The sequence below is a fragment of the Streptomyces jeddahensis genome, from assembly GCF_001642995.1.
Taxonomy (GTDB): Bacteria; Actinomycetota; Actinomycetes; order Streptomycetales; family Streptomycetaceae; genus Streptomyces; species Streptomyces jeddahensis.
On sequence record NZ_LOHS01000107.1, the window covers coordinates 1 to 104,633 of the forward strand.

Annotated in this window: 91 protein-coding genes and 4 tRNA genes; 27 read left to right on the plus strand and 68 right to left on the minus strand. The window is 70.1% G+C overall.

The window, feature by feature from the left end; genetic code table 11:
- Positions 1-155: 155 nt before the first annotated feature.
- The 10 genes from STSP_RS24715 to STSP_RS24760 all read right to left on the minus strand — a co-directional run bounded on the left by STSP_RS24715 (position 156) and on the right by STSP_RS24760 (position 13,547).
- Positions 156-4,055, minus strand: a complete 3,900-nt coding sequence (locus STSP_RS24715) for a DNA-directed RNA polymerase subunit beta' (protein ID WP_067282270.1) — start codon at positions 4,053-4,055, stop codon at positions 156-158.
- A gap of 97 nt (positions 4,056-4,152) precedes the next feature.
- Complete coding sequence (gene rpoB / locus STSP_RS24720; RefSeq protein ID WP_067282274.1) at positions 4,153-7,638, minus strand: DNA-directed RNA polymerase subunit beta; 3,486 nt, start codon at positions 7,636-7,638, stop codon at positions 4,153-4,155.
- 611 nt (positions 7,639-8,249) lie between these two features.
- Positions 8,250-8,636 carry a 50S ribosomal protein L7/L12 gene (gene rplL / locus STSP_RS24725; protein ID WP_067282275.1) on the minus strand — a complete coding sequence of 129 codons (387 nt, stop codon included), beginning with the start codon at positions 8,634-8,636 and terminating at the stop codon, positions 8,250-8,252.
- 124 nt (positions 8,637-8,760) lie between these two features.
- Complete coding sequence (rplJ, locus tag STSP_RS24730; RefSeq protein WP_067282276.1) at positions 8,761-9,291, minus strand: 50S ribosomal protein L10; 531 nt, start codon at positions 9,289-9,291, stop codon at positions 8,761-8,763.
- Between the two features lie 301 nt (positions 9,292-9,592).
- Entirely contained in the window at positions 9,593-10,519 is a 927-nt protein-coding gene (locus tag STSP_RS24735; RefSeq protein WP_078067472.1) for a hypothetical protein, read from the minus strand.
- 231 nt (positions 10,520-10,750) lie between these two features.
- The gene (gene rplA, locus STSP_RS24740; protein WP_067282278.1) at positions 10,751-11,476 is read right to left on the minus strand and encodes a 50S ribosomal protein L1; all 726 of its coding nucleotides are present in this window, start codon (positions 11,474-11,476) and stop codon (positions 10,751-10,753) included.
- Positions 11,477-11,548: 72 nt separating this feature from the next.
- Positions 11,549-11,983, minus strand: a complete 435-nt coding sequence (rplK, locus tag STSP_RS24745; RefSeq protein ID WP_067282281.1) for a 50S ribosomal protein L11 — start codon at positions 11,981-11,983, stop codon at positions 11,549-11,551.
- A gap of 164 nt (positions 11,984-12,147) precedes the next feature.
- Positions 12,148-13,002, minus strand: coding sequence for a transcription termination/antitermination protein NusG (gene nusG / locus STSP_RS24750; RefSeq protein WP_067282284.1), 855 nt, complete (start codon positions 13,000-13,002; stop codon positions 12,148-12,150).
- A gap of 77 nt (positions 13,003-13,079) precedes the next feature.
- Complete coding sequence (gene secE / locus STSP_RS24755; protein ID WP_067282285.1) at positions 13,080-13,367, minus strand: preprotein translocase subunit SecE; 288 nt, start codon at positions 13,365-13,367, stop codon at positions 13,080-13,082.
- A 107-nt stretch (positions 13,368-13,474) separates the two neighbouring features.
- Positions 13,475-13,547 (minus strand) — tRNA-Trp (locus tag STSP_RS24760).
- Positions 13,548-13,773: 226 nt separating this feature from the next.
- Here STSP_RS24760 and STSP_RS24765 point away from each other — a divergent pair.
- Together STSP_RS24765 and STSP_RS24770 are read left to right on the plus strand one after the other, a co-directional pair.
- Positions 13,774-15,000 carry a pyridoxal phosphate-dependent aminotransferase gene (locus tag STSP_RS24765; RefSeq protein ID WP_067282287.1) on the plus strand — a complete coding sequence of 409 codons (1,227 nt, stop codon included), beginning with the start codon at positions 13,774-13,776 and terminating at the stop codon, positions 14,998-15,000.
- A gap of 140 nt (positions 15,001-15,140) precedes the next feature.
- Entirely contained in the window at positions 15,141-16,163 is a 1,023-nt protein-coding gene (locus tag STSP_RS24770; RefSeq protein ID WP_067282289.1) for an adenosine deaminase, read from the plus strand.
- Between the two features lie 74 nt (positions 16,164-16,237).
- On the opposite strand, the gene STSP_RS24775 is transcribed toward STSP_RS24770, so the two are convergent.
- The 6 genes from STSP_RS24775 to STSP_RS24800 all read right to left on the minus strand — a co-directional run bounded on the left by STSP_RS24775 (position 16,238) and on the right by STSP_RS24800 (position 18,850).
- Positions 16,238-17,299: a UDP-N-acetylmuramate dehydrogenase gene (locus STSP_RS24775; protein ID WP_078067473.1), complete on the minus strand. Its 1,062-nt coding sequence runs from the start codon at positions 17,297-17,299 to the stop codon at positions 16,238-16,240.
- Positions 17,300-17,351: 52 nt separating this feature from the next.
- Complete coding sequence (locus tag STSP_RS24780; protein ID WP_067282291.1) at positions 17,352-17,792, minus strand: MaoC family dehydratase; 441 nt, start codon at positions 17,790-17,792, stop codon at positions 17,352-17,354.
- Complete coding sequence (locus tag STSP_RS24785; protein ID WP_067282293.1) at positions 17,789-18,241, minus strand: MaoC family dehydratase N-terminal domain-containing protein; 453 nt, start codon at positions 18,239-18,241, stop codon at positions 17,789-17,791. The genes STSP_RS24780 and STSP_RS24785 overlap by 4 nt, the downstream gene beginning before the upstream one ends.
- Before the next feature lie 165 nt (positions 18,242-18,406).
- Positions 18,407-18,571 carry a 50S ribosomal protein L33 gene (gene rpmG / locus STSP_RS24790; RefSeq protein WP_003948671.1) on the minus strand — a complete coding sequence of 55 codons (165 nt, stop codon included), beginning with the start codon at positions 18,569-18,571 and terminating at the stop codon, positions 18,407-18,409.
- Positions 18,572-18,658: 87 nt separating this feature from the next.
- A tRNA-Met gene (locus STSP_RS24795) sits at positions 18,659-18,731 on the minus strand.
- 46 nt (positions 18,732-18,777) lie between these two features.
- Positions 18,778-18,850, minus strand: a tRNA-Thr gene (locus STSP_RS24800).
- A 391-nt stretch (positions 18,851-19,241) separates the two neighbouring features.
- Between STSP_RS24800 and STSP_RS24805 the strand changes: the two genes are divergently transcribed.
- The 3 genes from STSP_RS24805 (at position 19,242) to STSP_RS24815 (ending at position 22,006) form a co-directional block, all read left to right on the plus strand.
- Positions 19,242-20,609 carry an amidohydrolase family protein gene (locus tag STSP_RS24805; protein WP_107441388.1) on the plus strand — a complete coding sequence of 456 codons (1,368 nt, stop codon included), beginning with the start codon at positions 19,242-19,244 and terminating at the stop codon, positions 20,607-20,609.
- Between the two features lie 161 nt (positions 20,610-20,770).
- Positions 20,771-21,427, plus strand: a complete 657-nt coding sequence (locus tag STSP_RS24810) for an NAD(P)H-binding protein (protein ID WP_067282297.1) — start codon at positions 20,771-20,773, stop codon at positions 21,425-21,427.
- A gap of 150 nt (positions 21,428-21,577) precedes the next feature.
- Positions 21,578-22,006 (plus strand): nuclear transport factor 2 family protein, encoded by a 429-nt coding sequence (locus tag STSP_RS24815; protein ID WP_232789779.1) that lies wholly within the window; start codon positions 21,578-21,580, stop codon positions 22,004-22,006.
- 76 nt (positions 22,007-22,082) lie between these two features.
- Here the strand turns inward: STSP_RS24815 and STSP_RS24820 are convergent.
- Positions 22,083-22,164, minus strand: a tRNA-Tyr gene (locus tag STSP_RS24820).
- Between the two features lie 190 nt (positions 22,165-22,354).
- On the opposite strand from STSP_RS24820, the gene STSP_RS24825 reads away from it, so the two are divergent.
- Positions 22,355-22,843, plus strand: coding sequence for a YajQ family cyclic di-GMP-binding protein (locus STSP_RS24825; RefSeq protein ID WP_067282299.1), 489 nt, complete (start codon positions 22,355-22,357; stop codon positions 22,841-22,843).
- A 93-nt stretch (positions 22,844-22,936) separates the two neighbouring features.
- Here STSP_RS24825 and STSP_RS24830 read toward each other — a convergent pair whose 3' ends face one another.
- Positions 22,937-23,203 carry a GlsB/YeaQ/YmgE family stress response membrane protein gene (locus STSP_RS24830; RefSeq protein ID WP_067282302.1) on the minus strand — a complete coding sequence of 89 codons (267 nt, stop codon included), beginning with the start codon at positions 23,201-23,203 and terminating at the stop codon, positions 22,937-22,939.
- Positions 23,204-23,342: 139 nt separating this feature from the next.
- Here STSP_RS24830 and STSP_RS24835 point away from each other — a divergent pair, with 139 nt between their 5' ends.
- Positions 23,343-24,566 (plus strand): APC family permease, encoded by a 1,224-nt coding sequence (locus tag STSP_RS24835; protein WP_067282304.1) that lies wholly within the window; start codon positions 23,343-23,345, stop codon positions 24,564-24,566.
- 71 nt (positions 24,567-24,637) lie between these two features.
- Here the strand turns inward: STSP_RS24835 and STSP_RS24840 are convergent, their stop codons facing one another.
- The 13 genes from STSP_RS24840 to STSP_RS24900 all read right to left on the minus strand — a co-directional run bounded on the left by STSP_RS24840 (position 24,638) and on the right by STSP_RS24900 (position 37,760).
- Positions 24,638-25,777 carry a barstar family protein gene (locus STSP_RS24840; protein ID WP_078067474.1) on the minus strand — a complete coding sequence of 380 codons (1,140 nt, stop codon included), beginning with the start codon at positions 25,775-25,777 and terminating at the stop codon, positions 24,638-24,640.
- A 12-nt stretch (positions 25,778-25,789) separates the two neighbouring features.
- Positions 25,790-26,188 carry a YccF domain-containing protein gene (locus STSP_RS24845; protein ID WP_067282306.1) on the minus strand — a complete coding sequence of 133 codons (399 nt, stop codon included), beginning with the start codon at positions 26,186-26,188 and terminating at the stop codon, positions 25,790-25,792.
- Positions 26,185-27,048: a zinc metalloprotease HtpX gene (gene htpX / locus STSP_RS24850; RefSeq protein WP_067282309.1), complete on the minus strand. Its 864-nt coding sequence runs from the start codon at positions 27,046-27,048 to the stop codon at positions 26,185-26,187. Before htpX ends, STSP_RS24845 begins: the two co-directional genes overlap by 4 nt.
- Before the next feature lie 328 nt (positions 27,049-27,376).
- On the minus strand, positions 27,377-28,897 hold the full coding sequence (locus tag STSP_RS24855; protein WP_067282312.1) for an NADH-quinone oxidoreductase subunit N: 1,521 nt from the start codon (positions 28,895-28,897) through the stop codon (positions 27,377-27,379).
- Positions 28,894-30,477 carry a complex I subunit 4 family protein gene (locus tag STSP_RS24860; RefSeq protein WP_067282314.1) on the minus strand — a complete coding sequence of 528 codons (1,584 nt, stop codon included), beginning with the start codon at positions 30,475-30,477 and terminating at the stop codon, positions 28,894-28,896. The genes STSP_RS24855 and STSP_RS24860 overlap by 4 nt, the downstream gene beginning before the upstream one ends.
- A 6-nt stretch (positions 30,478-30,483) precedes the next feature.
- Positions 30,484-32,478 (minus strand): NADH-quinone oxidoreductase subunit 5 family protein, encoded by a 1,995-nt coding sequence (locus STSP_RS24865; RefSeq protein WP_067282317.1) that lies wholly within the window; start codon positions 32,476-32,478, stop codon positions 30,484-30,486.
- Positions 32,475-32,867 (minus strand): NADH-quinone oxidoreductase subunit NuoK, encoded by a 393-nt coding sequence (gene nuoK, locus STSP_RS24870; RefSeq protein WP_067282320.1) that lies wholly within the window; start codon positions 32,865-32,867, stop codon positions 32,475-32,477. Before nuoK (STSP_RS24870) ends, STSP_RS24865 begins: the two co-directional genes overlap by 4 nt.
- The gene (locus STSP_RS24875) at positions 32,867-33,547 is read right to left on the minus strand and encodes an NADH-quinone oxidoreductase subunit J family protein (protein WP_067282322.1); all 681 of its coding nucleotides are present in this window, start codon (positions 33,545-33,547) and stop codon (positions 32,867-32,869) included. The genes nuoK (STSP_RS24870) and STSP_RS24875 overlap by 1 nt, the downstream gene beginning before the upstream one ends.
- Positions 33,544-34,236: a NuoI/complex I 23 kDa subunit family protein gene (locus tag STSP_RS24880; protein ID WP_232789780.1), complete on the minus strand. Its 693-nt coding sequence runs from the start codon at positions 34,234-34,236 to the stop codon at positions 33,544-33,546. The genes STSP_RS24875 and STSP_RS24880 overlap by 4 nt, the downstream gene beginning before the upstream one ends.
- A 2-nt stretch (positions 34,237-34,238) precedes the next feature.
- Positions 34,239-35,207, minus strand: a complete 969-nt coding sequence (locus STSP_RS24885) for a complex I subunit 1/NuoH family protein (protein WP_067282325.1) — start codon at positions 35,205-35,207, stop codon at positions 34,239-34,241.
- Positions 35,204-36,637 (minus strand): NADH-quinone oxidoreductase subunit C, encoded by a 1,434-nt coding sequence (locus STSP_RS24890; protein WP_067282328.1) that lies wholly within the window; start codon positions 36,635-36,637, stop codon positions 35,204-35,206. Before STSP_RS24890 ends, STSP_RS24885 begins: the two co-directional genes overlap by 4 nt.
- Positions 36,634-37,365: an NADH-quinone oxidoreductase subunit B gene (locus STSP_RS24895; protein ID WP_232789781.1), complete on the minus strand. Its 732-nt coding sequence runs from the start codon at positions 37,363-37,365 to the stop codon at positions 36,634-36,636. The genes STSP_RS24890 and STSP_RS24895 overlap by 4 nt, the downstream gene beginning before the upstream one ends.
- Positions 37,356-37,760 carry an NADH-quinone oxidoreductase subunit A gene (locus STSP_RS24900; RefSeq protein WP_067282466.1) on the minus strand — a complete coding sequence of 135 codons (405 nt, stop codon included), beginning with the start codon at positions 37,758-37,760 and terminating at the stop codon, positions 37,356-37,358. Before STSP_RS24900 ends, STSP_RS24895 begins: the two co-directional genes overlap by 10 nt.
- Before the next feature lie 389 nt (positions 37,761-38,149).
- Between STSP_RS24900 and STSP_RS24905 the strand changes: the two genes are divergently transcribed.
- The 5 genes from STSP_RS24905 (at position 38,150) to STSP_RS24925 (ending at position 45,270) form a co-directional block, all read left to right on the plus strand.
- Complete coding sequence (locus STSP_RS24905) at positions 38,150-39,463, plus strand: sensor histidine kinase (RefSeq protein ID WP_078067475.1); 1,314 nt, start codon at positions 38,150-38,152, stop codon at positions 39,461-39,463.
- Positions 39,464-39,588: 125 nt separating this feature from the next.
- Positions 39,589-40,971 (plus strand): sensor histidine kinase, encoded by a 1,383-nt coding sequence (locus STSP_RS24910; RefSeq protein ID WP_067282330.1) that lies wholly within the window; start codon positions 39,589-39,591, stop codon positions 40,969-40,971.
- A gap of 290 nt (positions 40,972-41,261) precedes the next feature.
- Positions 41,262-41,951, plus strand: a complete 690-nt coding sequence (locus STSP_RS24915) for a response regulator transcription factor (RefSeq protein ID WP_332835390.1) — start codon at positions 41,262-41,264, stop codon at positions 41,949-41,951.
- A gap of 303 nt (positions 41,952-42,254) precedes the next feature.
- The gene (locus STSP_RS24920; protein WP_067282331.1) at positions 42,255-44,204 is read left to right on the plus strand and encodes a 2-oxoacid:acceptor oxidoreductase subunit alpha; all 1,950 of its coding nucleotides are present in this window, start codon (positions 42,255-42,257) and stop codon (positions 44,202-44,204) included.
- On the plus strand, positions 44,197-45,270 hold the full coding sequence (locus STSP_RS24925; RefSeq protein ID WP_067282333.1) for a 2-oxoacid:ferredoxin oxidoreductase subunit beta: 1,074 nt from the start codon (positions 44,197-44,199) through the stop codon (positions 45,268-45,270). Before STSP_RS24920 ends, STSP_RS24925 begins: the two co-directional genes overlap by 8 nt.
- Positions 45,271-45,360: 90 nt before the next feature.
- On the opposite strand, the gene STSP_RS24930 is transcribed toward STSP_RS24925, so the two are convergent.
- Positions 45,361-45,768 carry a winged helix-turn-helix transcriptional regulator gene (locus STSP_RS24930; RefSeq protein WP_067282335.1) on the minus strand — a complete coding sequence of 136 codons (408 nt, stop codon included), beginning with the start codon at positions 45,766-45,768 and terminating at the stop codon, positions 45,361-45,363.
- A gap of 109 nt (positions 45,769-45,877) precedes the next feature.
- On the opposite strand from STSP_RS24930, the gene STSP_RS24935 reads away from it, so the two are divergent.
- Positions 45,878-46,732: an SDR family oxidoreductase gene (locus STSP_RS24935; protein ID WP_067282337.1), complete on the plus strand. Its 855-nt coding sequence runs from the start codon at positions 45,878-45,880 to the stop codon at positions 46,730-46,732.
- Between the two features lie 136 nt (positions 46,733-46,868).
- On the plus strand, positions 46,869-47,834 hold the full coding sequence (gene rarD, locus STSP_RS24940) for an EamA family transporter RarD (RefSeq protein WP_067282340.1): 966 nt from the start codon (positions 46,869-46,871) through the stop codon (positions 47,832-47,834).
- Positions 47,835-47,837: 3 nt separating this feature from the next.
- Here the strand turns inward: rarD and STSP_RS24945 are convergent, their stop codons facing one another.
- Positions 47,838-48,080 (minus strand): GntR family transcriptional regulator, encoded by a 243-nt coding sequence (locus STSP_RS24945; RefSeq protein ID WP_067282343.1) that lies wholly within the window; start codon positions 48,078-48,080, stop codon positions 47,838-47,840.
- A gap of 279 nt (positions 48,081-48,359) precedes the next feature.
- Here STSP_RS24945 and STSP_RS40410 point away from each other — a divergent pair, with 279 nt between their 5' ends.
- The gene (locus STSP_RS40410; RefSeq protein WP_232789782.1) at positions 48,360-48,506 is read left to right on the plus strand and encodes a hypothetical protein; all 147 of its coding nucleotides are present in this window, start codon (positions 48,360-48,362) and stop codon (positions 48,504-48,506) included.
- A complete protein-coding gene (locus tag STSP_RS24955) occupies positions 48,503-48,832 on the plus strand; it encodes a hypothetical protein (protein ID WP_067282348.1) in 330 nt (109 codons plus the stop codon). The genes STSP_RS40410 and STSP_RS24955 overlap by 4 nt, the downstream gene beginning before the upstream one ends.
- A gap of 211 nt (positions 48,833-49,043) precedes the next feature.
- On the opposite strand, the gene STSP_RS24960 is transcribed toward STSP_RS24955, so the two are convergent.
- Positions 49,044-50,321, minus strand: a complete 1,278-nt coding sequence (locus STSP_RS24960) for an amidase domain-containing protein (protein WP_067282351.1) — start codon at positions 50,319-50,321, stop codon at positions 49,044-49,046.
- A 534-nt stretch (positions 50,322-50,855) separates the two neighbouring features.
- Positions 50,856-51,473, minus strand: coding sequence for a CGNR zinc finger domain-containing protein (locus STSP_RS24965; protein ID WP_067282353.1), 618 nt, complete (start codon positions 51,471-51,473; stop codon positions 50,856-50,858).
- Between the two features lie 21 nt (positions 51,474-51,494).
- On the opposite strand from STSP_RS24965, the gene STSP_RS24970 reads away from it, so the two are divergent.
- Positions 51,495-51,977 (plus strand): VOC family protein, encoded by a 483-nt coding sequence (locus STSP_RS24970; RefSeq protein ID WP_067282356.1) that lies wholly within the window; start codon positions 51,495-51,497, stop codon positions 51,975-51,977.
- Positions 51,978-52,011: 34 nt separating this feature from the next.
- Here the strand turns inward: STSP_RS24970 and STSP_RS24975 are convergent, their stop codons facing one another.
- From STSP_RS24975 to STSP_RS24990, 4 genes are all read right to left on the minus strand, one after another.
- Positions 52,012-52,920 (minus strand): ABC transporter permease, encoded by a 909-nt coding sequence (locus STSP_RS24975; protein ID WP_067282357.1) that lies wholly within the window; start codon positions 52,918-52,920, stop codon positions 52,012-52,014.
- Positions 52,907-53,875 carry an ABC transporter ATP-binding protein gene (locus STSP_RS24980; protein ID WP_067282359.1) on the minus strand — a complete coding sequence of 323 codons (969 nt, stop codon included), beginning with the start codon at positions 53,873-53,875 and terminating at the stop codon, positions 52,907-52,909. Before STSP_RS24980 ends, STSP_RS24975 begins: the two co-directional genes overlap by 14 nt.
- Before the next feature lie 45 nt (positions 53,876-53,920).
- A complete protein-coding gene (locus tag STSP_RS24985; RefSeq protein WP_067282360.1) occupies positions 53,921-55,189 on the minus strand; it encodes a LolA family protein in 1,269 nt (422 codons plus the stop codon).
- A gap of 264 nt (positions 55,190-55,453) precedes the next feature.
- On the minus strand, positions 55,454-56,464 hold the full coding sequence (locus tag STSP_RS24990) for a polyprenyl synthetase family protein (RefSeq protein WP_067282363.1): 1,011 nt from the start codon (positions 56,462-56,464) through the stop codon (positions 55,454-55,456).
- A gap of 332 nt (positions 56,465-56,796) precedes the next feature.
- Here STSP_RS24990 and STSP_RS24995 point away from each other — a divergent pair, with 332 nt between their 5' ends.
- The gene (locus tag STSP_RS24995; protein ID WP_067282365.1) at positions 56,797-58,878 is read left to right on the plus strand and encodes a CocE/NonD family hydrolase; all 2,082 of its coding nucleotides are present in this window, start codon (positions 56,797-56,799) and stop codon (positions 58,876-58,878) included.
- Between the two features lie 34 nt (positions 58,879-58,912).
- Here STSP_RS24995 and STSP_RS25000 read toward each other — a convergent pair whose 3' ends face one another.
- From STSP_RS25000 to STSP_RS25015, 4 genes are all read right to left on the minus strand, one after another.
- Complete coding sequence (locus tag STSP_RS25000) at positions 58,913-59,476, minus strand: hypothetical protein (protein ID WP_067282368.1); 564 nt, start codon at positions 59,474-59,476, stop codon at positions 58,913-58,915.
- 158 nt (positions 59,477-59,634) lie between these two features.
- On the minus strand, positions 59,635-61,095 hold the full coding sequence (locus STSP_RS25005) for an RNA polymerase sigma factor (protein ID WP_067282369.1): 1,461 nt from the start codon (positions 61,093-61,095) through the stop codon (positions 59,635-59,637).
- Between the two features lie 156 nt (positions 61,096-61,251).
- Entirely contained in the window at positions 61,252-62,088 is an 837-nt protein-coding gene (locus STSP_RS25010; RefSeq protein WP_067282472.1) for a Cof-type HAD-IIB family hydrolase, read from the minus strand.
- 109 nt (positions 62,089-62,197) lie between these two features.
- A complete protein-coding gene (locus tag STSP_RS25015) occupies positions 62,198-63,751 on the minus strand; it encodes an MFS transporter (RefSeq protein ID WP_078067476.1) in 1,554 nt (517 codons plus the stop codon).
- Positions 63,752-64,038: 287 nt separating this feature from the next.
- On the opposite strand from STSP_RS25015, the gene STSP_RS25020 reads away from it, so the two are divergent.
- The 3 genes from STSP_RS25020 to fahA all read left to right on the plus strand — a co-directional run bounded on the left by STSP_RS25020 (position 64,039) and on the right by fahA (position 68,355).
- The gene (locus tag STSP_RS25020) at positions 64,039-66,213 is read left to right on the plus strand and encodes a penicillin acylase family protein (protein ID WP_067282371.1); all 2,175 of its coding nucleotides are present in this window, start codon (positions 64,039-64,041) and stop codon (positions 66,211-66,213) included.
- Positions 66,203-66,886 (plus strand): GNAT family N-acetyltransferase, encoded by a 684-nt coding sequence (locus STSP_RS25025; RefSeq protein ID WP_078067477.1) that lies wholly within the window; start codon positions 66,203-66,205, stop codon positions 66,884-66,886. Before STSP_RS25020 ends, STSP_RS25025 begins: the two co-directional genes overlap by 11 nt.
- A 137-nt stretch (positions 66,887-67,023) precedes the next feature.
- Entirely contained in the window at positions 67,024-68,355 is a 1,332-nt protein-coding gene (fahA, locus tag STSP_RS25030; protein WP_078067478.1) for a fumarylacetoacetase, read from the plus strand.
- A gap of 45 nt (positions 68,356-68,400) precedes the next feature.
- Here fahA and recQ read toward each other — a convergent pair whose 3' ends face one another.
- The 15 genes from recQ to STSP_RS25105 all read right to left on the minus strand — a co-directional run bounded on the left by recQ (position 68,401) and on the right by STSP_RS25105 (position 86,965).
- Positions 68,401-70,479, minus strand: a complete 2,079-nt coding sequence (recQ, locus tag STSP_RS25035; protein ID WP_408646353.1) for a DNA helicase RecQ — start codon at positions 70,477-70,479, stop codon at positions 68,401-68,403.
- A 351-nt stretch (positions 70,480-70,830) separates the two neighbouring features.
- Complete coding sequence (gene nuoN, locus STSP_RS25040; protein WP_067282372.1) at positions 70,831-72,480, minus strand: NADH-quinone oxidoreductase subunit NuoN; 1,650 nt, start codon at positions 72,478-72,480, stop codon at positions 70,831-70,833.
- Positions 72,477-74,066 (minus strand): NADH-quinone oxidoreductase subunit M, encoded by a 1,590-nt coding sequence (locus STSP_RS25045; RefSeq protein WP_067282374.1) that lies wholly within the window; start codon positions 74,064-74,066, stop codon positions 72,477-72,479. The genes nuoN and STSP_RS25045 overlap by 4 nt, the downstream gene beginning before the upstream one ends.
- A 5-nt stretch (positions 74,067-74,071) precedes the next feature.
- Positions 74,072-76,015, minus strand: a complete 1,944-nt coding sequence (gene nuoL, locus STSP_RS25050) for an NADH-quinone oxidoreductase subunit L (RefSeq protein ID WP_067282376.1) — start codon at positions 76,013-76,015, stop codon at positions 74,072-74,074.
- Between the two features lie 13 nt (positions 76,016-76,028).
- Positions 76,029-76,328: an NADH-quinone oxidoreductase subunit NuoK gene (gene nuoK, locus STSP_RS25055; protein ID WP_067282377.1), complete on the minus strand. Its 300-nt coding sequence runs from the start codon at positions 76,326-76,328 to the stop codon at positions 76,029-76,031.
- On the minus strand, positions 76,325-77,140 hold the full coding sequence (locus STSP_RS25060) for an NADH-quinone oxidoreductase subunit J (protein WP_067282379.1): 816 nt from the start codon (positions 77,138-77,140) through the stop codon (positions 76,325-76,327). Before STSP_RS25060 ends, nuoK (STSP_RS25055) begins: the two co-directional genes overlap by 4 nt.
- Entirely contained in the window at positions 77,137-77,823 is a 687-nt protein-coding gene (gene nuoI / locus STSP_RS25065) for an NADH-quinone oxidoreductase subunit NuoI (protein ID WP_067282381.1), read from the minus strand. The genes STSP_RS25060 and nuoI overlap by 4 nt, the downstream gene beginning before the upstream one ends.
- Entirely contained in the window at positions 77,816-79,174 is a 1,359-nt protein-coding gene (gene nuoH / locus STSP_RS25070; protein ID WP_067282481.1) for an NADH-quinone oxidoreductase subunit NuoH, read from the minus strand. The genes nuoI and nuoH overlap by 8 nt, the downstream gene beginning before the upstream one ends.
- A gap of 26 nt (positions 79,175-79,200) precedes the next feature.
- Complete coding sequence (locus STSP_RS25075; RefSeq protein WP_067282382.1) at positions 79,201-81,711, minus strand: NADH-quinone oxidoreductase subunit G; 2,511 nt, start codon at positions 81,709-81,711, stop codon at positions 79,201-79,203.
- Entirely contained in the window at positions 81,708-83,087 is a 1,380-nt protein-coding gene (gene nuoF / locus STSP_RS25080) for an NADH-quinone oxidoreductase subunit NuoF (protein ID WP_408646354.1), read from the minus strand. Before nuoF ends, STSP_RS25075 begins: the two co-directional genes overlap by 4 nt.
- Entirely contained in the window at positions 83,084-83,944 is an 861-nt protein-coding gene (gene nuoE, locus STSP_RS25085) for an NADH-quinone oxidoreductase subunit NuoE (RefSeq protein WP_067282386.1), read from the minus strand. Before nuoE ends, nuoF begins: the two co-directional genes overlap by 4 nt.
- A complete protein-coding gene (locus STSP_RS25090) occupies positions 83,941-85,263 on the minus strand; it encodes an NADH-quinone oxidoreductase subunit D (protein WP_067282387.1) in 1,323 nt (440 codons plus the stop codon). Before STSP_RS25090 ends, nuoE begins: the two co-directional genes overlap by 4 nt.
- Entirely contained in the window at positions 85,260-86,018 is a 759-nt protein-coding gene (locus STSP_RS25095) for an NADH-quinone oxidoreductase subunit C (RefSeq protein WP_067282389.1), read from the minus strand. The genes STSP_RS25090 and STSP_RS25095 overlap by 4 nt, the downstream gene beginning before the upstream one ends.
- Positions 86,015-86,569 (minus strand): NuoB/complex I 20 kDa subunit family protein, encoded by a 555-nt coding sequence (locus STSP_RS25100; protein ID WP_067282391.1) that lies wholly within the window; start codon positions 86,567-86,569, stop codon positions 86,015-86,017. Before STSP_RS25100 ends, STSP_RS25095 begins: the two co-directional genes overlap by 4 nt.
- Before the next feature lie 36 nt (positions 86,570-86,605).
- Positions 86,606-86,965 (minus strand): NADH-quinone oxidoreductase subunit A, encoded by a 360-nt coding sequence (locus tag STSP_RS25105; protein ID WP_067282392.1) that lies wholly within the window; start codon positions 86,963-86,965, stop codon positions 86,606-86,608.
- A 773-nt stretch (positions 86,966-87,738) separates the two neighbouring features.
- On the opposite strand from STSP_RS25105, the gene STSP_RS25110 reads away from it, so the two are divergent.
- A complete protein-coding gene (locus STSP_RS25110) occupies positions 87,739-88,527 on the plus strand; it encodes a C40 family peptidase (RefSeq protein ID WP_067282394.1) in 789 nt (262 codons plus the stop codon).
- Between the two features lie 133 nt (positions 88,528-88,660).
- Here the strand turns inward: STSP_RS25110 and STSP_RS25115 are convergent, their stop codons facing one another.
- Both STSP_RS25115 and STSP_RS25120 read right to left on the minus strand, forming a co-directional pair.
- Positions 88,661-89,476: a nucleotidyltransferase domain-containing protein gene (locus STSP_RS25115; RefSeq protein ID WP_067282396.1), complete on the minus strand. Its 816-nt coding sequence runs from the start codon at positions 89,474-89,476 to the stop codon at positions 88,661-88,663.
- Between the two features lie 60 nt (positions 89,477-89,536).
- Positions 89,537-90,829, minus strand: coding sequence for a geranylgeranyl reductase family protein (locus tag STSP_RS25120; RefSeq protein ID WP_067282417.1), 1,293 nt, complete (start codon positions 90,827-90,829; stop codon positions 89,537-89,539).
- A gap of 97 nt (positions 90,830-90,926) precedes the next feature.
- Here STSP_RS25120 and STSP_RS25125 point away from each other — a divergent pair, with 97 nt between their 5' ends.
- The gene (locus STSP_RS25125) at positions 90,927-91,442 is read left to right on the plus strand and encodes a GNAT family N-acetyltransferase (protein WP_067282420.1); all 516 of its coding nucleotides are present in this window, start codon (positions 90,927-90,929) and stop codon (positions 91,440-91,442) included.
- 125 nt (positions 91,443-91,567) lie between these two features.
- Positions 91,568-91,912: a PASTA domain-containing protein gene (locus STSP_RS25130; RefSeq protein ID WP_078067484.1), complete on the plus strand. Its 345-nt coding sequence runs from the start codon at positions 91,568-91,570 to the stop codon at positions 91,910-91,912.
- A gap of 68 nt (positions 91,913-91,980) precedes the next feature.
- On the opposite strand, the gene STSP_RS25135 is transcribed toward STSP_RS25130, so the two are convergent.
- The 4 genes from STSP_RS25135 to STSP_RS25150 form a co-directional block, all read right to left on the minus strand.
- On the minus strand, positions 91,981-92,670 hold the full coding sequence (locus tag STSP_RS25135; protein WP_067282483.1) for a demethylmenaquinone methyltransferase: 690 nt from the start codon (positions 92,668-92,670) through the stop codon (positions 91,981-91,983).
- A gap of 87 nt (positions 92,671-92,757) precedes the next feature.
- Complete coding sequence (locus STSP_RS25140; RefSeq protein ID WP_067282425.1) at positions 92,758-93,369, minus strand: amidohydrolase family protein; 612 nt, start codon at positions 93,367-93,369, stop codon at positions 92,758-92,760.
- Positions 93,370-93,383: 14 nt separating this feature from the next.
- Positions 93,384-94,598, minus strand: a complete 1,215-nt coding sequence (mqnC, locus tag STSP_RS25145; RefSeq protein ID WP_067282428.1) for a cyclic dehypoxanthinyl futalosine synthase — start codon at positions 94,596-94,598, stop codon at positions 93,384-93,386.
- A 167-nt stretch (positions 94,599-94,765) separates the two neighbouring features.
- On the minus strand, positions 94,766-95,578 hold the full coding sequence (locus tag STSP_RS25150; protein ID WP_067282484.1) for a menaquinone biosynthetic enzyme MqnA/MqnD family protein: 813 nt from the start codon (positions 95,576-95,578) through the stop codon (positions 94,766-94,768).
- A 393-nt stretch (positions 95,579-95,971) separates the two neighbouring features.
- Here STSP_RS25150 and STSP_RS25155 point away from each other — a divergent pair, with 393 nt between their 5' ends.
- On the plus strand, positions 95,972-96,175 hold the full coding sequence (locus tag STSP_RS25155; protein WP_067282429.1) for a cold-shock protein: 204 nt from the start codon (positions 95,972-95,974) through the stop codon (positions 96,173-96,175).
- Positions 96,176-96,680: 505 nt separating this feature from the next.
- Here STSP_RS25155 and STSP_RS25160 read toward each other — a convergent pair.
- The gene (locus tag STSP_RS25160) at positions 96,681-98,588 is read right to left on the minus strand and encodes an AMP-dependent synthetase/ligase (RefSeq protein ID WP_067282432.1); all 1,908 of its coding nucleotides are present in this window, start codon (positions 98,586-98,588) and stop codon (positions 96,681-96,683) included.
- Between the two features lie 48 nt (positions 98,589-98,636).
- Positions 98,637-99,971 carry an acetyl-CoA C-acetyltransferase gene (locus tag STSP_RS25165; protein WP_067282486.1) on the minus strand — a complete coding sequence of 445 codons (1,335 nt, stop codon included), beginning with the start codon at positions 99,969-99,971 and terminating at the stop codon, positions 98,637-98,639.
- A gap of 71 nt (positions 99,972-100,042) precedes the next feature.
- On the opposite strand from STSP_RS25165, the gene STSP_RS25170 reads away from it, so the two are divergent.
- Together STSP_RS25170 and STSP_RS25175 are read left to right on the plus strand one after the other, a co-directional pair.
- Positions 100,043-101,455 carry a 3-oxoacyl-ACP reductase gene (locus STSP_RS25170; protein ID WP_067282434.1) on the plus strand — a complete coding sequence of 471 codons (1,413 nt, stop codon included), beginning with the start codon at positions 100,043-100,045 and terminating at the stop codon, positions 101,453-101,455.
- Positions 101,456-101,484: 29 nt separating this feature from the next.
- Positions 101,485-102,390: a MaoC family dehydratase gene (locus STSP_RS25175; RefSeq protein ID WP_408646355.1), complete on the plus strand. Its 906-nt coding sequence runs from the start codon at positions 101,485-101,487 to the stop codon at positions 102,388-102,390.
- Between the two features lie 44 nt (positions 102,391-102,434).
- Here the strand turns inward: STSP_RS25175 and STSP_RS25180 are convergent, their stop codons facing one another.
- Together STSP_RS25180 and STSP_RS25185 are read right to left on the minus strand one after the other, a co-directional pair.
- Positions 102,435-103,127, minus strand: coding sequence for a TetR/AcrR family transcriptional regulator (locus STSP_RS25180; RefSeq protein WP_067282440.1), 693 nt, complete (start codon positions 103,125-103,127; stop codon positions 102,435-102,437).
- A gap of 126 nt (positions 103,128-103,253) precedes the next feature.
- Positions 103,254-104,501, minus strand: a complete 1,248-nt coding sequence (locus tag STSP_RS25185) for an MFS transporter (RefSeq protein ID WP_067282441.1) — start codon at positions 104,499-104,501, stop codon at positions 103,254-103,256.
- Between the last annotated feature and the right edge of the window lie 132 nt (positions 104,502-104,633).

The window sequence follows — 104,633 nt, forward strand, 5'->3', positions numbered from 1 at the left end:
GTGCCCACCCGTGCCGCCCAAGCGGCACGACTGCCCACAAGGGCGGCGCGCAGCCCGCACCCCCACCGCGGCAGCGGAAGCGCCGGCGGCAGCCACAACGCCGAAGGGCGGCCACCCCGGCAAGGGGTGGCCGCCCTTCGACTCAAGCGACCCGCTTACTGGTTGTACGGACCGTAGTCGTAGTCCTCCAGCGGCACAGCCTGCCCAGAGCCCGTGCCGAACGGCGAGTAGTCGATGTCGTCGTAGCCCACGGCCGAGTACATCGCGGCCTTGGCCTCCTCGGTCGGCTCGACCCGGATGTTGCGGTAGCGGGACAGGCCCGTACCGGCCGGGATGAGCTTACCGATGATGACGTTCTCCTTGAGGCCGATCAGGGAGTCGGACTTGGCGTTGATCGCCGCGTCCGTGAGGACCCTGGTCGTCTCCTGGAAGGACGCCGCCGACAGCCACGACTCGGTCGCCAGCGAGGCCTTGGTGATACCCATCAGCTGCGGACGGCCGGAGGCCGGGTGGCCGCCTTCCTGGACCACACGACGGTTCTCGGTCTCGAAGCGCGAGCGCTCCACGAGCTCGCCGGGCAGCAGCTCGGCGTCGCCGGACTCGATGATCGTCACACGGCGCAGCATCTGCCGGATGATGATCTCGATGTGCTTGTCGTGGATCGACACACCCTGCGAGTTGTAGACCTTCTGGACCTCGCCGACCAGGTGGACCTGGACGGCACGCTGGCCCAGGATGCGCAGCACGTCGTGCGGGTTGGTGGCACCCACGGTGAGCTTCTGGCCCACCTCGACGTGCTCGCCCTCGCTGACCAGGAGTCGGGCACGCTTCGAGATCGGGTAGGCCGTCTCGTCGCTGCCGTCGTCCGGCGTGATGACGATCTTCTTGGTCTTCTCCGTCTCCTCGATGCGGACGCGACCGGCCGCCTCGGAGATCGGCGCGACACCCTTCGGCGTACGGGCCTCGAAGAGCTCGACGACACGCGGCAGACCCTGCGTGATGTCGTCACCGGCCACACCACCGGTGTGGAAGGTACGCATCGTCAGCTGGGTACCGGGCTCACCGATGGACTGGGCGGCGATGATGCCGACCGCCTCACCGATGTCGACCAGCTTGCCGGTGGCCAGCGAGCGGCCGTAGCACATGGCGCAGGTGCCGACGGCGGACTCGCAGGTCAGGACCGAGCGGGTCTTGACCTCCTCGACGCCGTGGCGGACCAGCTCCTCGATGAGCACGTCGCCCAGGTCGGTGCCGGCCGGGGCCAGCACCCTGCCCTCGACGACGATGTCCTCGGCGAGGCAGCGCGCGTACACGCTGGTCTCCACATTGTCCGCCTTGCGCAGGACGCCGTCGGCGCCACGCTCGGCGATGTGGAGCTTCAGGCCACGGTCGGTGCCGCAGTCCTCCTCGCGAATGATGACGTCCTGGGAGACGTCGACCAGACGACGCGTGAGGTAACCCGAGTCGGCGGTACGCAGAGCGGTGTCCGCGAGACCCTTACGGGCACCGTGCGTGGAGATGAAGTACTCCAGCACGGACAGACCCTCACGGAAGGACGCCTTGATCGGACGCGGGATGGTCTCGTTCTTCGCGTTCGACACCAGACCACGCATACCGGCAATCTGACGCATCTGCATCATGTTGCCTCGTGCACCCGAGTTCACCATCATGAAGATCGGGTTGGTCTTCGGGAAGTTGTCGTTCATCGCCTCGGCGACCTCGTTGGTCGCCTTGGTCCAGATCGCGATGAGCTCCTGCGTGCGCTCGTCCTTGGTGATCAGACCGCGCTCGTACTGCTTCTGGACCTTCTCGTCCTGCGCCTCGTAGCCGCGGACGATCTCCTTCTTCGCCTCGGGAACGACGACGTCGGAGATGGCGACGGTGACGCCGGAACGGGTGGCCCAGTAGAAGCCGGCCGCCTTCAGGTTGTCGAGCGTCGCCGCCACGATGACCTTCGGGTAGCGCTCGGCGAGGTCGTTGACGATCTCGGAGAGCTGCTTCTTGCCGACCTCGTAGTCGACGAACGGGTAGTCCTCGGGCAGCAGCTCGTTGAAGAGCGCGCGGCCCAGGGTCGTCCGCAGACGGAACGAGTCACCCTGCTGCCACTCCGGCTCGCCCTCCTCGCGGGCCGGCGGGGTCCAGCCGCGCGGCGGGATGGTGCCCACCGGGAAGCGGATGTCCACGCGCGACTGCAGCGAGAGCTCGCCGGCGTCGAACGCCATGATCGCCTCGGCCACGGAGGAGAAGGAGCGCTCCTCGCCCTTCACGTCCCGCATCTCGCCGTCCGTGGTCAGGAAGAACAGACCGAGGACCATGTCCTGGGTCGGCATCGTGACCGGGCGGCCGTCGGCCGGCTTGAGGATGTTGTTCGAGGACAGCATCAGGATGCGGGCCTCGGCCTGCGCCTCCGCGGACAGCGGCAGGTGCACGGCCATCTGGTCACCGTCGAAGTCCGCGTTGAACGCGGTGCAGACGAGCGGGTGGATCTGGATGGCCTTGCCCTCGACCAGCTGCGGCTCGAAGGCCTGGATGCCGAGGCGGTGCAGGGTCGGTGCACGGTTCAGCAGAACCGGGTGCTCCGCGATGACCTCTTCAAGGACGTCGTACACGACCGTGCGGCCACGCTCGACCATGCGCTTCGCCGACTTGATGTTCTGCGCGTGGTTCAGGTCGACCAGGCGCTTCATCACGAACGGCTTGAAGAGCTCCAGCGCCATGGCCTTGGGAAGACCGCACTGGTGCAGCTTCAGCTGCGGGCCGACGACGATGACGGAACGCGCCGAGTAGTCGACTCGCTTACCGAGCAGGTTCTGACGGAAGCGGCCCTGCTTGCCCTTGAGCATGTCGGACAGCGACTTCAGCGGACGGTTGCCGGGGCCCGTAACCGGGCGACCACGACGGCCGTTGTCGAAGAGCGCGTCGACGGCCTCCTGAAGCATGCGCTTCTCGTTGTTCACGATGATCTCGGGCGCACCGAGGTCGAGAAGGCGCTTCAGTCGGTTGTTGCGGTTGATCACACGGCGGTACAGGTCGTTCAGGTCGGAGGTCGCGAAGCGGCCACCGTCCAGCTGCACCATCGGACGCAGGTCCGGCGGGATCACCGGGACGCAGTCGAGCACCATGCCCTTGGGGCTGTTGCTGGTCTGCAGGAAGGCGGAGACGACCTTGAGGCGCTTGAGCGCACGGGTCTTCTTCTGGCCCTTGCCGGTACGGATGATCTCGCGGAGCTTCTCGGCCTCCTCCTCGAGGTCGAAGGACTCCAGGCGCTTCTGCAGCGCCTGCGCACCCATCGAACCGTCGAAGTACGTGCCGAAGCGGTCGCGCAGCTCGCGGTAGAGCAGCTCGTCGCCCTCGAGGTCCTGGACCTTGAGGTTCTTGAAGCGGTTCCACACCTCGTCGAGACGGTCGATCTCGCGCTGGGCGCGGTCGCGCAGCTGCTTCATCTCGCGCTCGGCACCCTCGCGCACCTTGCGGCGCACGTCGGCCTTGGCGCCCTCGGCCTCGAGCTCGGCCAGGTCGGCCTCGAGCTTCTTGGCGCGGGCCTCGAGGTCGGCGTCGCGGCGGTTCTCGATCTGCTGGCGCTCGACGGAGACGTGGGCCTCCAGCGAGGGCAGGTCGCGCGTACGGCGCTCCTCGTCCACGTACGTGATCATGTACGCGGCGAAGTAGATGACCTTCTCGAGGTCCTTCGGGGCGAGGTCGAGCAGGTAGCCCAGACGCGACGGAACGCCCTTGAAGTACCAGATGTGGGTGACGGGAGCGGCAAGCTCGATGTGGCCCATCCGCTCACGGCGCACCTTGGCGCGAGTGACCTCGACGCCGCAGCGCTCGCAGATGATGCCCTTGAACCGGACGCGCTTGTACTTGCCGCAGTAGCACTCCCAGTCCCGCGTCGGACCGAAGATCTTCTCGCAGAAGAGTCCGTCCTTTTCGGGCTTGAGGGTGCGGTAGTTGATGGTCTCCGGCTTCTTGACCTCACCGTGCGACCACTGACGGATGTCGTCAGCAGTGGCGAGGCCGATCCGCAGCTCGTCGAAGAAGTTGACGTCGAGCACTTGTCGTCAATCCCTCTTTCGGGGTCGTGTCTTCAGGGGTCTGACTGGGGTCCGGGGTTGGCCGGGACCTTGTGGGTGAAGGTCCCGGCCAGACCCGTCAGACCTCTTCGACGCTGCTCGGCTCGCGCCGGGACAGGTCGATACCGAGCTCCTCCGCTGCGCGGAAGACGTCCTCGTCGGTGTCGCGCATCTCGATGGACATGCCGTCCGAGGACAGCACCTCCACGTTGAGGCACAGGGACTGCATCTCCTTGATGAGCACCTTGAAGGACTCGGGGATGCCGGGCTCAGGGATGTTCTCGCCCTTGACGATGGCCTCGTAGACCTTCACGCGGCCGGTGACGTCGTCGGACTTGATGGTCAGCAGCTCCTGCAGGGCGTAGGCGGCACCGTAGGCCTCGAGGGCCCACACCTCCATCTCGCCGAAGCGCTGGCCACCGAACTGGGCCTTACCACCCAGCGGCTGCTGGGTGATCATCGAGTACGGACCGGTCGAACGGGCGTGCAGCTTGTCGTCGACCAGGTGGTGGAGCTTGAGGATGTACATGTACCCGACCGAGATCGGGTCCGGGAACGGCTCGCCGGAGCGGCCGTCGAACAGCCTCGCCTTGCCGGACGGGAGGACCATGCGGTCGCCGTCGCGGTTCGGGATGGTGTGTTCCAGCAGACCGGCCAGCTCGTCCTCGCGGGCACCGTCGAAGACCGGGGTCGCGACGTTGGTCCGCGGGTCGACCTGGTCGGCGCCGATGGACTGCAGGCGCTGCGCCCACTCGTCCGCGAGGCCGGAGACGTCCCAGCCCTGGCTGGCGAGCCAGCCGAGGTGGATCTCCAGGACCTGTCCCGGGTTCATTCGGGACGGCACACCCAGCGGGTTGAGGATGATGTCGACCGGGGTGCCGTCCTCCAGGAACGGCATGTCCTCGATCGGCAGGATCTTCGAGATGACGCCCTTGTTGCCGTGGCGGCCGGCGAGCTTGTCACCGTCGGTGATCTTGCGCTTCTGCGCGACGTACACGCGCACCAGCTGGTTCACACCGGGCGGAAGCTCGTCGCCCTCCTCGCGGTCGAAGACGCGGACGCCGATGACCTTGCCGGTCTCGCCGTGCGGCACCTTCAGCGAGGTGTCACGGACCTCACGGGCCTTCTCACCGAAGATCGCGCGCAGCAGGCGCTCCTCGGGGGTCAGCTCGGTCTCACCCTTCGGGGTCACCTTGCCGACGAGGATGTCGCCCGCGATGACCTCGGCACCGATGCGGATGATGCCGCGCTCGTCGAGGTCGGCGAGGACCTCCTCGGAGACGTTCGGGATGTCCCGGGTGATCTCCTCGGGGCCGAGCTTGGTGTCACGGGCGTCGACCTCGTGCTCCTCGATGTGGATCGAGGAGAGGACGTCGTCCTGCACGAGGCGCTGCGACAGGATGATCGCGTCCTCGTAGTTGTGACCCTCCCACGGCATGAACGCCACGAGCAGGTTCTTGCCGAGCGCCATCTCGCCGTTCTCGGTCGCCGGACCGTCGGCCAGCACCTGGCCGGTGACGACCCGGTCGCCCTCGTCCACGACGACCTTCTGGTTGACGGAGGTGCCCTGGTTGGAGCGCGAGAACTTGGCGAGGCGGTACGTGATGTACGTGCCGTCGTCGTTGGCGGTGGTGATGTAGTCCGCGGAGACCTCCTGGACCACACCGTCCTTCTCGGCCTTCAGCACGTCGCCGGCGTCGACCGCGCAGCGGTACTCCATGCCGGTGCCGACGAGCGGTGCCTCGGACTTAATCAGCGGCACGGCCTGACGCATCATGTTCGCGCCCATGAGGGCACGGTTGGCGTCGTCGTGCTCGAGGAACGGGATCATGGCGGTCGCGACCGACACCATCTGGCGCGGGGAGACGTCCATGTAGTCCACGTCGTCGGGCGCGACGTAGTCGACCTCGCCGCCACGGCGGCGGACCAGCACACGGGCCTCGGCGAACCGGAGCTCGTCGGTCAGCGGCGCGTTGGCCTGCGCGATGACGAACCGGTCCTCCTCGTCGGCGGTCAGGTAGTCCACCTCGTCGGTGACCTGGCCGTCGGTGACCTTGCGGTACGGCGTCTCGACGAAGCCGAACGCGTTGACGCGGCCGTACGAGGCGAGCGAACCGATCAGACCGATGTTCGGGCCTTCAGGGGTCTCGATCGGGCACATGCGTCCGTAGTGGGACGGGTGCACGTCACGGACCTCGAAGCCGGCCCGCTCACGGGACAGACCACCCGGGCCAAGAGCCGACAGACGGCGCTTGTGGGTGAGACCCGACAGCGGGTTGTTCTGGTCCATGAACTGGGACAGCTGGCTGGTGCCGAAGAACTCCTTGATGGAGGCGACGACCGGCCGGATGTTGATCAGCGTCTGCGGCGTGATCGCCTCGACGTCCTGGGTCGTCATGCGCTCGCGGACGACGCGCTCCATACGGGCCAGACCGGTGCGGACCTGGTTCTGGATGAGCTCGCCGACGTTGCGCAGACGACGGTTGCCGAAGTGGTCGATGTCGTCGGTCTCGACGACGATCTGGTTGCCGTTGTCGCCGACCGTCTCGGTCTCGCCGGCGTGCAGCCTCACCAGGTACTTGATCGTCGAGATGATGTCCTCGACGGTCAGGATCCCGGCGTCCAGCGGAGCGTCGGCGCCCAGCTTCTTGTTGACCTTGTAGCGGCCGACCTTCGCGAGGTCGTAGCGCTTGGGGTTGAAGTAGAGGTTCTCGAGCAGCGTCTGCGCGGCCTCACGGGTCGGGGGCTCGCCCGGGCGCAGCTTGCGGTAGATGTCGAGCAGCGCGTCGTCCTGGCCCTGGGTGTGGTCCTTCTCCAGGGTGGCGCGCATGGACTCGTACTCGCCGAACTCCTCGAGGATCTGCTCGGTCGTCCAGCCGAGGGCCTTGAGGAGGACGGTCACGGACTGCTTGCGCTTGCGGTCGATGCGGACACCGACCATGTCGCGCTTGTCGATCTCCATCTCCAGCCAGGCACCCCGGGACGGGATGATCTTGGCCGAGAAGATGTCCTTGTCGGACGTCTTGTCGATGGTCGAGTCGAAGTAGACACCGGGCGAACGGACCAGCTGGGACACCACGACACGCTCGGTGCCGTTGATGACGAAGGTGCCCTTGTTGGTCATGAGCGGGAAGTCACCCATGAAGACCGTCTGAGACTTGATCTCACCGGTCTCGTTGTTGGTGAATTCCGCAGTGACGAACAGCGGAGCCGCGTAGGTGAAGTCGCGCTCCTTGCACTCGTCGATGGAGTTCTTCGGAGGCTCGAAGCGGTGGTCGCGGAAGGTCAGCGACATCGACCCGGAGAAGTCCTCGATCGGGGAGATCTCCTCGAAGATCTCCTCCAGACCGGACTTGGTGGGGACGTCCTGTCCGCTTTCCAGAGCCGCCTCGACACGAGCCTTCCACGCGTCATTGCCGAGCAGCCAGTCAAAGCTCTCGGTCTGCAGAGCAAGAAGGTTCGGAACCTCGAGGGGCTCCTTGATCTTTGCAAAGGAGATGCGCAGCGGGGCGGTGCTGGCGCCGTTGTTCGTATTCGCGGTCGAGGCAGTGCGCGAGGCGGCCAAGAGGGGGTCCTTCCGAGGGCTCGGACTCACTACGCGCGTACCGGTCCCAGGCTGGGTACAGGGACAGAGAAACCCGGGCGGGGTCGCTTCGGTCCGCTGTGCTCATACATGGGCATGCCCCTGGTGACGGGCAGGAGGCAGCTAACAGGCAGCGCAAAGGGTCAGTGTAGCCACTCGGCCCACTGATGTCCAGTGCGGGTTTTTGGAGACCCTCATTGTTCTCAACACCTGCGGCAAGCCACGCCCTCAGTGCACATCGATACTGCCCTCTTCGTCGTCGATCCATGCCTCGGATACGGATCGTTGTGACGACGCGTCCTGAGAATTGCGCGCTGCGTGCAGTTCGTCAAGGCCTTCCAAGCACTGACCGGGTGCTGCGATTGTCACGTTGGAGCCCGTCACCCGGCGCCCGGAGGCGCAACGAAGATCACCATACTCGCCAGGACGGACAGTGCAAGGCAGCCCTCGCGGGAGGCCGGGAACAGCGAAGGGCGACCACCCGGATGGGTGATCGCCCTTCAGTGCGTATGCGTCAACAGCGCTTTGACAGCGCCCGCACGCGCGAGCCGAGCCGGTACCCGCTCAGCGGAGCCCGGCTACGACTCGTCGGGTCACTTGACCTCGACGGAGGCGCCGGCGGCCTTGAGGGACTCGGCAGCCTTGTCCGCGGCCTCCTTGTTGACCTTCTCGAGGACCGGCTTCGGGGTGCCGTCGACGAGGTCCTTGGCCTCCTTCAGGCCCAGGGAGGTCAGCTCGCGCACGACCTTGATGACCTGGATCTTCTTGTCGCCGGCGCCGGTGAGGATGACGTCGAACTCGTCCTTCTCCTCGGCGGCCTCGGCGGCCGGGGCGCCCGGGACACCGGCGGCGGCAACGGCGACCGGAGCGGCGGCGGTGACGTCGAACTTCTCCTCGAACGCCTTCACGAACTCGGAGAGCTCGATGAGGGTCATCTCCTCGAACTGCGCGAGCAGGTCTTCCTGGCTGAGCTTCGCCATGATGGGCGATCCTTCCACTAATTCGGCTGGTGCCGGATGTACATGTCGGCGGGCGTACGTTGGGCCCGCTTCGACCGTCGCTTCAGGCGGCCTGCCTCAGGCGGCGGTCAATGTGCGAGCCGAATTACTCGGCACCGCCCTGCTCGGCCTGCTTGGCGCGAAGCGCGTCCACGGTGCGGACGAGCTTCGACGGGAGCGCCTGGAAGACCGCGGCAGCCTGACCCTGCTTGGCCTTCATGGCGCCCGCCAGCTTGGCGAGCAGAACCTCGCGGGACTCGAGGTCCGCAAGCTTCTTGATCTCGTCGGCGGACAGCGCCTTGCCGTCAAGGACACCGCCCTTGATGACGAGATTCGGGTTTTCCTTGGCGAAGTCACGAAGACCCTTCGCCGACTCCACCGGGTCACCGGTGACGAAGGCAACCGCCGTCGGACCGTTGAACAGGTCGTCCAGCGTGTTGATCCCGGCCTCGTTGGCCGCAATCTTGGTCAGCGTGTTCTTCACCACGGCGTAGGACGCGTTCTCACCGAGAGAACGGCGCAGCGTCTTGAGCTGCGCCACGGTGAGACCGCGGTACTCGGTCAGCACGGCGGCGCTCGAGTTGCGGAACTTGTCCGTCAGCTCGGCAACCGCGGCAGCCTTGTCGGGCCTCGCCATAGAGCCTCGGCCTCCTTCCGGGTGATTCGGACCGCGCGGACCCGAAGGAGGACTGGGGAAAACGAAACGCCCCGGCGCAGGCGCACGGGGCGTGAGCTCGACCGAACATCCACGAGGGATACGTCCGGGAGCACTTCCACAGTCACCTGCGCGGGTCGTCCGCTGTTCAGCGGATCCTTCGGCCACCGCACTCTCTTGCGAGGGCACGGCAACGACCAGCGGTCTTTGGCTTCCGTGGAAGACTACGTGAACGTATCGGCGTCAAGCAAATCCGACCGGGACGGCGGTCCGCCCGCCCGGCTCAGACGCCCTTGCCGGAGGCCGCGGCCCCCAGCTCGCCCAGCATCTCCACCAGGTCGAACGTCTCGCTCGCGGCAGGCGGGGCGACGGAGGCCTTGGCGCCGAAGTCGGTGTAGTCGGCCCTGACCTCGACCGCGCCCTCAGGGCTGTCCATCCGGACGTCCATACGGGCCGGCAGCTCGTCCTCGTTGACCCAGACCTCGATGTCGTACCCCTCGATCTCGGACTTCTCGAGGTTGCTCAGCAGCTCCTTGCGCTCCTTCGCGTCGAGGGTGTCGAACGCCTTGTTGGACTTGATGGCCTCCTCGACCGTCAGGGTGCCCTTGTAGTGCTCGGTCTCCATGCCGTTGACCTTCGCGGAGCCGACGTGCTTGAGGTTGGGCGACTCCAGGAGGAGGGCGAGCTGCTGGGCCGGGTTCTGGTTCATGTTGTCCAGGCCGGCCGTCATCTGACGGGCGGTCTTCTCGTCCGGGGCCTGCTTGGCGATGGCGGCGAAGTCCATCTTCATCCAGCGCTTGCCGTCCATCTGGGCGGCCTGCTTCGCGCCCATGTCCATGTAGAGGACGTTGTCCTGCCACAGCATGCGCATCTTCTCCGGGGCGTCCGGGTTGCCGGCGGTGAGGGCAGAACCCTCCATCGTGACGTCCATCACGGTCGGGTCCCAGCCCTGGACGCCGCTGATCGTCATCTCGCCGCCCTCGGCGCCCGGAACCTTCATGACCATGTCGACATGGGCGGAGCGGACGTCGGCCGTCTTCTTGTACGCGGCGGACAGCGCGGTCGCCGGGGAGTTGACGGTCGTGCCCTCGCCCGCGGCCTTGGCGTCCTTGGGCTTGTCCTGGTCGGTGGAGGCCGAGCAGGCCGCCGTGGCCGTGAGGACGGCGGCGGTGGCGAGGGCGGCGAGCGGCATGCGGATGGTCGTCTTCACTGGGGTCCCCCCGGGATGCGGTGTGGATGTGGAACGACGGGACGCACACGGACCTCCCCGGTCTGGTGCGCGGACACCAGTGATCTTATGAGAGAGCTGTGACAGCCGGGACGAGTTCTTTCTGGCAGTCCTGTCCGGCTGGATCTGCCGCATCCCGGCAAGCAGAACGGCGGCGGCCCCACACACCGAGGTGTGCGGGGCCGCCGCCGTGCGTGGGGCGAGCTGTAGGGCTCAGACCGCGGCCGGGTCCTCCTCGACGAGGAGGTTGCGGGTGCGGTTCGGGTCGACCGGAATGCCGGGGCCCATCGTGGTGCTGATGGCGGCCTTCTTGATGTAGCGACCCTTGGCGGCGGACGGCTTCAGACGGAGGATCTCCTCCAGCGCGGCGCCGTAGTTCTCCACCAGCTTGGCCTCCTCGAAGGAGGTCTTGCCGATGATGAAGTGCAGGTTCGAGTGCTTGTCGACGCGGAACTCGATCTTGCCGCCCTTGATGTCGGTGACAGCCTTGGCGACGTCCGGGGTCACGGTGCCGGTCTTCGGGTTCGGCATCAGGCCACGGGGACCGAGCACGCGGCCGAGGCGGCCGACCTTGCCCATGAGGTCCGGAGTGGCGACGACGGCGTCGAAGTCCAGTCGGCCCTTCGAGACCTCGTCGATCAGCTCGTCGGCGCCGACGATGTCGGCGCCCGCGGCACGCGCGGCCTCGGCACGGTCACCGGTCGCGAAGACCAGGACCCGGGCGGTCTTACCGGTGCCGTGCGGAAGGTTCACGGTGCCACGGACCATCTGGTCGGCCTTGCGCGGGTCGACGCCCAGACGGAAGGCCACCTCGACGGTGCCGTCGAACTTGGTGGTGGAGGTCTCCTTGGCGAGACGGACGGCCTCGAGCGGGGCGTAGAGCTTCTCCCGGTCGATCTTGGCGTCCGCAGCGCGGAGAGTCTTGCTGCGCTTGCTCACTGCTGCTCCTGTGTGTTCTGAGGAGTCGTGGTGCGGGCCGAGCAGGCCCTTCCACGGTTACTACGGTTGGGTTCAGCCCTCGACCGTGATGCCCATGGAACGGGCGGTGCCGGCGATGATCTTCTCGGCGGCGTCCAGGTCGTTGGCGTTGAGGTCGGGCATCTTGGTGGTGGCGATCTCGCGGACCTGGTCACGCGTCAGCTTCGCGACCTTGGTCTTGTGCGGCTCGCCGGAGCCCTTCTCCACGCCCGCGGCCTTGAGGATCATCCTCGACGCCGGCGGAGTCTTGGTGATGAAGGTGAAGGAACGGTCCTCGTAGACCGTGATCTCCACCGGGATGACCCAACCGCGCTGCGACTCGGTCGCGGCGTTGTAGGCCTTGCAGAACTCCATGATGTTGACGCCGTGCTGGCCCAGCGCGGGGCCGACCGGCGGGGCCGGGTTGGCTGCGCCGGCCTGGATCTGGAGCTTGATGAGCCCCGTGACCTTCTTCTTCTTGGGAGGCATTCCGGGTCCTGTCCTCTTCTGATCTTCCTTGTGCCCGATTGGCCCCGGGCACCAGGCATACCGCACAACGATAACGGGTATGGCTGCGCGGCCTGAAACCGAGCAGGTCAGACGAGCTTTGGCAGCTCGCCTGACCTGGTCGGAGGCAGTTGTTCCAGAAGCTGCTAGTTCTTCTGGATCTGGTCGAAGGAGAGCTCGACCGGGGTCTCGCGGCCAAAGATCTCGACGAGGCCCTTGACCTTCTTCGAGTCGGCGTTGATCTCGTTGATGGTCGCCTGCAGCGTCGCGAACGGGCCGTCGGTGACGGTGACCGAGTCGCCGACCTCGAAGTCCAGCACCTGGACCTCGACCTTGCGCTGCGGAGCGGGCTTGCCCTCGGCCTCGGCGGCCTCGCGCGCGGCCTTCTCCTCGGCCTCCGGGGCGAGCATCTTGACGATCTCGTCCAGGGTCAGCGGGTACGGGTCGTAGGCGTTGCCCACGAAGCCGGTGACGCCGGGGGTGTTGCGGACGACGCCCCAGGACTCGTTCGTCAGGTCCATGCGGACCAGGACGTAGCCCGGGAGCTTGTTCTGCTTGATGGTCTTACGGTCGCCGTTCTTGATCTGAACGACCTCTTCCTGCGGCACCTCGGCCTGGAAGATGTAGTCCTCGACGTTGAGCGAGACGGCTCGCTGCTCGAGGTTGGTCTTCACACGGTTCTCGTAGCCCGCGTAGGTGTGGATCACGTACCACTCACCGGGGAGGGTGCGCAGCTCCTCGCGGAGCGCGGCGACCGGGTCGACCGGCTCGGTCTCCTCCTCGACCTCGGCCTCGGCGCCCGCAGCGGCGGCCTCGTCCTCGGAACCGGCCTCGTCTTCGTCCACGACGTGGACGGCGGCCTCTTCGGCGGGCTCTCCGGCGGCGGCGTCGGCAGCCTCGGCCTGGTCCGGGTCCACGGCGTCCGCCGCCTCGACGATGTCGAGCTCGTCCTCAGCGGACTCGACCGGCTCGATCGCCTCGTTCAGGTTCGGGTCAGACACTGTGGCTGCTTCTTCCTGGATACATGGGGGTGGAACACGCGAAATGGGCGCCGGGTAGGGCGCCCTCCGCTCTCGGCTCAGCCGAAGACGTACTTGACGGCCTGGTTGAACCCATAGTCAATCACGGTCACCAGGGCGATCATGATGACGACGAAGACAATCACCACTGTGGTGTATGTCGTCAGCTGGCTGCGAGTCGGCCAGACGACCTTGCGGAGTTCCGCGACGATCTGGCGGTAGAAGAGCGCGAGCCGCTTCAGCGGGCCCTTCTTGCCGCGCTTGCCGCCCTTGCGGGTCTTCTTCCTGGACTCCGGCGCCTCGTCCTGGGCATCAGGCATGTCGATGGAGCCCACGGCGTCCGTCACTCGTCCTCACCTGATTCCGGGTCGTGGCCGTGCCGCGCCCGGTTGAGCCGCACGGCGGTGCATTGCAGTACGTACATGCGCACACATCCTGGCGAAGGTGTGTGTAGCAGGGCCGGAGGGACTTGAACCCCCAACCGCTGGTTTTGGAGACCAGTGCTCTACCAATTGAGCTACGACCCTTTGGTTCCCCCAACGTACCGCATCCATCCACATGCACGGAGTGCGTGGGACGCGTACGGCCGGTGAAGGCCAACGGGAAGTGAGTGTACGTGTTCTGGAGCCGGTCGTCGAACAGAAAGCGGCAGGTCCCGCTCAGTCGCTTGCGGCACGTCCTGCTCCGTCCCTTGGTGCCCGGTGTGTGAAACCCGTGTGCCGCGGCGGTTTCCGGTCTGGAACGATGGGGTGTATGAGCGCTGCAACTCCTTCCACCGACCGCCGGGTCTCCGCCCGCATCGGCGCGATCTCCGAGTCCGCGACCCTCGCCGTCGACGCCAAGGCCAAGGCCCTCAAGGCCGCCGGCCGTCCGGTGATCGGTTTCGGCGCGGGCGAGCCCGACTTCCCGACCCCCGGCTACATCGTCGAGGCGGCCGTCGAGGCCTGCAAGAACCCCAAGTACCACCGCTACACGCCGGCCGGCGGCCTGCCCGAGCTGAAGGCCGCGATCGCCGCGAAGACGCTGCGCGACTCCGGCTGGGAGCCCGACGTCTCGCAGATCCTGGTCACCAACGGCGGCAAGCAGGCCATCTACGAGGCCTTCGCCGCTGTCCTCGACCCGGGGGACGAGGTCATCGTCCCGGCGCCGTACTGGACGACCTACCCGGAGTCGATCCGGCTGGCCGGCGGTGTGCCGGTCGAGGTCGTCGCCGACGAGACGACCGGTTACCGGGTGTCCGTGGAGCAGCTGGAGGCCGCGCGCACGGAGCGTACGAAGGTCGTGCTGTTCGTGTCGCCGTCGAACCCGACCGGTGCCGTCTACAGCGAGGCCGAGACCGAGGCGATCGGCCGCTGGGCCCTCGAGCACGGCCTGTGGGTGCTGACCGACGAGATCTACGAGCACCTGGTCTACGGCGACGCGGTCTCCGTGTCGCTGCCGGCGCTGCTGCCCGAACTGCGCGACAAGTGCATCGTGGTCAACGGTGTGGCGAAGACCTACGCGATGACCGGGTGGCGTGTGGGCTGGATCATCGGCCCGAAGGACGTCGTGAAGGCCGCCACGAACCTGCAGTCGCACGCCACGTCGAACGTCGCGAACGTCTCGCAGGCCGCGGCCCTCGCCGCCGTCTCCGGCGATCTGACGGCCGTGGCGGAGATGCGTGAGGCCTTCGACCGGCGCCGCAAGACGATCGTGCGGATGCTCAACGAGATCGACGGCGTCGTCTGCCCGGAGCCGGAGGGCGCCTTCTACGCGTACCCGTCGGTGAAGGCCCTGATCGGCAAGGAGATCCGCGGGAAGCGCCCGCAGGACACTGTCGAGCTGGCCGCGCTGATCCTGGAGGAGGCCGAGGTCGCGGTGGTGCCGGGCGAGGCGTTCGGTACGCCGGGTTACCTGCGGCTGTCCTACGCGCTGGGCGACGAGGACCTCGTCGAGGGCGTCTCCCGCATCCAGAAGCTGCTCGCCGAGGCGCGGGACTGAGGTTCCTTCCGGTTTTCGCGCTCCACGCGTGCGTGCGGGCCGTCTCCCTCCGGGGAGACGGCCCGTTTCTTCGTTCGAGCAAGGCCACGAACGGGGAAAGCGGCTACCGGCGCGACACCTGTGTGCGGCAAGATCTGCGGATGGAGCGCGTAGTACGTGATGTGAGTCAGCTGCCGAAGGCACATCTGCACCTGCACTTCACCGGGTCGATGCGGCCCACCACCCTGCTGGAACTGGCCGACAAGTACGGCGTCCACCTGCCGTCGGCGCTGACCAGCGGCGAACCGCCCAAACTGCGGGCCACCGACGAACGCGGCTGGTTCCGCTTCCAGCGGCTGTACGACGCCGCGCGGGCCTGCCTGCGAGAGCCAGAGGACATCCAGCGGCTGGTGCGCGAGGCCGCCGAGGAGGACCTCAAGGACGGCTCGGGGTGGCTGGAGATCCAGGTCGATCCGACGTCCTACGCGCCCCGGCTGGGCGGTCTCATCCCGGCCTTGGAGATCATCCTGGACGCCGTGGACACCGCCTCGCGCGATACGGGGCTCGGTATGCGCGTCCTGGTCGCCGCGAACCGTATGAAGCACCCGCTGGACGCCAGGACGCTGGCCCGGCTCGCGGTGCGGTACGCCGACCGCGGCATCGTGGGCTTCGGGCTCTCCAACGACGAGCGGCGGGGCATGGCCCGGGACTTCGACCGCGCCTTCGCCATCGCGCGCGAGGGCGGACTGCTGTCCGCACCGCACGGCGGGGAGCTGACGGGCCCGGCCTCCGTGCGGGACTGCCTGGACGACCTGGGGGCGTCCCGTATCGGACACGGGGTGCGGGCCGCCGAGGACCCGCGCCTGCTGAAGCGGCTCGCGGACCGCGGCGTGACCTGCGAGGTGTGCCCCGCGTCGAACGTCGCCCTCGGTGTGTACGAGAAGCCGGAGGACGTGCCGCTGCGGACGCTGTTCGAGGCCGGGGTGCCGATGGCGCTGGGCGCCGACGACCCGCTGCTCTTCGGGTCGCGACTGGCCGCGCAGTACGAGATCGCGCGTGTCCATCACGGGTTCACCGACGCCGAGCTGGCCGAGCTGGCCCGGCAGTCGGTACGCGGCTCCGCCGCCCCCGTCGGCGTACAGGAGAAGCTGCTGGCGGGGATCGACGCGTGGCTGGCCGGCTGAGGGCGTCGCGGTGGTGAGGCGGGGCGCCGTCCTCTCCAGGCTCGGGGCACGCACGCGTGCGGACCCGGATCTCCTCAGAGGCTGACGCCCACCGTCACCGGCTCGTTGACGAGCGTGATGCCGAAGGCGTCCCGTACCCCGGCGACGACCTCGCGGGCGAGGGCGAGCAGGTCCTCGGTCGTGGCGGAGCCCCGGTTCGTGAGCGCCAGCGTGTGTTTGGTGGAGATCCGGGCCGGACCGTCGCCGTAGCCCTTGTGGAACCCCGCCTTGTCGATGAGCCAGGCGGCGGAGGTCTTGGTGAGGCCGTCACCCGCGGGATAGGCGGGCGCGGTGACGTCAGGGCCGAGACGCTCGGCCACGCGCGCGTGGAAGGCCGCGAGCTCCTCCGCGGTGAGGATCGGGTTGGTGAAGAACGACCCGGCCGACCAGGTGTCGTGGTCCTCCGGGTCGAGCACCATGCCCTTGCCGGTGCGGAGCTTGAGCACGGTCTCACGCGCGTCGGCGAGCGGTACGCGGTCTCCGGGCTCGACACCCAGGGCGCGGGCCGTCTCGGCGTACCTGAGCGGGGCGGAAAGCCCCTCCGCGTCCTCCAGCCGGAACCGGACACGCAGCACCACGAACCGTTCCGGATCGGCCTTGAAACGGCTGTGGCGGTACGAGAAGTCACACTCGGCGTTCGGAATGGTGACCGTCTCGCGCGCCCTGCGGTCGTAGGCGATCACTTCGGTGATCGTCGACGAGACCTCCTGACCGTACGCACCGACGTTCTGGATGGGTGTGGCGCCTGCGGAACCGGGGATCCCGGCCAGGCACTCGATGCCCGCAAGACCCGCCTCGACCGTACGGGCCACCGCGTCGGTCCACACCTCGCCGGCGGCCAGTTCCAGCTCCGTACCGTCGAGTGCGAAGCCGCGCGTGGCGATGCGCAGGGCCGTACCGGCGAAACCCTCGTCGCTGATGACTAGGTTGGATCCGCCGCCGATCAGCAGCAGCGGGGTGCCGGTGTCGTCGGCCTCGCGCACGGCGGCGACCACGTCGTCGTCGGTGGTCGCCGTGATCAGGCGGCTCGCGGGCCCACCGAGACGGAAGGTGGTCAGCGGGGCCAGAGGGGCGTCGTGGAGTTCCTGCACGCGCACCAGAGTACGAGAACGGCCCCGCTGCTCAGGGCGGGGCCGTTCGACGGCTGCTCTAGGCAAGCTGTACGACCGCCCGGGACATGCCGAGCACCTTCTGGCCCCCGGACGTGGCCGTCAGGTCGACACGCACGCGGTTGTCGTCGAGCTTGGCCGCGACCTTGCCGCTGACCTCGATCACCGCGCCCTTGTCGTCGTTCGGGACGACGACGGGCTTGGTGAACCGCACGCCGTACTCGACGACGGCGCCCGGGTCCCCCACCCAGTCGGTGACCACGCGGATCGCCTCGGCCATGGTGAACATGCCGTGTGCGATGACGTCCGGCAGCCCGACCTCTTTGGCGAACTTCTCGTTCCAGTGGATCGGGTTGAAGTCGCCGGAGGCGCCCGCGTACTGCACGAGCGTCGCGCGGGTCACGTTGAAGGTCTGGGCCGGAAGCTCCGTGCCGACCTCGACGTCGTCGTATGCGATCTTCGCCGCCGTGCTCACCGTCATGCCTCCTCCGCCCCGCGTGCCACGAGCTTGGTCCAGGCCGTCACGACGTGCTCGCCGGCCTCGTCGTGGACGTCGCCGCGGATGTCCAGGATGTCGTTGCCCGCCAGGGACTTGATGGCCTCGATGGTCGACGTGACCGTGAGCCGGTCGCCCGCGCGGACCGGACGCGTGTACGCGAACTTCTGGTCGCCGTGCACGACGCGGCTGTAGTCCAGCCCGAGCTGCGGGTCCGCGATGACCTGGCCCGCCGCCTTGAACGTGATGGCGAACACAAAGGTCGGCGGCGCGATCACATCGGCGTGACCGAGCGCCTTGGCGGCGTCCGGGTCGGTGTACGCCGGGTTGGCGTCCCCCACCGCCTCCGCGAACTCGCGGATTTTCTCCCGGCCGACCTCATAGGGGTCGGTGGGCGGGTAGGACCGCCCGACGAAGGACTGGTCGAGCGCCATGGCTCGGCACCTCCTGGTTTCCACGGCTGTCACTGGCTCGCACGGCTGCCACCGTCCGGCTGCCCGTCAGGGTTCCACGGATGACCCGATAAGGACGCGAGGCCGCCCCCGGAACGACGCGAGGCCGTCCCCGAAGTAGGGGACGGCCTCGCGTACGAGCCTTGTTTATCGCGTCTCGCGGTGCGCGGTGTGCGCGTTGCAACGCGGGCAGTGCTTCTTCATCTCAAGACGGTCCGGGTTGTTGCGCCGGTTCTTCTTGGTGATGTAGTTCCGCTCCTTGCACTCCACGCAGGCCAGCGTGATCTTCGGGCGGACGTCGGTGGCAGCCACGTGAGTGCTCCTTGACGAACGGATGGGTCATTTAACGCAGAAAGAGTAGCCGATCGAAGGACCGACCCCGCAATCGGCTACTGAGAGTAGCGGTGACCGGACTTGAACCGGTGACACAGCGATTATGAGCCGCTTGCTCTACCGACTGAGCTACACCGCTGCGATGTGGCGGGCTTCCCGCCTAGACGAAAAGCCTTACACATCAGAGCCCCAATACGGAATCGAACCGTAGACCTTCTCCTTACCATGGAGACGCTCTGCCGACTGAGCTATTGGGGCGAGCGATGAAGACATTACACGCTCGCCCGCCGATCGCCCAAATCCGTTTTCCCGGCCCTGCCGTACGGCGGTGACGTGCCGCGCACGGATGCCGCCAGCTGCGCACCAGCGGACTCTCACTGTGCCCAGGGGTCTCTGCGGCCTCTGTGGTCACGCGCCCTCTGTGGTCACGCGCCCTCTGTGGTCTAGCGACGGCCTCCTCCGGCGTTGCACTCCCCTTGCCGTCACGCTGCAACGTGCCCCGGACAGTGCGCACCACGCCGGTACGACTATTGCGCTCCTCCTCGAAGCCGACGAGCCGTCACCCTAGGCTCGACTCACGCTGCGTGATCATGCGTGCGTCGCCGCGTTCGACATGACTCCCGCAGCCGTCCCGAGCCCCAGGAGCGCGATGCCCGACAGCCAGCCGCAGCAGCCCGACTCCCCCGGCACCCCTGACTCCGGGGGCCCGTCGGAACCGTCGGGCTCCCCGGGCTCTCCGGGCTCTCCGGGCTCTCGGGGAGCCGCGGGCTCGTCCGGTTCGTCGGGCAGCGGCGCCGGTGACCGGGCGGTCGGCGACGGCACGGCACTGCTGCTCTGCGGCGCACGTCTGACCGACGGCCGGACGGTGGATGTGCGGCTCGGCGGTGTCCGCATCGAGGCGGTCGGCACGGCGGGCAGCCTGACCGCGCCCGCCGCCCGCGTCGACCTGACGGGATATCTCCTGCTGCCCGCGCCCGCGGAGCCGCACGCCCACAGCGACACGGCACTCTCGGCCGAGACGCCGGGGCCGGTGTCGTACGACGTCCAGGACGTGCAGCGGCGGACCACCGAGGCCGCGTTGCTGCAGCTCGGGCATGGCGCGACGGCTCTGCGCTCGCATGTGCGGATCGGTGATGTGCAGGGGCTCGGGCCGATGGAGGCCGTGCTCCAGGCGCGGAGGTCGCTGCGGGGCCTGGCCGATCTGACGGCGGTGGCGGTGCCTCGGCTCCTGACGGGCGTCGCAGGCGCGGACGGGCTCGCGATGCTGCGGGACGCGGTCAAGATGGGCGCCTCCGTGATCGGCGGCTGTCCCGACCTCGACCCCGATCCTGCGGGGTACGTGGAGGCCGTACTGGAGGTCGCGGCGGAGCACGGCTGCCCTGTCGATCTGCATACGGACGCGGGTGATCCAGCGCGTGTGTCCCGGCTCGCCGCGATGGCGGGCGGGCTGCGGCCCGCGGTGACGATCGGGCCGTGCAGCGGGCTCGGGCGGATGCCGGCCGAGGCGGCGTCGCGCAGCGCGGAACAGCTCGCCGCGGCCGGAGTGAGCGTGGTGTGCCTTCCGCAGGGCGGCTGCGGGGGCGGTGGCGTGCTGGGGGGCGGTGGGGCTCCGGTACGGCTGCTGCGGGCGGCCGGGGTGCGCGTCGCGGCCGGCAGCGGCGCTCTTCGGGACGTGTCCAATCCGGTGGGGCGCGGGGATCCGCTGGAGGCCGCGTATCTGCTGGCCTCGCAGGCGGGGCTGCGCCCCGAGGAGGCTTACGACATGGTGAGCGCCCGGGCCCGGGCTGTGCTGGGACTGCCTGAGGTGCGTGTGGAAGCGGGCTTTCCGGCCGAGTTGCTGGCCGTCCGGGGAGACCAGCTCGCTGGCGCGCTCTCGCTCGCGTACAGCCGCATCGTGGTGCACCGGGGGCGCGTGGTCGCACGGACCAGCGCGGTACGCGAATACTGCGACTCAGCGGCGGCGGTGGCGCTGGACCTGCCGCGCCAGGGGCGGTCGAAGGGCTGCGATCCGCCGTGAGAGCCGCGGCCCCCGGCGTCGGCGGGCCGGGGCAGCGGATCGCGAGGGCAGCCGTGCGGACCGGTGGCTCAACTCGCCGGGCCGGGTGGGCGAGTCGGCGACCGCAGGCGCGCGAAACAGCCGCGCGGCGAACTCGTGCGGCCCGGCGTACGGTCGGAAGCATGCGCATTGTCATTGCTGGAGGGCACGGTCAGATCGCGCTGCGGCTGGAGCGGTTGCTCGCTGCGCGCGGGGACGAGGTCGCGGGGCTCATCCGCAGCGCCGATCAGGCCCCCGACCTGGAGGCCGCGGGGGCGGAACCGATTCTGTGCGACCTCGAGTCCGCTTCTGTGGAGGAGGTCGCGGAGCATCTGCGGGCCGCGGACGCAGCCGTCTTCGCGGCGGGCGCAGGGCCGGGCAGCGGCGCCGCGCGCAAGGAAACGGTGGACCGCGCGGCGGCCGTTCTCTTCGCGGACGCGGCGGAACGGGCCGGCGTACGGCGGTATCTGGTGGTCTCGTCGATGGGCGCGGATCCGGCCCACCAGGGCGACGAGGTCTTCGACGCGTATCTGCGGGCCAAGGGCGCGGCCGACGACGACATCCGCGGGCGGAAGGACCTGGACTGGACGATCCTCCGGCCCGGCATGCTGACGAACGACGCGGGAACCGGGCTCGTACGCCTCGAAGCCCACACCGGCCGCGGGCCGGTCCCACGGGACGACGTCGCGGCGGTGCTGGCGGAGCTGGTTGACACGCCGGCGACGGCTGGCCTGACGCTGGAGCTGATCAGCGGTTCGACGCCGGTGTCGGTGGCGGTCAAGTCCGTGGCGGGGAACTGAGGGGCCGACGGGTTTCGCCTTGGGCGTAAGGCGTTCGCTGTGGACGCAATGCGGGAGCCCGGGGACAGGCCGGTGCTTGGCTAAGCATCCGGCCGGCCCTCTCGACGCCGCGCGTCCGTCCCGCCTCTTTCCGAGCGAGGAGCCCCGCCCATGAGCACCGACGAGCCCCTGAACCAGCAACCGGACGTACCGGCGCAGCAGGCCTCCCTGCTGCGCCGGATGTACGAGGTGTTCAGCACCGATGAGCGCGAGGCCGTCCTGGCCGTCGCGCTCGCCCCGGACGTGGACTGGCCGAACGTCCTCGACGGCGTCCGCCTCCATGGCCACGAGGAGGTACGCGCGTACTGGGCACGCCAGTTCGCCGCCGGAACTCCACTCGTACGGCTGGAGGGGCTGCGGCTCGACGAGGAGGAGCCGGGCGCGGCGGCGCCCCCGGGCGGATCCCCGAGGGTCGTGGCGACGGTCCGGACCGGCATGCGCGACGAGACGGGCGACCACTGGGCCGACGCCCTGGTCGAACATGTCTATTCGTTCACGGTGGGCGGGCTGGTGAGCAGGATGGACGTACGTCAGCCCTGAGTGCATGAAGCCTTGAGCGCATGAAGAAACCCCCTCCGATCTGCGTGTTCGCAGTCGGAGAGGGTTTCCCTCAGCGTGGCGGCGCCAGGATTCGAACCTGGGTAGGCATAGCCGACAGATTTACAGTCTGCTCCCTTTGGCCGCTCGGGCACACCGCCGGGGATTGCTGCTGTTGAGCCGCTTTCGCGGTGCTCCGTGGCAACGACGTAAACGATACCTGATGCGCGGGGGTGCTTCGCCACCCTATTGATCAGCGCCTGTCCGCGGCGTGGTGGCTAGGCTTTGCTGATGCGGCCGAGCGGGATCGGCGGCCGCCCCTACGCACCCCGATACAAGGAGCCACAGGACATGGCCGACTCCAGTTTCGACATCGTCTCGAAGGTCGAGCGGCAGGAGGTCGACAACGCCCTCAACCAGGCCGCCAAGGAGATCTCGCAGCGCTACGACTTCAAGGGCGTGGGTGCCTCGATCTCGTGGTCCGGTGAAAAGATCCTGATGGAGGCGAACTCCGAGGACCGGGTGAAGGCTGTCCTCGACGTCTTCCAGTCCAAGTTGATCAAGCGCGGGATCTCCCTGAAGGCACTGGATGCGGGCGAGCCGCAGCTGTCCGGCAAGGAGTACAAGATCTTCGCGTCGATCCAGGAGGGCATCTCCCAGGAGAACGCGAAGAAGGTGGCGAAGATCATTCGTGACGAGGGCCCGAAGGGCGTGAAGGCGCAGGTGCAGGGCGACGAGCTGCGCGTCAGCTCGAAGAGCCGCGACGACCTGCAGGCCGTGATCGCGCTGCTGAAGGGCAAGGACTTCGATTTCGCGCTGCAGTTCGTGAACTACCGGTAGTCGTTCGGCCCCCCGGTTTGTCTGATCTGTGCGGCGGAGGGCGGCACCCGGAGCGGGTGCCGCCCTCCACTGCTCTCCGGCCGCGGTCTCGCGTCAGCGCCGGGAGTGCCCGAACAGGAGGCGGTAGGCGATCAGCAGGACGAGGGAGCCGCCGATCGCGGAGGCCCAGGTCGCTCCGTCGTAGAAGTCGTTGACGATCGGGCGGTGGAGGTAGCGGGCGGAGATCCAGCCGCCGACGAAGGCGCCGGCGATGCCGATGAGTGTCGTACCGATGAAGCCGCCCGGATCCCGCCCGGGCAGCAGAAGTTTGGCGATGGCACCGGCCAGCAACCCCAGAACGATCCAGCTGATGATGCTCATGCCCTGAACCTGCCTTTCCTGCACGGTGTTCGTGCGCTGTTACCTGGGATGACGTCGTCGGGGCAGCGCCCGGTTGCGGTGATCAGTAGGGTGCGGCACATGACACACGAGCGCGACATATGACACGGGGACGGGGCACATGACACAGGAGCTGCGGAGGACGCTGGGCGTCTTCGACGCCGTGGTCATCGGGCTGGGGTCGATGGTCGGGGCGGGAATCTTCGCGGCGCTCGGACCGGCGGCGGGCGCCGCCGGGTCGGGGCTGATGCTCGGGCTCGGGCTCGCCGCCGTGGTCGCGTACTGCAATGCGATGTCGTCGGCGCGGCTGGCGGCGCTGTATCCGGCGTCCGGTGGGACGTATGTGTACGGCCGTGAGCGGCTCGGCGAGTTCTGGGGGTATCTGGCCGGCTGGGCGTTCGTCGTCGGCAAGACGGCGTCCTGCGCGGCCATGGCGCTGACCGTCGGGGCGTACGTGTGGCCCGGGCAGGCGCATGCGGTCGCCGTCGCCGCCGTGGTGGCGCTGACCGCCGTGAACTACGGCGGCGTGCAGAAGTCCGCATGGCTGACCCGGGCGATCGTCGCCGTGGTGCTGGCGGTCCTCGCGGCGGTCGCCGTGGCCTGTCTGGGCGCGGGGCAGGCGGACTTCGGGCGGCTGGACGTCGGGGCCGACGCCACGGCTGCCGGGGTGCTTCAGGCGGCTGGGCTGCTGTTCTTCGCCTTCGCCGGGTACGCGCGTATCGCCACGCTGGGAGAGGAGGTGCGTGATCCGGCGCGCACCATTCCGCGCGCGATCCCCCTCGCGCTCGGTATCGCGCTCTGCGTATACGCCGCCGTGGCCGTGGCGGCTCTCTCGGTGCTGGGGTCGGGCGGCCTGGCCGGTGCGTCCGCTCCGCTGGCCGACGCGGTGCGGGCCGCGGGCGCACCGGGTCTGGCGCCCGTGGTGCAGGTAGGCGCGGCGGTGGCGGCGCTCGGGTCGCTGCTCGCCCTGATCCTGGGGGTGTCGCGGACGACCCTCGCCATGGCGCGGGACCGGCATCTGCCGGGCGCTCTGGCCGCCGTGCATCCCCGGTTCCAGGTGCCGCACCGTGCGGAGCTCGCCGTGGGGGCCGTGGTCGCGGTGCTTGCTGCGACGGTCGACGTGCGCGGGGCCATCGGCTTCTCCTCCTTCGGAGTGCTCGTCTACTACGCCATTGCCAACGTCTCGGCCTGCACGCTGAGTTCCCGGCGCACACTCCCCGTAGTCGGCCTCGTGGGGTGCCTTCTGCTGGCCTTCTCGCTGCCATTCACCTCGGTGGCCGCGGGTGTGGGCGTTCTGGCGGTGGGGATGGTCGCCTACGCGGTACAGCGCCGGTCGGTGCAGTGAGTCACTGATACCGGCGGGGGTAGGGCGCGGTGACCGTGCCCGCCCAGGCCCGGATCACCGTGCCCGCTCCGTCAGGCCAGGGTCACCTGGACCCCCATCTCGGCCAGATGGCCCAGCAGTTCTTCGAACGTCGGCGGGCGGCCGTGGGCCTGCGGGGTCACGCCGAGGCAGGTGCGTGCGACGTGGGCGTCATGCCACACGAGGGTGAAGGGTCGCCGGGCGCCGAAGCCGCCGTACAGGCAGTCGTCCAGGGCGTCGAGACTCCTGCCGAAGTACCCGCCCGGGCCGTTCACCGTCTCGCCGAGTGCACAGTAGAAGCCGGGCTCGTCGGTGATGTGACGGCCGTCGAGGTGGTGCGTTGCACCGGGCGCCGCATCGGGCCTGCGGCTGTCGTGGCTGGTCAGGGCCGTGCCGAGCCAGAAGTCGCGGCTCGCCGTGTCGCACTGCGCCCACAGGTTCGGCTCGGCGGGGACGCCGTCCCACCACAGGTCCCAGACCGCGCGGGCCGCGCGCGGGGGCCTCTGCGACCAGGGTTCGAGGGTGAGGTCGACCAGCCCTCGGCCGTGCGCCGACGGGATCCACGCGGTGAGCTCGCCCTCCACGGCGTACTGGAGCGTGCGTCCGAAGGCGTCGAGGCGGAGGACCTGGGCGTGGCCGAACTCCTCGTCACCGGCGTCCAGCGCTGCCCGCAGAGCACCTCGCGGCGCGCAGCCGAGCAGCCGCAGCGGGGGCTCCTGCGGCTCGGGATACGGCTCGCTGACGTGGGCCAGGTCCCGGCAGCGGCCGTACGGTTCGTGCCGCCCGCCGGACAGCCGGTAGCCCGGGGACAGCGGTGGCCGTGCCGGGTAGGCGCGCTGACCGTCGGTCTCGCGTGCCTCCACGGTGATGTCGCGTAACGACAGGTCCCGTGCGCAGGGGCGGTCGCCGAGGAGGCGTACGTCCTCCAGGCGCCACTCGTCCATGCCGTTGCCCGACTTGTCGAGGATCTCCAGCACCAGGAGGCCGAGCGGTGCGGAGCCCTCGGCCCGTGCCCGTGTGAGGGCGGCGCCGAGCTGTCCTTCGGGTGCGCAGCCGAGCAGTTCGTGACGCGCGCGCTCAGGTGGCGGCGGATCGGCGAAGAGATCCTCCGCGTCCGTGCACAGGGCCCAGAGCTGGTCGTGCGGGGGGTATTCGGCGTCGTACGCGGCCAGGGCGTACTTCGGCAGGTGCACCCCCGCCACCCGCTACCAGCTTGTCCGGGCGAACGGCTGGTCCGTGCGTACGATGTCGCGGCCCAGCGGCAGCAACGAGACCGGTATGAGCTTGAAGTTGGCTATGCCCAGCGGGATGCCGATGATCGTCAGGCAGAGGGCGATGCCGGTTGTGATGTGGCCGAGCGCGAGCCACCAGCCCGCGAGGACCAGCCAGAGGACGTTGCCGACGCAGGAGGGCGCGCCCGCGTCCCTCCGCTCGACCGTCGTATAGCCGAAGGGCCACAGGGCGTAGACGCCTATACGGAAGGCCGCGATGCCGAACGGGATGCCGATGATCGTGATGCAGAGGATGAGGCCCGCGAGTACGTACCCGAGGAACAGCCAGAAGCCGCTCAGCACCAGCCAGATGACGTTCAGGATGGTCTTCATCGGCGTCGACCTGCCATCTGCTCGAGACGGGCGATGCGCTCCGCCATCGGCGGGTGTGTGGAGAACAGCTTCGACATTCCCTGGCCCGGACGGAACGGGTTGGCGATCATCATGTGGCTCGCCGTCTCGAGACGGGGCTCGGGCGGCAGCGGCAACTGCTTGGTCCCGGCCTCGAGTTTGCGCAGCGCGCTGGCGAGGGCGAGCGGGTCGCCGGTGAGCTGGGCGCCGGAGGCGTCCGCCTCGTACTCGCGGGAACGGCTGATGGCCAGCTGGATGATGCTCGCGGCGAGCGGCCCCAGGAGCATGATCAGCAGCATGCCGAAGAGGCCGGGGCCCTCGTCGTTGTCCGAGCGGCCGACCGGGATCAGCCAGGCGAAGTTGACCAGGAACATGATCACTGAGGCGAGGGCGCCCGCGACGGAGGAGATGAGGATGTCGCGGTTGTAGACGTGGCTGAGCTCGTGGCCGATCACGCCCCGGAGTTCACGCTCGTCGAGGATTCTGAGGATGCCCTCGGTGCAGCAGACGGCGGCGTTGCGCGGGTTGCGCCCGGTGGCGAACGCGTTCGGCGCGTCCGTCGGCGAGATGTACAGCCGGGGCATGGGCTGGCGCGCCTGCGTGGAGAGCTCGCGGACCATGCGGTACAGCCCTGGTGCCTCGAACTCGCTGACCGGGCGCGCACGCATGGCGCGCAGCGCGAGCTTGTCGCTGTTCCAGTAGGCGTAGGCGTTCGTGCCCAGGGCGATGAAGAGTGCGGCGATGAGGCCCGTACGCCCGAAGAAACTGCCGATGACGAGGATGAGGGCGGACAGTCCCCCGAGGAGTACGGCGGTCTTGAGCCCGTTGTGCCGGCGGTGCACGGTACGCCCTCCTGGTGGTGCGGCAGGGGAACCCTCTGCTGGTTGACGCTCTGGTGCTTCCCCTGTCCAGTGGATGCTCACTGTCCAGTGGACGCTCCCGATCTGGTCAACGCCAGGCGGGAGGTACTAGTTCCCTTGTGCGCGCACCGGCGTGCGTGGGCCGTACGGGTGACGGGCCACGCACGCGTGCAGGTGAAGCGGTCCGCGCGCCGGGGGGCGGATTCCACGCGCGCGTGCCGGTCGGAGTCGCGTCTGCGCGACTCAGATCACGGCCGTCTGGTCGAAACGTCTGATCGAAAACGTCTGATCGGAAACGTCTGATCGAAACTCAGAACAGCCCGGTGCCCGCGAAGCGCATGACCAGCTGGGGCGCTCCGGAGAGGGCGATGCCGAGGACGGCCGTCACGGCGATCGCGGCGGTCAGCGGGGCCGGTACGGGGTGCCTTTCCGGCTCACCCTCGGGGGCGCGGAACAGCACCGCGGTCCACTGCAGGTAGTAATAGAGCGCGATCACGACGTTGACGGCCATGACCACCGCGAGCCAGCCCAGTCCGGCGTCAACCGCGGCCGAGAAGACGGTCACCTTGGCGAAGAGACCGATGATGCCCGGCGGCAGTCCCGCGAGGCAGAGCAGGAAGAACGCGAGCACCAGGGCCGTCACCGGCTGGGAGGCGTACAGGCCGCGGTAGTCGCTGATGCGGTTGAGCGGCTTGGCACGGGCGACGAGGGCGGCCACGGCGAACGCGCCGAGATTCACGGCGGCGTACATCAGGGCGTACGCGACGGTCGAGCCGATGGCCCGCTCGGCGTCCTTGGAGTAGCCGGCGGCGGCGATCGGCACCAGCAGGTAGCCGGCCTGTCCGACGGACGACCAGGCGAGCAGCCGGACCGCGCTGTACGCGCGCGTGGCCTGCTGCCGCAGCGCTGCGGCGTTGCCGACGGTCATGGTGAGCGCGGCGAGGATGGCGAGCGCGGGGCCCCACACGTCCGCGTACGAGGGGAAGGCGACGACGGTGACGAGGATCAGCCCGGAGAAGCCGACCGCCTTGCCGACGACGGACAGGTACGCCGCGACCGGCAGGGGCGCCCCGATGTAGGTGTCGGGCACCCAGAAGTGGAAGGGCACCGCGGCCGTCTTGAAGGCGAAGCCGACGAGGGTGAGGACGACGCCGGCCTGGGCGAGGGTCCCCAGCTGAGGGTCGATGTCCCGCAGTTCCGCGGCCGTCTCGGTCAGGTACAGGGTGCCTGTCGCCGCGTAGAGGAAACTGACGCCCATGAGCGTCACGGCGGTGGCGGTGACGGACGACAGGAAGAACTTCAGCGCTGCCTCGGCGGACCGCCTGTCGCCCCTCTTGAGGCCGACCAGGGCGAAGGCGGGCAGCGACGCGACCTCGAGGGCGACGACGAGGGTGGCGAGGTCACGGGACGCGGGGAGCAGGGCGGCACCGGCGGCGGAGGACAGCAGCAGGAACCAGAACTCCCCTTCGGGGAGTTCCCTTCCGGCGTCTTTCGCTTCCTTGAGGGCGCTTGCCGACAGGAGTGCCGCCAGCAGGGCTCCGCCGAGGACGAGGAACTGGATGACGAGGGTGAAGGGATCGGCGGTGTAGCTGCAGACGTCCGCGTCGTCCCGCAGGCAGAAGGTGGAGCGGTCGCCGTCCAGCAGCGGCAGAAGCGACAGCGTGGCCGCGGCCAGTCCGGCGATGGACACCCAGCCGAGGAGGGCCTTCCTGTCGTCGCGTACGAACAGGTCGGCGACCAGCACGACGAGTCCGACGACCGCGGCGATGGTGGGCGGCGCGATGGCGAGCCAGTCGACGGACTGGACCACGGACTGGGCCAGGGAGCTCATCGGGTGCCTCCTGCGAGGAGCTGCTGCACGGCCGGGTCGGTCAGGCCGAGGAGGACCGCGGGCCAGAGTCCGGCGAGGACGGTGAGGGCGACGAGGGGCGTCCAGGCGGCGAACTCGTAGCCCTGGACGTCGGCGAGCGCGCGGCCTTCCTGCTGGACGGCTCCCACGGCTCCCATGCAGACGCGGCGTACGACGACGAGCATGTACGCGGCGGTGAGCAGGGTGCCGATGCCGGCGAACACCATGAACGTCAGGAACGCCGGGCGGCTGAGGCCTTGGGCGGGCTGGAACGCGCCGAACAGGGCGAGCATCTCGCCCCAGAACCCGGCGAGGCCGGGAAGTCCGAGCGAGGCGACGGCGCCGAAGGCGAGCAGGCCGCCGAAGCGGGGGGCGCGGCCGTAGAGCGCGGCGCCGGTCTCCTGCGCAAGGGCGTCGAGGTCCGTGGTGCCGGTGCGGTCCTTGAGGGCGCCGACCAGGAAGAACAGCAGGCCGGTGATGAGGCCGTGGGCGATGTTGGCGAACAGCGCGCCGTTGACGCCGGTCGGGGTCATCGTGGCGATGCCGAGCAGGACGAAGCCCATGTGGCCGACGGACGAGTACGCGATGAGGCGCTTGAGGTCGCCCTTCGCGCCCTGCTTGGCGAGGGCGAGGCAGGCCAGGGATCCGTAGATGATGCCGACGACCGCGAAGGCGGCGAGGTAGGGCGCGAAGGTGTGCATCCCGTCGGGCGTGATCGGCAGCAGGATGCGCACGAACCCGTACGTGCCCATCTTGAGCAGGACACCGGCGAGCAGGACCGAGCCGACCGTGGGCGCGGCGGTGTGAGCGTCCGGCAGCCAGCTGTGCAGCGGCCACATCGGGGTCTTGACGGCGAGCCCGATGCCGATCGCGAGAACGGCGATGACCTGCACGGATGTGGTGAGCGACCGGCCGTTGTCAGTGGCGAGTGCCAGCATGTCGAACGTGCCGGAGTTGAGCCCGACGAGGAGGAGGCCCAGCAGCATCACGACGGAGCCGAGCAGCGTGAAGAGGATGAACTTCCAGGCGGCTGGGCCCCGTCCCTCACCGCCCCAGCGGGCGATGAGGAAGTACATCGGGATGAGCACCATCTCGAAGGCGAGGAAGAACAGCAGCAGGTCGAGGACGGCGAAGGTGGCGAGGGTGCCGGACTCGAGGACGAGGAGCAGGGCGACGAATGCCTTGGGGGACGGGCCCGTAGGCATCTTGAAGTAGCTGTACAGCGCGCAGAGGAAGGTCAGCAGCGCTGTCATGACGAGGAGGGGGAGCGAGATGCCGTCGATGCCGAGGTGGATCCGCACGTCGAGGGCGGGGATCCAGCTGATGTCGGTCGTGGCCTGCATCTTCGACGGCTGGTCGTGGTCGAAGCCGAGCGTCAGGACGATGGTGGCGGCGAGGACCGCGCCGGTCACGGTCACGCCGTGGCGCAGGACGGCCTGCTCGGGCGACTTCCCCTTCAGCCCGGGCGGGGCGGGGAGAAGGGCGGCCGCGGCGCCGATGAGCGGGCCGACGACGACGAACGCGAGAAGGAACTGCATCACGGATGCGCTGATATCGATCACGTCTGCTCACGCTCCCCTGGTGGCGACGAGGACGGCGACAACCGCCAGGACGGCGGAGCCGGCGAGCAGCACGCTCAGGTAGGTCTGCACATTGCCGGTCTGGGCACGGCGCACGGCCGTGCCGAGCCAGCGGGGGGCGGTGCCCGCACCGCGTACGTAGGTGTCGACGACCTCGCGGTCGAGGAACCGGACAAGTTCGGCGCCTGCGCGCACGGGGCGTACGAACAGGGCGCTGTAGACGGCGTCGAGGTGGAAGCCGGCCGCCGCGTGGCGGTGCAGCGGGCCGAGCAGCAGACGGCCCGGGTCGGCCGGGTCGGGGGCATAGGCCACGTCTCCGTACGCGGGGGCGTGGGTGGCAATGGCCTCGGCCTCGACCACTCCGGCATCCGCCTCGGGGTGGGCCGCGACCGCGCCCAGGGGGACGCGGGCGGCGAGCGTGGTGGTGTGCCGCCAAGCGCCGTAGGTGACCAGTCCGCCGACGAGGGCCAGACCTGTGCCGAGAACGGAGGTGGTGAGGGTCGGGGTGAGCGGGTGACCGTCGAACCAGTCGGGCAGCAGGCCCGCGGTGAGCCCGAAGGCGAGGGACGGCACGGCGAGCACCCACAGGACGGCGTTCATGACGACGGGCTGCGGGCCGTGGTCCGGGGCCTCGGCGCCGTGGCCGCGGAAGGCGAGCAGCCACAGCCGGGTGGCGTAGGCGGCGGTGAGGATCGCGGTGACCAGTCCCGAGACGAGCACGATCCAGCCCGCTGATCCGGGGACGGCCCCGGCTTCACCGGCGGCGGCGTGCTCGGCGGCGCCCAGCACGGCCTCCTTGGAGAAGAAGCCTGCGAAGGGCGGGATCGCGGCGAGCGCGAGGAGCGCCACGGTCATCGTCCAGTAGGCGTCGGGGACGCGGCTGCGCAGGTCCCGCATCCGGGACATGGCGGCCAGCGAGTTGGTGCCCGCGGCATGGATGATCACGCCCGCGGCGAGGAACAGCAGCGCCTTGAAGGCGCCGTGCGAGAGGAGGTGGAACACGGCGGCACCGCGGTCGCCGACGGCCAGGGCGCCGGTCATATAGCCGAGCTGGCCGATGGTCGAGTAGGCGAGGACGCGCTTGATGTCGTCCTGGGCGAGCGCGGCCAGCGCCGAACCGGTCATCGTGACGGCGGCCATGACGGCCAGGACGACCAGGGCGGCCGCCGACGCGGCGAAAACGGGCAGGAGCCGGGCGATGAAGTAGACACCGGCGGCGACCATCGTCGCGGCGTGGATCAGCGCAGAGACGGGGGTGGGGCCGGCCATCGCGTCGGGAAGCCAGGTGTGCAGCGGGAACTGCGCGGACTTGCCCGCGACGCCGGCCAGCAGCAGCAGCGCGATCAGCGTCGGATGGTCGAGCGCGCCGCTCGCGACGGCCCCGAGGACGGTCGTGATGCGAAACGACCCGGCGTCGGCGGCGAGGGCGAACAGACCGAAGAGGAAGGGGACGTCGCCGAGCTTGGTGACCAGGAAGGCCTTCAGAGAGGCGGCCCGTGCCTCGGGCGTCTCCCAGTAGTGGCCGACGAGGAAGTACGAGCAGATGCCCATGATCTCCCAGCCGACCAGCAGCACGATCAGGTCGCCGGAGTAGACGACGAGCAGCATCGCGGAGGTGAAGAGGGAGATGAGCGCCGCGTACGAGGGGTAGCGCGGGTCGTCGCGCAGATAGCCCGTGGAGTAGATCTGCACGCACGACGCGACCAGGCCGACCAGTACGGCGACGAGGACGGCGAAGCCGTCGAGGTGGAGGGCGAGTTCGACGGGGACCGAGCCGGTGGGGGTCAGCTCGGTGGCCGCGTTGATCGCGCGCCCGCCGCCCTGGCGGACGGCGACCAGCACCGCGAGGACCGTCGCCGTCAGGGTGGGCAGGACGGCGAGGGGGCGTACGTAACCGGGGGCGGTGCGGCCGAGCAGGAGGCCGGCGGCGGCACCCAGGAACGGAAGGAGAGGGACGAGTACGGCAAGGGTCGTGGTGGTCACGCGGCGGCCTCTGTCTTGTCTGCCATGGCGGGGGCGGCCGTTTCGGTGTCGTCGTCCTCGGGGCCCGGGCGTGCCTCGGCGGTGTCGCGGAGCTTGTCGATGTCCGAGGTGCCGCGGGCGCGGTAGACGGCCAGCACGATCGCGAGGCCGATGCCGATCTCGGCGGCGGCGATGGCGATGGTGAAGAGGGTGAGCGCCTGGCCGGAGTGCAGGGTGTCGCGGGCGGCCTGGCTGAGCCAGACGTCGAAGGCGACGAGGTTGAGGTTGACGGCGTTGAGCATCAGCTCGACGGACATCAGCACAAGGATCGCGTTGCGGCGGGCCAGGACGCCGTACAGGCCGGTGCAGAAGAGGAGGACGGAGAGCACGGCGGGATAGGCGAGGTGCATCAGCGGGCCCCTTCCTTGCCGGACGCCGCCTCGTCCTTGCCGGACGCCGCCTTGATCTCGTCGGACTCCGCCTTGTCCTTGCCGGACGGCGCCTTGTCCTGTGATCGCGGCGGTCGTTCGCCCTCGGCTGCCGCCTTGCGGGACAGGACGATGGCGCCGACGAGGGCGGCGAGGAGCAGGACCGAGAGCGCCTCGAACGGGAGCACCCAGCTCTGGAAGAGGCTGGCTCCGGTCACGGCAGTCGAGCCGTCGGAGCCGGCGGCCGCGGCTGTGGCGGCGTCCAGGTCGATCCATGTCGTACGGAACGCGTCGACCACGACCCAGATCAGGGTGGCGGCCGAGGCGACGGCCACGGTCAGCGCCGCCCAGCGGTTGCCGGAGTCGGCGTCCGGGGAGCGGCCGATGGGGGCCTTGGTGAGCATCAGCCCGAAGAGGAGGAGGACCACGACGGAACCGACGTAGATGAGGACCTGCACCCAGGCGATGAACTCGGCCGTCAGCAGGAGGTACTCGACGGCGAGACCGCCGAGCGCCACCACCAGCCACAGGGCGGCATGCACCAGCTGCTTGGTGGTGACGGTGACGATCGCGGCGCCGAGCGTGACGACGCCGACCAGCAGGAAGGCGATCTCGACACCCGTCGGGGACAGGAAACCGGGGCTGCTCGCTGCGAGGGTCACGCGGGTCCCTCCTGTCCGGGGGTGTCGGCGGCGCCCGCCGCGGGGCGACCACCGGCCGTGGAGGAACCACCAGCCGCGGAGGGGCCACCCGCCGCGGGGGGCCCACCGGCAGCCTCGGGGGCGCTGGGCTGCTCCTGTTCCTGGGCGGCGGCCAGCTTCTCGGCGGTCTTGCGGGCGGCGGCGAGCTCCTTGGGCTCCTCCGCTCCCGGATCGAGGGCGGGCGGGGCCGGGACCGTCCACATCCACTCGCGGAGCTTGTCGCGCTCGTGGGTGAGGTCGCGGATGTCGGTCTCGGCGTACTCGAACTCGGGGGACCAGAACAGCGCGTCGAAAGGACACACCTCGATGCAGATACCGCAGTACATGCAGAGCGAGAAGTCGATGGCGAACCGGTCGAGGACGTTGCGGCTGCGTTCGCGCCCGCCTGGCGTGGCGGCCGGGATCGTCTCCTTGTGGGAGTCGATGTAGATGCACCAGTCCGGGCACTCGCGTGCGCACAGCATGCAGACGGTGCAGTTCTCCTCGAACAGACCGATGACACCGCGGGTGCGCGGCGGAAGCTCGGGCTGGACGTCCGGGTACTGCGCGGTGACGGACTTCCTCGTCATCGTGCGGAGGGTGACGGCCAGGCCCTTGGCGAGGCCGGAACCGGGAATGCGGGACCGCGTGGGCGGGAGCGACTCGGCCACGGTTACTGGATCACCACCTTGACGACGCCGGTGAGGGCGATCTGGGCGAGGGCGAGCGGGACGAGGAGGGTCCAGGAGAGCTTCTGGAGCTGGTCCTCGCGCAGCCGCGGATAGGTCACGCGCAGCCAGATCACGATGAAGGCGAGCACGGCCGTCTTGAGGAGGGTCCACACCCAGCCGAGCCCGTCGGCGCCCCACGGGCCGTGCCAGCCGCCCAGGAACAGGACGGTGGTGAGGCCGCACAGGACGACGATGCCGGCGTACTCGGCGAGCAGGAACAGAGCGAAACGGAGGCCCGTGTACTCGGTGTAGGCACCGAAGATGATCTCCGAGTCGGCGACCGGCATGTCGAAGGGCGGCCGCTGGAGCTCGGCCAGGCCCGCGACGAAGAAGACGATGGCGCCCACGATCTGCCAGGGCAGCCACCACCACTCGAAGGCGTTGACGATGCCCGGGAGGGAGACGGTCCCCGCCGCCATCGCCACCGAGGCGGCGGTGAGCAGCATCGGCAGCTCGTACGCGAGGAGCTGCGCGGCGGTGCGGAGGCCGCCGAGGAGGGAGAACTTGTTGGCAGAGGCCCACCCGGCCATCAGGGAGCCGAGCACGCCGACGCCCATGACGGCGAGTACGAAGAAGATGCCCGCGTCGACGAGCACCCCGACAGCACCCTCGCTCGGCCCGATCGGGATGGCGACCAGGACCAGGAGGTACGGGAGCAGGGCGACGGCGGGGGCGAGCTGGAAGATACGGCGGTCGGCGCCGGCCGGTACGACGTCTTCCTTCTGCGCGAACTTCACGCCGTCGGCGACGAGCTGGGCCCAGCCGTGGAAGCCGCCCGCGTACATGGGGCCGAGGCGGCCCTGCATGTGCGCCATCACCTTGTGCTCGGTCTGGCCGATGATCAGCGGCAGCGTGAGGAAGACGACGAAGACGACGAGGAGTCGCAGAGCGACGTCGAGAGCGTCGTTCACTGCGGGCCTCCTGGGCGGTCGTCGGTGTGGGTGGGGGCCGGGGACTCGGGGTCGGCCGGGGACTGGGGTTTGGTGGGGTCGTCGGGTGACCCGGTGTTCTGGGTCCGCTCGGCGGGCTCAGCGGGCTCGGCAGACTCTGCGGGCTGGGCAGGCTCGGCGGGCTCGGGGGGCTCGGCGGGCTCGGTGCCCTCCGGCTCCCGGGAATCGGCTGCCGGAGATTCGGCTGCCCGGGGCTCGGAGCCTGGCGCCGTGGCGGCCGGTTTCTTCTGCGCGGACGCGTCGTCCGGCTCGTCGAAGGCGGGCCGTGCGTGGTGCCAGGGAGCGTCGGCGCTACGGCCCGGGGCGCTGCGGCCGGCCGCAGCCGTGGCCTCCCGCTCGGCGGCCGCAGCCGTGTCCGGCCGCTTCGCGGACGCGTCGGCGCCCTGCCGCTCCTCGCGCTGGGACGCCGAGCCTTCCGACGCGCTCCGTACGCGTCGCGGCCCGCGAGCCGCGGGTGCCTGAGCTGCGGGCGCCTCCGCACCTTCAGCCTGCGCACCAGCAGCGGGTGCCCCTCCAGCCTGCGTACCACCAGCGGGCGCACCCTCAGCCTGCGCAGCCTGGACACCTTCAGCCTGCGCACCTTCAACCGGCGCAGCCCCAGCCGTCGTACCCCGCTGACTGGCCGACCCCTCGCTCACGCTGCGCGACCGGCGCGGGGTCGCCGCCCCCGCCTGCCCCGTCGCGGCCTCCGCCCCGGCGGCCGCGGCTGCCGCCGCCCCCGTCTGGCTGGCCGACCCCTCGCTCGCCGTACGCGTACGGCGGACCGGGCGGTCTCCCGCGGCGGCGGCGCGGGCGGCCCCTCGTGCCGGGCGGGCCGGGGCAGCGGGGAGCTGGCCCTTCAACGGCCCCCACTCGTTGGGGTCGGGTACGCCCGGGGGCAGCATCTGACGGCGCTTAGGCCCGCCGTGCTCGGACTCCCCCGGCTCCTTCGCGCCCGGCCAGGCCTTGGCGACCCGGGCCGCGAGCACGAAGTCCTTGCGCAACGGGTGCCCCTCGAAGCCATCCGGCAGGAGGAGCGGCGTCAGACCCGGGTGGCCCTCGAAGGCCACGCCGAACATCTCGTGGGTCTCGCGCTCGTGCCAGGCCGCGCCCGCGTAGACGCCGACCGCGGACGGCAGTACGGGCGCGTCGTGCGGAACGGTCGTACGGACCAGGAGGCGGCGTACCGGCGCGAGCGCCACCACGTGCGCCGAGACGCGGAAGCCCGTCCCGGGCTCGTCCACGGCGCTCAGCCAGTCGAAGTAGGTGCAGCCGAGCACGGAGCGCGCGGTCTCCAGGGCCGCCGTCCAGGAGGACGGGGGCACGTCGACCGTCAGCAGGTCGTACGCCTCCTCGGCCGTCGCGTCCGCACCGAAGAGTTCCTCGACGGGGGCGGTGAGCCAACCGGTCACTGGGACGCCTCCCCCGGAACGGGCGGCTTCACCAAGCCGCTCTGCAGCGCCGCGGCCGAAGGCCGCGCCGCACCGGCACCCGAGCCCGCACCAGCGCCCGCACCAGCCCCGTACCGCTCCCCCAGCGACTCCCGCGCGATCTTCTCCTGCAGCTTGAGGATGCCCTGGAGCAGCGCCTCAGGGCGGGGCGGGCAGCCGGGCACGTACACGTCGACCGGGATGATCTGGTCGACGCCCTTCGTCACGGAGTACGAGTCCCAGTACGGGCCGCCGCAGTTGCTGCAGGCGCCGAACGAGATGACGTACTTGGGCTCGGGCATCTGCTCGTAGAGCCGCTTCACGGCCGGGGCCATCTTGTCCGTCACCGTCCCGGACACGACCATCAGGTCGGCCTGGCGCGGGCCGGGCGCGAACGGGATCACGCCGAGCCGGATGAAGTCGTGCCGGGCCATGGACGCGGCGATGAACTCGATGGCGCAGCAGGCGAGCCCGAAGTTGAAAACCCACAAGCTGTAACGGCGGCCCCAGTTGAGGATCACCTTCATCGGCTCGGGGGCGAGCCGGGCCAGCGCCCCGAGCCGCTTCGGCTCGGGAAGCAGCACGGGTTCAGGCGTGGTCACGGGTCCGGGCGTGGTCACATCCGTGTCGCCCTGGGTCACGACATCGGTGTCGCCCTGGGCCACGCCCACGTTCTGCGTCACATCCGTGTCGCGCGGGGTCACGCCCATGTCAGGACGCCCTTCTTGTATGCGTACAGCAGGCCTACGGCGAGGAAGCCGAGGAAGATGAACATCTCCACCAGCGTCGTCGCCCCGTAACCGGGCGCGGCGAACACCGTGGCCCACGGGAACAGGAAGATCGAGTCCACGGCGAAGATCACGTAGAGGAAGGCGTAGACGTAGTAGCGGACCTGGGTGTGCGCCCAGCCCTCGCCTACCGGGTCGACGCCGCACTCGTACGTCAGCAGCTTCTCGGGCGTGGGGACGACGGGCCGCAGCAGCCGTCCCGCGCCGAAGGCGACGGCGACGAAGAGGACGCCGATGACGGCGAGCAGCCCGACGACGGAGTACGCCTGGAAGTAGTCGGCGGCCACGTAGTCGGCCGCGAAGTGGTCGGCTGCCACGTAGTCGGCCGCGAGGCCGCCGGACGCGACGTATCCCCCTGAGAGGTCGCCCACGGCGACGTGGACACCCGCGACGTCGCCCGCAGCGACGTGGCCTGCCGCGAGAACGGTCGGTTCCGGCACGTCCGCCCCTCGTTCCCTCATTGCGCCCGGTGCCGGGCGGCTTCGTTTCGCCCGGTGACGGGCGTTTCGTTGCGCCCCGTGATGGGCCGTGTTCGACGATCTGTACGCACGGGAGTCTAGGGCCTGCTAAAGAAACGGTAAGCGGCCCGTCATGCGTGCAGTCGGCGGGTCCCCCGCGGCGGCCCGCACGAGGTGGGGTTATCCCCAGTTAACCGCGGCGGCGGACCTCATGGCGCAACGGCGCGCGACCGGGCACGCTGGCGGCCATGACCGCACGGACCAGCACCAGCTCCAGCGCCGGGACCGCCGCCACCCACCGACCCGGCAGCCCCGCCGCGGCAAGCGCCGCAGGCCCGCCGGACGCCGCCGCCGCAACCGCCGCAGGCACCCCGGACGACGCCGCCGCACGCGGCGACGACCGGCTGCCGCCCGCCCGCTTCGCCTTCGACCGGCAGACCTGGAAGGAGATCGCGCATCTCCTCGCGAACCTGCCGGTGGCGCTGCTGGGCTTCACCTACGTGATGACGGTGCTCTTCACCGGGGCCTGGCTGACGGTGACGGTGATCGGGTTTCCGCTGCTCGCGGCCGGTCTGATGGGCGCGCGACAGCTGGGCAAGCTGGAGCGGGCGCGTGCCAGGGCGCTGCTCGGGGTGCGCGTCGACGAGCCGAGTCCACTGCCGCTGCGCGGGCGCGGCGGCTTCTTCCCACAGCTGTGGCTGGCCCTGAAGGACCCGGTGGGCTGGCGCACCGTGCTCTACGAGTTCATACGGCTGCCGTGGGGCGTGCTCACGTTCACGGTGACGTTCACGTCGCTGTTCGTCCTGTGGCCGGTCCTGCCGTTCATCGCGCGCGGGCTCACCAACGCCGACCGGGCCATGGTGCGCGGGTTGCTGTCGCCGTCCGACGAGCTGGAGCGCCGCATCGCCGAACTGGAGTCGGACCGGGGTGTCGTGGTCGACACGGCCGCGGCGGACCTGCGCCGTATCGAGCGCGATCTGCACGACGGCGCGCAGGCCCGGCTGGTCAATCTCGCGATGGGGCTCGGGCTGGCCAAGGAGAAGCTCCTGGAGGACCCCGATGCGGCCGCCGCGATGGTCGAGGAGGCGCACGGCGAGGTGAAGCTGGCCCTGCAGGAGCTGCGCGACCTGGCACGCGGCATCCACCCGGCCGTCCTCACCGACCGCGGCCTCGACGCGGCCCTCTCCTCGGTGGCGTCGCGCTGCACCGTGCCGGTGCAGGTGACCGCCGATCTGGACGCGCGCCCGGCGGCCGCCATCGAGGGCATCGCGTACTTCACGGTCTCCGAGCTGTTGCAGAACGTCAGCAAACACAGCGGTGCGCGTTCCGCGTCCGTGGACGTGTGGCGCGCGGACCAGCGGCTGCTGATCCAGGTACGGGACGACGGGCGCGGCGGTGCGCGCCTGGAGGGCGGGACGGGGATGGCGGGGCTCGCGGAGCGGCTCGGCGCGGTCGACGGGCTGTTCGTGATCGACTCCCCCGCGGGCGGGCCGACGACGATCACGGCCGAACTGCCCTGGCGGGACCGGACGGACGACGGCTCGGCACCCAAGAAGCCTTGAGCTTGAGGTAGGGAAAACCCCCGCCTCAAGACGCCGACGGACTCCATGGTTCACGGCCCCCGTCGCCAGCACTGTTGACGTACGACGACAGCCGGGCACCGAGCAGAAACGGACGGGCGACAGCGATGGCCACGGAGTACGGACAGGGGTACGGGCGGCGCGACCGAACCGGGTTCGGCTGGGCGGGCGGCGAGGAACCGGCGCGGCGGCACGTCCTGCCGGCCGGGCTGCGCGCGCCGTTCGAGGGGCGCACCTGGCGCGAGTTCGGCTATCTGATGCTGAGCCTGCCGATCAGCATCGTGATGTTCACCTTCGCCGTCACGATGCTGTCGCTCGGCGCGGGTCTCCTGATCACCTTCCTCGGCATCCCCGTGCTCGCCGTGGCGCTCGCGGGCTGCCGCGGACTCGGCGCGCTGGAGCGGACCCGGGCCAGGGCGCTCCTGCGCCTGGACGTAGCGGACCCGGAACCGCTCCGGCGCCCGGAGCCGCTCCGACCCCACGAACGCAGCGGCGCGCTGTCCTGGGTGACCGCGCTCCTGAGGAGCGGCGCCTCCTGGCGGCATCTCGTGTACGCGATCGTGCACTTCCCGTGGGCGGTGTTCGCCTTCTCGGTGGCGCTGTCCTTCTGGACGTACGGCTGGGCGATGCTGACGTATCCGCTGTGGCAGTGGGTCTTCCCGATGTACGTGGGCGTCGGCGGTATCCAGCTCTACGGCGACGGCACGCACAGCGTCTACCTGGACAACCCGTTCGAGATCACGGTGACCGCGCTGGTCGGGCTGCTGATCACGCTGGCCACACCGTGGATCCTGCGGGCCCTGACCACCGTGGACCGGCTTCTGGTCTCGGGCCTGCTGGGCCCGTCGCGGCTGGCCACGCGGGTGGTGGAGCTGGAGTCGGACCGCGGGGTCGTCGTCGACACGGCCGCGGCCGACCTGCGCCGTATCGAGCGCGATCTGCACGACGGCGCCCAGGCCCGCCTGGTGAACCTCGCCATGGATCTGGGACTCGCCAAGGAGAAGCTGGCTCAGGACCCGGAGGCTGCGGCGCGCATGGTGGACGAGGCGCACGGCGAGGTGAAGACGGCGCTGCAGGAGCTGCGCGACCTGGCGCGCGGCATCCACCCGGCCGTCCTCACCGACCGCGGCCTGGACGCGGCCCTGTCCGCGGTGGCCTCCCGGTGCACGGTCCCGGTCCGGGTCGAGGTGGACCTGCCGTCCCGCCCGGCGCCCGCGATCGAGGGCATCGCCTACTTCACGGTCTCCGAGCTGCTGCAGAACATCAGCAAGCACGCGCGGGCGACCCGGGCCGTCGTCGACGTGTGGCGTGTCGACGACCGGCTGCTGCTGCAGGTCGCGGACGACGGCGTGGGCGGCGCGGCGGTCGCGAAGGGCTCCGGTCTCGCGGGCCTCGCCGAGCGGCTGGACGCCGTCGACGGCATCCTCGTCGTCGACTCCCCGCCGGGAGGCCCGACGCGCGTGACGGCCGAGCTGCCCTGGCGCGGCTGACGCCGCCCGGCCGACCTTCCGCCCCGCCCGGCCACCTCCGCCCGGCCACCTGACCTGGCGCGGCTGACCTCCGCCCGGCTGACCTTCCGCCCCCGCCCGGCCCTCGTCCGGCCCCCGCGCGGCCACCCGGCCGCACGGGAGTCACCCCCCGATTCCCGTGCCTCACCCCGGCACGTCCCGCATGCTGGGATGCTGGTCTCTGCCGTACGGCCCCGTGAGGCCGTACGGCAGAAGCATGCACGTGCCGAGAGAGCCGGGCGGGGACCGAGCCGGGCGGGCCGGGAGAGGCTATGGGGGACCGAGGAATCGTGGAGGACAGGGTGCGGGTGGTCATCGCCGAGGACTCAGTGCTGCTCAGGGAGGGCCTGACCCGGCTGCTGACCGACCGCGGGCACGAGGTCGTCGCAGGCGTGGGCGACGCCGAGGCACTGATCAAGACGATCACCGACCTCGCCGCGGAGGGCTCGCTGCCCGACGTGGTGGTCGCCGACGTACGGATGCCGCCCACGCACACGGACGAGGGCGTACGGGCCGCGGTGCAGCTGCGCAAGCAGCATCCGGGACTCGGCGTGCTCGTCCTGTCGCAGTACGTGGAGGAGCGTTACGCCACGGAGCTGCTCGCCGGTTCCAGCAGGGGCGTCGGATATCTGCTCAAGGACCGGGTGGCCGAGGTGCGCGAGTTCGTGGACGCCGTGGTGCGCGTGGCCGGGGGCGGTACGGCGCTCGACCCGGAGGTCGTGGCGCAGCTCCTTGGCCGCAGCCGCAAGCAGGACGTGCTCGCGGGGCTCACACCGCGTGAGCGGGAGGTCCTCGGTCTGATGGCCGAGGGCCGGACGAACTCGGCGATCGCCAGGCAGCTCGTGGTGAGCGACGGAGCGGTCGAGAAGCACGTCAGCAACATCTTCCTGAAGCTCGGACTGTCCCAGAGTGACGGGGATCACCGGCGTGTTCTGGCGGTCCTGACCTATCTGAACTCGTAGCGACCTGACACTCTGTCAGACATCAGTCACACCACGCGACGAGGCGCGGATCAGGCACGGACGACGCGAGGACGAGGCGCATCAGGCGCGAGCCCTAGAACCAAAGGACGAGCGGCCGGCGTCTTTCGCGGGAAGGGTCAAGGGCGGACAGATCATGCCACATCAGGACTGTCGATCATCTCAAAAGTGCGTCCACCATGCGAACGGTCCAGGGAAGGACACCCTTACCGACGTAGGGTGGGCTATGGGGAGGCCGGTCGGCCGGCCGCCTCGTACGAGCCGCCTCGAGGGAGGTCCAGTTCAGTGACCAGCCAGGTCAGTAGCCCAGCCGAGCAGGCCGACGGGACCGTTGTCGGTGGGCAGCGCACGCCGCTGTCCGAGGCCGGGGCGACGGGCGACAAGGAAGTACGCCGTCTCGACCGCGTGATCATCCGGTTCGCGGGCGACTCCGGCGACGGTATGCAGCTCACGGGCGACCGCTTCACCTCGGAGACGGCATCCTTCGGCAACGACCTGTCGACGCTGCCGAACTTCCCCGCCGAGATCCGCGCCCCCGCAGGCACCCTGCCGGGTGTGTCGTCGTTCCAGCTGCACTTCGCCGACCACGACATCCTCACGCCGGGCGACCGCCCCGACGTGCTGGTCGCGATGAACCCTGCCGCGCTGAAGGCGAACATCGGCGATGTGCCGCGCGGCGCGGAGATCATCGTCAACACGGACGAGTTCACCAAGCGCGCGATGCAGAAGGTCGGCTACGAGACGTCCCCGCTGGAGGACGGCTCGCTGGACGGCTACAGCGTGCACCCGGTGCCGCTGACCACCCTGACGGTGGAGGCGCTGAAGGAGTTCGATCTCTCGCGCAAGGACGCGGGGCGCAGCAAGAACATGTTCGCGCTCGGCCTGCTGAGCTGGATGTACCACCGCCCGACCGAGGGCACCGAGAAGTTCCTGCGGACCAAGTTCGCCAAGAAGCCGGAGATCGCCGAGGCGAACATCGCCGCGTTCCGTGCGGGCTGGAACTTCGGCGAGACGACCGAGGACTTCGCGGTCTCCTACGAGGTCGCCCCGGCGACGAAGGCGTTCCCGACGGGCACGTACCGGAACATCTCCGGGAACCTGGCGCTGTCCTACGGACTGATCGCCGCGTCTCGCCAGGCGGACCTGCCGCTGTACCTGGGCTCGTACCCGATCACCCCGGCGTCGGACATCCTGCACGAGCTGAGCAAGCACAAGAACTTCGGCGTGCGGACCTTCCAGGCCGAGGACGAGATCGCGGGCATCGGTGCCGCGCTCGGTGCCGCCTTCGGCGGTTCGCTCGCGGTGACCACGACGTCCGGCCCGGGTGTGGCGCTCAAGAGCGAAACGATCGGTCTGGCGGTCTCCCTCGAGCTGCCGCTGCTGATCGTCGACATCCAGCGCGGCGGCCCGTCCACCGGCCTGCCGACCAAGACCGAGCAGGCGGACCTGCTGCAGGCCATGTACGGCCGCAACGGCGAGGCGCCGGTCCCGGTGGTCGCCCCGCGCACCCCGGCCGACTGCTTCGACGCCGCCATCGAGGCGGCCCGGATCGCGCTGACCTACCGCACTCCGGTGTTCCTGCTCTCCGACGGCTACCTCGCCAACGGCTCCGAGCCGTGGCGCATCCCGGAGCTCGACGAGCTGCCCGACCTGCAGGTCCAGTTCGCGCAGGGCCCGAACCACACGCTGGACGACGGCACCGAGGTCTTCTGGCCGTACAAGCGCGACCCGCAGACCCTGGCCCGCCCGTGGGCGGTCCCGGGCACGCCGGGCCTGGAGCACCGCATCGGCGGCATCGAGAAGCAGGACGGCACGGGCAACATCTCGTACGACCCGGCGAACCACGACTTCATGGTCCGCACCCGCCAGGCCAAGGTCGACGGCATCGACGTGCCGGACATCGAGGTCGACGACCCGACCGGGGACGCGAAGCTGCTGGTCCTCGGCTGGGGCTCGACGTACGGGCCGATCACGGCCGCCGTGCGCCGGCTGCGCAAGGCGGGCGAGAGCATCGCCCAGGCCCATCTGCGCCACCTCAACCCGTTCCCGGGGAATCTCGGCGATGTCCTGAAGCGTTACGACAAGGTGGTGATCCCCGAGATGAACCTCGGTCAGCTCGCCACCCTGATCCGGGCGAAGTACCTGGTCGACGCCCACTCGCACAACCAGGTCAACGGAATGCCGTTCAAGGCGGAGCAGCTCGCCACGGCTCTCAAGGAGGCCATCGATGCCTGAGACCACCACCGGAGGGACCATCGAAGCGCTTTCGCTGGTGCCGAAGGCCGAGGCCAAGCAGTCCATGAAGGACTTCAAGTCCGATCAGGAAGTGCGCTGGTGCCCCGGTTGCGGTGACTACGCGATCCTCGCCGCCGTGCAGGGCTTCATGCCCGAGCTCGGCCTGGCGAAGGAGAACATCGTCTTCGTCTCCGGCATCGGCTGTTCCTCCCGCTTCCCGTACTACATGAACACGTACGGGATGCACTCGATCCACGGCCGCGCCCCGGCCATCGCGACCGGCCTCGCCTCATCGCGTCGCGACCTGTCGGTGTGGGTCGTCACGGGTGACGGTGACGCGCTGTCGATCGGCGGCAACCACCTGATCCACGCGCTGCGCCGCAACGTCAACCTCAAGATCCTGCTGTTCAACAACCGGATCTACGGCCTGACCAAGGGCCAGTACTCGCCCACCTCCGAGGTCGGCAAGATCACCAAGTCGACGCCGATGGGCTCGCTCGACGCGCCCTTCAACCCGGTGTCCCTGGCGATCGGCGCCGAGGCCTCGTTCGTGGCGCGCACGGTCGACTCCGACCGCCAGCACCTCACGAGCGTGCTGCGCGAGGCGTCCGCCCACCCGGGCACGGCGCTGGTGGAGATCTACCAGAACTGCAACATCTTCAACGACGGCGCCTTCGACGCCCTCAAGGACAAGCAGCAGGCCGAAGAGGCGGTGATCCGCCTGGAGCACGGGCAGCCGATCCGCTTCGGCCGCGACAACGCCAAGGGCGTCGTCCGGGACGCGGCCACCGGCGATCTGAAGGTCGTCACGGTCACGCCGGAGAACGAGTCGCAGATCCTGGTCCACGACGCGCACTCCGCGTCGCCGACGACGGCGTTCGCGCTGTCCCGGCTCGCCGACCCGGACACCCTGCACAACACCCCGATCGGCGTCTTCCGGTCCGTGGACCGGCCGGTCTACGACACGATGATGGCCGACCAGCTGGACACCGCCATCGAGCAGAACGGCAAGGGCGACCTGGCGGCGCTGCTCGCCGGGGGCGACACCTGGACGGTCGTCGGCTGATCGCCGCCGCTTCGCGACACGAGGCCCGGACCTGAAACGCTCAGGTCCGGGCCTCGTCGCGTGGTGGCCGGGAGGTGGCCATGGCGTGGCTCAGGAGTGGGCCTCGTCGTATGCCTGGCGGGCCTTCGTCACGTCGTCCATCCGCTCGTGGGTCCACATCGCCAATGCCCGTACCTGCTCGGCGGCCTCGCGGCCGAGCTCCGTGAGGGAGTAGTCGACGCGCGGGGGAATCACCGGCTTCGCGTCCCGGTGGACGAGACCGTCCCGCTCCAGGGTCTGCAGGGTCTGCGTGAGCATCTTCTCGCTGACGCGGCCGATGGCGCGCCGCAGCTCGCTGAAGCGGTACGAGCGCTCCAGGAGCTCGATCAGGACGAGCACGCCCCAGCGGCTGGTGACGTGCTCCAGGACGAGGCGGTACGGGCAGAGGGCTTCGCCGTCGACGTTGTACTTGCCGGCTGCCGTCCTGCTGACTGCTGAGACATCGGTACTTACGGCCATGCAAGTACCTTACTTCAAAGTGGGTACTTTCGAGGAGTTAGTGCCACCCGTAAGGTGAGTGCCAGACCGCGTAAAGAGTCGCGAACCGCACTTACGGGAGTTGTCAGTCATGAGCATCGTCGTCACCGGAGCCACCGGAAACCTCGGCCGTTTCGTCATCGAAGGCCTGCTGGAGAAGGTCCCGGCCGACCAGATCACCGCCGTCGTCCGCAGCGAGGAGAAGGCCGCCGGCTTCGCGGCCCGCGGTGTGAAGATCGCGGTCGCCGACTACAACGCCCCCGAGACCTTCGACGGCCTGTTCTCCGCCGGCGACAAGGTGCTGCTGATCTCCGGCAACGAGTTCGACAAGGGCCGTGTCGGCCAGCACAAGGTCGTCCTCGAGGCCGCCAAGGCGGCCGGTGTCGCGCTCTTCGCGTACACCAGCGCTCCCGGCACCCTGACGGCCGCCCTGGCCGACGACCACAAGGGCACCGAGGCGGCGATCCTCGAGTCGGGTGTGCCGTACGTCCTGCTGCGCAACGGCTGGTACAACGAGAACTACACCGAGCAGCTCGCGCCCGTCCTCGAGCACAACGCCGTGGTCGCAGCCGCCGGTGACGGCCGGGTCGCCTCCGCCGCGCGCGCCGACTACGCGGCCGCCGCCGTCGCCGTACTGACCGGTGAGGGCCACGAGAACACGACGTACGAGCTGAGCGGCGACACCGCGTGGAGCTTCGCCGAGTACGCCGCCGAGCTGAGCAAGCAGACCGGCAAGGAGATCGTCTACAACGCGGTTCCGGCTGAGGCCCTTGTCGGCATCCTGACCGGGGCGGGGCTGCCCGAGATGTTCGCCCAGATCCTGGCGGGCGTGGACGCGTCCATCGAGAAGGGCGAGCTGGCCGTCACCAGCGGCGACCTGTCCCGCCTGACCGGCCGCCCGACCACGCCGATCGCGGACTCGATCGCCGCCGCGCTCAAGGGCTGACCCTCGGCCTCCGGGCCCCACGACCCCGCCTCCTCGGGGACCAGCCCCGCCTGTCATGACCGTATAGCGATACGGGCATGACAGGCGGGGCTTTCGGCGTTACCTTCGTGGAGTTGCCGTGCCCGGAGGAGGTCCCGTGAAGTCGAAGAGCGAGCAGCGGATAGGTCTGCTGAACGGCTTCGCGGCATACGGGGCCTGGGGGCTCGTCCCCCTCTTCTGGCCCCTCCTCAAGCCCGCCGCGGCGAGCGAGATCCTCGCGCACCGCATGGTGTGGTCGCTCGGCGTCGTGGGCGTCGCGCTGCTGGTGATACGGCGTTGGGCCTGGGCCGGCGAGCTGATCCGGCAGCCCCGGAAGCTGGGGCTGATCACGGTCGCCGCGGCCGTCATCACCGTCAACTGGGGCGTCTACATCTGGGCCGTGAACGCCGGCCACGTGGTCGAGGCGTCCCTCGGCTACTTCATCAATCCGCTGGTCACCATCGCCATGGGCGTCCTGCTACTGAAGGAGCGCCTGCGGCCCGCCCAATGGGCCGCGGTCGGCATCGCGTTCGCGGCGGTCGTGGTGCTCACCATCGGCTACGGCCAGCTGCCGTGGATCTCGCTCCTCCTCGCCTTCTCGTTCGCGACCTACGGCCTGGTGAAGAAGAAGGTCAACCTCGGCGGCCTGGAGTCGCTCGCCGCCGAGACGGCGATCCAGTTCCTGCCCGCGCTGGGCTTTCTGCTGTGGCTCGGCTCGCAGGGGGAAGCCACGTTCGGGGCCGAGGGCGCGGGCCACGCGGCGCTGCTGGCCGCGACCGGCATCGTGACGGCCGCTCCCCTGGTGTGCTTCGGCGCGGCCGCGATCCGGGTGCCACTGTCCACGCTGGGCCTGCTGCAGTACCTGGCGCCGGTCTTCCAGTTCCTGCTGGGCATCCTCTACTTCCACGAGGCCATGCCGCCGGAGCGCTGGGCGGGGTTCTCGCTGGTGTGGCTGGCACTGGCCACGCTCACGTGGGACGCGCTCCGGACAGCGCGGCGGACGCGCACGCAGGCGGAGGCGCTGCGCCGTACGCCGTCCCAGCGCACCGCGGATTCCGCCGCGGCGCGGGAGCAGACCGCCTGACGGCTACGCGCCCTTGGCAGGCAGGTCGGCTACGAACGACCCTTGCCCCAGCACGGTGCGGAGCTTCCCTTCAGCACGGAGTGCCGCTACGGCCTTCTGAACCGTGGACGCTGCAACGTCGAACTCTGCGGCAAGCTCAACCACGGCAGGGAAGCGGTCACCCGCCGCATAGGTACCGGCCTCGATGCGGCGCCTCAGTTCATCGGCCACCTGCGGCCACACCGGCCTGCCACGGTCAAGATCCATGGATCGAACGTATGCGTCTTCGCGAAATCGGGCGACCGCGTATGCGCGTATGCGCGTATGCTGCTCAATGAAGGGACCCCGGCGGGTGCGGGAACACCCCCGGGGCATGGCCGACACGAACTAGGAGCGTGCCGACGAATGCGAACCCTACTCGAATGGATCCTGACCCTCTTCCTGCCTCCTCGCGGAAAGCGGCGGGCCTGCGCCGTGCCGACGGCGCCAGGCCGAACCGTCCCCTGTCCGCCGCGCTCCGCGCGGCATCGGCGCCTGGACGACGACGTGATCCACGCTGACGGACTGCCTCTCGTCCGCCCGTATCTGCTCCACGCCGAGCGGGAGCAGGAACGGTGGCAACAGCGGGAACGGCGACGGGCTCTGGCGCTCGCGACGCTCGGTCAGGACTACGTCCCGGCGGTGTCGGCATGATCAACCATCTGCGACGGCTCCCCTGGAACGCCGAGAACGGCGGGAACGCGTTCGTGACGCCTGGAGACGGCATCGTGAACGGCATCGCCGACGCCATGGAAGCAAGCATGCTGCTCACTGCACAGGAGGACGCGAAACGGGCGACGGCCCTGGCAGAAGATCCCTACGTCTCACTCGCCGAACTCCGCGTAGCCGTCAAGTACCTGGCTCATGCGGTAGCCGAGGCGGTGAAGGTCGCGGAACTGCGCGGCGAACGACTGCCAACCACCGATGTCGCAACGGCGTTGGGCGAGGCGCTGAGCGTCAGCCTGCGGCACGAGCCGTAAGTTCCCTGACACAGCGGAGTCGGAATGGCAGATCCGGGCCACTCGCGACCTCGGCAAAGCCAGGCCACAGCCGCCGGAGCTGGCCCATATCTGCCCATCGCCTGCCTGGGCGATCCGCCGGACTCGGCGTCTTCTTGCCAGGCACACTCCAACGCATCACATTCGAGCGAGCCCCGGGAGGCCGGCCTCCCGGGGCGGTGATCGGGGCCGGTCAGTCCTCGAAGGTGTCGTACAGCTTCACGGGGGTGTAGACGATGGTCCTGGGTTCGCCCTGGTCGTCGACCATGCCGACGTGGGCCATCTTCATGCCGACGCTGAGTGGCAGGTTGTGGCGGTTGGGAGAGTTCTGCGAGTAGGTGGGCTCTGTGAAGCCCTGGTTGTCGGTGTAGCTCCCAGTGACGATCATGGTGTGATCCATCGTGCCGTCGGGGTTGTCGTCGTCCCAGTCGGTGAAGATCAGGTCACCGGGTTCGAGCTCCCAGATGGCGAAGTCCGGCGAGCCCGGCCCGGTCGTCGGGTCCGACGGCGGCCACATGTTTTGCCAGTAGCCGCGCTTGGCGTGCTCGACGGTGAAGTCGTAGAGCCAGTTGGCGTTGACCCAGGTCCTGCTGGCCCCGATGCCCCAGCCGGTGAGGTTGTCGTCCCAGTTCTCCGGGTCCTTCGGGTTGACACCTTCGTTCTTGGTCCAGCCTCCGGCATACAGGGCCTGGGAGACGAAGTTCGCGCAGTTGGTGCTGCCGAGATCCTCGTAGTCGGGGTTGCGCGCTTCCCAGACGTGGTTACCGAACCGATCGCTCTTGAAGTTCGACCACTCCAGCGCGTACTCCGCCGCGGCCTGACGGTCGTAGCTGTGCGCGGCCAGCAGGCCGATGCCGTCGTCCGCTGCCTCCGACTCCGCGTCGTCCGTCGGGGCCGCCGTGGACTCGACCGGAGCGTAGGAGACCTCGGTGATGGTCCAGGTGCGGCCTTCACGCACGAGTTCGACGATGTAGGTGTCGCTCAGGCTCGACTCGCCGAGCGTGCTGTCGTTCCAGGCCAGGGCGGTGCCAGAGGTGAGAGTGACGGTGGCGGTGTCGCCGTCGAACGTCACGTCCTCGCCGTCGAAGAAGCCGGTGTCCACCCCGGTGGCGAGCAGGCCCTCCTCGGCCTCGGCCTCGGCCGCCCAGGTGGCCGGGCCCCTCGCGAACGCGGCTGGCTGCTCGCCGACTTCGGCCCCTTCCGTCTCGATCGCGGCCATCGCGGGGCCAGGCCCCTCCGGGGTCTTCCAGCCCTCGTCGCGGGCGACGAGGTACTCCTTCGCCAGGTCCACGACGAGTTGTCGGCGCTGGCCTAGAGTGAGGGAGATATCCAGGAACTTGCCGTCCTGCCCGATCTCGATGCCGATATCCAGGTCGCCGGGGAGGGTCGCAGCGCTGGCGGGTGCCACCGGCGTCAGCAGGACCAGGGCCGTGCCAAGGGTGATCAGGGGACCTCTTGTGCGCGTTCTCATCCGACGATGCCTCTCTGTCGTCCGACTGCTGCTGGTGGGCGCGACGGAGGCAGGCGTGCAGACAACTGCTGATAGCGACGGCACCGCGTCGCGAAATCCCCCGTCGAGGCCGGTGCTACGGCTTCTCACGTTGCGTAAAGAACAGCCCAATTCTCACAGCGAGTTACCCACACCACCAGGGCATCAGCGGGCTGACCCCGTGCAGATCCCCACACAGCGGCCGCGCAAGCGGAGCCACTCGCCACCACTCGTGGAACGAAGCCCTCTCCAGGGGGTGAGCACCCGCACTGGCAGTGGCGAATCAGGGTGCCCAGGTGACCACCCACCCTTGGGCTCCGGCGCGAACCCTCTCCCGTCGGGCTCATGCTGGGCGACCTCGACGTCGATGCCGAGGCGGGCGCCGTGCTCGACTACGGCGCTCTTGAACGGGCTCGCGTTGATGGTCGAGCAACGTGATCTCGTCAGTCGTCACGCCAAGCCGAATGGCGGAGAGTGCGCAGGCGTCAGATGTCTTCGGACGCGTCCTCACCCGCCCTACGGACCGGGCTCCCGCGCCCTGCCGCGGTGGGCCCGAACCTTGTGGCGGTTGCCGCAGTTCTCCATGGCGCACCAGCGGCGGCGGCCGGGGCGCGAGGTGTCCACGAAGAGCAGGAGGCAGTCGTGGGCGGCGCATTCGCGTATCCGGTGGGCGTACGGGCCCGTGAACAGGTCGACCGCGTCCCGGGCCACGGTCGACACGAGCCGGGTGCCGGTGGCGCCGGGTGCCCACGCGCGCGTGCCGTCCGGGGCGATGCGCGCGATGAGCGGGGGGCCGGCGGCAGCCGCGTTGACCACCTCCAGCACGGCGAGGTCAGAGGCCCGGCCGTGAGCACGGTCGGCAGTGAGCGACCACAGGGCGTCGCGCAGTGCGCGGGCCGCAGCCACCTCGGCCTCCGTGACGGTCAGGTCGAGCCCGTCGGGCAGCCGGCTCGCGGCCGCCCAGCGGATGAGGTCGGCCGGTCCGTGCAGCACCTCGTGGCGCGCATACGCTCCCGGGCCGCCCGTCGGCAGCAGCTCCAGGCAGAGCGCGCCGGGGTCGAAGCGGTAGGGGCGGCCCCCCGGCGTGTGCAACGTGAGGCCCGGTTCCGGCTGTGCCGTTGCCCGCTCATCCATGTAACCAGTATAAGTGGTTACATGACCCAGCAGACCGAGCAGACCCCGCACCGGCCGGCCCTCCACTGGAAGCTCGTCATCGACGCCGCCGACCCCCATGCCCAGGCCGTCTTCTGGGCCGAGGCCCTCGGGTACGAGGTCGAGGACAACAACGCCCAGATCGAACGGCTCCTCGGCTTGGGCGTCGCCCCCGAATCCCTCACGCTCGAGTTCCGCGGCCGGCGCGCCTGGCGGGATCTCATTGCGGTACGGCACCCGGACGACCCGTACGACGAGGAGTCCGGCATCGGGCTCGGGCGCCGGATCCTCTTCCAGCGGGTGCCGGAATCGAAGACCGTCAAGAACCGGCTCCACATCGACGTCCACTCCGCGGACGGGCAACTGGACGCCGAGGTCGAGCGGTTGGCGGGGCTGGGCGCGTCCGTGCAGCGCCGGGTCAAGGAACCGGCGGGCGAGTGGGTGGTCATGCAGGACCCGGAGGGCAACGAGTTCTGCGTCCAGTGAGCCGCCCGACGCGCTCTGCGTCGTCCGGCAGCCGCTACGCCGTGATGTCCTTCGCCGTGAACCTCGCCCAGGCCGCCGAGCCGAACACGGCCGCGTAGACGGCCTGGAGCCCGAGGTTGCGCGTCAGGTCGTCCCAGTAGACCGGGTCGCGCATCAGATCGGCGAAGGACAGCCAGTAGTGCGAGAAGAGGTACGGCTGGATCGCGTGCAGCTGGGGGATCTGGTCGAGGATCTGGACCGTGATCAGCAGGCCGACGGTCGTCGCCATCGCCGCGATGCCGCTGTTCGTCAGCGTCGAGACGAAGAGGCCGAGCGCCGCGACACCCGTCAGTGACGCGGCGACGACCAGCGCGATCAGCAGCGCGCGCAGCAGCCCCTCGCCCATGCCGATCCGCGTCCCGGAGATCGTGGTGAGATCGCCGAGCGGGAACAGCAGTGCGCCCACGGTCAGCGCGGACACCGCCACGACAAGGGTCGCGACGAGGCAGAACGCCATCGTGGTCGCGTACTTGGTGAGCAGCAGTCGCGTACGGCCCGCCGGGGCCACCAGCAGATAGCGCAGCGTGCCCGCGTTCGCCTCGCCCGCTATCGCGTCGCCCGCGATGACGCCGATCGCCATCGGCAGGAAGAACGGCAGCGTCGCGGCCAGCGCGGTGAACACCAGGAACAGGCCGTTGTTGGTGATCTGCGCGATGAACGCCGGGCCGCCACCGCCCGGGCCGGTTCCGCCGCCGTCGCTCGTCTCGATCTTCACGGCGATGCCGACGAGCACCGGCACGGCCGCGAGCACGCCGAGGAGCGCCAGGGTGCGCCAGCGGCGGAACGTGGTCGTCAGCTCGCTGCGGAACAGGCCGAGGGTCCACAGCCGTCGTACGGAGCGTGCGGCGGGGGCGGTCGGCCTGGTTTCCGTCACGCGTACGGACGTGTCCTCAGCCTGCGACATCGAAGCCCTCCCCCGTCAGCGCCACGAACGCGTCCTCCAGCGAGGCCCGTTGCAGGCCGAAGCCGCGCACCCGCACACCGGCCGTGACCAGCGCCGCGTTCACCTCCGCGAGATCGCGCGGCGGCTCCGGCGGCTCGCCCGTCGCCCGGTCGTCCGTGACGACGACGTCCGTCACGCCCTGCTCCTTCAGTACGCGAGCCGCGTCACCCGGGTCCGGGGTCGTCACGACGAGACGGCCGCGCGCGCCCGCCGCGAGCTCGGCGACCGGGCCCTGCGTGATCAGCCGGCCGCGGGCCATCACGGCCGCATGGGTGCACACCTGCTCGATCTCGTCCAGGAGGTGCGAGGAGAGGAAGACGGTCGTGCCGTCCGACGCCAACTCCCTCACCAGGGCACGTATTTCCCGCATGCCCTGCGGGTCGAGGCCGTTGGTCGGCTCGTCGAGGACGAGCAGCCGCCTGGGCTGCAGCAGCGCGGCCGCCAGCCCGAGGCGCTGCTTCATGCCGAGCGAGTACGCCTTCGCCTTCTTGCCGGCCGCGGCCGTGAGGCCCACCCGGTCCAGGGCGGCGGCGACGCGCGCCCGGCGGGTGCGCGGATCGGCGGTCGGGTCCGCCGCGTCGTACCGCAGCAGGTTGTCGCGGCCGGACAGGAAGCCGTAGAGCGCGGGGCCCTCGATGAGCGCGCCCACGTGCGGGAGCACGGCGCGTGTGGAGCGGGGCATGGGGCGGCCGAGGACCCGGGCCGAGCCGGACGTCGGCTCGATCAGGCCCATCAGCATGCGGATGGTGGTGGTCTTGCCCGAGCCGTTCGGCCCGAGGAAGCCGAAGACGCTGCCCTCCGGGACGGTCAGGTCGAGCCCGTCCACGGCGAGCTGCCCGCCGCGGTAGCGCTTGGTGAGCGCGCGGGTGGCGATCACCGCGCCCGTGTCCCTTTCCGCGGCGGACAGTTCGTCCATGGTTCTCCCCACCTGCTTGTGCCGTACCGTTCCTCGTCCTGCGGACTACTTCGCCGCGTCGGCCGCCTTCACCAGCGCGTCCTTCGTCACCGCGCCCGCGTAGACCTTGCCGTCGTCCGTGACGAGGGCGTTGACCAGGCGGGTCGAGAAGACCGTGCCGGAGCCGAACTTGCCGGAGACCTTGTCGCCCAGCGCGCCCAGCAGCTGCTGCGCCTCCGGCGCGACATCGCCCGAGCCGGCCGACGGCAGGCCCTGGCCGCCCGGCAGCTCGAACTCGGCGATGGAGCTCCAGCCCTCCCCGATGACCTTCATGCCGCTCAGCCCGGTCATCCCGTCCTCGAGGCCCTCGCCCGGCTTGGGCGCCTTGTCGTGGGACCCGTGGGACTCCTGGGACTTCGTCTCGTCGCCCTCGGTGACCTTGGTGCCCTTGGGCGGGCTGAAGTCGAACGTGGACGCGGCCGGCTTGCCGAAGTCGACCTTGGTGAAGCCCGCGTCGACGACGGCGGCGCCGCCACTGGCCGGAGTCAGCGTGAACTTCAGCGGCATACCGGTCTTCGCGTCCACCGCCACCGAGATCGCGCCGACCGTCGAGCCGGACTGCTTCGGCTTGATGACCAGCTTGTACGCATCGCGGCCCGCGACCTGCGCGGTGCCGTCGACCGTCACCGACGTCGTGTCGTCGACCGCCTTCAGCGCCTCATCGGCCAGCTCCTTGGGCGTGGCCGGGACGTCCTCCGGCGCGCCCTTGCCGCCCTTGTCGCCCTTCTCGGCGTGCTCCGCTGCGCCCGTCGCGTGGAACGCCTCGTTCGACGCGCTGTCGTACGCCCACACCTCGTCGCCGTTGCGGATCACGCTGTACTCGGACGCGTCGTCGAGGACCGACAGCTTCTGCTTGTCGGGGCCGTCGGCCGCCACGCGCAGCGTGTGCGTCCCGGACGCGAGCTCCATCAACTTGGCCTGGGGATCGGCGGACGAGCCGCTGCCGTCGCCGCTCGGGCCGGCCCCGGGCGCGAAGCCGCCGGCGATGTCGCCCAGCGCGGGGAGCCCGAGATCGGTGCTGATCTTCACCGTGCCGGAGAGCTGCTGCACATCCGACGCGGCGATCTTCTCGATGAGTTCCTGGGCGCTGATCTTCGGCAGATCGGGGTCACCGGAGTCGGCGAGCGCCGGGACGAGCCCGATGGTCGCCGCCGCCACCCCCACGACCGCGACCGGGACCACGTAGCGCGCGGCCCTGCGGCGGCCCGCGCGCAGGTCCTCGACCTCCGCGGCGGCCCCCTCCGCTGACGTCTTGCCGGATTCGTACGGTGCCATCTGTGCCCTACCTCCGTGGTTCGGCGGCGGCCTTCCCTGTCCCTGTACTCGTCCACTCCGCGCCGCCATTCTCACCCGAAGTGCTGTGAAGTGGTGTGGTCCATCTGACCAAATCGGCCACGAGGAAGCGTCAGACCCGGGACTCAACTCCGTGTACTCCTGCGGTATGACATACGACGGCGGCGCCTCCCCCGTCCCGTAGGGGGAGGCGCCGCCGTTGTGTCCCTGAGGGGCCGTCAGGGGCGATGAACCGGGGAAACGGCCTCAGCCCGCCCGGTGCACCACCGCGTCGCACAGCTCCACCAGCGCCGCCTTCGCATCGCACTCCGGCAGGGGGGCGAGCGCGGACCGCGCCTCCTCCGCGTACCTCACGGTGTCCCGGCGGGCCTGCTCCAGCGCTGGGTGGACGCGCAGCTTGGCCAACGCCTCTGCGTGGCGGGCGTCGTCGCTGAGGTCCGAGTCGAGGAGCTCGCACAGGGCGATGTCCTCGGGCAGGCCGAGCCGCTCCGCGCGCTCGCGCAGCCGCAGCACCGGCAGCGTCGGGATGCCCTCGCGCAGATCCGTGCCCGGCGTCTTGCCGGACTCGCGCGTGTCGGAGGCGATGTCCAGGACGTCGTCGGCCAGCTGGAAGGCGACGCCGAGCCGCTCGCCGTACTGGGTCAGCACGTCCACGACCGTCTCGTCGGCGCCCGACATCATGGCGCCGAAACGACCCGCCACGGCGATCAGCGAGCCCGTCTTGCCGCCGATCACGTCCAGGTAGTGCTCGACGGGGTCGCGGCCGTCGCGCGGTCCCGCGGTCTCCAGGATCTGCCCGGTGACCAGGCGCTCGAAGGCCTCGGCCTGGATGCGGACGGCCTCCGGACCGAGGTCCGCCAGGATGTGCGAGGCGCGGGCGAAGAGGAAGTCGCCGGTCAGGACCGCGACGGAGTTGCCCCAGCGGCTGTTGGCGCTCGCGACGCCGCGGCGCACGTCGGCCTCGTCCATGACGTCGTCGTGGTAGAGGGTCGCGAGGTGCGTGAGCTCGACGACCACGGCGGAGGGCACGACACCCGGCGCATACGGGTCGCCGAACTGCGCGGCGAGCATCACGAGCAGCGGGCGGAACCGCTTTCCGCCCGCGCGCACCAGATGCTGTGCGGCCTCCGTGATGAACGGGACCTCACTCTTGGTGGCCTCGAGGAGGCCCTCCTCGACAGCCGCCAATCCGGCCTGGACATCGGCTTCGAGAGCCTGGTCCCGCACGCTCAGCCCGAACGGCCCGACGACGGTCACGAGGGATCTCCTGTCTGCTGACGATCACAAGGTCGGTCACATGGGCGATGACACGGTTTGTCGCTTTGTTTGTCGATCTGTCGCTGCCATCACTCGAGTCAGCGTATCCGGTCGTCTTTCGATCACAGTGAGCGCCTGCCTGTCCAAGCCGGGCGCCGTGCGACCTCCCCCGGTATGTTCGTGATCATCCATATACGTCCCCAAATACCCCAAACGCCCGCTCTGCATCTTCGAAGCCCTCGCCCGGACGCCTCAGGTCCGTCACACAGGTCCGGCCCCTCACACGTCATACGCAGAAGTGGCCGCCGGAGTTCCGCCACCGAGGTCCGCCCATGAAGATCCGCACCTCCTTTCCGTACGAGACGACCCACCAGGACGTCCGGATTCCGCTGTCGGACGGAACGCGGCTGTACGCGCGCGTGTGGCGCCCGATGACCGACGAGCCCGTACCGGCGCTGCTCGAATACCTCCCGCACCGGCTGACCGACCGCACGGCGCCCCGCGACTGGCAGCGGCATCCCTGGTACGCGGGCCACGGATACGCGTCCGTGCGGGTGGACGTGCGCGGACACGGCAACTCGGAGGGCATGCCCGGCGACGCGTACTCGCCCGTCGAACTGTCCGACGGGGTCGAGGTGATCGAGTGGCTGGCCGCCCAGCCCTGGTGCAGCGGCCGGGTCGGCATGTTCGGCATCTCCTGGGGCGGCTGCAACGCCCTCCAGATCGCGGCCCTCGCACCTGAGCCGCTCGAGGCGGTCGTCACCGTCTGCTCCTCCGACGACCGCTACGACAACGACGTGCACTACTCGGGCGGCTCCGTCCTCGCCGTGGACATGCACGCGCGGGCCGCGGCGATGCTCGCCTCCGAGGCGCTACCGCCCGACCCGCTGTACGCCGGTGACGCATGGCGCGAGACGTGGCTGTGGCGCCTGGAGGCCGTCGAGCCCCTCGTCCACACCTGGCTGGGCCACCAGACGCGGGACGCCTACTGGCGGCACGGCAGCGTCTGCGAGGACTACGGCTCGATCAGGGCCGCCGTCCTCGCGGTCGGCGGCTGGCACGACCCGTACCGCGACACGGTCCTGCGGCTGGTGGAGCACCTGGGGCACCTTCCGGACGACCGGGTGCGGGGGCTGATCGGCCCCTGGCCGCACCAGTACCCGGACCGGGGGCTGCCTCCGGGCCCGGCGATCGGCTTCCTGCAGGAGACGCTGCGCTGGTGGGACCGGCATCTGAAGGGCATCGGCCCGGGCGCGTCTGCGGAGCCGAAGCTGCGCTCCTGGATCAGCGACTCCCATCCGCCGGCGACGGTGTACGAGGAGCTGCCGGGGCGCTGGGTGGGCGACCCGTCGTGGCCCTCGCCGAACGTCGGCTTCGTGTCGTACGGGCTGGCGGACGCGGGGACTCGATCACGAAGGGCCCCGAGCACCGGACCTGAAGGCACGCCGGGGTCTCCGGGGACCCGGGCCGAGGACGCGGCCCCCGTCCTCGTACGGTCGCCCCTGCACACCGGCCTGGACGCCGGCCGCTTCCGCCCCTCGGGCGACGACGCGGACCTGCCGCCGGACCAGCGCGAGGAGGACGGGAAGTCGGTGTGCTTCGACTTCGCGGTCGAGCAGGAGACGTGGATCCTGGGGCGGCCGCGGGTCCGGCTGCGGCTCACCTCGCCGACGCCCCGGGGACAGGTGGTCGCCCGCCTGTGCGATGTGGCGCCGGACGGCGCGTCGACGCTGGTCACCCGGGGTGTGCTCAATTTCTCGGCGCGGCGGGGCCGGGACAAGGCCGTCGAGTGGACCCCGGGCACGACCGAGGACGTCGACGTCGAACTGAACGGCATCGGCCACGCCTTTGAGGTCGGCCACCGCATCCGGCTCGCCGTCTCGTCCGCGTACTGGCCCTGGATCTGGCCGCAGCCCGGCTCCGAGGCGGGCTTCGTGCTGGACCCGGCGGGCAGCACGCTCGAACTCCCGGTCCGCGAGGTCACGGTCGACGCCATCACCTTCGCCGAACCGGAGCAGTCGGAGCCGCTGGGCGTCGTCATCCCCCTGACCCTGGACGGACAGCGCCCGGAACGCCTCGTCGTACGCGATGTCGCCCAGGGCGAGTGGCGCCTCGAGGTGAACCCACGCTACGGCGGCACTCGCGACTACCCGGACGGCCTCGAATTCACGGAGGACGCCGTGGACACGTACACGATCAACGAATCCGGCCCGCTCTCGGCCCGCACCCGCTCGGACTGGTCGCTCCGGCTGCACCGGCCGGAGCTGCCCTGGGACGTGAGGATCGAGACGCGTTCGGAGATCGCCTGCGACGCGACGTCCTTCAGCACGTCGGACGAGGTGGTGTGCCGTGAGGGGGACGAGGTGGTGTTCCACCGGACGTGGGAACGCCGCATCCCACGGAACGCGGGCTGATCCACGCATCCCACGGAACGCGGGCTGACCCTCGCTAACAGGAGCCGGGAGGGAGCACGCGGCACGTCAGGCCTCCGATGGCTGCGATCCCGGCCGGGCCGACCGGGGAACCGGGGGTCGGCCAGAGCTGGAACAGCCACTCTTCCTGATGGTCGACGGCGTCCCGGTGCCGGGGTGACCGTCGATGAGCGCGCACGCGCCAGACGCCTCGCCGACCGAGCCACACGGTGGCCACGTTGTCTCCCATGAGGTTCTGCAACTGGAGTTCCTGGCTCTCCAGCAGCGCGAAATCGCATTCCATGGCTTCGTACGCGGCCCACTCGGCGGCGATGACGGGCTCGGAGTCGTAGACCTCGAGGCTCACGGATGCGTGACGGATGTCCGAGACGGCGCTGCGTGCGACCAGACCGGAGGACGTGCAGACCAGCATCCTGCGGTAGTCCTCGTCCCGCCACAGCCGCAGACCGTCGTCCTGGTGGCAGGCAGGGGCGTCGTAGAGGAGGAAACAGCCGTGGTCGACACGGGTTCGGGCCCATACGGTCTGGTGGGGCGACGGTGAACTGGGCGTCGACGTCTGCGAGGACCGGACTCTGCTCATGCTCTCCTGCCGGGCTGCGTTGGACGAGGACACGACGGGTGTCGTGTCCTCTGTTCACGCAGCGGGAGGGCGCGTCCGCCGGTAGACACTCCTGTTTTTTTGTGACACGGCATCACATCACGGCATTACCACCGTTATGGGCGGCAAGACGGCGTCGTTCAACAGGGGCGGGAGGGGCGGGCCCAGGCCGTCTTGGTCTGCATCGGCATGCCTCCCCCGCCGTTGCCGAGGGCGGCGTTCTCGGCGCGATGGGGTTGCCGATCCGCGGATTCGGTGCCGCGGGGGCCGGCCGGTGCCATGGCCTTCCCGGGCAGCGGGGGCGGGGCGTTCGGCGGTACAGCCATCGGCGGTACGGCCATGGGTCCTCCGCCGGCTCGCCCGGGTGTCGGAGGGATGGTCAGCTGGGGGGCGAGACCGGCGACGGGGAGCTTGCCCCGATCGGCGGGGCTGCCGGGCCCTCCTGGCTTGCCTCCGTCGGAGGGCTTGCCCTTGTCCGTGGGCTTGCCTCCGTCGGCGGGCTTCCCCTTGTCCGCGGGCTTGCCTCCGTCGGCAGGCTTGCCCCCGCCCGCGGGCTTGCCCTTGTCTCCGGGCTTGCCCTTGCCTTTGGACTCGCCCTTGCCTTCGGACTTCCCCTTGCCTTTCGGCTCGCCCTTGCCTTCGGACTTCCCCTTGCCTTGCGACTCGCCCTTGCCTTCGGACCTGACGTGGCCTTTCGACTCGCCGTCGTCTTTCGACTCGTCCTTGTCCTGCGACTCGCCCTTGTCCCCGGACTCCCCGCTCCCCGAGGCGGCCGCCACCGAGGCCGACGGTACGGACGCCGGTGACAGCGACACAGAGGCGTGCGGGGACACGGGCGCGTACCCGGACGGAACCGGAAACGGCGAGGGGCCGGAGCTCACAGCGGCGGTGGTTTCCGCGGGCAGTACGCTCGGCCGTAGATGCTGCGGCGCCGGTTCCACCGTCGCCGGCACGGGTGCGATGACGACCATCACGGCCATCGCCGTCGCGGTCGCGGCCGTCGTGGCGGCGACAGCCGGGTATGCGGGGGCGAGCCGGGCCGCGTCCGCCGCCCATCTCCACCACACGACGACCAGCCCCAGCGCCGATGCCAGCACGGCCTTCAGCGTGCTCCTCGCACGGGCCAGCAACGACTCGGCAGTCCGGTAGCTGACCCCGAGCCGCCCGGCCACCTGTAAGACCGTGAGGCCCTCCGCTCGCAGCCGCAGAGCCCTGGCCTGACGCGTGGGCAGTCGTGACATCGCCTCCGCCGCCCACGCGGCCTCCGCCTGATCGCACACCCGCTCGTCGAAGGACGCCGCATCCAGGGAGGCGGGGAGGCGGGACCATCTGCGATGCTCACGGATGCGCTGCCGATGCGTGTCGGTGCACAGCCGCACCGTCACACGCACAAGCCACGGAGCAAGCCCTTCCGCGTCACCGCGGTAGGACTCGACTGCGCGGATCATCGCCTCCTGCACCACGTCTTCGGCGTCCTCCACGGTGGCCGTGCGTGGACGGGCGATCCGCAGCAGGGCTTCCCGCTGCTGCACCACCGCGTGCCAGCGCACTGCTTCGTCCGGCCCGCATCCGTCAATGCCGTCCTGGACACCCACCGTCATCGGTCCACCCCTGGGGAGTTCCACCAACAACCCTGCAGAAGGGTAACGTTTCTGCACCCGCCTCGGTGACGGCTTCGGCGCAAGCTGACGGATAACGGGGGTACTGGCGGGCGACGAACTTGTCTGCAGGTCACGCGAGCGACATTGCCCAGAAAATCATCCGAACAACCGCTCCAGCACCACCGCGATCCCGTCCTCCTCGTTCGACAGGGTCACCTCGTCGGCCACCGCCTTGAGGTCGTCGTGTGCGTTGGCCATGGCGACGCCGCGGGCGGCCCAGTGGAACATGGGGATGTCGTTGGGCATGTCGCCGAACGCGATCGTGCCGGACGGGGCCAGGCCCAGGCGTTCGGCCGCCAGTGCCAGACCGGTCGCCTTGTTTATGCCGCACGGCTGGAGCTCGACGGTGCCGGGGCCGGACATCGTCACCGCAGCCAGCGAGCCGACGGCCTGCCGGGCCGCCGCCGCCAACTCGTCGTCCGACAGCCATGGGTGGCGCAGCAGCACCTTGCTGATGGGCTCGGTCCACAGGTCGTCCCGCCGGTCCACGCGGACCGCCGGGAGCAGGGGGTGCGGCATCCGGTAGCCGGGCTCGATGAGCGTGAGGCCGTCCACCCCGTCCTGGTCCACGGCCGCGTAGACCTCGCCGACCTCCGCCTCGATCTTGCCGAGCGCCGTCTCCGCCAGTTCGCGGTCCAGGGTCACCGACCAGACCATGCGGTCCTCTCCCGCGTCGTACAGCTGTGCTCCCTGCCCGCATACGGCCAGCCCGCGGCAGCCGAGGTCGTCGAGCAGCGGCCGTACGCGCGGCGCCGGGCGTCCGGTCACCACCAGGTGCTGGGCGCCGGCGGCGACCGCATCCGCCAGCGCGTCCCGTGACCTGTCGGAGAGCGTGTCGTCGCCGCGGAGCAGCGTTCCGTCCAGGTCTGTGGCGATCAGCGCATATGCGGGGGGTACGACGAGGGGTACGAGGGGTGCGATGGGTGCGGCCATGAGCCTGAGAATACGGACCATCGGCTCATCGGCCCCACGGGATGCGTAGCTTCAGTTCAGTCACATCCGCACCACAGTGGGCCGTCGGCTTCGTCCGCCTCAGTCTTCCTTACTGGGCCTCGGCCTCCGCCTTCGCCTTCGCCGGGGCGTCCGGCCCCGGCCGCTCCGCCCTGCGCAGCAGCAGCGCCGCCACACAGCCGCCGACGAGGACCGCCGCCGCACCCGCGAGCTGGCTGGTCTCGATGCCGGAGGTGAAGGCGTCCATGACGGCACCGCGTTCGGCGTCGTCCGTCCCGGCGGCGGCCAGAGCGGCCGGGAGGGAGCCCGCGCCGGCGACGGCGGCTGGCAGAAGGGCCGTGAACCGGGCGTTCATGACGGCGCCCAGGACGGCGACGCCCAGGCTGGTGCCGAGTTCGGACATGGTGCCGTCAACCCCGGCGCCCGCCCCTGCCTTCTCCGGGGGGATGGCACCCATCACCGCCTCGACGATGGCCGGGTTGGCGAGCGCGCAGCCCGCGCCCATGAGGACGAGACCGAGCAGCAGCACGCCGTAGCCGTCGGTGGACGGCAGGGCGGCGACGGTGAAACCGGCGGCCAGCAGCGCCATACCGACGGCTATCGACAGCGGCAGGCCGAGGCGGCGCATCAGCCTCGCCGAGACTCCCACGGAGTTCAGAGCGACGACGGTCAGCGCGAAGGGCGCGATGCGCAGGCCCGCCTCCAGCGGCGCGTACCCGCGGACGAACTGCAGCTCCTGCGTCAGCAGATAGAGCGTGCCGCCGCTGCCGAAGGTGATGAGGACCACGCCCGCGACCGCCCCGACGAAGCGCCGGTCCCGGAAGAACTCCATGTCCAGCATGGGATACGGGACACGGCGTTCCCACAGCGCGAACGCGCCGAGTACGAGTACGCCCCCTGCGGCCGGAAGCAGCACCCGGCCGGAGCTCCAGCCGTGCTCGGGCCCCGAGATGATCGCGTAGACGACCGCGGCCATGCCGACGGTGGACAGCAGTGCGCCGAGCAGGTCGGGGCGGTGCCCGCTGAGGTTCCTGGATTCGGGCACCAGGGCCCGGACGGCGACGAGTGCGAGCACGACGACGGGGATGTTGATCAGGAAGATCGCGCCCCACCAGAAGTGGGCGAGCACCAGCCCGCCGACGGGAGGCCCGGCCGCGAAGCCGAGGGCGTTCACCGCGGCCCAGACACCGATCGCCTTGGGACGCTCTTCGGCGTCGAATATCTGTATGGCGACGGCGAGCGTGGTGGTCAGCAGCAGCGCGCCGCCGACGCCCATGCCCGCCCGCGCGGCGATCAACTGGCCGCTGGACTGGGCGAGTCCGGCCGCCAGCGACCCGACGCCGAACAGGGCGAGCCCGGCGAGCAGCAGCCTCTTGCGGCCGTACCGGTCGGCGGCGCTGCCCGCGGCGAGCAGCAGTCCGGCCTGGACGAGCGAGTACGCGTTGATGACCCACTGGATGTCGGCGGTCGTCGCGTCGAGATCCCTGCTGAGGGTGGGGATCGCGACGTTCAGGACCGTGTTGTCGAGCACCACCGTGAGCTGGGCGAGGCAGATCACGGCGAGGATCAGCCACCGCGCGGGAAGCCGGGCAGCTGCCGGGGCCGCGGTGGACCCGTCGGCGGCCGTGTCGGCGGCCGCGGTCACGACTGCGCGCCGAGCGGGCCGCGTCGGAGCAGGTCGTCTGCGCTTCGGGCTCGATGTATGCGGGCTCGATACATGACAGCGTCTTCTCTTCTGACTCGTCCGGCTCTTGTTCGTCCGGCTCCTGAGGGCTACTGGACGGCGCGCGAAGTTAGGTTAACCTAACCGAAGTAGAACGCGGTGGGCGGCGCCTGCTCGCCGGCCCCACACGGCTCGACGGACCACATCCACCCGGCTCTTCCGTACGACGGTCAGCCTCACCCAGAGGCCGAAAGGGATGGAGAAGTGGTGTGAGCATCCAGGTCTACCGGGACGCGTGGGGGATCCCCCATCTGCGCGCCGGCAGCGCGCTCGAACTCGCCTATGCCCAGGGGCGGAACGCCGCCCTGGACCGGGCGTGGCAGATCGAGGTCGAGCGGCACCGGTCGCAGGGGACGACGGCCGCCTTCCTGGGTGCCGACGCCGTCGGCTGGGACCGGTTCGCCCGGCAGGCGCGACTGGACGACACCGCCAGGCGCTGCTTCGACAGGCTGGACCGGCTCGATGCGGACACCGCCGCCTGGATCAGGAGTTACGTCGACGGGGTCAACGACGGCCTCGGCCAGGGCGCCCGGCGGGCGCCGGAGTTCGAGGCCACCGGGCTGGCGCCCGGCCGGTGGCAGCCGTGGACGCCGCTGGGTGTCTGGCTGTCCACGCACATCCTGTTCGCGGGCTTCCCCACCAAGCTGTTCCGCGAGGAGGTCGCCCGCAGGCTCGGCGCCGAGGCGATCGAGTTGTTCGCCACCGACGGGCCCGGCACGTCCGGGAGCAACGGCTGGCTCGTCGCCGGCGACCGCACCGCGACCGGGGCCGCCCTGATCGCGGGCGACCCGCACCGATTCATCGAGGATCCGGGTGTCTACCAGCAGATACGCCTGGCCTGCCCGGAGTTCGACGTGGTCGGGCTGGCCGTGCCGGGCGTCCCGGGCATCGGCCATTTCGGGCACACCGGGCAGGTGGCCTGGGCCATCACCAACGCCATGGCCGACTACCAGGACCTCTACCGGGAACAGCTCCGGCGCCGCGGGGACCATGGGCATGGGGTCGGGGCCGGGGTCGAGGTCGGGGCCGGGGTCGAGGTCGGGGCCGGGGTCGAGGCGCTCGGTCCCAACGGCTGGCGCCCCGCCTCGGTCCCCCTCGAGACGATCGAGGTCGCCGGGGGCGATCCGGTCGCGGTCGAGGTCATCGAGACCGAGCGCGGCCCGGTCGTGATCGGCGGCCCGGACGATTCTGTGGCCATCAGCCTCCGCTACCCCCCGCGCGTCCGCGAGGACCTCGGCTTCGGCGCGCTGCCCGCGCTGCTGAGGGCCAGGAGCGTCGCCGACGTGGACCGGGCCTTCGACCAGTGGGCCGAGCCCGTCAACGTCGTGCAGGCCGCGGACACCGAGGGCGGGCTGCTGCACCGCGTCGCCGGTGCGGTGCCGCGCCGCCACCGGGACAACATGCTGCGGGTCGTGCCGGCCTGGGAGCCCGGGCACGAGTGGCTCGGCTGGCACGAGCCACCGCGCGAGGACGTCGACGGTGTCGCCGTCATGGCGAACCAGCGGGGTCTCGCGGGGCCGCTCGGCGTGGAGTTCGCGCCACCGCACCGACAGCGGAGGATCCGGCAGCTCCTCGACGCGTCGGCGTCCTGGTCCGGCAAGGACATGGCGGCGATCCACACCGACACCCATCTGGCTTCCGCCCGGGCTCTCATCGACGTGCTCGAGGGGCTGGCGGGGACGGAGGGGCTGCCGGAAGGGCTTGAGAGGCTCAGCCCGGAGGCCGCGCGGCTGCGTGAGCGACTGCTGCGCTGGGACCGCCGGATGGATGCCGCGAGCACCGACGCGACGGCATACGCGGCCGTGCGGGCGGCGGTGGTGCGGCGGCTGGCGGCTCATCCGGCCCTGTCCGGCCTGAGCGAGCCCCCGCCGTATCCCGCGATCTTCCAGCCCTGGCTCGCCCTGGTACCGCGGGTCGCCTACGCACTGGAAGCCCTGCTGACGTCACGTCGGATCCCTGGCGTCGAGGGAACCGACCGGCTGAGGACCGACGTCGTCAGAGCGGCCCTGGAGGAGGTGGCCGCCGACGTGACCGCCGCCGGAGGGGAAACCGTGCCATGGAGCGAGATGCACCGCCTCGCACCCTGGCAGGCCCTGCCCGACGCGACGGGCGAGCAGTGGCCGGGCCTGTCCGGCGACCACGACTGTGTGCTGGCCACCTCCAGCGTTCCGGGCGTCACGGACCACAGCGCACGCGGCCCCGCCGCGCGCTACGTCTGGGACCTCGGGCGCCGCGAGGACAGCCTCTGGGTCGTCCCCTTCGGGGCCTCCGGCGTACCCGGTGACGCCCACCACCGCGACCAGCTGCCGCTGTGGCTCCAAGGCGAACTCGCCCCCGTGACCACCGACTGGAACCTTCTGACCGAGGAGAGTCATGACCGCTGAGTCCCCCGCTGACACCCCCGTCGAGTCCCCTGTCACCGCCACCCATGTCGAGTCCCCTGTCACCACCTCAGTCGAGTCCCCTTCCGCCTCCCCTGTCGAGTACCCGGTCCGTTCCCGAGACGCCGTGTACGAGCAGACGGTCGACGGCTTCGGCACGGTCCGCGTCGTACCGGTGGATCCGGCCGGCGACATCGACCTGATCCACGACTGGGTCTCCGAGGAGCGCGCCCGTTTCTGGGGCATGCGCGACGTCGGCCGGGAGCGCGTCCTGGAGATCTACGCGTACCTGGACTCCCTCACCACGCACCACGCGTACCTGATCCACCGGGACGACAAGCCGGTCGCGCTCTTCCAGACGTACGAACCGGAGTCCGACCCGGTCGGCGAGTGCTACGACGTCCAGCCCGGCGACTTCGGCATACATCTCATGGTGGGTCCTTCGGGCGGCGCCCAGGAGCCGGGATTCACCGGCACCCTCCTCTCCGTCTTTCTCGCCTTCGTGCTGTCGGTCCCGGGCCGGCAGCGGATCGTGGCCGAACCCGACGCCCGCAACGACAAGGCCATCACGCGCCTGGTCCGGCAGGGCTTCATACGCGGGCCCCAGATCGACCTGCCGGAGAAGCGGGCGCAGCTGGTGTTCCTGAGCCGGGAGACCTTCGAGGGCCGCCGCTGAGCCGGGCGGAGCACGGTCGGCTCCGGGGTGAGGAGGCGGCGGCGCGGACTCCGTCCCGCACAGGAAACGCACTGCCTATCGCCTGCAACTGCCCCGTAACGTGAGGCACACCCACACGGAAAGCGAGGCAGGAACAGATGCCCGAGCAGAACCCGCTCGCTCCTCTCGACCCGGCACAACCGACCGGCCCGACCGGCCCGACCGACCCGGTCGAGCCGGTCGAGACGGTCGGTCCGTCCAGTCCGCTCGACCTCGCCGAGGGCGATCCCTTCGGTCCGCACAACCTCCCGTACGGCGTGTTCACCCGGCCCGGGCACGGATATCCGGAGCGGCGGGGCGGCGTACGGCTCGGCGAGTTCGTGCTGGACGCCGGTGCGGCGGCCGCAGCGCTGGGCTCCCCGTACGTCTCGCTGCTCGCCCAGCCGACGCTCAATCCGCTGCTGGCGGCGGGCCGCACCGCCTGGAGCGACGTGCGTCGCGCGCTCACCGCCTGGGTGACGGTGCCCGCCCACCGGGAGGTGGTCGAGCCGCTCCTGCACCCGCTGTCCGAGGTCACGCTGCACCTCCCCTTCGAGGTGGCGGACTACGTCGACTTCTACTCCTCCGAGAACCACGCCCGTAACGTCGGCCGGATCTTCCGCCCCGACGCCGCGGACTCGCTCACCCCCAACTGGAAGCATCTGCCCATCGGTTACCACGGCCGGTCCGGCACCGTCGTGGTGTCCGGGACGGACGTGGTACGGCCCTGCGGCCAGCGGAAGGCGCCGGCCGATCCCGCACCGGTCTTCGGCCCCTCGGTGCGCCTGGACATCGAGGCCGAGGTCGCCTTCGTGGTCGGCGTGCCGTCGGGCATGGGCACATCGGTGGCGCTGTCGGACTTCCGTGAGCATGTCTTCGGGCTGAGCCTGCTCAACGACTGGTCGGCCCGGGATCTGCAGGCCTGGGAGTACGTCCCGCTCGGGCCCTTCCTCGGCAAGTCCTTCGCCACGTCGGTGTCGGCATGGATCACGCCCCTGGAGGCGCTGGACGCGGCGCGCGTGGCGCCTCCGGAACGCACGCATCCGCTCCTTCCCTATCTCGACGACTCGGCGGAGTCCGCGGCGGACGAACCCGGCGGCTACGATCTGCGCATCTCCGTCGCGATCAACGGACATGTGGTCTCCCGCCCTCCCTTCTCCACGATGTACTGGACGGCGGCGCAGCAGCTGGCCCATATGACGGTCAACGGCGCCTCGCTGCGCACGGGCGATCTCTACGCTTCCGGCACCGTCAGCGGCCCAGGCGAGAGCGAGCGCGGCTCGCTGCTCGAACTCACCTGGAACGGCCGGGATCCCCTCGATCTCCCCGACGGCAAGCGGACTTTCCTCGAGGACGGCGACGTGGTGACCCTGTCAGCCTGGGCACCCGGGCCCGGCGGGACGAAGGTGGGCCTGGGTGAGGTGACGGGGAGGATCAGGCCGGCGGCGTAGGGGCGAGCGCAACGCTGGATGCGGCTGTGTCCACCCTCTCCGCGTCTATATCCAGTCGTCCGGCTCCGGCTCCGGCTCCGCGTCGGGCTCGGGCCAGTCAGGGTCCGGTGCCGGCGCCTCGGAGCTCTCGAGCTCCGAGGCGCCCCCGGGAGCCGCGTCCAGGGAAGCCAGCACCTCCAGCACTCCCTCCCCATACGTCGCCAGCTTCTTCTCGCCGACGCCGCTGATGCCGCGGAGGTCGGCCACCGAGCGGGGGCGGGCCGCGGCGATCTCCCTGAGCGTGGCGTCGTGGAAGATGACGTAGGCCGGAACGCCCTGTTCACGGGCCTGTTCTGCGCGCCAGGAGCGCAGCGCCTCGAAGACGGGCACAAGCTCATCGGGCAGATCCGCAGCAGCGGTCCTGGTCTTGCGCTCACCCTTCACCGCGGACGCCGCCCGGGACGCGGCCGGCTTCTTCGGCTCCTTGCGCATCGGCACTTCGCGCTCGCGCCGCAGCACCGTCCCGCTCGTGTCGGTCAGCACCAGCGTCCCGTACTCGCCCTCGACGGCCAGCAGCCCCTGTGCCAGCAACTGCCGTACCACCCCGCGCCATTCGGCCTCCGACAGCTCCTGTCCGATACCGAAGACGGACAGCTGGTCATGATCGAACTGGATGACCTTGGCCGTCCGACGGCCCAGCAGGATGTCGACGATCTGCCCCGTGCCGAACTTCTGGCCGCGCTCCCGCTGCAGTCGCACCACCGTGGAGAGCACCTTCTGCGCCGCGACCGTGCCGTCCCAGGTCTCGGGCGGCGTGAGGCAGGTGTCGCAGTTTCCGCACGCCGGGGCCCCGGGCTCCTGACCGAAGTACGTCAGCAGCTGGCCGCGTCGGCAGCGGGCCGTCTCGCACAGCGCGAGCATCGCGTCGAGGTGGGAGGCCGCCCGCCGGCGGAAGGCCTCGTCGCCCTCGCCGCTCTGGATCAGCTTGCGCTGCTGGACGACGTCCTGCAGGCCGTATGCCATCCAGGCCGTCGACGGCAGGCCGTCGCGGCCCGCGCGCCCCGTCTCCTGGTAGTAGCCCTCGACCGACTTCGGGAGATCGAGGTGGGCGACGAACCGGACGTCCGGCTTGTCGATGCCCATGCCGAAGGCGATCGTCGCGACCACCACGAGGCCCTCTTCGCGCAGGAAGCGGGACTGGTGGGCGGCGCGCGTGCCGGCGTCCAGGCCCGCGTGGTACGGCACGGCCTCGATGCCGTTGCGGCACAGGAACTCCGCGGTCTTCTCCACGGAGTTGCGCGAGAGGCAGTAGACGATGCCGGCGTCGCCCGCGTGCTCCTCCCGAAGGAAGGCCAGCAGCTGCCGCTTCGGGTCGTCCTTCGGCACGATGCGGTACTGGATGTTGGGCCGGTCGAAGCTCGCCTCGAAGTGGCGGGCGTTCCGCATGTCCAGGCGCTGGGTGATCTCCTGGTGCGTGGCCCGCGTCGCCGTGGCCGTCAGCGCGATCCGCGGCACGTCAGGCCAGCGCTCGCCCACGACCGACAGCGCCAGATAGTCCGGCCGGAAGTCGTGTCCCCACTGCGCCACGCAGTGCGCCTCGTCGATCGCGAAGACGGAGATCTTGGCGCGGGACAGCAGCTCGAGGGTGGCGTCGAGGCGCAGCCGCTCCGGGGCCAGGTACAGCAGGTCCAGCTCCCCCGCGAGGAACTCCGCCTCGACCATGCGCCGCTCGTCGAAGTCCTGCGTGGAGTTGATGAACCCAGCGCGCACGCCGAGCGCCCGCAACGCGTCCACCTGGTCCTGCATCAGCGCGATCAGGGGCGAGACGACGACGCCTGTGCCCGGGCGGACCAGCGCAGGGATCTGGTAGCACAGGGACTTTCCGCCGCCCGTGGGCATGAGCACGACGGCGTCGCCGCCCGCCACCACGTGGTCGATGATCGCTTCCTGCTCGCCGCGGAAGGCTTCGTAGCCGAAGACGCGGCGGAGTGTGGCGACCGCGTCGCTCTCGGTCAGGCCGACGGCGTCGGCGCTCGCGCTCACCGCCGTCGTCGTCGCTGGCGCCAGCGCCGTGGAGCTGTCCTCTTGCTCTGCGCCCGGCTCCGCGCCCGTCTCCGCTTCGGCCATCACGCCTGTTCCGCCCATCGCAATCATTTGCCGTGCCCCCCCGTGTGTCGTCCCTCGACCACCACAGCCACCATAGGGGTCGGCGCCGACACCCGAAGAGTTATCCACAGGCCTGGGGGAGCCCGGTGGTGTGCCCTGCGGGGCTTTCCCCCAATCCCGCCCCTTCCCGAAACCGGGGGCTCCGCCCCCAGACCCCCGTGATCGCCCTTCGGGCTCGTCCTCAAACGCCGGACGGGCTGGAGATTCCCGCCCGGACAGGCTGGAGATTCCCGCGCGGACGGGCTGAAGATTCCGGCCCGGACGGGCTGAAAGCAAAACGCCGGACGGGCTGGAAAATCCAGCCCGTCCGGCGCCTGAGAGCACGCGCTCTCAGCGCACGAACACCCCCGCCTGCCCCGCCAGATCCAGGAAGTACTGCGGCGCCACGCCGAGCACCAGCGTGACCGCCACGCCCAGCCCGATCGCCGTCATCGTCAGCGGCGACGGGACGGCCACCGTCGGGCCCTCCGGCTTCGGCTCGCTGAAGAACATCAGCACGATCACGCGGATGTAGAAGAACGCCGCGACCGCCGACGAGATCACACCGATCACGACCAGCGGTGCCGCCCCGCCCTCCGCCGCCGCCTTGAACACGGCGAACTTCCCGGCGAAACCGGACGTCAGCGGAATGCCCGCGAAGGCCAGCAGGAACACCGCGAAGACCGCCGCGACCAGCGGCGAACGCCGGCCGAGACCCGCCCACTTGGACAGGTGCGTGGCCTCGCCGCCCGCGTCCCGCACCAGCGTGACGACCGCGAACGCGCCGATCGTCACGAAGGAGTACGCCGCCAGATAGAACAGCACGGACGAGACGCCGTCCGGGGTCATGGCGATGACACCCGCCAGGATGAACCCCGCGTGCGCGATCGACGAGTACGCCAGGAGCCGCTTCACGTCGGTCTGGGTGATCGCGACGATCGCGCCGCCCAGCATCGTGACGATGGCGACGCCCCACATCACCGGCCGCCAGTCCCAGCGCAGACCGGGCAGGACGACGTAGAGCACCCGCAGGAGCGCACCGAACGCGGCCACCTTCGTGGCGGCCGCCATGAAGCCCGTGACCGGCGTCGGCGCTCCCTGGTACACGTCCGGGGTCCACATGTGGAACGGCACGGCGCCCACCTTGAACAGCAGGCCCATCACCAGGAGCGCGGCGCCGATGAGCAGCAGCGCGTCGTTGCCCATGGTGTCGGCGAGCGCCGGAGTGACGTTCTGGATGCTGCCGTCCACGACCTGGGCGATCGTCGCGTACGACACGGAGCCCGCGTAGCCGTACAGCAGGGCGATGCCGAACAGCGTGAACGCGGAGGCGAAGGCGCCGAGCAGGAAGTACTTGACGGCCGCTTCCTGCGACACGAGGCGCTTGCGGCGGGCCAGGGCGCACAGGAGGTAGAGCGGCAGTGAGAAGACCTCCAGGGCGATGAACAGCGTCAGCAGGTCGTTCGCCGCGGGGAAGATCAGCATGCCGCCGATCGCGAACAGGACCAGCGGGAACACCTCGGTGGTGGTGAACCCCGCCTTCACCGCGGCCTTCTCGCTGTCGCTGCCCGGCACGGACGCCGCCTGCGCGGCGAAGGAGTCGACGCGGTTGCCGTGCGCCTCCGGGTCCAGCCGTCGCTCGGCGAAGGTGAACACCGAGACCAGGCCCGCCAGCAGAATGGTGCCCTGCAGGAACAGCGACGGTCCGTCGACGGCGATGGCGCCCATCGCCGAGATCCGCGCCTTCGTGGTGCCGTATCCGCCGGCCGCCAGCGCGACGACCGCGGCGAAGGCGGCGGCGAGCGCGACGACGGACAGGAAGGCCTGGACGTAGTAGCGCGACTTGCGGGGCACGAAGGCCTCGACGAGTACCCCGACGATCGCCGCGCCCAGGACGATCAGGGTGGGCGACATCTGCCCGTACTCGAACTTCGGCGCGTCGATCCTGGTGATCGGCTCCGCCGCGGTTGTCCACAGGCTGTGGACGGCTGATGCGCTCACTTGGCCGCCTCCACCTCGGGCTTGGGGTCCTGCTGCTGTACGTCGGACAGGGTGTGCCCGACCGCGGGGTTGACGATGTCGGTGACCGGCTTCGGATAGACGCCCAGGAAGATCAGCAGTGCGATCAGCGGGGCGACAACCACGAGTTCCCGCACCCTGAGGTCGGGCATCGCCGCGACCTCCGGTTTCACCGGGCCCGTCATCGTCCGCTGGTAGAGGACGAGGGTGTAGAGCGCGGCGAGCACGATGCCGAAGGTGGCGATGATGCCGATCACCGGGTAGCGCGCGAACGTGCCGACCAGGACCAGGAATTCACTGACGAAGGGGGCGAGTCCTGGCAGGGATAGGGTCGCCAGGCCGCCGATCAGGAAGGTGCCGGCGAGCACCGGCGCGACCTTCTGCACACCGCCGTAGTCCGCGATGAGCCGCGAGCCGCGCCGCGAGATCAGGAAGCCCGCCACCAGCATCAGCGCTGCGGTCGAGATGCCGTGGTTGACCATGTAGAGCGTCGCACCGGACTGGCCCTGGCTGGTCATCGCGAAGATGCCCATGATGATGAAGCCGAAGTGCGAGATCGACGCGTAGGCCACCAGGCGCTTGATGTCGCGCTGGCCGACGGCCAGCAGCGCCCCGTACACGATGCTGATCAGTGCCAGCACCAGGATCGCCGGGGTCGCCCACTTGCTGGCCTCCGGGAAGAGCTGGAGGCAGAAGCGGAGCATTGCGAAGGTGCCGACCTTGTCGACGACCGCCGTGATGAGGACGGCCACCGGGGCGGTGGCCTCGCCCATGGCGTTCGGCAGCCAGGTGTGGAGCGGCCACAGGGGCGCCTTCACCGCGAAGGCGAAGAAGAAGCCGAGGAACAGCAGCCGTTCGGTGTTGGTCGCCATGTCGAGCGTCCCGTTGGCCCGGGCCGCGGCGATCTCCTGGAGCGAGAAGTTCCCCGCCACCACGTACAGCCCGATCACCGCGGCCAGCATGATCAGGCCGCCGACCAGGTTGTACAGGAGGAACTTCACGGCGGCGTACGAGCGTTGCGTGGCCGCGGCCGCGTCTCCGTGCTCGTGCGCCCGGTCTCCGAAGCCGCCGATGAGGAAGTACATCGGGATGAGCATGGCTTCGAAGAAGATGTAGAAGAGGAAGACGTCGGTGGCCTCGAAGGAGAGGATCACCATCGCCTCGACGGCGAGGATCAGGGCGAAGAAGCCCTGCGTCGGCCGCCATCGCTTCGACTTGGTCTCCAGGGGATCGGCGTCGTGCCAGCCCGCCAGGATGATGAACGGGATCAGTACGGCCGTCAGCGCGATGAGCGCCACCGCGATGCCGTCGACCCCCAGCTCGTACCGCACCCCGAAGTCCTTGATCCAGGCGTGGGATTCGACGAGCTGATAGCGGTCACCGCCGGGCTCGAACCGGACGGCCACGATCGCGGCCAGCACGAGCGTGGCGAGCGAGACGAGCAGCGCCAGCCATTTGGCCGCGACGCGCCGGCCTGCCGGGACGGCTGCGGTGGCGATCGCACCGACCGCCGGGAGCGCGGCCGTCGCCGTCAGGAGGGGGAACCCTGCGTTCACTACTTGCGACATCGCTATCAGACCGCCCTCATCAGCAGGGTCGCGGCGACGAGGAGCGCCGCGCCGCCGAACATCGAGACCGCATACGAGCGTGCGTAGCCGTTCTGCAGCCTGCGCAGCCGCCCGGACAGCCCACCGACCGAGGCCGCCGTGCCGTTGACGACCCCGTCGACCAGGCTGTGGTCGAGGTACACCAGGGAGCGCGTCAGGTGCTCGCCGCCGCGGACCAGCACGACGTGGTTGAAGTCGTCCTGGAGGAGATCGCGCCGCGCGGCGCGGGTGAGGAGCGAGCCGCGCGGGGCGACGACCGGGACGGGACGGCGCCCGTACTGCAGATAGGCAAGGCCGACGCCGAGCAGGAGCACCACGATCGTGGCGGTCGTGATGACCGGCACGCCGACCACCGGGTGCGGGTGCTCGAACGAGGTCACCGGCTCCAGCCAGTGCACGAACCGCTCGCCGATGCCGAACACCGCGCCCGCGAAGACCGACCCGAAGGCCAGCACGATCATCGGGATCGTCATGGACTTCGGAGCCTCGTGCGGATGCGGCATCTCGCCGGGGTGCACCTCGATGCCGGGCTCGACGCTCGGAGCCGTGTCCGGGTCGGGCGCCGGCTGCCAGCGCTTCTCCCCGAAGAAGGTCAGGATCATCACGCGCGTCATGTAGTACGCGGTGATGCCCGCGCCCAGCAGCGCGACGCCGCCGAAGATCCAGGACCGCAGATCACTCTGCTGCGCGAAGGCCGCCTCGATGATCTTGTCCTTGGACCAGAAGCCGGAGAACGGCGGCAGACCGATGATCGCGAGGTAGCCGAGCCCGAAGGTCACGAAGGTGACCGGCATGTACTTCCGCAGGCCGCCGTACTTCCTCATGTCGACCTCGTCGTTCATGCCGTGCATGACCGAGCCGGCGCCGAGGAACAGCCCGGCCTTGAAGAAGCCGTGCGTCACCAGGTGCATGATCGCGAAGGCGTAGCCGACCGGGCCGAGGCCCGCGGCCAGGATCATGTAGCCGATCTGCGACATCGTCGAGCCGGCCAGCGCCTTCTTGATGTCGTCCTTCGCGCAACCGACGATCGCACCGAAGAGGAGCGTGACCGCGCCGACCACCACCACGGCCAGTTGCGCGTCGGGGGCGCCGTTGAAGATCGCGCCGGACCGCGTGATCAGGTACACGCCCGCCGTCACCATCGTGGCCGCGTGGATCAGGGCCGAGACCGGAGTCGGGCCCTCCATCGCGTCCCCGAGCCAGGACTGCAGCGGCACCTGCGCCGACTTGCCGCACGCGGCGAGCAGCAGCATCAGCGCGATCGCGGTGAGCATGCCCTCGCTCGTCTTGTCCGTGGACTCAAGGACCGGGCCGAACGCGAACGTGCCGAAGGTGGTGAACATCAGCATGATCGCGATGGACAGGCCCATGTCGCCGACGCGGTTGACCAGGAAGGCCTTCTTCGCGGCGGTGGCGGCGCTGGGCTTGTGCTGCCAGAAGCCGATCAGCAGGTACGAGGCGAGACCGACGCCCTCCCAGCCGACGTACAGCAGCAGGTAGTTGTCGGCGAGGACCAACAGCAGCATCGCCGCGAGGAACAGGTTCAGATAGCCGAAGAAGCGGCGGCGCCGCTCGTCGTGCTCCATGTACCCGATCGAGTACAGGTGGATGAGGGAGCCGACGCCGGTGATCAGCAGGACGAACGTCATCGACAGCTGGTCGAGCTGGAAGGCGACATCCGCCTGGAAGCCCTCCACCGGGATCCAGCTGAACAGGTGCTGGGTGAGCGTCCGCTCCTCGGGGCCCTTGCCCAGCATGTCGACGAAGAGCACGGCGCCGACGACGAAGGAGACGGCCGCGAGCACCGTGCCGATCCAGTGGCCCGTACGGTCCAGGCGGCGGCCGCCGCACAGCAGGACGGCCGCTCCGAGCAGTGGCGCCGCTACCAGCAGCGCAATCAGATTCTCCACGTTCAGCGACCCCTTACAGCTTCATCAGGCTGGCGTCGTCGACCGAGGCCGAGTGGCGGGAACGGAACAGCGACACGATGATCGCGAGCCCGACCACGACCTCCGCGGCGGCGACGACCATCGTGAAGAACGCGATGATCTGGCCGTCGAGATTGCCGTGCATCCGGGAGAAGGCGACGAGCGCGAGGTTGCAGGCGTTGAGCATGAGCTCGATGCACATGAAGACGACGATCGCGTTCCGTCTGATGAGCACGCCGGTGGCGCCGATGGCGAACAACAGGGCGGCGAGATAGAGGTAGTTGACCGGGTTCACTTCGATGCCTCCTCGGGCCGCGGCCGTTCAAGGCGGTCCTCCGCGCGCTGCTCGAGCGCCTTGAGATCGTTCAGCGCCTCGGTGGACACGTCGCGGATCTGGCCTCGCGAGCGCAGCGTCTTGTTGACGGTGAGCTCGGACGGGGTGCCGTCCGGGAGGAGGCCCGCGATGTCCACCGCGTTGTGCCGGGCGTAGACGCCCGGGGCGGGCAGCGGCGGCAGGTGCTTGCCCTCGCGCACGCGCTGCTCGGACAGCTCACGCTGGGTCCTGGCGCGCTCGGTGCGCTCGCGGTGCGTGAGTACCATCGCGCCGACCGCGGCGGTGATCAGCAGCGCGCCGGTGAGCTCGAAGGCGAAGACGTACTTGGTGAAGAGGAGCTCCGCGAGGCCCTGCACGTTGCCGGCGGAGTTCGCCTGTCCGAGGCCGTTGAACTCCTTCAGTGAGGCATTGCCGATGCCACCGACCAGCAGCACCGCGAAGCCGAGCCCGCACAGGGCGGCGAGCCAGCGCTGGCCCTTGATGGTCTCCCTCAGCGAGTCCGCCGCCGTGACGCCGACGAGCATGACCACGAAGAGGAACAGCATCATGATCGCGCCGGTGTAGACGACGATCTGCACGATGCCGAGGAAGTACGCACCGTTGGCGAGGTAGAAGACCGCCAGGATGATCATGGTCCCGGCCAGGCACAGCGCGCTGTGCACGGCCTTCTTCATGAACACGGTGCACAGGGCCCCGATCACGGCGACCGTGCCGAGCACCCAGAACTGCAGGGCCTCACCGGTCGAGGTGGTGTAGGCGGCGAGCTGTGTCATCGGCCGATCACCTTCTTCGAGGCGGGCTCGTTCGGGCCGAAGTCGGAGGATGCCTCCTGGGCCGCGCCCGAAGGGCCTGCCGATTGATGCAGTTCACCTTTGGAGACCGCGACCTGCTGGACCGTGCCCGGCGCCGCCTCCGTCACCAGGCCCCGGTAGTAGTCCTGCTCGTCCGTGCCCGGGTAGATCGCGTGCGGCGTGTCGACCATGCCCTCCGTGAGCCCGGCGAGCAGCTGCTCCTTGGTGTAGATGAGGTTCTCGCGGCTGGAGTCGGCCAGCTCGAACTCGTTGGTCATCGTCAGCGCGCGCGTGGGGCACGCCTCGATGCACAGGCCGCAGAAGATGCAGCGGGCGTAGTTGATCTGGTAGACGCGGCCGTACCGCTCGCCGGGCGAGTAGCGCTCCTCGTCCGTGTTGTCCGCGCCCTCCACGTAGATCGCGTCCGCGGGGCAGGCCCAGGCGCAGAGCTCGCAGCCGACGCACTTCTCCAGGCCGTCCGGATGGCGGTTGAGCTGGTGCCGTCCGTGGAAGCGGGGAGCGGTGGTCTTCTTCTGCTCCGGGTACTGCTCGGTGAGCCGCTTCTTGAACATGGCCTTGAAGGTCACGCCGAAGCCGGCCACCGGGTTCTGGAACCCCTGGTCGGTCTCGCCGGACTTCCCGGGCTCCTTGGGCTCCTCAGCCATCGGACGCCTCCTTTCCATCCGTAGGTCCGTCACTTGGAGTATCCGGGCCACCACTGACAATGAGCTCCCGCTCCCGCCGCGGGCGCCGCCTCGGCACCGGCGGAAGGGTCTGCCCCGGCAGCGGCGGCACGGGGAATCCGCCCGCCATCGGGTCGAAGGCCGCCGGCTTCTCGCGTACCTCCTCGGCCGGCTGCCTGGCGCGGAACATGTCGGCGACGAAGGACAGCAGCAGGACGGCAAGGACGCCCGCGCCGACGTAGAGCGCGATGTCGCTGACGGCGTAGTTCGCGTTGCGCAGCGCCCGGACGGTCGCCACGAGCATCAGCCACACCACGGAGACGGGGATGAGGACCTTCCAGCCGAGCTTCATCAGCTGGTCGTAGCGGACGCGGGGCAGGGTGCCGCGCAGCCAGATGAAGAAGAACAGCAGCAACTGGACCTTGACGACGAACCAGAGCATCGGCCACCAGCCGTGGTTCGCACCCTCCCAGAAGGTGGAGACCGGCCAGGGCGCCCGCCAGCCGCCGAGGAAGAGCGTCACCGACACCGCCGAGACCGTCACCATGTTCACGTACTCGGCGAGCATGAACATCGCGAACTTGATCGACGAGTACTCGGTGTTGAAGCCGCCCACCAGGTCGCCCTCGGACTCCGGCATGTCGAACGGCGCGCGGTTGGTCTCGCCGACCATCGTGACGATGTAGACCAGGAACGACACCGGCAGCAGCAGGATGTACCAGCGGTCCTGCTGCGACTCGACGATCGCCGAGGTAGACATCGACCCGGAGTACAGGAACACCGAGGCGAAGGCAGCACCCATCGCGATCTCGTACGAGATCATCTGGGCGCAGGAGCGCAGGCCGCCGAGCAGCGGATACGTCGATCCGGAGCTCCAGCCCGCCAGCACGATGCCGTAGATGCCGACGGAGGCGACCGCGAGGATGTAGAGCATCGCGATCGGCAGGTCGGTGAGCTGCATCGCGGTGCGGTGCCCGAAGATCGAGACCTCGTTGCCGGACGGTCCGAAGGGGATCACCGCGATCGCCATGAAGGCCGGGATCGCCGCGACGATCGGGGCGAGGATGTAGACCGCCTTGTCCGCCCGCTTGACGACCACGTCCTCCTTCAGCATCAGCTTGATGCCGTCCGCGAGGGACTGGAGCATGCCCCAGGGGCCGTGCCGGTTGGGGCCGATGCGCAGCTGCATCCAGGCGACGACCTTGCGCTCCCACACGATGGAGAAGAGCACCGTCACCATCAGGAAGGCGAAGCAGAAGACCGCCTTGATCGCGACCAGCCACCAGGGATCGGTGCCGAACATCGACAGGTCCTCCACCGCGAGCGGCGTCAGCGCCCCTGGCGCCAGGGCCTGTGGCGTCATGACGTCACCTCCGTGACAGAAGAGGCCTTCGGCTCCACCGCCGGGCCGATACGGACGAGTTCGCCGGGCCGCGCCCCCGTGTCCGAGGCGACGCCCGTCCCGGTCGAGTTCATCGGAAGCCACACCACGCGGTCGGGCATCTCCGTGATCTGCAGCGGGAGGTGCGTGGCGCCCGCGGGCCCCGTGACGGCGAGGAGGTCGCCGTCCTTGACGCCCGCCTCGGCCGCGGTCGCCGCGGAGAGCCGGGCCACGGCCGCGTGGCGGGTTCCGGCGAGCGCCTCGTCGCCGTCCTGGAGGCGGCCGAGGTCGAGCAGCAGCCGGTGCCCGGCCATGACAGCCTCTCCGGCGCCCGGCCTCGGCAGCGGAACGCCCGTCTCGAGGGGCGCTGTCGCCCGCGGCCCGTCCCAGACGCCGAGCCGGTCCAGCTCGATGCGAGCCGTCCTGAGGTCCGGCAGTCCGAGGTGGACGTCCATCGCGTCCGCCAGCATCTGCAGCACACGCGCGTCAGTGGGTGCCAGACGGCGCGTCATGTGGTCCGGCTTGAGCGCGGCCTCGAACGGCCGTGCCCTGCCTTCCCAGTTGAGGAAGGTGCCCGCCTTCTCGGCGACGGCGGCCACCGGCAGGACGACGTCGGCCAGCTCGGTCACCTCGCTCGGGCGCTGCTCCAGCGAGACGAGGAAGCCCACCTCGTGAAGGGCTTCACGCGCGCGTGCCGGGTTCGGGAGATCGGCGACCTCGACGCCCGCCACGAGCAGCGCACCGAGCTCGCCTGTGGCGGCCGCCTCGACGATCTGCCCGGTGTCACGGCCGTAGCGGTGCGGAAGCTCCGCGAGACCCCAGGCGGCGGCGACCTCTTCACGCGCGCGTGGGTCCGTCGCGGGGCGCCCGCCGGGCAGCAGCGACGGCAGGGCACCGGCTTCGATCGCGCCGCGCTCACCGGCCCGGCGCGGGATCCACACCAGCCGTGCGCCGGTCGCGGTCGCGGCCCGTACGGCGGCGGTCAGCCCGCCCGCCACGGCGGCGAGCCGCTCGCCGACTACGATGACGGACCCCTCGGCGCGCAGGGCCTCGCCGGCCCTCGCCCCGTCGCCCTCCAGGCCGACCCCGCCCGCGAGCGCGTCGAGCCACTCGGTCTCGGTGCCGGGCGCCGCGGGCAGCAGCGTGCCGCCGGCCTTCTCCAGACCGCGCGTGGCATGCGAGGCGAGCGCGAAGGTGCGCTGCCCGTGCTTCCGCCAGGCCTTGCGCAACCGCAGGAAGACGCCGGGCGCCTCCTCCTCCGCCTCGATGCCGGCGAGCAGGACGGCGGGAGCCTTCTCCAGCGCCGCGTACGTCACGCCCGTACCGTCGAGGTCCCGCCCGCGGCCCCCGACCTGCGAGGCGAGGAAGTCGGCCTCCTCGCTGCTGTGCACGCGCGCGCGGAAGTCGATGTCGTTCGTGTCGAGCGCCACGCGCGCGAACTTGCTGTAGGCGTAGGCGTCCTCGACGGTCAGCCGGCCGCCGGTCAGCACGCCGGTCCTGCCGCGGGCCCCGGTCAGCCCGCGGGCCGCCGCCTCCAGGGCCTCCGGCCAGCTGGCCGGCTCCAGGTCACCGCTCTCGGCGTTCCTGACGAGGGGGTATTCGATCCGGTCGGACAGCTGCGCGTACCGGAACGCGAACCGGCCCTTGTCGCAGATCCACTCCTCGTTGACCTCGGGGTCATGGGCGGCGAGCCGCCGCATGACCTTGCCGCGCCGGTGGTCGGTACGCGTCGCGCAACCGCCCGCGCAGTGCTCGCACACGGTCGGGCTGGACACGAGGTCGAAGGGCCGTGCGCGGAACCGGTACGCCGCCGAGGTCAGCGCGCCCACCGGGCAGATCTGGATGGTGTTCCCGGAGAAGTACGACTCGAAGGGGTCGCCCTCACCCGTACCGACCTGCTGCAGCGCGCCCCGCTCGATCAGCTCGATCATCGGGTCGCCGGCGATCTGGTTGGAGAACCGGGTGCAGCGCGCACACAGCACGCACCGCTCACGGTCGAGCAGCACCTGCGTGGAGATCGGCACCGGCTTGGCGAACGTCCGCTTCTTGCCCTCGAAGCGGGTGTCCGGGTCGCCGACCGACATCGCCTGGTTCTGCAGCGGGCACTCGCCGCCCTTGTCGCAGACCGGGCAGTCCAGCGGGTGGTTGATGAGCAGCAGCTCCATCACACCGCGCTGCGCCTTCTCGGCGACCGGCGAGGTGAGCTGCGTCTTCACCACCATCCCGTCCGTACACGTGATCGTGCAGGACGCCATGGGCTTGCGCTGGCCCTCGACCTCGACGATGCACTGACGGCAGGCACCGGCCGGGTCGAGCAGCGGGTGGTCGCAGAACCGCGGGATCTCGATGCCGAGCAGCTCGGCGGCCCGGATGACCAGGGTGCCCTTGGGCACGCTGATCTCGATGCCGTCGATCGTCAGCGTCACGAGGTCCTCGCGCGGCACCGGAGCCTCCCCGCTCCCGGAGGGAGCGCTCGTCGTCACAGTCATGCGTTCACCTCCGTACGGTGATCGGCCCAAGCGGTGGACTTGGCCGGGTCGAAGGGGCAGCCCCCGCCGGTGATGTGCTGCTCGTACTCCTCGCGGAAGTACTTGAGCGAGGAGAAGATCGGCGAGGCGGCGCCGTCGCCGAGGGCGCAGAAGGACTTGCCGTTGATGTTGTCGGCGATGTCCGCGAGCTTGTCGAGGTCGCTCATCGCGCCCTTGCCCGCCTCGATGTCGCGCAGCAACTGCACCAGCCAGTACGTCCCTTCACGGCAGGGCGTGCACTTGCCGCAGGACTCGTGGGCGTAGAACTCGGTCCAGCGGGTGACGGCCCGCACGACACAGGTCGTCTCGTCGAAGCACTGCAGCGCCTTGGTGCCGAGCATCGATCCGGCGGCGCCCACGCCCTCGTAGTCGAGCGGGACGTCGAGGTGCTCGTCGGTGAACATCGGGGTCGAGGAGCCGCCCGGGGTCCAGAACTTCAGCCGGTGTCCGGGCCTCATGCCGCCGCTCATGTCGAGCAGCTGACGCAGCGTGATGCCGAGCGGGGCCTCGTACTGGCCGGGGTTGGCGACATGGCCGCTGAGCGAGTAGAGCGTGAAGCCCGGGGACTTCTCGCTGCCCATCGACCTGAACCATTCCTTGCCCTTGTTCAGAATCGCGGGAACCGACGCAATCGACTCCACGTTGTTCACGACAGTGGGGCACGCATAGAGGCCGGCGACAGCAGGGAAGGGGGGACGGAGTCGCGGCTGGCCGCGGCGGCCTTCGAGCGAGTCGAGCAGCGCGGTCTCCTCACCGCAGATGTACGCGCCCGCGCCCGCGTGCACGGTGAGTTCCAGGTTGAGGCCGCTGCCCAGCACGTTCTTGCCGAGGTAGCCCGCCGCGTACGCCTCGTGGACGGCCGCGTGCAGCCTGCGCAGCACGGGCACGACCTCGCCGCGCAGATAGATGAAGGCGTGCTCCGACCTGATCGCGTAACAGGCGATCACGATCCCCTCGATGAGGGCATGCGGGTTCGCGAAGAGGAGCGGGATGTCCTTGCACGTCCCGGGCTCCGACTCGTCGGCGTTGACAACCAGATAGTGAGGCTTGCCGTCGCCCTGCGGGATGAACTGCCACTTCATGCCCGTGGGGAAGCCCGCGCCGCCGCGGCCGCGCAGGCCCGAGTCCTTGACGTAGGCGATGACGTCGTCGGGCGACATGGCGAGCGCCTTGCGCAGGCCCTCGTATCCCTCATGGCGCCGGTAGACGTCCAGCGTCCAGGACCTGTCCTCGTCCCAGTACGCCGACAGGACGGGGGCGAGCAGCTTCTCCGGGCTCGACTCCCCACCGGCCTCGGGCCGGGAGGTGCCCCCGAATTCGGTGGACACGGTCATCACTCCCCCTCCTCGGTGACGGGGCCCGCGGGGTGCGCGGGATCCGACGCCGATGTCTTCTGCGGCGCGTCGTGGGCGCTGAGGTGGTCGGCGGGCGACTCGTCCTGCGGCGCGGCGTCCCTGCGCTCCTCGCCGCGCGGGTGCACGATGCGCGGCTCGGGCTGTTCCCCCTTGGCGAGGCGCAGCCCGATCAGCGAGGCCGGGCCCGCGCTGCCGCTCGCCTCGACGGCACCCGGCCGGGCGTCGGGGAATCCGGCGAGGATGCGGGCGGTCTCCTTGTACGTGCACAGGGGCGCACCGCGGGTCGGCTGCACCTCGGCGCCCGCGCGCAGATCGTCGACCAGCCGCTTGGCGCTCTCGACCGTCTGGTTGTCGAAGAACTCCCAGTTGACCATCACCACGGGCGCGTAGTCGCAGGCGGCGTTGCACTCGATGTGCTCCAGGGTGACCTTGCCGTCGCCGGTGGTCTCGCCGTTGCCGACGCCCAGGTGCTCCTGGAGGGCGGAGAAGATGGCGTCGCCGCCCATGACCGCGCACAGGGTGTTGGTACAGACACCCACCTGGTAGTCACCGCTCGGCTTGCGCCGGTACATGGTGTAGAAGGTCGCGACGGCGGTGACCTCGGCCGTGGTCAGGCCGAGCATGTCCGCGCAGAACTGCATCCCGGTGCGCGTGACGTATCCCTCTTCGGACTGCACCAGGTGCAGCAGCGGGAGCAGCGCGGACCGGGAGTCGGGGTAGCGGCCGATGATCTCGCGCGCGTCCGCTTCGAGCCGGGCCCGGACGTCGTCCGGGTAGTCGGGCGCGGGCAGCTGCGGCATGCCCAGGCTGACGCCCTGTTCGGAAGGGGTGGTGGTCACCGGTCGACGCCTCCCATCACGGGGTCGATGGACGCGACGGCGACGATGACGTCGGCGACCATGCCGCCCTCGCACATCGCCGCCATGGCCTGCAGGTTGGTGAAGGACGGGTCGCGGAAGTGGACCCGGTAGGGGCGGGTGCCGCCGTCGGACACGACGTGCACCCCGAGCTCGCCCTTGGGGGACTCGACGGCCGCGTAGGCCTGGCCCGGCGGGACGCGGAACCCTTCCGTCACCAGCTTGAAGTGGTGGATCAGGGCCTCCATCGAGGTGCCCATGATCTTCTTGATGTGGTCGAGCGAGTTGCCGAGGCCATCCGGGCCGAGGGCGAGCTGCGCGGGCCAGGCGATCTTCTTGTCGGCGACCATGACGGGACCGGGCTCCAGGCGGTCCAGGCACTGCTCGACGATCCGCAGCGACTGGCGCATCTCCTCGAGCCGGATCAGGAAGCGGCCGTAGGCGTCGCAGGTGTCGGCGGTCGGGACGTCGAAGTCGTACGTCTCGTAGCCGCAGTACGGCTGCGCCTTGCGCAGGTCGTGCGGGAGGCCCGCCGAGCGCAGGATCGGTCCTGTGGCGCCGAGCGCCATGCAGCCGGCGAGGTCGAGGTAGCCGATGTCCTGCATGCGGCCCTTGAAGATGGGGTTCCCGGTGGCGAGCTTGTCGTACTCGGGAAGGTTCTTGTTCATCTTCTTCACGAACTCGCGGATCTGGTCGACCGCGCCGGGCGGCAGGTCCTGGGCGAGTCCGCCGGGCCGGATGTACGCGTGGTTCATCCGAAGGCCGGTGATCAGCTCGTAGATGTCGAGAATGAGTTCACGATCACGGAAGCCATAGATCATGATCGTGGTGGCGCCGAGCTCCATGCCGCCGGTGGCGATGCACACCAGGTGCGAGGACAACCGGTTCAGCTCCATCAGGAGCACCCGGATGATCGTCGCCCGGTCGGGGATGTCGTCCTCGATGCCGAGGAGCTTCTCGACCGCGAGGCAGTACGCCGTCTCGTTGAAGAATGGCGTCAGGTAGTCCATGCGCGTCACGAACGTGGTGCCCTGCGTCCACGTGCGGTACTCGAGGTTCTTCTCGATGCCGGTGTGCAGATAGCCGATGCCGCAGCGGGCCTCGGTGACCGTCTCGCCGTCGATCTCCAGGATCAGGCGGAGCACGCCGTGGGTGGACGGGTGCTGCGGACCCATGTTGACGATGAGGCGCTCGTCGTCGGCCTTGGCCGCGGTCTGGACGACCTCGTCCCAGTCGCCGCCGGTGACCGTATATACGGTGCCTTCGGTCGTCTCGCGGGCTGATGCTGACTGCGTGCTCATGAGTACGACCTCCGCTGGTCCGGAGCCGGGATCTGGGCGCCCTTGTACTCGACGGGGATGCCGCCGAGGGGGTAGTCCTTGCGCTGCGGGTAGCCCTGCCAGTCGTCCGGCATCATGATCCGCGTCAGCGCCGGGTGGCCGTCGAAGACCAGTCCGAAGAAGTCGTACGTCTCGCGCTCGTGCCAGTCGTTCGTCGGATAGACGGAGACGAGCGAGGGGACGTGTGGATCGGCGTCGGGGGCGCTGACCTCGAGGCGGATCAGCCGGTTGTGGGTGATCGAGCGCAGGTGGTAGACGGCGTGCAGCTCGCGGCCCTTGTCGCCGGGGTAGTGGACGCCGGAGACGCCGGTGCACAGCTCGAAGCGGAGCGCCGGGTCGTCGCGCAGGGTCTGGGCGACGCGGACCAGGTACTCGCGCTCGATGTGGAAGGTGATCTCGCCGCGGTCGACGACGGTCTTCTCGATGGCGTTCTCGGGGAGGAGCCCCTGCTCCTCCAGGGCGCCCTCGAGCTCGTCGGCGACCTCGTCGAACCAGCCGCCGTACGGACGCGTGGCCGGGCCGGGCAGCCGTACGGACCGGACGAGCCCTCCGTACCCGGAGGTGTCGCCGCCGTTGTTCGCGCCGAACATGCCGCGCTGGACGCGGATCTCCTCGCCCTGGTCGCCCCGCTGACCAGGGAGGTTCGAGGCGTTGAGATCCTGCTCCGGATTCACGCCGTGCTTCTCGGGGTTCACGCCGTTCTGCTCGCTCGTCATCGCAGCAGCCCCTTCATCTCGATGATGGGGAGCGCCTTGAGCGCCGCCTCCTCCGCCTCCCGCGCCGCCTCCTCGGCGTTCACGCCGAGCTTGGAGGTCTGGATCTTCTGGTGGAGCTTGAGGATCGCGTCCATCAGCATCTCGGGCCGCGGCGGGCAGCCGGGCAGGTAGATGTCGACGGGGACGACGTGGTCGACGCCCTGCACGATCGCGTAGTTGTTGAACATGCCGCCGGACGAAGCGCAGACGCCCATGGAGATGACCCACTTGGGGTTCGGCATCTGGTCGTAGACCTGCCGCAGCACGGGCGCCATCTTCTGGCTCACCCGGCCGGCCACGATCATCAGGTCGGCCTGGCGCGGCGAGCCGCGGAAGACCTCCATGCCGAAGCGGGCCAGGTCGTAGCGCCCCGCGCCGGTCGTCATCATCTCGATGGCGCAGCAGGCCAGGCCGAAGGTGGCCGGGAAGACGGACGACTTGCGCACCCAGCCCGCAGCCTGTTCGACGGTGGTCAGCAGAAAACCGCTCGGCAGTTTCTCTTCGAGTCCCATTAGTGGCCCCTCAGACCCCTTTGTCCCTTGCGCGTGTCAGTCCCAGTCCAGGCCGCCGCGCCGCCACACGTACGCGTAGGCGACGAAGACGGTGAGCACGAAGAGCAGCATCTCCACGAGCCCGAAAAGACCCAGGGCGTCGAAGGTGACGGCCCAGGGGTACAGAAAGACGATCTCGATGTCGAAAATGATGAAGAGCATCGCCGTCAGGTAGTACTTGATCGGGAATCGTCCGCCGCCCGCCGGTGTCGGCGTCGGCTCGATACCGCACTCGTAGGCCTCGAGCTTGGCCCGGTTGTAGCGCTTTGGACCGACAAGCGTGGCCATCACCACGGAGAAGATCGCAAAGCCTGCCCCGAGGGCTCCCAGTACGAGGATGGGCGCATACGCGTTCATCGCTCGTCGCTCCTCTCAGTCGGCACTGACTGTTTCGGCGGCGCCGAGCTGCTTCCCGCTCCAGTCACACATGTCCCGCAGACCCCATCGGCCCCAGAGGCTCCGGAAGCCCCGGACTGACTCACAAGTCCCGTACGGACCCGCGGAGATCGTGTACATGTGAAGCAGGTCACAAGCCCAGCTGCCACGCATCCTATGCCTGTGGGTCTGTGATCTGCGACACGGGGTGCGCCACGGACTTTGTGATCTCCACCACCCGTCGAAGGATCATGAAGTCGGATGAGCAGTGATCTTCACACCCGAAGCGCCTGAGTGATCACCAGAGGTGACATCTTGACCCGTTTTCCCAGGTGGAAGCGGCGGGCGCTTTATCAAGCGCAGGAAGTCCACAGCAAATTGGCTCTGGACGCGTCCGCCTGATAGTGAAGCGCGCCCCCGTGCGGGCGGGGCAAGGGTGGACGGCCGTCGAACGCGTGCATCCGTTCACGAGCCGGACGCGCCTACGACAGTGACCGTTCCGTGACCTGTACCACACGGCCGGGCGGCGTGAAGGAACCGGGCTTGGCCAACAGCCCCAACCAGTGGTAAGTGGCGGGCAATTCGGACGTAATAGCGAAAGACCGTGATCACAGGCCCGATCGACTGCGCCCGCAATGTCCGTTACGGCGTCAATAAAGAGCGACACGCCCGGGATTCGGTGTCCGAAATGAGCAACTGTGGCGGACCACACGTTTCTTGAAGGTAACGGGGAGTCCCTGATAGCGCTTTTACACATGTCCCACACCGCTCACATACCCAGCCACCGGAAGCCCCGCCGCGGCGCGTCGAAGCTCGCACTGCGCGCCGGAGTTGCCGGTGGCGTCCTCAGCACCCTGGCAGTGGCCGGTGCGTCCGGGCCGGCGACCGCCGCCGAGCCCGTGACCGAGACCATCGAGCTGCCCACGCTCTCCATCGACCTGTCCACGCAGGTCGCCCAGTCCGCGGACGCCACCCAGCAGGCGGCAGACCGCTACGAGCTGCTGGCGGAACAGGACGCGGCCGCCGCGAAGGCCGCGAAGCAGGCCAAGAAGGACCTCGCCGAGGCCAAGCGCAAGGCGGAGGCCAAGAAGAAGGCCGAGGCCGAGCGCAAGGCCGCCGAGGAGCGCGCATCGCGGTCCTCCGCACGCACCGTCCTGGCGGCCTCCTCCGACGTCGCCGCGCCCGCCAGCGGCAGCGTCGCGACCGTCATCAGCTTCCTCAAGGCCCAGGTGGGCGACGCATACGTCATGGGCGCCACCGGCCCCAACGCCTGGGACTGCTCCAGCCTCGTCCAGGCCGCCTTCAGGCAGGTCGGTGTGGACCTTCCCCGCGTCTCGCAGGACCAGTCGACGGTCGGCACCGAGGTCTCCCTCTCGAACCTCCAGGTCGGCGACATCCTCTACTGGGGCTCGAAGGGGTCCGCGTACCACACCGGTGTCTACATCGGCAACGGCCAGTACCTGGACGCCGCCAACCCCTCCAAGGGCGTTGTCATCCAGGATCTGTCGGGTTACCCGGCGACCGGCGCGGTCCGCGTGCTCTGAGTTCCGGGCAGCCTCGGCTGCCTCTCTGGGCCGCGGCTTCCCGGACCGGGAAGCCGCGGCCCAAAGGCATGTCCGGCCGCGGAACGGGTCGCTCTGAGCCCGTAGAACGCCGCCGGGGACGTGCCGGTCCCGGTCAGGACGCGAGCCGTTCGCACACCTCGTGCGTCAGTTCCTCGGCGGCGTCGAGTGCCGCCGTGAGGGTGTCCGGGGTGGTGCCGAGTTCGGAGAACAGTGCGTGGGCGCGCTCGGCGAAGGCCGGTGGGGCGACGGCGAGTTCTCCCGCGGCTCGCACGGCGCCCTTCTCGTTGAGCACCCAGCACCCGGCGTGAGCGTGGAGGGCCTGCACGAGAACCCCCACCGCGCGGAAGAGGCACCCGGCCGTGTAGAAGGCGTCGCCGCGAGCCGCACCCTTGCGGGCGCCGCCCACGATGAACGCCGCCTCCCACCGCGCGTTGGCGATGAGCGCTTCGCGCAGCGGCTGCGGGTAGCCGCGCGTCTGCTGCTGCAGGGCCCCCAGCTCACCACTGGGATCGGCGAGGACCCGCCCGAGGGCGACCTCGCCGACGTAGGCGTGGGAGTACACCCCCAGCGGGTGACCGGGCTGGGTGCCCACCTCGAAGTGCCCGGCCTGGCACTGCTGCCAGATACGGTGCACGCGGTCGAGATCGCGGTAGATCCAGTCGACGCGGTGGCCGTCGACCGTCAGCCAGGCCCCGCCGTCCACCCACGGTCCCCACCCGCCCGGCTCGGTCACCTCGACCGGCCCGCCGGTCAGCTCGGCCGCGAGCTCACGCAGTGCGGCGGTGTCCAGCGGCCGCCGGTAGTACAGGCCCAGGTCATAGTCCGAGTCAGGACTGTGCGCGCCCCTCGCCCGGCTCCCTCCCAGACACACCCCGACGACACCGCCGACGCCGGTCAGCCGTTCCGCGATCTCCACCAAGCGATCCACGGCCTGGATTCTGCAGAACGGGACGACGAGCCGCGACCGGATTACCCGGGCGCCGGTGGCTCAGGCCTTCGGCGCGACCTTGGAAAGCCCGTTGATGATCCGGTCCATCGCGTCGCCGCCCGTCGGGTCCGTCAGGTTGGCGAGCAGCTTCAGCGTGAACTTCATCAGCAGTGGGTGCGTCAGACCGCGCTGCGTCGCCAGCTTCATGACCTTCGGGTTGCCGATGAGCTTCACGAAGGCGCGGCCCAGCGTGTAGTAGCCGCCGTAGGTCTCCTTGAGGATCTTCGGGTAGTTGTGGAGGGCGAGTTCGCGCTGGGCGGGCGTCGCGCGGGCGTGGGCCTGGACGATGACGTCGGCGGCGATCTGGCCGGACTCCATGGCGTACGCGATGCCCTCGCCGTTGAAGGGGTTCACCAGGCCGCCCGCGTCGCCGACGAGAAGCAGGCCCTTGGTGTAGTGCGGCTGGCGGTTGAAGGCCATCGGAAGGGCCGCGCCGCGGATCGGGGTGGTCATGTTCTCCGGTACGTAGCCCCACTCCTCCGGCATCGACGCGCACCAGGCCTTGAGCACCTCGCGCCAGTCCAGCTCCTTGAAGGAGGCGGAGGTGTTGAGGACGCCGAGGCCGACGTTCGACGTGCCGTCGCCCATACCGAAGATCCAGCCGTAGCCCGGCAGCAGCCGGTCCTCGCCCGGGCCGCGCCGGTCCCACAGCTCCAGCCAGGACTCCAGGTAGTCGTCGTCGTGGCGGGGCGAGGTGAAGTACGTCCGCACCGCGACGCCCATCGGGCGGTCCTCGCGGCGGTGCAGCCCCATGGCCAGGGACAGTCGGGTCGAGTTGCCGTCTGCCGCCACGACCAGCGGCGCGTGGAACGTGACGTCCCGCTTCTCCCCCGAGTCGCCGAGCTTGGCGTGCACGCCCGTGATGTGGCCGGTGCGGTCGTCCACGATCGGCGCGCCGACATTGCACTGCTCGTACAGCCGCGCGCCCGCCTTCTGCGCCTGTCGCGCCAGCTGCTCGTCGAAGTCGTCGCGCTTGCGTACGAGCCCGTAGTCCGGGTACGAGGCCAGATCCGGCCAGTCCAGCTGCAGCCGCACGCCGCCGCCGATGATGCGCAGACCCTTGTTGCGCAGCCAGCCCGCCTCTTCGGAGATGTCGATGCCCATCGCCACGAGCTGCTTGGTGGCCCGGGGCGTCAGCCCGTCACCGCACACCTTTTCGCGCGGGAATGCCGTCTTCTCCAGGAGGAGGACGTCGAGTCCGGCCTTCGCCAGGTAGTACGCGGTGGTGGAACCGGCTGGCCCGGCCCCGACGACGATCACATCAGCGGTGTGTTCGGTGACGGGCTCGGTCACAGCGGGATCTCCCCAAGACTCGAAATCTGCGTGCTGGATGGCACCGGATACGGGCAGTCTATTCAGCAGCACAGATCACCCAGCCGAAGGGCCGCCCGTGAACCGAGCTCTCCCCGTCGTACAGCTGCGCGTCCCGACCGACGAGGACGCCTTCGCCTGGCACCGGGTCTTCGACCACCCGGACGTGATGGAGTTCCACGGCGGCCGGTCGGCCGAGCTGTCCGTGTACGAGGAGTTGACGGCCCGGCAGCGCAAGCACGACGCGGAGCACGGCTTCTGCTTCTGGACGATGCTCGACGAGGAGCGCTTCCCCGGCGAGGTGCTGGGCTTCACGGGAGCCCAGCCCTGGCCGCACGCGTGGGGGCCGAAGGGCGAGATCGAGATCGGCTGGCGGCTCGGCCGGGCGTACTGGGGTATGGGGTACGCGACGGCGGCCGCGCAGGCGACGCTGGAACGGTTGCGGGCGGCGGGCGTCCGCAGCGTCGTGGCCATGGTCGACGCGCGCAACGAACGCTCGATCGCGGTGACGCGGCGGCTCGGCATGGAGCTCGCCGAGACGTTCACGACACCCGCGTCGAAGCAGCAGGGGCACTGCTTCCGGCTGGAGCTCTAGGCGCTCCGCTGGGAGTGCCGCATATCGATACAGCCGTGCGCCCCTTCAGGGCGCGGGCATCCCTGACGGTTCCGGGATGCCCGGTTTGGGGTCTACCCTTCCGGTACCGCTGGGGGGTGACGTCCGTGCGCCTTACGCCCAAGACACCCGAAGTGCGCGTACCGCGGCTGGTCGGCCTGATGGCCGTGGACGCGCGCGCAAGAGCCGAGGCCGGCGGTGTGCTGCTGGCGGCTCCGGACCGGCCCGACTTCCATCTGACCGTCGTCGACTACGTGGTGCGGCAGTACCCGCTGCCGGGCGTCGAGGTGCCCCGCGGCGCCGTCGTCACCGTCTGGTTCGACCTCGGCGACGGTGAGGGCGGCGGCGGTGCGGGCGTACGGGAACCGCGCCGTCCAGGCCCGCCGGCCGGCGGCCTGTACCGGGAGCTCGACGAGCCGGGCGAGCCGTTCGAGGCGCTGCGGCCTGCGTGATTCCGGCCTGGGGTGATTCCGCCTGCCTTGCGCTTGACCGGCTTCGGGTGCCGCCGGCCGTCCTGCGCCTACTTGACGCCGCGGTGCAGCGCCACGATCCCGCCCGTCAGATTGCGCCACGCCACCTTCTGCCAGCCCGCCTTCTGCAGCCGCTGCGCGAGCGCGGGCTGGTCGGGCCAGGCGCGGATGGACTCGGCGAGATAGACGTACGCGTCGGGGTTGGACGACACGGCGCGGGCGACGGGCGGCAGGGCGCGCATCAGGTACTCGGTGTAGACGGTGCGGAACGGCGCCCAGGTCGGGTGCGAGAACTCGCAGATCACGACCCGGCCGCCCGGCTTCGTCACGCGGTACAGCTCGCGCAGCGCGGCGTCCGTGTCCTGGACGTTGCGCAGCCCGAAGGAGATCGTCACCGCGTCGAAGGTGTCGTCCCGGAACGGCAGCTTCGTCGCGTCGCCTGCCGTGAACGGCATCCAGGGATGGCGCCGCTTGCCGACCTGCAGCATGCCGAGCGAGAAGTCGCAGGGCACGACGTACGCGCCGGTCTGCGCGAACGGCAGCGAGGACGTCGCCGTACCGGCGGCCAGGTCCAGGATCTTCTGCGCGGGCCGGGCGTCGACGGCCTTCGCGACCTCCTTGCGCCACAGCCGGGCCTGACCCAGGGACAGCACGTCGTTGGTGAGGTCGTACCGTTCCGCCACGCCGTCGAACATCGAGGCGACTTCGTGCGGCTGCTTGTCCAGGGATGCGCGGGTCACGGTGCCCATTGTGGCAGTACGGGCCGGGCAGACCTCAGGCACCCGGCCCGTACGGCCTCCTCCGTCGGGCCGAACCGGTCGGGCCCCCTACCGGCGCCGGTACACGAGCCGCCCGTCGATGACGGTCGCCACGCACGTCGCGCTGCCCGACTCGGCAAGCTCCGCCTCGTTCCGCACATCGAAGACCGCGAACCGCGCCGGCCCACCCACGGCCAACCGGGGCATCCACACCACCGGACGGCCCGTGGCCCACGGGTCGAGCGCGGGCACCCCTGGCCCCGGCTCCGTCCGCCCGGCCATCACGAGACCGGCCCTTCGTACGGCATCGAGCACGGCACGGTTGCGCAGTTGCCCGCCCACCGCGACCGTGCCGTGGGCCAGCATGCGCTGCACCCCGCGCCGTGCGCTCGCGCCCCGGCGTGCCTCGTCCGCGCCGAACACGGCCTGGGCGGCCGCCCCGGTGAGCAGCTCGGACCCCAACTCCCCTGCCTCGCGGGGGTCCGGGTGGTAGGTCTGCTCGAGCAGTTCGGGACCGTACGGGTTGAGCAGTCCGGGCGTGAGGATGCCGGGCCATCGCCGCACCCGTGCCTGGGGACGGGCGGCGGTCAGTTCCTCGTACGGCCCGACGGCCACGACGGTGTTCCTCTCGACCGCGACGGCGAGGTCCGGCGATGCCTCGGCCACGTGAATCGTCAGCATCGCCGGAGAGGGCCCTAGTTCGAGGAGACGAGCTTCAGCTCGGGGTGGGCGGTGCCGCCCTCGATCGCCGTCGACGAGATGTGCGAGGCGACGCGGTCGTCCACGGGGTCGTTCGCCGGGTCGTCGTGCACGACGATGTGCTCGTACGTCGTGGTGCGCTGGGCAGGCACCCGCCCGGCCTTGCGGATCAGGTCGATGATCTCGAGCCGGTTGGAGCGGTGCTTGGCGCCGGCCGACGAGACGACGTTCTCCTCGAGCATGATCGAGCCGAGGTCGTCCGCGCCGTAGTGCAGCGAGAGCTGGCCGATCTCCTTGCCGGTGGTCAGCCACGAGCCCTGGATGTGGGCCACGTTGTCGAGGAAGAGCCGCGCGATCGCGATCATCCGCAGGTACTCGAAGATGGTGGCCTGCGTGCGGCCCTTCAGGTGGTTGTTCTCGGGCTGGTAGGTGTACGGGATGAAGGCGCGGAAGCCGCCCGTCCGGTCCTGTACGTCGCGAATCATCCGCAGGTGCTCGATGCGCTCTGCGTTGGTCTCGCCCGTACCCATGAGCATCGTCGTCGTGGACTCGACACCCAGCCCGTGCGCGATCTCCATGATCTCCAGCCACCGCTCGCCGGACTCCTTGAGCGGCGCGATCGCCTTGCGGGGCCGCTCGGGCAGCAGCTCGGCGCCCGCGCCCGCGAAGGAGTCGAGACCGGCAGCGTGGATACGGCGGATGGCCTCCTCGACCGACATCCCCGAGATCCGGGCCATGTGCTCGACCTCGGACGCGCCCAGCGAGTGGATGACCAGCTGCGGGAACTCCCGCTTGATGGCGGCGAAGTGCTTCTCGTAGTACTCGACGCCGTAGTCCGGGTGGTGCCCGCCCTGGAACATGATCTGCGTACCGCCGAGCTCGACGGTCTCGGCGCAGCGCCGCAGGATGTCGTCGAGGTCGCGCGTCCAGCCCTTGGCCGTGTCCTTCGGCGGGGCGTAGAAGGCACAGAACTTGCACGCCGTGACGCACACGTTGGTGTAGTTGATATTGCGCTCGATGATGTACGTCGCGATGTGCTCGGTGCCCGCGTACCGCCGGCGGCGGACGGCGTCGGCGGCCGCGCCCAGAGCGTGCAGCGGCGCGTCGCGGTAGAGGACGAGCGCCTCCTCAGGAGTGATCCGCCCGCCTGAGGCAGCACGGTCGAGGACGGCTGTGACATCAATGGAGGTGAGGTCGGCCTTCTCGGTCACCGGGCTCCCCTTCGCGGAGTTGAGGCCTCTGGGGCTCTGACGGACCGATCCAGCCTACGCCAGCGCCTTCCGGCGACTGACGTCAGGCCAGCTACGGCCGCATGTCCGCCGCGACGACCCGCCGACCGCACCTCCCCGGGGCACAACCGGCCCCCTGCATGCTGAACCTACGGCTGCAGCAGCTCCACCCGTACGTCCGCCGGGAAGCCCGTCGTCGGCCCGACCCGGCGGGCGAACTCCGAGACTCCCTTCAGCTGGGCATCGCCGAGGCGGAAGTCGAGCGTCGTGAAGTAGCGCTCCAGCACGCTCTCGTCGAAGACCTCCCAGCGGGCCGCCTGCTCGGCGACCTTGGTGACCTCCTCCAGCGACAGATCGCGGGAGGCCAGGAAGGCCTCGTGGACCTTGCTCACGATGACGGGCTCGCGCTCCAGGTAGTCGCGGCGGGCCGCCCATACGGCGAAGACGAACGGCAGGCCCGTCCACTCCTTCCACAGGGCGCCCAGATCGTGCACCTCCAGGCCCAGGCGCGGCGCGTCGTGCAGGTTGGCGCGCAGCGCCGCGTCCCCGATCAGGACCGCGGCCTCCGCCTCCTGCATCATCACGCCGAGGTCGGGCGGGCACGTGTAGTAGTCCGGCTGCACGCCGTAGCGCTCGGCCAGCAGGAGCTGGGCGAGGCGCACGGACGTACGCGAGGTCGAGCCGAGGGCGACGCGGGCGCCGTCGAGCTGCTCGAGCGGGACCTGCGAGACGATCACGCAGGACATGACGGGACCGTCGCAGCCGACCGCGATATCGGGGAAGGCGACGAGCCGGTCGGCGTTCCGGAGGAATTCGACGAGGGTGATGGGCCCGATGTCGAGATCGCCCTGCACCAGTCGCTCGCTGAGCTTTTCGGGGGTGTCCTTGGTGAGCTCGAAGTCGAGGAGCGTTCCGGTCCGCGCAAGCCCCCAGTACAGGGGGAGGCAGTTCAGGAACTGGATGTGGCCGACGCGCGGCCGGGAGCGACGAGGGCCGGGGCTGACGCCCGGCCCGGTGAGTGAGCCCTGCGAGTCCTGCGATTCCGCGTCTGAGTTGTCCACATCGCGAGACTAGACCCATGGGGTACGGTGCAGGACGCGGGGTCCCCCATCTCCCACTTTCCGGGAGCGACGTCAACCTTATTTGCATCACTCAAACATTTGGGTGACGTGATCTTGCCCACTATCGTTTTCGGTGACTTGCGTGCTACGCTCGCCGCAAGTTGCAGTTTGGTTTCCCTTGCAGTACAGAGCCTGCGGAGCATGTGACCGCGGGCTCTCGTCGTATTCAGACTTTTGCATTGTTTAACAAGGCAGGTTCTGGAGCAGGGCAACCCTTTGGCCCAAGGAGGGCTTATGGCTACCGGAACCGTTAAGTGGTTCAACGCCGAAAAGGGCTTTGGCTTCATCGCCCAGGAAGGCGGGGGCCCCGACGTCTTCGTCCACTACTCCGCGATCAACGCGTCCGGGTTCCGTTCCCTCGAGGAGAACCAGGCCGTGAGCTTCGACGTCACGCAGGGTCCCAAGGGCCCGCAGGCGGAGAACGTCACCCCGATGTAATCGGGGTCCCGAGGACACTCGGGATCTGACCTGATCCGGAACCGGATAGCAGTACCCAAGGAGCCCAGCGCCCACCCGGCGCAGGGCTCCTGCCTTTTCTCCGGCCACGGCCCGCGACTTCTCCGGCCACTGCGGACCCGCGACGGCCCATTTCCCGCCCGCCGGCTCCATTTCCCGCCCGTCGGCCTTCTCCTCCGTCGGCGGCCCTCTCCTCCGTCGGCGTCCTTTTCTCCATGGCCCGCCACTTTCCCGGCCACCCGGGCACGCATTGTTCACCGCAGATTCACGGAGCGTTTGCGATCACTCACGCGTCATCGCCCATACGTACGCCCGCCACCCACGCGTACGCGGCCAGCCGTGGGTTTTCGCACTCACGCGCCTACGGGCGGCCATACCCCGCAGCCGATTCCGGGTCGTGGCACGTGCGCCGCATGGATGACGGCCCTACGTGTGCTGTGCACGACGAGCATGCAACCGGCGCGGGGCCGGACCGACCGGTCCACCGTCAGCCCCGCGGCTTGGCGTACAGCTCCTCGATCTCGTCGCCGAAGTCCCGTGCGATCACTTCCCGGCGCAGCTTCAGTGACGGAGTCAGATGCCCCGCCTCCTCCGTGAAGTCCACCGGGAGGACGGTGAAGCGGCGGATGGACTCGGCGCGGGAGACCAGCTTGTTGGCCTCGTCGACCGCGCGCTGGAGCGTCTCGAGCAGTTCGGGATCGTTCACCAGCTCGGCGGCCGTCAGGTGCTCCTTCCGCTTCATACGGCACCAGTGGGCGATGCCGTCCGGTTCGAGGGTGATCAGGGCGGTGATGTACGGGCGGTTGTCGCCGACGACCATGCACTGGCCGACGAGCGGATGTGCGCGGAGCCAGTCCTCCAGTGGGGCCGGGGCGACGTTCTTGCCGCCGGTGGTGATGAGGATGTCCTTCTTACGGCCGGTGATGGTGAGGTAGCCGTCGGCGTCCAGGTTCCCGATGTCGCCGGTCGGGAACCAGCCGTCCGTGCTCGCGGGTGTCACCCCGCCCGCCTGCGGGTCCCAGTAGCCGCGGAACAGCTGACCGCCGCGGAGCATGACCTCGCCGTCCGCCGCGATGCGCACCTTCGTGCCGGGCAGAGGCCAGCCCACCGTGCCGAGGCGGGGTTTGAGCGGCGGGGTGACCGTCGCGGCGGCGGTGGTCTCCGTCAGGCCGTAGCCCTCGAAGACCTGGACGCCCGCGCCCGCGTAGAAGGCCGCGAGCCGGCGGCCGAGCGGGGAGCCGCCGCAGATCGCATACCGGACCTTGCCGCCGAGCGCCGCGCGGATCCGCCGGTACACGAGCGGGTCGTACAGCGCGCGTGCCGCCCGCAGAGCGCGGCTCGGGCCCGGACCGGTGCCGTGCTGCTGGGCCTCGACCGCCTCGCCGTACCGCCGTGCGATGTTCGCCGCGCGGTCGAAGGAGGCGGCGCGCCCCATCTTCTCGGCGGTGGCGCGGCCCGTGTTGAAGACCTTCTCCAGGACGTACGGGATGGCGAGCAGGAACGTCGGGCGGAAACCGGCGAGGTCCGCGAGCAGGTCCTCGGTCTGGATGCTGGGCGCGTGGCCGAGGCGTACGCGTGCCCGCAGGCAGCCGATGGCGACCATGCGGCCGAAGACATGGGACAGCGGGAGGAAGAGCAGCGTGGACGCCGGATCCTTGCTGATGGACTTGAAGACGGGGTGCAGCAGTTCGATGGCGTTGTCGACCTCGGCGAAGAAGTTGCCGTGGGTCAGGGCGCAGCCCTTGGGGCGGCCGGTGGTGCCGGAGGTGTAGATGAGGGTGGCGAGGGAGTCGGGGCCGAGCATGCCGCGCCGTACGGTGATCTCCTCGTCCGGCACATCGCGGCCGAGCTCCGCGAGGTGCTGAACGTGCCCCTTCTCGAAGGTCCACACGTGCCGCAGATCCGGCAGCCGGTCGCGCTCCGGGCCGAGCGCCGCGGCCTGCGCCGCGGTCTCGACGGCCAGTGCGACGGCTCCGGAATCCTGCAGGATCCAGCGCGTCTGGAAGGCGGACGAGGTCGGATACACCGGCACGGTGACCAGCCCCGCGGCCCACGCTGCGAAGTCCAGCAGCGTCCACTCGTACGTCGTACGGGCCATGATCGCGAGCCGGTCGCCGGGCATCAGGCCCTCCGCGATCAGCCCCTTGGCGACGGCGAGGACCTCCTCCGCGAAGGCCGCGGCGGTCACGTCCGTCCACCGGCCGTCCTGCCCCTTCCGGCTGAGGACGGCTTCGGCAGGGGCCTGCTGGGCGTTGTCGAAGGGGATGTCCGCCAGCGATCCGTGGGTGACGGGCGGCGCGAGCGCGGGTACGGACGCCTCACGGACGACGCCGTTCAGCTGCCTGATCTCGGGCGGGATGAGCGGGGGCGGGCTGGTGGTCTCACGGCGTGACACAGGGCGGCTCCTTGTCGTTGCCCGGAGGTACGGACGTTCGGGGACGGGTCAGGTGCGTTCGAGGATCGCGGTCACTCCTTGGCCGCCGGCCGCGCAGACGGAGATCAGCCCGCGTCCCGGCCCGTCGCGCTCGGCGAGCAGCTTGGCCAGGGTCGCCACGATGCGCGCCCCGGTCGCCGCGAAGGGATGCCCGGTCGCAAGGGACGAACCGGCCACGTTGAGGTTCGCCCGGTCCACCGGGGCGAGCCCGCGCTTCTCCCAGGCGGCCAGCGTCGCCAGCACCTGCGAGGCGAACGCCTCGTGGATCTCGACCAGGTCGAAGTCGTCGAGACCGAGACCGGCCCGCTCCAGCATCCGCGGCACGGCGTACGCGGGCGCCATCAGCAGCCCGTCCTCTCCCCCGCGGACGTCGCCACCGTCTCCGGCGAAGTCGACGGCCGCGGTCTCGTACGCGGTGAGGTACGCCAGCGGCTCGAACCCGTGCTCACGGGCCCACTCCTCGCTCGCGAGGAGCACGGTCGCGGCGCCGTCCGTCAGCGGGGTCGAATTCCCGGCGGTCATGGTCGGGTTCGGGTCCTTCGTCCCGAACACCGGCTTCAGAGCGGCGAGTTTCCCGACGGTGGTGCCGGGGCGGAGGTTCTGGTCGCGGGCGAGGCCCCGGAACGGTACGACGAGGTCGTCCAGCAAGCCCCTCTCGTACGCGGCGGCCAACCGCTGGTGACTCGCCACGGCGAGCTCGTCCTGCTCCTCGCGCGTGATGCCCCACGTGCGTGCCGTCACGGCCGCGTGCTCGCCCATCGACAGACCCGTGCGCGGCTCGGCGTTGCGCGGGATCTCGGGGACGAGGTGCCGGGGCCGGATGCGGGCGAGCGCCTTCAGCCGCGCCCCCGCCGACCTGGCCCGCCGGGCCTCCAGAAGGATCCGGCGCAGCTCGTCGTTGACGCCGAGCGGCGCGTCGCTCGCGGTGTCCGCGCCACCGGCGACCGCCGATTCGAGCTGCCCGAGCGCGATCTTGTTGGCGGCCGCGATGACGGCCTGAAGCCCGGTGCCGCAGGCCTGCTGGATGTCGTACGCGGGGGTGCGCGGGTCGAGCCGCGATGCGAGCACGGTCTCGCGGGCCAGGTTGAAGTCGCGGCTGTGTTTGAGGACGGCGCCGACGACGAACTCGCCTACGGCGCCCGGCTGGTCGAGCCCGAAGCGGTCGGCCAGCCCGTCGAGCGCGGCGGTGAGCATCTCCTGGTTGGAGGCCGTGGCGTAGGGGCCGTCGGAGCGTGCGAAGGGGATGCGGCTGCCGCCGATGACCGCGACGCGTCGCGGCGTCGGCGGGAGCTGCGCACCCGCGCTGCGGGGACGTGCGGGATGCGGGGGACCTGCGGGACTCATCTCGACCGGCACCTGACTCTTAAGTAACCTTACTCTGAAGTAAATTTACGATGCCGCTGGGAGTTTGGACAATGGCCGACCGCTACCTGCAGTTCTCCCGTACCGCTCCCGGCCGTTTTCTCGCCCGGCGCCTCGGCCTGCCCCAGCCCGCGGAGCTGCACCGCTGGTCGGCGGAACGCCCCGCGCTGGAGGGGCCGTTGCTGCATCTCACGGCGGGGGTCTCGCGGCTCGGGGGCTCGGCGGGGTCGGCGGGCTCGGTCGGGTCGGCGGGCTCGCTCGGCGAGGTGCTGGCCCGGACCGGTCTGGAGGTCCGGGCGGCTGCCGACCGTCCCGCCGCGGTCGTGCTGGACGCCACGGGTGTCGCCGACGTCGAGGCCCTCGCCGAGGTGCATGCGGCGCTGCACCCCGTGGTGCGCTCGGTCGCCGACAGCGGACGGGTCGTGGTGCTCGGGGCTCCACTGGACCCGGCCGACCACCACCAGGCCGCCGTCCAGCAGGGACTCGAGGGCTTCGTACGGTCCCTCGGCAAGGAGATGGGGCGGGGGCGGACGGTTTCGCTGGTACGGATCGCCTCGGACGCCGGGGCAGGGGGCGGGGCCGCGGCCGCGGCCGCCGAGTCAACGCTGCGATTCCTGCTCTCCCCCAAGTCCGCCTTCGTGAGCGGTCAGGTGATCGAGGTGGGCGGTGGTGAGGTGTCGGCGCCGGAGGACTCGGAGCGACCGGAGGACTGGGGGCGGCCGGAGGACTGGGAGCGGCCCCTCGCCGGGCGTACCGCCCTTGTGACCGGCGCCGCGCGCGGGATCGGAGAGGCGGTCGCCGAGACGCTGGCGCGGGACGGGGCGCGGGTCGTCTGCCTCGACGTCCCCGCCGCACAGAGCGACCTGGTGAAGGTCGCGGACCGGCTCGGCGGGAGCGCGCTGCCCCTCGACATCACCGCGGACGACGCGGGCGAGCGGATCGCGGCCGCGCTGCCCGACGGACTCGACGTCCTCGTCCACAACGCCGGGATCACCCGCGACCGCAAGCTGGCCAACATGCCTGCCGAGCAATGGAGTTCGGTCCTGGACGTCAACCTGGCGAGCGTGCTGCGTACGACGGACTCGCTGCTGAAAGCCGGGACGCTGCGGACGGGCGGACGGATCGTCGCGACCGCGTCCATCGCCGGGCTCGCAGGCAACGTCGGCCAGACCAACTACGCCGCGAGCAAGGCCGGCATCGTGGGCCTGGTGCGGGCGCTGGCGCCGCGGGCGGCCGCCGAGCACGGGGTGACGGTCAACGCCGTGGCGCCCGGGTTCATCGAGACGCGGATGACGGCCGCGGTTCCGCTGTTCATCCGGGAGGCGGGGCGGCGGATGAACTCCCTTGCGCAGGGCGGGCTTCCCGTCGATGTCGCCGAGACGACGGCGTGGTTCGCGAACCCCGGGTCCGGGGGTGTGAACGGGCAGGTGGTGCGGGTGTGCGGGCAGAGCCTGCTGGGGGCGTAGGGCCCCGGACGACGACTGCCGCGCAACAAATCAAGGAGACCAACGACGTGCAGACTCTGACTCTTGCGGCGCCGCCCTCGCTGCCTTCCGTTCTCGCCCGCGGTGCGCTGTTGTCCCCTCTCAAGCGGGGGGCACGGTCAAGTGGTGCGCCGGGTATGCGGCTCGTGCTGCCCGGCGTCCGGGTCGACGGGGCACGGCTCGCGGCGTACGAGCGGGTGTGTGGGTTCGCCGCCGGGAGGGATCAGGCCCTGCCGGTGACGTATCCGCACGTCCTCGGCTTTCCGCTCGCCATGCGGCTGATGGCGGCCCGTGACTTTCCGCTGCCGCTGCTCGGGCTCGTTCACACGTCGATCGAGATCGATCAGCGGCGCGCGCTCGGCCCGGCGGAGGAATACGAACTCGCCGTCTACCTCGACGACTTGGCCCCGCACCGGCGCGGCACCGAGGCGGTCATGGTGACCGAGGTGCGGGTGGGCGGTGAGGTCGTATGGGAGTCGCGGAGCAGGTATCTGGCCCGGCACAGGACCGGTGCCGCCGACGCTTCCGACGCTCCCCGCGACCGATCGGCGGAACCGGCGCGGAAGCCGCTGCCCGCCGTCGCCGAGTGGACGCTCGGCGGGGATGTCGGCCGCCGCTACGGCGCCGCTTCAGGGGACCGGAACCCCATCCATCTGTACCCGCTCACCGCCCGCCTGTTCGGCTTTCCCCGGGCCATCGCCCACGGCATGTGGACCGTCGCGCGGTGCCTCGCTCAGCACGGCGTTCCCCAGGCGGCCCGGATCCACGCGGAGTTCAAGGCTCCGGTGCTGCTGCCCGGCACCGTGACCTACGCCGCCGAGGGATCCGCCTTCGAGCTGCGCGGTGGCGGGCACGGGGCCGGCGAGGACCGGATCCATGTCACGGGCGAGGTGCTGGCCCTGGACGGCCCGAGCTGAGGTTCGAGCAAGGCCCGCGGGTCAGGCTGAAGCCGAAACACGGCTCAGGCGGAAGCCGAAACAGGGGCGGGAGCAGGAGCCTGGACCTGAGCGGATCCTCCCGGCGGGGACCACGCACGCCCCTCCATGAGGCCGCCCAGTCCCTCCCATGCGAAGTTCATCAGGGTCGCCGCGGCCTGCTTCGCGGAGACGCCCGGTGTGGCGTTCGCCCACGCGGCGAGCGACTCGGCGGCTCCGACCAGGGCCTCGGCCAGGCCCGCGACCTCGCGTTCGGGCAGCGACGGATCACGGTGGGTCTCACGGGCGGCCACCGCGATCAACTGCGTGACGAGAGCGACGATTTCCTCCCGCATCGCGGCCGCCTCGGCCGCGAACGGCTCGCCGTGCGTACGCGCCTGGCGGTGCAGTACCGCCCAGCCGTCCGGGTTCTGCGCGGTGTGCGTGAAGAAGGCGCGCAGCCCTCCCCAGAGCCGTCGGTCGGCGGGGTCGTCGGGCCGCACCCCGGCGCGTACCGCCTCGATCATGGCCCGGGCCTCGCGGCGGATGCAGGTGGTGAAGAGGTCTTCCTTGGAGTTCAGATACAGGTACACCAGCGGCTTGGAGACGCCCGCCAGGTCGGCGATCTCGTCCATGGAGGCGGCCTGGTACCCGCGCTGCCCGAAGATCTGCACGGCGGCGTCCAGCATCTGCTGCTCGCGCACGGCACGCGGCATCCGCTTGTTCTTCACAGCACCCATACGGCTTAGCGTACGGTCCGCTCCGGCGCCCGCGCCGGGGAGTCGGCGGCGTCGGGCACCGCGAGGAGTCGCGGGGGTTCATGGGTGGCGCAGTCACGGCAGTTCATGGGTGGCTCTCACGGCAGTTCATGGGTGGCTCTGGACCGGTTCCGGCTCGTGCTGCGTCGGGTGGTCGTGCCGTGGGAGCAGGAGCGGGGTCGCCAGGAGGAGGAGACCGGCGATCGCGATCGCGGTACGCGGGCCGGTGATGCCGGCCAGCAGGCCCCACAGCCCTGTCATGGCCGCGGTGGCGGCCTTGCCGGTGGCCGACCACGCGGACAGGGTGCGGGTCACTCGGTCCGCGCCCGTCTGTTCGAGCCGGTAGGTGGCGAACACCGGGTTGAACACGCCCGCGCTGGTGATCAGCCCGAGTTCGACGACCATGACGAGCACCAGTCCTGCGACGCCGGGGCGGACGAAGGCCAGCCCGAGGGGCCAGCAGGCACGCAGGGTCCCGGCGGTGAGCATGACCTTGTGCCGCCCGAAGCGCGCGACGAGCGGGCGGGCCAGTCGTGAGCCGATCAGACCGCCGAGGCAGGGCACGGCGAAGGCGAGGCCGTACTGCCAGGGGGCGAAGCCGAGGTCGCCGAGCATGAGGACGGCGAGCAGCGGCGCGGCGGCCATGATCAGGCTGTTGACCAAGATGGTGTTGAAGAACAGCGGGCGCAGCGCCGGGTCGCCCAGGATGTACCGCCACCCGTCGAGCAGGTCGCCGGCCCGGAACCGTGGCGGGGCACCGGTGCGTACGGGCCGCGGCTCCCGGCCGCCGATCGCACGGATCCCCAGTGCCGAGAGCAGGTAGCTGACCGCGTCGGCGACCACGGTCATCACCGGGCCGAACATTCCGACCGCGGCTCCGCCGAGCGGCGGTCCGAGCACGGTGGCGGTCCAGGTGGTGGCCTCGAACCGTCCGTTCGCGACAAGCAGGTCCTGCGGTCGTACGAGTGCCTTCAGGCAGGCGCCGCTCGCGGCGGTGAAGGTGATGTCGGCCGCGGCGACGATCACCGACACGACCAGGAGCTGGACGAAGCTGAGCCGGCCGAGCGCGAACGCGACGGGGACGCTCATCAACACCGCGAACCGGATCAGATCCATCGCGACCATCACCGGCCGCTTACGGCGGAACTCCACCCACGGGCCGAGCGGCACCGACACCGCCGCCCCCACCGCCAGGCCCGCGGCGGCCAGCAACGACACCTCCGTCGGCCCGGCATGCAGCACAAGGATCGCAATCAGGGGGAACGCGTCGAACGCGAGCCTCGTCCCAAGTGTGCTGACCGCATAGGCCGCCCACAGCCACCCGAACTGCCGCCCGAGCGACCGCCTAGCCGGCATACGGAGCACCCCCCTCGCGCCCCGCGCCCTCAAGGGGCGCGGGGAACTGCGCGCCCAGCCACGACGGCGCCGCAGCTAACCGACGGCACATCCAGCGGAGCGCCTAGCCCTGGGTCTGCCCCTGGGCGCGGG

Excerpts from the sequence above, each read along its gene's own strand:
- STSP_RS24960 (WP_067282351.1), bottom strand. The coding sequence starts at position 50,321 with ATGAGAACGCGCACAAGAGGTCCCCTGATCACCCTTGGCACGGCCCTG.
- STSP_RS24765 (WP_067282287.1), top strand. The coding sequence starts at position 13,774 with ATGAGCGCTGCAACTCCTTCCACCGACCGCCGGGTCTCCGCCCGCATC.
- STSP_RS25140 (WP_067282425.1), bottom strand. The coding sequence starts at position 93,369 with ATGCTGACGATTCACGTGGCCGAGGCATCGCCGGACCTCGCCGTCGCG.
- rplK (WP_067282281.1), bottom strand. The coding sequence starts at position 11,983 with ATGCCTCCCAAGAAGAAGAAGGTCACGGGGCTCATCAAGCTCCAGATC.
- STSP_RS24945 (WP_067282343.1), bottom strand. The coding sequence starts at position 48,080 with ATGGATCTTGACCGTGGCAGGCCGGTGTGGCCGCAGGTGGCCGATGAA.
- STSP_RS24925 (WP_067282333.1), top strand. The coding sequence starts at position 44,197 with ATGCCTGAGACCACCACCGGAGGGACCATCGAAGCGCTTTCGCTGGTG.
- STSP_RS24830 (WP_067282302.1), bottom strand. The coding sequence starts at position 23,203 with ATGAGCATCATCAGCTGGATCGTTCTGGGGTTGCTGGCCGGTGCCATC.
- STSP_RS25025 (WP_078067477.1), top strand. The coding sequence starts at position 66,203 with ATGACCGCTGAGTCCCCCGCTGACACCCCCGTCGAGTCCCCTGTCACC.
- STSP_RS25075 (WP_067282382.1), bottom strand. The coding sequence starts at position 81,711 with ATGACTGTGACGACGAGCGCTCCCTCCGGGAGCGGGGAGGCTCCGGTG.
- STSP_RS24955 (WP_067282348.1), top strand. The coding sequence starts at position 48,503 with ATGATCAACCATCTGCGACGGCTCCCCTGGAACGCCGAGAACGGCGGG.
- STSP_RS25155 (WP_067282429.1), top strand. The coding sequence starts at position 95,972 with ATGGCTACCGGAACCGTTAAGTGGTTCAACGCCGAAAAGGGCTTTGGC.
- STSP_RS25045 (WP_067282374.1), bottom strand. The coding sequence starts at position 74,066 with ATGTCGCAAGTAGTGAACGCAGGGTTCCCCCTCCTGACGGCGACGGCC.
- nuoK (WP_067282320.1), bottom strand. The coding sequence starts at position 32,867 with ATGCACCTCGCCTATCCCGCCGTGCTCTCCGTCCTCCTCTTCTGCACC.
- STSP_RS24855 (WP_067282312.1), bottom strand. The coding sequence starts at position 28,897 with ATGAGCTCCCTGGCCCAGTCCGTGGTCCAGTCCGTCGACTGGCTCGCC.
- STSP_RS25110 (WP_067282394.1), top strand. The coding sequence starts at position 87,739 with ATGTCCCACACCGCTCACATACCCAGCCACCGGAAGCCCCGCCGCGGC.
- STSP_RS24835 (WP_067282304.1), top strand. The coding sequence starts at position 23,343 with ATGACACAGGAGCTGCGGAGGACGCTGGGCGTCTTCGACGCCGTGGTC.
- STSP_RS25090 (WP_067282387.1), bottom strand. The coding sequence starts at position 85,263 with ATGAGCACGCAGTCAGCATCAGCCCGCGAGACGACCGAAGGCACCGTA.
- STSP_RS24980 (WP_067282359.1), bottom strand. The coding sequence starts at position 53,875 with ATGGACGAACTGTCCGCCGCGGAAAGGGACACGGGCGCGGTGATCGCC.
- rplL (WP_067282275.1), bottom strand. The coding sequence starts at position 8,636 with ATGGCGAAGCTCAGCCAGGAAGACCTGCTCGCGCAGTTCGAGGAGATG.
- recQ (WP_408646353.1), bottom strand. The coding sequence starts at position 70,479 with ATGGGCGGAACAGGCGTGATGGCCGAAGCGGAGACGGGCGCGGAGCCG.
- STSP_RS24985 (WP_067282360.1), bottom strand. The coding sequence starts at position 55,189 with ATGGCACCGTACGAATCCGGCAAGACGTCAGCGGAGGGGGCCGCCGCG.
- fahA (WP_078067478.1), top strand. The coding sequence starts at position 67,024 with ATGCCCGAGCAGAACCCGCTCGCTCCTCTCGACCCGGCACAACCGACC.
- STSP_RS25005 (WP_067282369.1), bottom strand. The coding sequence starts at position 61,095 with ATGACGGTGGGTGTCCAGGACGGCATTGACGGATGCGGGCCGGACGAA.
- STSP_RS25185 (WP_067282441.1), bottom strand. The coding sequence starts at position 104,501 with ATGCCGGCTAGGCGGTCGCTCGGGCGGCAGTTCGGGTGGCTGTGGGCG.
- STSP_RS24815 (WP_232789779.1), top strand. The coding sequence starts at position 21,578 with ATGAGCACCGACGAGCCCCTGAACCAGCAACCGGACGTACCGGCGCAG.
- STSP_RS24825 (WP_067282299.1), top strand. The coding sequence starts at position 22,355 with ATGGCCGACTCCAGTTTCGACATCGTCTCGAAGGTCGAGCGGCAGGAG.
- STSP_RS24995 (WP_067282365.1), top strand. The coding sequence starts at position 56,797 with ATGAAGATCCGCACCTCCTTTCCGTACGAGACGACCCACCAGGACGTC.
- STSP_RS25105 (WP_067282392.1), bottom strand. The coding sequence starts at position 86,965 with ATGAACGCGTATGCGCCCATCCTCGTACTGGGAGCCCTCGGGGCAGGC.
- STSP_RS24845 (WP_067282306.1), bottom strand. The coding sequence starts at position 26,188 with ATGAAGACCATCCTGAACGTCATCTGGCTGGTGCTGAGCGGCTTCTGG.
- STSP_RS24915 (WP_332835390.1), top strand. The coding sequence starts at position 41,262 with ATGGGGGACCGAGGAATCGTGGAGGACAGGGTGCGGGTGGTCATCGCC.
- STSP_RS24930 (WP_067282335.1), bottom strand. The coding sequence starts at position 45,768 with ATGGCCGTAAGTACCGATGTCTCAGCAGTCAGCAGGACGGCAGCCGGC.
- STSP_RS25000 (WP_067282368.1), bottom strand. The coding sequence starts at position 59,476 with ATGAGCAGAGTCCGGTCCTCGCAGACGTCGACGCCCAGTTCACCGTCG.
- STSP_RS25060 (WP_067282379.1), bottom strand. The coding sequence starts at position 77,140 with ATGACACAGCTCGCCGCCTACACCACCTCGACCGGTGAGGCCCTGCAG.
- rplJ (WP_067282276.1), bottom strand. The coding sequence starts at position 9,291 with ATGGCGAGGCCCGACAAGGCTGCCGCGGTTGCCGAGCTGACGGACAAG.
- STSP_RS24805 (WP_107441388.1), top strand. The coding sequence starts at position 19,242 with ATGCCCGACAGCCAGCCGCAGCAGCCCGACTCCCCCGGCACCCCTGAC.
- STSP_RS24935 (WP_067282337.1), top strand. The coding sequence starts at position 45,878 with ATGAGCATCGTCGTCACCGGAGCCACCGGAAACCTCGGCCGTTTCGTC.
- STSP_RS24785 (WP_067282293.1), bottom strand. The coding sequence starts at position 18,241 with ATGGCGCTCGACCAGTCCTTCGTCGGGCGGTCCTACCCGCCCACCGAC.
- STSP_RS24970 (WP_067282356.1), top strand. The coding sequence starts at position 51,495 with ATGACCCAGCAGACCGAGCAGACCCCGCACCGGCCGGCCCTCCACTGG.
- STSP_RS24965 (WP_067282353.1), bottom strand. The coding sequence starts at position 51,473 with ATGGATGAGCGGGCAACGGCACAGCCGGAACCGGGCCTCACGTTGCAC.
- STSP_RS25095 (WP_067282389.1), bottom strand. The coding sequence starts at position 86,018 with ATGACGAGCGAGCAGAACGGCGTGAACCCCGAGAAGCACGGCGTGAAT.
- STSP_RS24975 (WP_067282357.1), bottom strand. The coding sequence starts at position 52,920 with ATGTCGCAGGCTGAGGACACGTCCGTACGCGTGACGGAAACCAGGCCG.
- STSP_RS25180 (WP_067282440.1), bottom strand. The coding sequence starts at position 103,127 with ATGGGTGCTGTGAAGAACAAGCGGATGCCGCGTGCCGTGCGCGAGCAG.
- STSP_RS24770 (WP_067282289.1), top strand. The coding sequence starts at position 15,141 with ATGGAGCGCGTAGTACGTGATGTGAGTCAGCTGCCGAAGGCACATCTG.
- STSP_RS24810 (WP_067282297.1), top strand. The coding sequence starts at position 20,771 with ATGCGCATTGTCATTGCTGGAGGGCACGGTCAGATCGCGCTGCGGCTG.
- STSP_RS25100 (WP_067282391.1), bottom strand. The coding sequence starts at position 86,569 with ATGGGACTCGAAGAGAAACTGCCGAGCGGTTTTCTGCTGACCACCGTC.
- nuoI (WP_067282381.1), bottom strand. The coding sequence starts at position 77,823 with ATGGCTGAGGAGCCCAAGGAGCCCGGGAAGTCCGGCGAGACCGACCAG.
- STSP_RS24905 (WP_078067475.1), top strand. The coding sequence starts at position 38,150 with ATGACCGCACGGACCAGCACCAGCTCCAGCGCCGGGACCGCCGCCACC.
- STSP_RS25170 (WP_067282434.1), top strand. The coding sequence starts at position 100,043 with ATGGCCGACCGCTACCTGCAGTTCTCCCGTACCGCTCCCGGCCGTTTT.
- STSP_RS24780 (WP_067282291.1), bottom strand. The coding sequence starts at position 17,792 with ATGACGGTGAGCACGGCGGCGAAGATCGCATACGACGACGTCGAGGTC.
- STSP_RS25010 (WP_067282472.1), bottom strand. The coding sequence starts at position 62,088 with ATGGCCGCACCCATCGCACCCCTCGTACCCCTCGTCGTACCCCCCGCA.
- STSP_RS24910 (WP_067282330.1), top strand. The coding sequence starts at position 39,589 with ATGGCCACGGAGTACGGACAGGGGTACGGGCGGCGCGACCGAACCGGG.
- STSP_RS25165 (WP_067282486.1), bottom strand. The coding sequence starts at position 99,971 with ATGAGTCCCGCAGGTCCCCCGCATCCCGCACGTCCCCGCAGCGCGGGT.
- STSP_RS24895 (WP_232789781.1), bottom strand. The coding sequence starts at position 37,365 with ATGGGCGTGACCCCGCGCGACACGGATGTGACGCAGAACGTGGGCGTG.